The sequence below is a fragment of the Aliivibrio sp. S3MY1 genome, from assembly GCF_028765575.1.
In the GTDB taxonomy this organism is placed as follows: domain Bacteria; phylum Pseudomonadota; class Gammaproteobacteria; order Enterobacterales; family Vibrionaceae; genus Aliivibrio.
The window spans coordinates 1-115,343 of the sequence record NZ_JARACO010000009.1; the positions used below are offsets into that span (position 1 = coordinate 1).

Consider the following 115,343-nt stretch of genomic DNA (forward strand, 5'->3'; position numbering starts at 1 on the left):
TTTTGATGAACCCCCAAAACCCATTCAAAATGCTCTTGTGTTACTGGTCTTTTTACTAAAGTATGAACGGTTGATATCAGGCCTATACCAATACCAAGGCAAGTTACAGCAATATAGAACAAGTTCCAATGGTGTGTTTTTTCTAATGCAATCAGATCAACGTATTCAAAAAAAGGGACAAGCAGAACTATCGTGGTAGATAGAAATAAAACCATTGCCAAATATGCCAAAAACTCTTCAATGATAAAAAAATCAGGGTATTCATATTTATCATCTACGTTAGGAATACTTATATTACTTAGTTTTATCCATTCAATTAGACATATTAATCCATTCATTACTAACCACTCCCTTTGTATTATTTCACTTTCCATGTTTCTAAAAAACGGTTTTGTATAAAGCACCTTACATACAATGCTATGTGATATATATCCCGATATAAAAACTATTGTAAGTTAGTTATAATAAAAATGTAGTTATTGAGAGCTATATTTTGTAATGTACTACAAGTGTATTACAACAATCAGTATTGAATATAGGTATAAACGCAATGACTAAAGTTATCGCAATCGCGAATCAAAAGGGTGGAGTGGGAAAATCGACAACCTGTTGTAACTTGGCTCATACGATGGCTTTATATGGAAAGAAGAGCCTTATTATCGATCTTGACCCACAAGCTAATTCATCATTTTTGTTGTCTGGTGGAGAACATCCAGAATTTGAAAAACTAACTATATCAAATGTTTTTTCTCTGTCTGCTGAAGATAGATCAATACCTCTTAATCATCTTATTCGCCCAGCAAAGGTGCGTGGTAAAGATAAATCTGTTAGCGGCAGTGGTCTTGTTTATAAAACAATACCAAATTTGTTTTATATCCCCTCAAATATCGGTCTCAGTAGCGTTATTGAACAAGGTTTGACTCTTATTCGTCGTGAGTCGATTCTTAGAAATAAACTAAAAGAGTTGGTCGGTCATGATTTTGATTATGTGTTTCTTGATTGCCCACCAAATCTGAGTTTAACAACGACTAACGCAATACTTGCGGCTGATCATCATTTAGTTGTATTGGATAGAGGGGGATTTAGTCTTTCTGGTTTGCGTCTTCTTATTGGGGCTATGGGGCAAATTTTAAACAAGTCACCGAAAGAGTTAGATTATTGGGTTTTATGTAATGAATATCGAAAAACGACGTCGATAGTAAACGGGTGCTTTTCTTCAAACATGTCCAAAATTGAAAGTCATGTTTTGCCAGTAAGGATCCGTCGTTCACAAGATATTGAAAATGCGACGATGGGAGTGCATTTACTTTATAACTACAAGAGTGGCTGTCTAGCTTTTTCTGATTATAAAGCGCTGGCCAAAAGTGTTCATAAAAGGGCTCATAGTGGCGGCTCTCATGTTAATTCATCTTCATTAAAACTCTCTCAACATAATTAGGTGAACTAATGTCAAAAGATATGAATGAGGAAGTTAGTTTTTTTGGTGATCTAGATTCGGGTATATCTTCGCTGCCTCATCTAAATACCGCGACCCACGAAAGCGATTCAATTCAATCAGAGAAAATGAAAGGGGTTAAGCTTCGCCCGTTTACCTGTCGATTAACGAACCCCAATCAGCGAGCGCCAAAAATGTCGGCTTTTGTGAATAAAGCTGGGGCAATGACTAAACGTAAAGTAACAGAAGGAAAGCTTCTTTCTGCACTGATCGATTGCCAAGATGACATATTACAAGATCCAGTGCTATCCAAAAAGCTGATCGATGCGATAAGAGATCTTTAAGTTTTTATACATAATCAGGAACTATCAATGTTACGTGAATATTGGAATTCAGTGTTATTAGAAGCAAGGTTACTTGTTACGCCACAACAAGAGAACATATTGCTATTTATTTTTGCATTATTAGTCGTCATTTATTTAATTCGAATAAGTAAAGACAAAAGAGTAAGCCGATGGGTTCAGCCCACTCACCTTAAGGCAAGCGAAGATCTTCAAAAAGATGAGGTAAAGGTAAAAATAAAATGTTTATGATGCTGGTTTCTGTTTTGATTTAAGTGATAGGCGGTATGGATAATTATAGTGAATTACAGCAAGAGGTCTTACACCGTTTGGCCTCTGCTCACAACCGAGGAGTGATGAAGCTAGCTTTGTCGGACCTGATTATTTTGGTAAAGAATAGAGTATCAATCAAGCTAGAATCTTCCTCTGTAATTTCTGAGTGTGATTGCTTGCTCACTGATGGAATGATTAGCCACAAGTTTATTGTTTATAGCTCTTTTTATTCACTAACACGAAAAGGGCTGAATGCTGTATCTGAGCTAAAAGTACGTTAGTTAATCTCTGAATCTCCATTTAACTCTACATCCCCCATCATGTTAATTAGTTTTACGTAACTTGGTGATTGCTTGCGTAGCTGTTGGTCATTTTGGAGAGCTTTAAATGGTTTATCTAATTGCATGCAGTTGAAATGATTGGTTGTAATTCGATTAACCATTGTGACGGTTTCATGGCCGTAACGCTGACTTGAAAACGTCGCTGTTATGAGTTTATTTACTACAGGGCTTTGAAGCTCTTTTACTGTGATATTTCTGCGACATTTTTTAGAAAAATGATCGGCATAATTTTGAAGTAATGTTCCATATTGAAGGCTAGTGCTTTTTACAGAATTTAGATAGCTGGTTAGTTCTTTTGGTTGTTGTGAGGCCACCACATTAAGGCTAGTTAGCGATAAAAGAATACAGAAAGAAGCGCTAGTTAGGTTATTCATGGAACGTCCTTTTAAACATGATTGATTATTAATAATACAATGAAAATAACCAAAATTGATAGTTAATTAAGCAATATCCAGCCCTGCTTATCTCTTGCGTTGCGGTATAATGAATTCATTAAAGAGTGGTGATTTAAGGTGGATTTATGGGATGTAATTACAATGTTTTTTTTGAGTTCTATCTGTTAGGGGTATTTTTGGCGAAAGGAACATTATCTTGCCAAGAAGAAAGTGATTTTAATATTTCTAACTTAGATGCACTGGATATTACGTGTGCCTTACGAGATGTAAAAGGCTATCGCTCTGCTCGGGTAAAAAATATCAAGATTGTCTCTGATAATGAAATAGAGGCGGAATTAAGATCAGGTCAATTATTACTGATTAAAGTTGATATTCAAAATGTCCCTTTTGATGAGTTAGAGCACCGTTATACAGAAGAAGCGAGGTAGTACCGTGGTAGTACAAAACAAGGAATGGATGAATTTAGGGATCACTCAACATCGTGCAGCTAACGGAGATGCGTATAAATCATCACGCTCAGCCATGCGCCATGCGGCATTCAAAAGTGATGACTCGGCTCGTGTTGTCGTTTTAGATGATGGTTTTGTGGTGTTAACGGGAAAAGAAATGACAAAAGAAGAGGCGTTGTTATTTCGTGAACATTATTTGCCTTATCGTCACGAAAATATGCTCCATGCTGAAGGCGTTTTTGAAAAGCATCGTAAGCCTTGGCCACTTGAACAACCTATTTTATGCAGTAAGAACAACCAAGCAAAAAAAATTCTTGGGCTTTATTATTGGCAAATGCCATTTGATGAAGCGCGAAAGAAAAGTGAATACCGTGGCTTGCCATACAGAACGTGGCAACGAGGCCGAATCAAACATGGTTTAGTGATAGATGAATAAGGGGTAAAAGGAATATGAAACCACTATTTAATCAGCAAGGAAGTGAAGTACCTAAGCGACCAAAGGCTTCTGATGTGGAGGTAAAAAAAGCGATCATTGAACGTGGTTTATCCTCCTTTTTTTCTAAAAAACAGCCAGTGTTCGAATCGAATCAAAAAGACGCACTGATTAAGATATTTAATGAGCATTGGGAATACTCTTGTGATGAAGAGGAGCTTGCTGAATACGTCGGTGAGTTGAGCGTTAATGTAAAACAGGACGCTTTAGTTTCAGCGCTTATTACGGCCTGTGAGCACTTGAATGACACTTATTTAGTTATCTTAACTGAATGGTATCAAAGTAATGCCATTACCCCACCATATCCAGTAGGTTCAAAATTGGATAAAGGAACGATTACAGGCATATCCAAAAAAGAGGCAGCAACTTATGAAGTGCTCATTTATGGCTTTCCTGAGAGCAGCCCAAATCGTCGAAGTGTGAAGTTTGAAGATGCAATATTGGCTGAAGAATAATAAATATTTGTTGGCATTAATTCAAAAATTAGCACTTCAGGTTTCAGTTAAGTTCAAAATAATAAGTGAGAATGTATGTCCACACATCAAGTTAAGTTAGCGAAAGCAACGGAAGATGATTTTAAAATCATGTGGAAAGTTTTTGATGCTTTTCAAGAAATCGAAAACAGTGGTCAAATTTCAGAGCTGCGAGAGGAACGACTGAATAAGGTGACTATCGGGCGTTTATTGCAACTTGGAACGGGTGGTTTTACTCGAATTGTTATGGGATGTGAAACTCTTATTGATAATGTGTGTGATAAAAATCAAGATTACTATGAACTAACGCCCTCCCTACTTAATGCAGAAACCGAGTTAGATAAAGCGCATGCAGCACTTGAAGCTATTTTGAAAACGGGGGAGCTAAGTTCTGATAGCGTTGCTATCGCTCGAACGACATTAGGTCTTGATAAATATGGTCTTAATGACGAGTGATTTTTCTGAAAAATGTATAAAAAGTCATACTCAATATTGTATGGCTTTTTTTATGGCTGTTATTTGTTCGTTTACGGGGTAAATGTGTTATTCATTGAAAGGAGGGCTAATTTTAGGAGACTTCTTTATGCCTAGTTAAATAGTATTTTTGACTGGCCTATTCAGGCAGTTTGATTTTTTTATATATGATACTATTTTAGCTAATTTTCATTGGGTATTGTAATGATGGTTCAATCTAGTGTAGCTCGTTTCGGAAAAATATTAGCGTTCAATAAGAAAAACGACACATTAAAAATAGATTTTGAAGGGAATCCATTAAATCAACCTGTTTGGGGGAAAATTGGACGATTATTTCATACTGAAGAAATTAATTTGGCGATAGATAATCAATTGGCTTGCCGTATTGAATTTATATCTAATGATTTAACTTTGCCGATATTAACGGATATCTATTTTTCTATTTTTGAAGAAAAAGAATTAAGAATTAAAGCAGGCTCTATTGTGTTGGAAGGTGAGGAAAATCTCACTTTAAAAAGCGGAACAACATCGACGGTGTATCACTCGAAAAATGGTCACGTAACTACATCGGCATCCCATATCAACTCAGAAGCAGAGCGTACACATAAGATAAAAGGAAAGACGATCTGTTTGAATTGATCTTTTTCCTTACATTAATCTATATAAGAATGGAATAACAATGACCGTTACAATTAATGCAAATGGATTAAGTATTATTCATAAAGGATCAGGAGGAGAAGCGAATGCCACTTTACCTGATGTATGCGCAACAACAATTGGAAAGTCTACAGTGAATATTGCTTATGGAAATAATGCGAAATCATCTGATTTAGTTAATGGAACAACAACTATTACCGCTGATGGTGGGCATCCTATTGCGATTAAGGGATCTAAGTTCTCTAAAAGTACGGGGGATGAAGGTGGCGATAAAAAAGGAGTTTCCTCTGGCACAATTCAAGGTGAGGCTGAGTTTATTTCTGGATCACCTACGGTATTATTTGAAGGAAAGGGTGTCTGTCGATTATCAGATCAAATGACTATGAACTCTGGTAATACTATGTGTTTAGGTGGTGCACAAAATCCTTCAATATCTAATGATGAAGTAGAAAAGCTTTTGCATGATTTAACGATAAAATGCCGTCACCCTGATGGGATTTTATTAAAAAATGCGACGTTTATTATTTTTGATGAATCAGGCGCTGAGATACAGTCAGGCCAAATTGATGGAAGTGGTCAAGGTAAGGCGATGGATCTATCGTCAGGGTTAATCCGTATTAAGATAACAGAAAGCGCTAATCCGTTTGAAATAGATGAACCATTAAGACAAAACAATCCATATTATAAAACTGACAGTGACAATGGGTATTTTTTTGAATTAGTGACCAAGGGTAAATCGGGATTTTGGCAAAAAAAAGGCATCAATATATCTGCATCAACATGGGGGGATATGCCTCTCATGCTAACGTCATCTATGGATTTTAATGATTTAGTTCTTCAAGAAGTTCAATGGCATTACTCTCATTACCAGTCTCAATCAGCAATGAAAGAGTTAGTGAATGATCTCATTACTGCAATTGACGTTTGTTCTATTCTCGACACTAAACAATGTATCGCTAGAATTTTACCTTCGATCATTGAAGAGGGAGATATTCTTGCAGCGTTGCTTTGCCTTAAAGAATCAGAAACGGCTAATAATGTGTTCGCTTTTATGCGACACAGGGGTAAAGGAAATCCGCAGAACTACCTTAAAGAATACAATTGGATTGAGCTTAAAAAGAGACTCAATACAGATATAGACGCATTATTGCAAAAGATAAAAAATCGAATTAGTTGGCTTCAAGAGCAAGCTGAGCGTTGTAATTATGCCTACTTAGCGTCTGAGGTATTTACTGTATATTTGGATAAAATCAGCGTGTATCTCAAGAAAAGCCCTGACTATGTGAGTTCATTGGTTGATGAGATGAAAACCACAGTATCTACGTTAATTGAAGATAATGAGGTTCATGTGATTAAATCGCCAAATGCTCGACATGCTTCGGAAGGTGGTAGTGTTGAGTTAGTGGTCAATACAATATCTAGAGTTGACGTAGTGGCGTTGGGATGGAAACCCGTTCAAGGTGATTTTCCATTATTGGTTTTTGAAACTAAAAATAAAATGGATGATTTTGATGCGCCAGATATGACATATAGCGATGAAACCAAAGAAAAAATTGAATCTTATGGATTTATGAAGCCATTTAAGCAATCAGAGTATTATTCTCACAGAGAAGGATATACACGATATAGCGAAGACCAGTTTGCTTTACCTGCTAGTGAGCATTTTAAGCGGATGAATGGGTTGGCTGATGATTTTCTGTTTGGTGTTGGTTTTTCTATAAATGGAGACACCAGTAAAATATACCCTGAAATGGTCGCTAGATTCCAAAGAAATGAGGGCGGGTATTACGACCACCCATTGTTAACCGATGCGCTTAAATATCACGAAACCACTGCTAAGTTTCATGGAGAATTAATAAAGTGCTTAAATGAGAATGTGAATGAGGGAGCCTTACCAAGCAATATTACTAATATAACGAGTCAATATATGAGGTCTGAAGAAGAAGGTAAGGGGGCTAGTTTACCTCAGTTTTCTGTTGGTAAATTCCCATATTTTCATGACAATCTTTATGATGGAACCGTTTTATCTGTTCATGGTATATGGTCAATGAAAGTCTATGTTGATAATCTAGAATATAAGGGGAATCAAGTGCGTGGTAAGTTTTGCTATAAAATTCAGGACCATTTTGGACTAGACGTAAAAGATATTGATCATGACCCTTTTCGTTTAGATGATGATCCAAATAATGATGGCAAACCGTACGAATTGCTAGAAGGATTTAGGTCGTGGTATTTACTTCAACATTTTGAAGGGTATGGATACAAACCATTTATTACCAAAATAGATTTTGAACTATGAAATATTTAATACGCAATTTTTTATTAGCCTTTCCTATTTTGTGGATGTTATTTATATGGCTTGGTCCGATAGTATATTTATATTTAGGTCATTATGATGATTTTGTTTATGACAGCTCTGTTAAGTATTATGGTGATGGGAAAAAACCGTCTGGATTTATGTCTTCGGATCTAGATTTGATGATTGGTTTATTTATTTTTCTTCCTAGTCTATTTATTAATATAATCTATACCACTTATAAAAGATTTTGGTGGTGGGTTGGCGGTTACATATTTTTAATTTTTTGTTTAACTTCGCTTTAGTTGTTGGATGGCTTTGATTAAGTTCAGAAAAAAACATTTACCATAACAACGGTTCTACGAATCGTAAATGTAAACTCAATAGGTACACATTTTCTATAAAGATTCATTTTTATAGATCATCAGGATAAATTTAATGTTTGGATTAACAAAGATTAAGAATAAAGCGAATTGGCATCGTGCTCTAGACTTTAAGCATCGAATTCATTTTCGATTTTCGGCTTATCAGCTAGGTAAGTGCATCGTGATGTTTGCGGTGTTGGTATTCATTGCGTTATTCGTAAAAGACCAATTCGTTCGCCCAATAGGTGGGGATGTTCTTGTCGTTATTTGGCTTTATTATTTATTATCAAGCGTCATTGATATGCCATCAAAACAACTTACATTCACGGTACTAGGCATTGCGTACCTTGTTGAACTCGGTCAATTTCTTAACGTTAACGCTTTTTTGGGGATTGAACCTTCATCAAGCTTGCATTTAATCCTTGGTGCTACGTTTGATTGGATAGACTTGGTAGCTTATACCGTGGGAGCGATTATTTGTTATTGGGTTGAGAGGGAGTGAATTTTTTAGTTATTGGAGAGTTTTGTATGAAGTTGCTAGATATTAACGGCGTTGTTGATCAAATCAGGTAAGGAGTGTAGTTGTCCCACTCAACCAACCTGTTTTTCTAATAGGCATACCTAGCCCTAGGACTTTATTCATAGCTTTGACATTTGCCAATGCCTCACCAACTTGAGCGTTGTAACATCTCAAGCTCAATGTACCCCTAGTCAATCCTTTATATCGTGACATTGCCGTTTCAGAGATTGAACGGTCGTGATAGCCAGAGTCAGTTTTCCACTGAGCTAGCGTATTGTTTTGAGCGCATCAACCGCTTCATTTCGAGGGTGTCCCTTTTCCCAGTAACCCGCATTTTTTCTAGGAGGGATGAGAGGCTTGCAGCCCTTAGTTCGCAGTACTTCATGACACCTTTTGGTGTCGTAAGCACCATCACCTGACACTGCATGAACCTTTCTGCGAAGTGGATTCAATAATGTTGGAAGAGCTTCACTATCACCAACGTTGACAAGGCTTACTTCAGCGCTAATGACTTCATGAGTATCAACATCAACCGCAAGATGCAGTTTACGCCAAGTCCTACGTTTCTCGGTTCCATGCTTTTTCACTTTCCATTTGCCTTCCCCAAAGACTTTCAGACCAGTTGAATCTATCGCTATGTGACGAACTGGACCTTTTGATTTGTTCTTATACTTCACCTGAACTGTCTTTGACCGCTTGCTTATGCTGGTATAGTCAGGGGAGCTTAAAGGGACGTCCATTAATTCAAATATTGAATCTATAAAGCCTTGAAGAGCACGTAATGGTAGGGAGAATATTCCTTTAATCATCAAAACAGTTTCGATGGTAGTATCAGAAAACTGAAAGCCTCTACCTCGTTTACCATTGTGAGTCTTGCATCGCCATGTCTCAATGGCTGAGTCATCTATCCAGAACGTAACTGACCCTCGTTTGCATAGAGCTTTGTTGTATTCACTCCAGTTAGTTATCTTCTTTTTCGACTTACCCATACCATCAACCATGCATCTGCTATATGGGATCAGATCGCAGGATTTAGGAAAGGTTCAACTGATTTAGTCAACAAAGCCTCTATGGATTGTAATGGCTTTTGATATTGATGGGTTGTTTTACAATGCAGATAGACGATCTGAAGAACCACCATCGGAAGGCGTAATTCCTGACGATCTTTTCCCTTTTATGTTTTTTTTAGTAAGTCCGATAATGTTTTTTATTGGTTCAATCTACACTGCTTATAAAAAAGATTGGGTGTGGTTTGGGGCTTTGGTTGGGGATATAAGCTTGCAATGTTGAGTTAGTGGTTAATACAACAAAGCGAGTTGACGTTGCAGAGTTGGGATGGAAACCAGCTCAAGGTGATTTATCGTTATTGGTTTTTGAAACAAAAATAAAATGGTTGATTTTGTCATCTTAGAGGGACTTTTAAGTATGAAATTCAGGAGAATTTTGGATTAGATAAAAATGACATTAATCATGTTTTAAGTGATATGAAGCAATATGAGCTTCTTGATGGTTTTATAGATCTTAGTATTTGCTTCAGCATTTTGATGGAGATGGCTTTAAACCATTTATAACTAAAATGGACTTTAAACTGTGAAAATATTCCTTAGATATATTTTACTTGTTATTCCTTTGATCTTTTTAGGGTTAGCTCGGTTTGGTGTGGTTTTTGGTATAGATCTTATACCAGATGTTTTTTGCGCGATGATACTTTTGAATATAGTGGTGATGGTCAAAAGCCTACAGGGCTTGTTTCTCAAAACTAATTTAACCTTATTGCTACTACATGCAAAACAATCAATAAATGCGGACTTTTAGCAGTCATTAAAAATTAAATCTGATAAAATGCGAATAATTATAATAATTTACAGGTTAGTGGCTTTGGATTTAAAAACTGGTTTAAGTATCTTGTCGAAATCGTCTCCTTATGCTGTTAGTACAGAAAGAGAGCCAGATGGTAAGTTAGCATCGTATAAAAAACATATCTACATAGAAACAGATATCGAAGCCGATTTTAAGCGAGAGTTAACGTCAGCTCAATCGCATGAAATTGTATTCTTATGTGGGAGTAGTGGAGATGGTAAATCAGAAATTTTGACTCGATACAGTCAAAAATTTAAATCTACTCATGATTTCCATTTAGATGCGACGCACAGTTTTAATCCTAACCAAACTGCTATCCAAGCGTTGGATGATCGCTTTTCAGAATTCAAGGTAAGTAGTAAGCCATTAATCGTTGGTATTAATATTGGTATGCTTGGTAACTATGCCGTTGAGGGTGCTGATATTCATGATGGTATCAAATCGTCGATTCTTGCATTTTTAGAAAATCGTTTAAAAGACACAGCTTCTAGTCATACTTTTTTAGATTTTGAAAAATACTCTAAATTCACATTAAGTAATGATGAATGCACTTCTGATTTTGCTGCCAAATTTTTAGCTAAGCTAACTGAAGCATCATTCGATAATCCTTTTTACGCACTTTATCGCAATGAAGTTGAAAAATGTGGCTATACGAATCTAACGGCTAATTTTGCGTTATTAGGTCTTCCTGCAACACAAAAAACACTTATTGATTTGCTGTTAAAAACACGCCTAATTAAGGACCAGTTTCTTACTGCTCGTGCTCTTTTAGATTTTGTTTTTCAAATACTAGCTATGGATGGTTATCTATTCGATAACTTGTTCTCTGGTGCGGACAATGAATTATTAGAGCAAATTCAAGAATTCGATCCGAGTAATATCCATACACGAAAAATTGATGAATTTGTTCTTCAGTTTGGTTTGGGGATCGAAGACCAAGACTTTATTGGATTTAAAAATAGAGTTGCTGAATATGGTGTTTTTGAAGTAGATAATTCAGCTTCATATTTACGTTTAGTGTATTTGTTAAGAAATGATACGGAAATAACTAATGATTATGTTGATGCATTAAAAGCGGATTTTGATAATTCATTAATCGAAAAATATGCAGAAACATGGTTGTTGCATGGTGAGTTTGATGGTTCAGTTAAACAGAAAAAAGAGTTAAATAAATTTTATAAAGAAACTTTAGAGACTGCAATCCAATTATATTGCAACCGTAATGCACCATTATTGGATAAAGGCACATTTTTTATCTCAGAATATAATGGATTTAAGATGGCTGTAGAGTTAGATGTTAAAGCTAATTTTACCGCGATTAAAAATGCAGGCTTAGCAAAAGAAAAAGTGAGTGCTTTTTATGCTTATATTCAAGTTGACGGTCATGAGCTGCTTCCAATGCCAGTAAGTATAAATTTGTTGGCATTGTTGATTAAAATTAATCAAGGATATAGACCAAACAAGCATGATAAAAATGCGATTTTATTGTTGGATGAAGTATTAGAACAGATAGTATCAGTTGCGAACCAAAAAGACTCTTTGTTCATATTTAAAGATGAACAGCGCTATAAAATCACAAATGCAGATGATGAATATTTTGAAGTGAGTGGCATGTAATATGGTAAATGATAACTATACTCAGCCAATTAGTGGCGACCTTCCTCAATCACAAGAAGCAGTGCCTAATAAGAATAGCTTGAATAGCTATTTACCTTTAAGAACAAAAGGCAATGAATTTGATTGGAATGCTGTTGTTGGTCTTGTTTTACGTTCATTGTTGCGTAAGAAAGTCGAAAATTATTCATATGATGATTTCATGGATGATTGCCAAAATTCATTTAAAGAAAAATTAGATGAAGAAGAGTTTTGGTCTGTACTTCAAAAAATGTATTTTGATAATGAAGATATTTTTACTGTTAGTCCTGAATTACTTTTATTTAAGGCTCAGAAAGGAACATTTGCTAAAAGTGATGAACGTATTGCATCACTTTTTACTAACCTTCTACAAAACTTACGTATTAAAGAATTTGATGTTCAATTAAACTTTATTGAGCGTGAATTTCTTACTACTTTACAAAGAAAGATGAAAGTAGATTCGTCATTTGAATCAAAAGAATCACCTTATTTACCTTCGTTATCTTCAGCCTTTCGTGAAGATTTCAAGTTTTTATCTACTCGACCAAAGTATTTATTAAATGAGATTGAGCAGTTTTTATCTTTCTATGCATTTACTTATACGGCTCAGTTAAGCCTCGCTATATCTGATTGGCGTACAGGTGAAGCCCCAAAATCAAAGCCGCTTTATTTCATCATGGATCATGAAAGAGCAAGTAATGAACGTACGCATATTAAAAATCATGGCTATAAGCTATTTAATGAATCTGCATATCGTTTATTCCCGATTCTATCTATGTTGGAGCAGCTTCAGCCAAACCCAAAAGAAAAAAAATTACCGCTGTGGCAAATATCTCATGATATTCAACATTGTAAGTTAGAAAGTGTGGCGACTCAGCTAAAAAACTTTTCATATGCATTTCGTGCTCAACGCAAATTGGATACAGAATTAGAGCATTATGAAGAAGCGATTGATTGGCTAGATAACATTGTAAAATTAGCAATCGCACAATTTAATGATTCCAAAACAGATAGACCTGCGATTAATAAAAAATACGTTGTAGAGATAGAGAAACAACTTGCGGCTAATTTCATTCAAAGCCGTGGTCGCTCTGGACGAGTTTTAGTTCTTAACCAAGACTATATTATTTTGCTGACAAATTTAGTCGTTGGTAATAATGAAAAATTGCGCTTCCATGAGTTGATTACGAAGTTTCAGCAACGCGGTATTTTTGTTGATAAACAAACAGAGCAAGAATTAATTAAGTTCTACGAAAGAATCGGTAACGTAGAAAGAATGAGTGATAGTGGAGACGCAGTATATGTCCGTAAAACAATTTGAGACCTTTCTTGCAGAGCAGCTTTTAAATAACGCTAATGCAAAAATACAATCAGGTTTCCGCTATCAATTTAAATCACCTGACAGTGATAATAGCCTACGCCTTTATAACGCATTATTAGTGCATAAAACAGGTAAAATCACTGTTAATGATGATATCCAGTTACCATTCATTGATATTAATAATTGTAAAATTGTACCTGTTGTTCATTCAGAACAACCAGAAAAGCAAGGTGGCTTTACAGAAAACTACATCTCACATTTACGAGATGAAGTGGCGAGTCAATCTGATTATTTAAAAGGGTGTGCGTTAGTTGTTATTCATAACAGTTTACTTGATACTTTAATTAATTCCGCAGAAGATTTAGCCCAAGCAGATCAAGTTTGGAGTACTGATAATATAAAATCAGCGCTTAATGGTTTTATCAAGCAGCAAGATAAAGGCCAAGATGTTTCTTTGTGTCTTCTGGATGATCAATTTAATTCTATTGTAGAAGATGGTGCGACCATCTTTGGTTTTGAAGCTTTGTATAAAGCAGTAGAAGATTGCGAACTACGTTTTAATGAATTAGGTATGTTTGAAGATCCCCTCATTGGCGAAATGAAGGGAAATACAAAGCAAATCAAGCGTCGATTAGAAGAAAATAGAGCCTTGTATGAAGAGTTATCTTTTGAAGTTGAACACTTTAACGATCAACTTCCTGAACGCCTAAAAGCGTTTGGCGAAAAATTCATCAAAGAGCATTTCTCTGATACTGAATCATGGAAAGATTTAGAATTAGAAGCGCTATTTCAAGAGAAGAAACGTAACTCACAACAACAATTAATACTTGATGAAGAATCAATTTCTGAAGGTGGTTCTCTGACTGCTAGGAATAAATCAGAAACCAAGGCTGGTCAACGTGAGCGTCATATTATTATTGAGCTTGATGATGGTATTGAAGAGTTTGAGCTTAAATTAGTCTTTCAAGGTGCAAGTAACCTTGATAAAAACCAATTTAAAATTCAGCCAGCGAAAGCGTTAAATAAACAAGAAGTGATTGCTACTCATAATGGTTTAAAAACCTCGCGAGCAAGCTTAAAGGGCACTTATAAACATGAACCTTTGTTTTTCAATTTAGCGCTGAAGCGTGAGAATAAATCAGAGTGTCATAATTTCCGATGCCTTGTGGTTCGTAAAGGCGAATTTTATATTGACGCATTTAAAACCATTTTCCGTGTAGAACATTCGAAAAAACGCCTTACTTTAAATACTGAATCAAATACATTGCAGATCAGTGCGGAAGAAGGTCATACATATACCCTTACTGATGCAAAGCAAAGTGTTGAGCTTGCTAAATATTCAACCGTTGATTTTGAAGCATTAGCTAACGAATCGGACGAGATCGATTTCTCAGTGAAATCGGGTGATAACCATATCTTCTTTAATATTGAAGGAGCAGTTGCGACTGATTCTTTGAGTTTACCTTTATTATTGAATCGTGGTCGTTTCCATAAGTTATTTAATGACGACTATTATGGTGAATTTTACTCTCAAAAAGGTAAAGTTGCGATTGATAACAGTGAGTTTATCGTGCAAGGCTTGCGTCTTAAATTACTGTGTTGGGAAGAAGAATTTGTAAAAAGTAAGATCCTTTCATTACAAAGAAATGATTATAAACAGCCGTTAATGGTATTAAGTAATATTGACAAAGATCTTTATGATGGTTATTTGTCATTATTTTCTTACCTAGAAGAGCGAAAAACCACTATTTCACTTGTTTCTTGGGGGGAATGTTTTAAACAATTAGTAACTGAAATTGTTGAAGCCTATCAAGGATATTTCTCTTCAGTATCTAAAGGTGACATGTTAACAACGAATCAAAAGTTAGTGATGAAGATTGGCTTAATCTATGACGAAGGGGATGAATACTATTCTCCTTACCATCCATTAGTTTTATCTTATTTTTTATCATTAGCTAATGCGATTAATAATGATGAATCAAATAGCTTTGCTAGCTTACCAAGTGTTACTTTTGAGCGTCTGTCACCTCAAGGGCTATTACCGTATGTTTATCACCCTGAGCATGAGTTTGCTTATAATCAACAAGTTAAAGAAAATGCATTTTGGCTAAAGAGCGTAGCTCAAGAAAAGAGCAGTCTTACTTTTGTTCGTAAGTTAGTGAAAGAGAAGATTGATGAGTTTCAAACTGCATTTAGTCAGCTTTTTAAAGGGTCTGAAAAGAGCATCATTATTAATGCGGTTAATCAAGATGAAGCAGAAGAGCTATTCTTAGGGTTAGTTGATTACATTCGTAATAACCTAAATCAAGCAGCAGCTATTCACGTTAATTTATATGATGACTCACTTCAATTTAATGCGTTTGATCGTTTTGCTGAAACAGCAAATTATGATGAATTAAAAGCGTGGTTAGAGCTTAATAAAGGTAAAGTTCGTGAGCAAGCAGATACCATTATAGATCTGCTACGTACGCGTTTAACTTACAGTAAGTTCACTAATAAACAAGCAGCGAAAGAGGGGCAAGCTTATTCACATTTAACCTTCTTCAGAAATAATGAAAAAGTAGAATGTGCTGATATTGAAATCGATAATATGGCATCTGGCATTGCATGTGATGGCTTATTAACGGGTGAAGCTTCAGAGAGTCAATCAGGCTCTTACTTTACTGGCTTTGGTTTAAAAGGCATTAAATACCACGATAAACCGCATCTAGTTATTGCTAATCAAATTGGCTCTTTATCTAAGCCAGCATTAAAAGCGAATACTCCATATCACGGTGCAAATGCTATTGCTCTTGCAGTAAGTGAAGATTTTAAAGAATCATTAGAGCGTTCTTATGGTAGCTCAATTTGGACAACAATTATTGATCCTAAAGTGACCTTAGACTTCTTTCATAGCAACGATGACGTAGTTCTTATCCACTATTCTGATCAATACACCAGTTCATCAACTTACGATGCAATTACAGTAACAGCCCAACGAGATTTGTTTGAGAAAGTACTTAAACAAGGCGATGGGGGCCAAATTAACGAGTTTAATGCCTTTAATGGTGATTGGTTGCTTAACATGATGACATGTGCGCCAACCATTAATAAAGAGCGTAAAGGCGTTATTGGTGCGTATAAGTTTGTCACGAGTTTAGTTCATAAATCTGATATCACTTGGGTTCCACTTTCAGTAGCGGAGATGATCCGAGTATCAGGCAATATTGGCCTTAAAATGTCGGATAGCGATTTCTCTCGTAATGTCCAAGGTTATAAAAAAGGGGCAATTTCAGACGATGTATTATTGGTCGGTTTTAAAAACCAACAAATGTACCTATTGCCTGTAGAGGTGAAAACTGGCGCAGTACCTGACTATAAAAAAGCAGTACAGCAAGCGAAAGAGCTGTTACGTTATCTTAATGACGATTTACTTGGTGGCGATGGGTTAGCTAATCAACTTTATCGTGCATTGTTTGTACGCCAAGTGCTGATGCAGGTAGATAAATATCGGTTATATAACGTATTTGAAGATAACTATTTCGACAGCTTACTTGATGCAAAAGAGCAATGGTTAACAGGAAATTATTCACTGGCACAAGTGATGGATTATCCTGATGGTTTTGTTGTTAGCCATATCGAAAGTGCTAGCTGTCTTGAGCCTGACTATCAATTACGCGATGGTATCTTAAAAGTAGATTTACCAATGGGATTACTAAAAACATTGGTAGAGACACCGTTGCAAGATGTCTTGAATAAAATCGATATTGCTAAGCTTTGCTATGTACCTGAGATGTATATCTTAGGCTCTGAAACAAAGGGCATTAAATTAGAGATTGAAGCGCCAGAGCAAGATGTGGACGTTATTGCTACAGAAACAGAAACAGAAACAGAAACAGAAACAGAAACAGAAACAGAAACAACAGTTGTAGATATAAATAACAATAGTACTAGTTATGAAGATCCACTAGTTCATCAAGATGAACGTAAAGTTGCGGAAGATAAACCAACAGAGCAAGAAGATGCTCCTGTAGTTGCATCTAGTAATAACTTGCATGTGTTATTTGGTCATAACGCGATGACTCAAGCGCCATTAAACTGGGAACCAACCAATACCTCAAAGTTCATGAATACCAATACGGGTATTATTGGCACTATGGGTACAGGTAAAACGCAATTTACCAAATCAATGATTACTCAATTGCACCGTAATAAAGCTGATAACGTGAATGGTGCGGCTATCGGCATGCTGATTTTTGATTACAAATCAGATTATGTCGATGATAAATTTCAACAAGCGACAAGTGGTAAAAAATTTAACTTACATAAATTACCTTACAATCCACTGAGTTTATTTGGTGACACGCCGATGTTACCAGTGCATACTGCGCGCGGTTTTTCTGAAACCATGGGTAAAGCGTTTAATCTTGGTCAAAAACAACAGCTTAGATTGCGTAAGTTAGTTGGCGAGGCATATGACCTAGCGGGTATTCGTAAAGCAGATCCAAGTACATGGTCTAAAGCTGCACCAACGATTGCTGATGTATGGGCGTTGTTTATTGAGACTGAGCCAGATGAAGATTCATTATACGCAGCATTAGAAAGCTTGTATGAGCTAGAGATCTTTGAAGACGATAACAGTAAGTGCATGAGCTTATATGAGCTTGTGGATGGGATTACCGTTATTGAGCTTGCTGGTTATCCGGGCGAGATTCAGAACCTTGTGGTGGCGTTAACGTTAGATCTTTTCTATTCGCAAATGCAGAAGAAAGGTAAGCCTGAAGTGCAAGGCGATTATCGTCAAATCACCAAAATGATTTTGGTAGATGAAGCAGATAACTTTATGTCTCAGAACTTCCCAAGTTTACGTAAGATCCTTAAAGAAGGTCGTGAATATGGTGTGGGTGTGATTTTATCGACACAAGATATTACGCACTTCCAAACCGGTGAAAATGATTACTCAAGCTATGTGCTTACTTGGGTGATTCATCGTGTTGCTAAGCTGAAAACACAAGACATTAAAGCGATCTTTAGTGTGAATGAAAAAGCAGAACAAGAAAGGCTAATGGAAACCATCAATAAACTAGAGAAGCATTATAGCTTGTATATTGATGGTGCTAAGAGGATCCAAAAAATGCGTGATAGAGCTTTTTGGGAGCTATGTGATTTATGATTTATTTTATTATAGAACAAAAGAGCTAAATTATGACATTTGAGTTAATTGAAGCCTTTGTGGTTTTTAACCATTTATGTTACTTGAGTATGTTTTTTTATTTTATGATATTGACTATAAGGAATTTAATTTTGAAAACTAGCGAATGGAGTTTAGCTTTTGAGAGTTTAGTAAAAAAAACAACTCTTATCTGTTCAAATGTTAGAATAATTTCCTATTTCATTGTCTCTATCTTATGTTTAGGAGCCGCTGGAATTTGGCTTCCTTGGTTAGATAAAGCTGTTAGGTTTGAGCAGTTTTTTAGGGCGGACAACATATTTACTTTTGTTGTTGCTCTTTTAGGTGGTTTACTTTGTAATAAAGTATTTCATGCAGATCGAATCGCTAAAGATATTTTTAGTGAATTAAAATTAAAGCTTGATAGTGCTGAACATCATAAAAGTTCAGAAATATATGCGTTATTAAAAAAGCGGAAAAATATTTATAAAGAGCAACTTGCTTTATCCGCAATCGGTTTTTTGATAGGTTCAGTTGCTTTAATTCTTGTAATTATAGGGTATTCGGAGTTTAGTAGCTTAAACAATAGTTATAGTCAATTAGGATTGATTATTTCCTTGATTTTGTATTTGTACGCAACAGCTGAAGATATCGATGATAGCACACAGTTTAAAGTACTAGCTGAAGAAGAACCAAAAAGTACTGTATTTGAAGGCACCTTGCCTAAATCTGATGATTTGTTTCGAGATAAGTAATTATGAGTTTAATTCAAAAAGAAATTAATAAAAAAGTTATGAAATTATCGCAGCCGTTATCGGACTATTTTGTATTCTCGATTAAGGCAAAAGAACTTCTTAAAATATGTGAACCTATAAGATTAGAAGATGGAGATGAAGTAGATAACTATGGTTTATTAGATGTCCCTTTTTCTAAGGTAAGTACAGGGACTCAGAGAAAAGAAAATGTTAAACAGGTAGCTGAAATAAAAGAATATATAGTTAGTGGGGATGCCGCATTTCCTAATACTATTATATTAGGAGCTAATTTAAATGATAAAGGCTTTTTATTAGATAGCGAAGATGAAAAACGCTGGATAATTAATGGTGATGAGTTAAGTATACCTACAGCATCATATAAAGCATCTATTATTGATGGGCAGCATCGAGTATTAGGTTTTAAACGTTTATTTAATGAAGATGAAAATAATGAATATCTTGATATGGATGTTCTTTGTGTATTGTATCTAGATTTACCATTAACTTATCATGCTCAGATTTTTACTCATCTTAATTCTACTCCGAGAAGAGTTGATAGGAATTTGATTTATCAATTGTATCAAATTGATATGGATGAGAAAAAACCAGAATGTTGGAGCCCTGAAGTTTTAGCTGTCTATTTAGCTAGAACTCTAGATAGTGATATAGGTTCTCCATTAAAAGATAGATTGAAACTCTCAGTTAAAGACAGAGAGCTAAAAGATGGCTGGAAATTTACTTTTTCTTCTGTAGTTGAAGGACTTTTATGTTTAATATCTTCAAATCCTAAAAAAGATAAGAATATTTTAGCTACAGAAACTAGAGTTTTATCTGAAGATAAAGACAAATATAAGTTTGCTAAGCGAGATGTTTTGAGTGCGTATATTGATTCCGCGCCTCTTAGAGAGCTATATTTAAATCAAAAAGATAGCACGCTTTACAGTCTAATATTAAAATATATCAAAGTTATGGATGAGAAATTAATATCTAAAGAAGATTCTGTTTTTAGAAAAAGTATAGGTTTTTCTGCTTGCCTGCTGGCTCTTAAGGAAATATTGCTACGTAGCAACGCTGAACCGAATGAAGTAATCGAAATTATAGAGCGAAACTTAGTTCGAATTAATTTTGATTTTCTACCTAGTATACCAAGTACAAAGGTTCAGGGTGTTTTAAAGAATACTATTATATTACTAGTAAAAGATGAACTTAATCTTGATAAGAAAAGTATTAACATAAAAATAGAGGATGTGAAATTATATACGAGTATTATTGGTACTAAGTAAATAAGAGTTTTTTAGTTTACCTGTATATGCGCTTAGAGTATTTTTAGCCATTATTGGTACTTGTCGAGAATTAAAGAACTTAGTAACCACTAAGTTCTTTAATTTTAAGTATTTTATTTATAGATATCTGATGATAGTACCGCTTTAAAGAGTATTATTTAGTTAATGTATGTGAAAATGATAAAATTGATTTTAAGTTTCTAATCGAAGCTATCCCATCTTCAACATGAGCAGCCCAAGCTTGTTGGTGCTGCTTAGTATCTAGCTCTGGGTAGTACATTTTTAGAACTAACTCAGTAACGTCACTAGTTTCACCAAGCCAAGTAAATTTATCTAATACTAACGAGCCATCAAGCTTTGCTTCTTGGCCGTTATATCTAAACTCACTTTCTACTGATCTAAAAAACGCAAGACGAGCAGATACATTCGGTGTAATCCCCGTATAGCCTTTTAGCTTTTTAAGTTGCTCTTCAGTCGTGCGTGTTAAGTTCATACGGTTAGGTAACATTACATAGCCTCCTGAAGTTTATCTTTCCAAAAATAACCTACTTTTACTTTTGATGATTTTGTTAAACCATCGAAGCTAATCTCATAAGTACGAGCAATATCATCTTGGATCATATTAATGTAATTTTTATCAATTTCAGTATCCGTCGATAAAATAACCACTTGATGACTGGCATTTGGGAAGTAATTCTCAACCAATTTATCTCTATGGTGTGAATCTAAACGCCCTAATGGAGTATCGATAATAATCGGTAACTTACGACCAGAAGTGCGACCTAGTGCTTCTAGTATCGAGATAGCATAGATTTGTTTCTCGCCTGCTGACATAGCCTTACGGTTGATTTGAATACCATGTTCGTCAACTAAATTAACATCAAAAGTTTGAGGGTTAATTACAGCTGATATGTGTAAATCATCTTTACGTGCAAGGTTCGTGTAAGAGGCGACAAATTCTTTTTCAAGCTGTTTTACACGAGCATGAGTTAACTGCTCTGCAAACTTATCTAGCAAAATTAATGCATTTTGTGCATTGCTTACACCTGAGCCTTGGTTTGATGCATCTTTGTTTTTATCATGCAGTTTTTGAACTTTACGTGCTGCTTCTAGTGCATTACGAAGCTCAAGTTTTGCATTTTCTAGTAGTTCACGATATTTACGAATAAGCGTTTCTTTTTGCTTATCTAGTTCACGAACTTCTGTAAACAACTCTTGCACTTGTTCTTGCTCAGGCGCTCTTGCAATATTAGTTGATGCGTTATCAAGATCGTATTCAACCGTGCTTAATCGAGTCCTTGCTATATCAAAACGCTTAAAGGAATCAGAAGCTTGGTGTTGTGTTTGAAACTCAATTAGCTTTGCTTCACGCTCTGATATATCCAATATTAATTCTGCATTTTGTTCTTTATTCATGAACTCTTGTAATGAGTCATTAATTGTTTCCATTGCAACGGCAGAGTTAGTTAAGCGTAGGCTTAAATCTTGGCGCAATGAATCTAAGAAAGTATTAAGCTCACTACCAAAGCTTTGTTTTTGTTTAGTGGCTTTTTCGGCTTCTATTTGCTTCATTAGAGCTTTCATTGTGTTAGGTGCAAAAGCAAAAGGCAGTGAGCCTTCAAACTCAGTACGTAACTGTTTCTCTAGTTCTGACTTTTCTTTTAAAAGGTGATCAACTTTTAGAGTTTCAGATTCGCGTGTTTTCGCCCATGCGCCACCGCTTTGAGATAGAGTCGATTCACAGCGTTGAATTTCTACTGTAGTTGACTCTATTTGAGCCGCAACAATATCAGCGTCATAGCGTAGTTTTTCAGATTTTCTTTCGTGTTCGATACGTGCTTTTTCAAACGAATTCATTTCATCACGAATTGTTTGAGGAAGAGCTTGAGCATCGTTCTTTTTTAAGTAGATGGTTAAGTCACTTTTTAGTTTAGTGATTACGTCTAAACCTAATAGGCGACGCACAGCCGTTTTTAGTACTTTTCCTGATTCGTCTTCAGCAAGATCGGCAATTTTTTCACCATCAAAGAAGAAAAGATCAGCAATGCCAGTAGGGATTAATTCATTTAAGAACCCTTGGCATTGTTCATAGTTTAGTTCAGACATAATAACGCCATCACGCTCTAGTGATAGATTATCTTTTTTGTTTTTTTTCCAACTACGGGTGACTTTATAAGTACTTTCTTTACCGTTGTGACTGTAAGTGAAGGCTAACGCGATAGAGGCATTATCTTGCATTCCACCATGGCCAACACCTTTATGGATTAAGTCTGTAATCGCTTCAATATATTCGCCATTAGTCAAATTCTTGCTAAATGCTTGGCGACCATATAAAGCTAATCGAACTGCGGTAAGAATCGAGGTTTTACCTGCACCATTTAAACCACCGAATAGGATGATGGGTTTTGCTTTTCTAACTTCTGTGCTTGCTACATTTAACTCTACGGATTCTGGTTGTAAGTCAATTTCATGCACTCCGCGGAATACTCGAAAATTATTTAATGTTAATTTAGTTATAAGCATGGTTTAGGCCTAAAATTCTTTATTCAATTGATCGTCAAGACGTTGTAGTTCATCGTTATATCTATCGATTTCATGTTGATGAACATCATACTCAGCCCTACTTTGTAGGTCGGCATGTTTATTTTTGATCTCTTCTAGGCTGCCCCAATCCTTTTTCAAAATTGAGCTGACTTTATTAGCAATACCGCTACGACGACTTAACCCATCCATTGAAACTTCAAGTTCAATGAGCTTCATGACCATTTCAGGTGCTACGTCAAAGCCCTCACATAGTTCTGTGATTAGTTGTGCATCATCTTTACCAAAACTTGCACTGTCGTCGTATACCCAATCAAGATCGTAACCATAAACTTCTTTGAAGATGATTGGTAAAGAGTCGTTCCAATCAGGCTCATTTGGATCTTTTATCCATTCTTGTCGAATTGCATGTAATTCTTTTTCTGTGATTAACTCAATGCCACGATCTTCAGATTTGTACTTTTTATCAAGCTCTAGTAATTCACGTAACCATTGTTGACGATATTTCATCCAATATGGTCCAGGAACGTGTTTACGCTCTAGCGCGATATCTTCGCCTTCTTTTGCGTATTGGTAGCTCACTTTACCAGTGCGGCGCTTATAGTTTCGGTATTCATCTTTTACTGTTGGATCTGTGGTTACTGCCAGTTTATTTCTAAACTCTAACAGTGGTGACATCCATTCTTCACCATTCTGAATAAGGCTTTCCATTGCGCGGTCACGGGTGACAACGGTACAAGTCCAACAACCGAAACGAGAATTACCACAAGAAGGGGTTGTTTCATCAATTACCATTGGACATTCGCCTTGGCCTGATGAATCTTTATATAGATTCCATAGTGTTAAGTTTTTTCCACCCCATGGATTTTCCCATTCTAAATCGTACTTATTGCTCCAAATGTTTTTGATGCCATAAGGAGTCTCTTTTGTTACTAGATGACATAGACGCAGGATTTTCCAAACATCATCTACTCCCCATGTATCAATAGGAGTAAAGATGAAAGCATTGGCTAGTGTCGTATGGCGAGCCAAACGAGAGCCATCAATTTTATGCTTTGCAATAACTTGAGCACGAGATGCACTTTCTTGGCTACGAGATCCAAGCACTACGATCACTTCATCAAATTGAGATACTTTAGATTTTATGAAGTCACTAACTGGATTAATTTTCATCCTTTCTGTACACCAACGGAAAGAACGAGTTGGCGCAGGGTAGCCTTTACCTAACAAGCTTGACCAAAATGTTTGGTCATCTTCAGGTACAACTTTATGACAAGTAATTGGTAAACCATCACGTTCTGCACCCGTTTGAATTGCGGCTAGTGAGTCATTGATGTGATTAACTACAACAGGTGTTTCAACTAGAGTATCTGAAGTTACAACAAACACTTGTTTTGTTCTGTCTTCTTCTTTAAGCCCAAGAAGAGCAAGATAAATTAGTGACATGATAGCAGAGGAGTCTTTTCCTCCACTGTAGCCGATTACCCAAGGTCTATTATCTGCACAATAGACACGTTGAACATCTGCAACATAGTGGCTTAATTTATGGTTTACGAAATCTTCAGAGTTGATGAACTCTTGATATTCTTCGGCAAGGTCTTCCGTTAGTTGGAGGTCATCTATCATGATAATTGCTTCTCTAGCGTTTGTTCTTCAGGAGTTAGCGTTAATCCTAACTTCATTTTTAATGCGTTTGTGGTTAGTTGGATATTGATTGTCGATTTGCTCAACTTACCGTGATTCATACTACGCTCTAACCAGTCTTTATTTGTTTTTCTCCAATCAACCTCAGACAATAAAGAAAGTTTTTCTTTCCAGTTAGCTGGTTCTTGGCAAAGTAGGTGTTTACCTAATAGCCCAAGAGCATGCAATCCAAGGCCGTGGGCATGGATAAACTCTTGTCTAAGTTGAGCAGGAGATATTTCTTTTCTAAGTACTAGTTGCCAATCTTTTATGTGCTTTGTTACTTCTTGCCAATATTCAGAAGCTAATTTTTTTTCTTCATCGCTAAAGCTATCTTTTGCGCCTTTACTTAGAAGAGCTCGCGTAGCTTGTTTAATGCTACTTAAGGTGAACAGTTTATTCGATTTAGGTGAAATGTTGGACTTCTCCATTTCAGTCAACCCAATAAATGGTTTAATTGAACTGGCTAATAACCTTGCTAACTCAGAACTTTCATCACGGTGATCATATAGCGTACCTAGTGATGGACTTGGTTTTACTGCGTATTTATTCAGATCGGCAAACATTTGTTGGCTTCGATCTAACCCTTCATCAATAAAGAAGAGTACAGCAATATTATCTTGTCCAAGGTCTGGGTTTTCTCTTAATGCCTCTTCAATGGCTTTACGTCTATGTTGGCCATCATTAATTAAGATTTGAGCATCCATGGGGATATGAAGCACACCTAAGTTAGGGGCTCCCTCATGATCTTTAAATGAGATATCAACGCCAACAGAAGCGGTTAAAGCTGAAAATACATATTCTTTAGGGTTTTCAAGAAGGTAACGTACCATTTCAGGGATTCTAGTTTTATTTAAAGTACGTTGAGCACGAAGTTCTGGTGGAACATCGTCTTCGTTATAACTGAAAATCTTTGGAATAATACGTAGTGGGCAAGTAGCTATGTAAAAAGGTCTACCTGCTTGCATTCCTTTTACTGCTGGGAATGAATAGCAGTAACCAGATTCTTGATTGTTCATTATGTCATCCTTAGAAGGTAGTTTGTTAGGTTGATAACGTAAACATAGCTTGATTTGTTAATTCCTTCAACTTTAGTTTGTTATATTTTGACAGGTCCTAGGTGTTAGTATGTTATTTATTGCGCGCACTTAAGGGTTATTACATCGGTATGTTAAAAATAAGAGCGGCATTCTACCTTTTTAGTGATGAGATTGCCATTAGTTAGTTTGCATGGAAGAGGTAATCGGCTACTGAATTTTTGGTGTCACTTTGTAGCTCGAATTTTAGTGACTGAATGAAGATTAAAGGTGTGGGGGATAAAGCTCAGGTATGTATATTTGAAACTAGACCGCTTTTTGTAATCGATATCCCTTGATTATTGTTCCGAATTCGTTCAGTTGTTCGTCTAATTCAAACCTATGCATATGGTTTCTTTTTGATAATCATCCAATGTAGGCAATAGAATCAGAGCTTGCTCAAGTTTATAAACATAATTAACTATCAATTATTAGAATAAGTTAAATAAGGAAATACGATGAAAAAAGGATTGTTATGTTTACTCCCACTATCTACTTTGCTTACAGTGATGAAAACATCAGAACCAAAATTAGAAGTATTAATCGTGCGCCATTCAAGAAAATGAAGGTAAAATTTTGTTTGGAATGCGCCTATTGAGCAGATTATATTGCTTTATTCTAATTTTCGTTTAGCTAATTTATTATCATGGAGTAATTCTTATAGGCCTACATTGCAAACTTATGAGGATTATACAAAAAATAATAGTTATACTTTTGCTATCGGATGTGGAAAAACCAAAGAGAATAATTTTTTAACATTAAAGGTTGAGAGCAAAAAGCTTTCAAAAGTAAAGGGTATTTTAGAGTTTAATCTATCTGTAGATGGTGCTGATAGCTACAATCTTAAAGCTGGATTTCATCCTAATGAATCGACCATCTATGTAACAAGAGCACCACAAAAATTGATGCAAGAGATAAAGAAAGGTCATATTTCGGATATTGAAGTGTATTCTAAAAATAAATTAGTATTTAAAAGTATTTAAAAGTATTTATTCTCTATCTGGATCTGTTGATGCCCTTAACATGATTTATGAAAAATGCGCCTCGCCATTTAGCGTTCTTTAAATCCCCCCTCAAAAGCAACATAATGACAGGATGTAGATTGCAAATGGTCATTATGTATGTCAGTCGTTTTTCATCTGGTTGGTATCGATCAAGTCAATGGCATTGGCTACGCGGTGCGTCATGGTCGTACAGCAGAATTAAGAATATGGCGAATAGATATTTTAGTAAACCAAGCGAGAGAGATGGGTTTTCAAAAAATTGATGTGCAGTTGCAGTAATTAAATAAAATAATAAGGCTAGGTTATGAATCTCATTTTTGTTGATGCAGAAAATGTCGGATTGAATACAATTCAAGAGATAGATACAAGGATCACTGATAAGGTTTTTGTGTTCTCTAATAATGAACAAATCAAAATACTTTGTCATGATTTAATGTTTATTATGATGGATGGGTATCCAATTGGTAAAAACCAAGCGGATTTTTATTTGATTGCGCATTTGAGCAAGGCGATATCTCAAGTGCGATATGATGAGAAAAAGAAACTCACGTTTATATTATATTCAAATGATAACTCATTGTGTCAAGCGTTTGAATTTCAGTGCCAACACGCCTCAATTTCCTGTGAAATTATACATACCAAACCAATTCAGGGACAAAACACAAATAATCAGGAATATACAACGGCAGAACTTAATAATATTGCTTGTCTTTATAAAGCATTAAAGTCAAAGAGTATGCTCGTGACTGAATTATTCAATACTACAAAACTTGCTCAAAATGAGGCAACAAAAGCTTTGAATGCACTGGTGAAGAAAGACCTCATTGCTCGTTCTTCTAGTAATAAAAAGGTGTGGGAAGTTGTAGCGGAATTGAAGCCTGAACTCTTTGCATAATTTTGTGAAATCATTATTTACTGGTTGTAAAAATAATTAGTTCTAATGTATTGCCATTTAAAAAGTAGTACAAGTGTTATACAGTGAAATAGTGTTATTTTTTAGAAAAATGGGACTGAATCCATGTCGCTTTCTGGCCACGAGAAAAGAAGATTTAAAAGGTAGTACCAAGGTATAACAACGATGCTTTCTTATTGATTTTTAAATGATTGAACAAGATTTTCTTTTTTAAAAAAACACCACGAATCCTTTTGATTTATTGATGATATTTGTATATTGCGGTATAATGACACTGTCAGTTAAGCAATATTACATCAAAGGAGCAATATCATGGATTCACAAGTTATCGCAGCAATCATCTCAGGTCTGTTAAGTGTGTTAGCAACCCTTATTCCATCTGTTACCGCTTTTGTTTTAGCTAAACGTTTTCTAGGTGAAAAGCGCTATGTTAAGACTGCTCTACAAGCAATGTATGAAGTTCGTTTACTTCGCCATGTTGTCGGTGAATATGAATTAGCCTCTAAGCTATCAGAGCGAGCTATCAGAAAGGCAGTCTTTGAAAAGCATGGATTAAGTACTAAAAACCGATTTACTCCGCAGCGATTGGATCAAAGAATTGAATCTTATGAGAAGAAAGCGGAAGAGAATTTAATCCCACTCGACCACTTATAATTACGTTGCCACCTTTAACCGAGGTGGCATTTTTTTGAAAAAATTCAGTATTATTAAAGTTGTAAGCAGTGAGGTGAGTGTGGGAAAACTGAATGATAGATAGGCTCTATTTTATGATACACGCCTTATGGCTAATGTTGGCTAGTTGATATGAAATAACAGATTAGTGATGCTTGTCGGAAGAAACTTAATTAACAATATTTTCATTTGTTTTATAACTCTGTTGTGTGTATATTTAATCTCATTCGAGCAACCCTGTCTTGAATGATTAACTCCATGAATCCTTAATCCCTAGCTACACGTTGAACCATTGAAATATGCACTTGCAACCCAGACACTTGTGGCTGGGTTTTTTATTGATTGCTTCTTTGGTTGATTTGCTAGTGCCTATCATGGCTAACGTTTTTTTGAAAAATCAGCCGAAATAATTATTTAAATCACCTGTTATTTAATTTGTTTTATAAAGCTGTTAGGTGTATGCTTTGTTTTCATTAATAGCCTAGCACCAAAAACTGACAATAATAAATGCATTTGCACCCAACTATTCGTAGTTGGGTTTTTTTTATCTTTTTTATGGAGAAACCTATTTATATTAAATCGGTTAATTTGGGTTTATTATGTTGCTTTGATTCTAGTTTGCGGTATTATGTATGCATCAAAACAAACCTGAAAGGCAACTTAAAATGAATATTGATGCGATGTTAAGAGAGAAAGTTCCTGCGCTAACATGGGTATTTAACCCATTAAATAAGTCGTCAATCGAGCACTATGAAAGATCTCTTTCTTTTATGCTTGGAAGTTTATCTGTCATTACTAACGCTGTGAATGCTAGCCTTAATGCAAATAACGCCTCATTTGAATCATTGCCTGATATGGTTTCGGAGGCTTATGGTTATCCATGTTCGGCTTTCGCTGGTCGCGTTGAAAATGGCATTTATAAATCAGATGATGGTGATGAAGATTTATTTCCGATTGCGGTGGTACGTCTTAATAATGATTGTTTAGTGTGGCTATTTTCTTATGACATTGTTGCTTTCTCTCCGTTGCGAGTGGGCGCACCAAATGAAGTACATGAATTTGTGACCCGTTTAACCTAATCGCCATACCACGAAGTGATTAGAGTTGAAATGAATTATACTAATGTGACTGGGTTATATTAAAAATGGTGGTAGTGTGTGTAAATCAAAGAGTAAATCAACTTCTGTGGCCTTAGATCATAATTGGAAAATCACTCGACTTCTCGATAAGGACGGAGTGACTGAATCAGCTTTAGTTAATGTGGTAACCAAGAAAGTGTATTGCCACAAACCAAGTGAGATCCTTATTGCCTCTGAAGTCGAATTAGAGGGTGTATTAAAGGTAAGTAGCCCTATTTTTTGGGAGCAAGAAGTCGATAAGCTTGATGATCTCCACAATCATTATTACTTTAATGGACGATTACGTAATCAGTCCTTCAAATCCTCTGAATCGCTTTGTGCGGTTTAAATTGAAATTGTTTGCTCCACTGCTTTGACTGACATTAAAGCACCCCCCTTATGCGTAAGGGGGAACTATTTAAGAGGTTGCCAGCTCCTTCTCGCTACCTTTACTTTATTGCTCGCTTAAACTGACCTTGAAGCGCAAAAAAATAGCCCTCCTTTAATTGGAGGGCATTTTTATTGGGTCACATTTTTTTGAAAAACGCCCTTACCGTATTTACTCTATAAGCTAATAATAAATAACAGTATTAGTTTGAATATTAGCGTTATATAACACTATACTTTCTAGTATTGCGGTATAATGGAACCGTTGATTATCATTATAGTGAGAGCATGAAATGTTAAAGAAATTACTTGTGGATGGGCAAGGGTATGGGGTTCTAGAAGGGCTCAAGTGGGACCGTGATTTGTCTCAATTACCACTGAAAAAAACAGAAGAGGCTTTTTTAAATAAGCTTGTTCTTTTTAAAGCCAATGGCGTCGTTTTCTCAGGGGTTTATGATGTTAAAGCAGAGCGTTGGAACGATACGAACGGTAACCCCCTTCAATCAAGTGAAGGGATTGAAATTTGTGTGGTGGACCTAGCAGGGGATAATTTACATCACCTTTATGATTTCCTTCATGATAGAGATGCCTTTATGCTTGATTTTGCTAAGGATTCAAAAACCTTGTTTGATGTTATCCAACACAATCGTTTAGATAACATGGAAGTCAGTGCGATGAAAGGCATGGGCTATTCAGACGCGATTCACAGCGGCTTTATTGAACACTTAAATCATAGAAGTAAACACCCTAACTTTATCAAATAAATTGAAAGGGATAAGGTATAATCTAGGCCTTATCCCTACCATTAGAATATTAAGAGTTTTTGCCATGAAAGAGCATATCGAGTTACTGAATAACCTTCGATTCAAACGAGGTTCGAAAGCGATTTTATTTAAGCTGGCCAATTCGGTGATCTCAAATGTGGGTAATCTCGATGCTAAGCAGCCTATGTGCTGGGCATACAGTGAAACTAACGTGATCTCTTCAGGGAATATTCAATATAAGTTAGCTTACGATGGCAGTCTCTTTTTAGCGGAGTACCAAGCTCGATTAGGTAAATCAACGATAAATGAATACAACTCTGCTTCTGAGTTTCATTCAATCATTGATGATTACTTTGGGATAGGGGATATTTTAGCGTTTCCGATTGAAGTGATTACTGAAGAACGCCCGTTATCTTTTTGGTTTGAGGTTGCGCGAGTGGAATATCTTAGAGAATATGCATTAAAAATTGATAATCAGCTTATTTCTCGTGCTCGCTATGAAGAGCTCAAAATTGAGGCGATTAGTTATTATATTGAGATGCTTCATGGCTATGCTTTGGTTATGAATACTTTAATGGAGATAACACCCACTCAGATGAGCGTAAAGGAATGGAACGAAGCTCATTTAGAATTAATCAACCCTCAGTTTCGTGATTTATACACTGACAAAGAATGCTGATTATTGGGTTTAATGGAATAGCAAATTTGGAAAAAATTGAGATCTATGAGCGTTTAAAACCTTTTGAGCATGAACGAAACATTCAACTCGCATTGAGTGAACTAAAATTAACTGATGATGCAAACCTCAGTAACGATGAAATTCATGGTTTATGGCATTGGGTTTCTAAATCGCTAGATGTGGCGTTTTCTGATGATGATCATCATCCAATGTGGGCTATAGAATCAGAGCTGGCTCAAGCTTATAACCGTACTTAACTACCAATTATTAGAATAAGTAAAATAAGGAAATACGATGAAAAAAGGATTATTTTGTTTACTCCCATTATCTGCTTTACTCCTTGGGTGCAGCGATGAAGCACCAGAGCCAAAATTAGAAGTATTAACATCGTGTGGTTTTACTTCTATCAACGAAGATAAAACTTCATTTACTTACAAGTGTGTTAACTATACCTCGGACTCACCATCACCAATATTTGTTAATCGTGTTTTGTTAGACGAAAAGGCGACTTGTAAGATAACGTCTTCAGTTGGAATTGTGTTCGATGAAAGAACGGATGATATTTCGTTTGATTGTGATGTGGATGTGGTGGAGTTTAAGCCAGAGGATGTGTTTAATAAAGAATGGTCATGCAAAGGGTTTGATGGGCATGGCGGCTATTATGCCAATTATGATTCCCCTAAAAAACGAACCACATTGACATTTAATGGCGACTCCTTTGCTTTGCTTTTGCAAGGAAAGCCCGAATCTACAGATGTTTGGTTTCATAGTGACAGCACCATTTCTGGCTCGTGGAATTATGAAGGGAAAAATGAGCTTATCTTTGAGCCAAAACAGGTCACAAATGAATTAGTAAATAGGACCAAGCTGACGCTTAAGGATGCCCCTATTCTTTTCTTAAATGAAGGCTTTCGATTGGATTTGGAAGATTTTAGTCATTCAATGATGTTTGGTCGTTATAAGTTGATTAGCCCAACAGGTCACGAACGCTTTTGGAATAAGTTCTCATGTGAAGTACTTAAATAGCTTAAATAAGGAAATACGATGACAATTGTAATAAGTGAAGATGTAAAAGCTCCAGCGTCAACAAAGTCACTTCTTGGGATGCTTGTTGATAGCAACGAAAAATGGCCAAGCGGTGCAACGTGTGCCACTCAAGAACATGACGGTGAAATTTTGTTTTGGAATGCGCCTATTGAGCAGATCAAGCAAGCCAGAGAAAAAGCAGGTTCAGAGCATGAATTAATCCCAATGGTAGGGTTCGAAAAACAAGTGAGTGTTTTATATGTTTCTGAAGATGGTCAAGACGTGGTGGCAGTCGATTGGATGTCATCGGTTGTGACACTTGAGCAGTTTACTAACCAATCTGTTTAATTGTCACATGGTCACGTATCGTTATACTCATTCGTAGTATTCCTATTTTTCAGAAAAATAATTACGACCCAGCCACCACATAGTTTGCATCCGATGGATACATAACATGTGGTGGTTTTTTTTGACTATCAAAACGAAAATAAAAGTAATACCTCTGTACTACTTTTTAAATATTAACAGAAATAAGACTTACCAAAACTATTGGTTATCTTTATCTTGCGGTATAATGACAGTGTCAGTTAAATAAAGCAAATAAGGATTTATCATGTATCACCTTGCACTAACAACGCTTTCAACCAATCGTTTTTCAGTGACTTTTCGAGCGGCTAGTCCATTCTCGATCAGTCGATATTTTAATATCTCTATCGAAGAAACAAACTGTGAAGATGTAGGTACGCTTTTAAGTGAGTCTAAAAAATTCACGGTTGAATTGTGTCATATTGAAGAGCCAACATCGATGACATGTTATACGTTGAAGAAAAGCTCTTATTGTTCAGCAAAGAATGTCTTTTCCTATATCGCTAACCTACTCACTGAATTGCATGTTGTCCCAAAAGGGGTTCCAGTGGTCATCGAGTTTGATTTACATAACAAGCATCATTCAATGGTGATCATGAATGCTGGCTTAGAGCCTGTTCTATATCCTTATGAATCCATGATGAATGATAAGAAATGGGCGATTAATTTACTTGAACGAGGTCAGAAAGAATTGAGTCAAGGATGCAGAACGAAAGGCAATTCTATGATCCAATTGGCCAGCCGAATCGCTGACGCAATGGGAGTGTATCAACTCAATCCTTTTGATGATAAGAAGCACGGACTTTTATACGACATGCTTAATCGCGCCATTACTCGGCATATTCAAGCCTAAGACAGAATAGCTATATTTCGGCCTTGTAGTACCTCTGTATTACAAGGCCTTTTTTATTATTTGTCGTACCATTGTAATACCACCACAACGGCTTAATTAACGAGATCCATTATGTTTTGACCTTGTTATTTTCGATATAATAGACGGGTCAGTTAAACAATAAACAGGAAGGAGTTTTTTATGTCATATAGCTATGGTGTAAAGAAAAGCACGTCCAATTCAGCAAGAGTTTACCCTGCGGTTGGAAAGCATTTTTCAGAAAAAGAGTTAAAAGAGATCACGTCCTTAATTGAAGATAAAGGGTTTCATGTTGTTCGTAAATTTGACCAATTGTATGTCACTGATGAAACTCAGTGTCTTGAGCTCAATGCTCTGATTGAATGTCTTCATAAGCTTATCCCTAAGAAAGCAACTCAGCGTGTAGAAAGGCAGCAAAGGCAAGAGGCTGAAACTCAGGTTTTGCTTTGGGATTCAGAGCGTAAAGCTCATGAGCAAAACGTATTATCTGAAAATGAAGAGCTAGTGGTGGTGATTACAGATTCAATTGGCCAAATAAATAACTACAATATGACCAAATTAATTGAATTCATTTTAGGTGAAGATAAACGGTTTGGTGGGATACTCAATCCAGCAGCAACCGCGAGAGTGATTGAGCTGGGGTTCTTTAATGTCGGAGAGCTTAACGGTGAAGAAGCCAATCTTTGTGATTATGAGGCCTTAAAATCTTTTATTTTAGCTGCGTTACAGGATAACGACATTTAATAAGGAACAGTAATGAGTGTTAAACAGTATGTAAAAATTAGTATGTTCATTCTCGTTTTAGTATCGTTAGTCAATATGTCATGGAATGGATATAACTATATTGGTAATAGCATGATGATTGATAGAGGTAGTTCTGAATATGCAGAGCTAAACCAGATCATCAAAACCAATACAGATAAGCACCACAATATAGAATTAACCCAAATGCTAGATAATGCCTTTGTAGATGGTGAAATTTCTGCGTTTGAGTTCAAAGAAATTAGAGCGCAGTTTATCAAAATAGAAACCAAGGAATAATATGGTAAACCTAGATGATGTGTTACCAGAAATTGAATGTAATGTTCCCAATACTTATAAAGGATCTTGTAAGTTAACTCTTCAATACAATTTTAGAGAAGAACACGCAGTATTTCCAAGCATAGAGGAAGCCAAAATCGCAGCTAATGGGGCGCTTAATCCCGTTGTTGGTGGTTATCATGGTGCGACAATCGAAGGGACGACGGACGATGTTACTCAACCTACAGGCGTAGATTGGCTTTTTAATTTTTAGAAGAGCAAATAAAGCAGCACAGACCACGATGGGTAAAGTAGCTAAACTCTATCCAATTCAGATTGAAAAATGATGGGGAACTTATGGCCGAAAACACCGCAGCCACAATTATGAAAACTGGAAATTATCCAGCATATAGTGCAGCTAAAGAAAAGGGCATAATTGAAGAGGGAATTCAGCCATTATGTGATGCTCTGTTAGAAATTGGCGCTCATCCATTAGCTTCTTGTGCTGGGCATTACTCAGGGGTGATTACAGGGCGATTGGGACGCATTCGCTCAGTAATCTTTGGAGAGCAAGCATGTTGGTTGAAGCCATATATAACGTTTTCAAGTAGCACTAATTTAGCGCAAAAGCTCAATGGGTACTTGAACAAAGAAAAAGGTCTTACTTTTAATTGGCACATAAGCGGTCAATTTAATGATAAAAATCATCTCATATGGATGTTTGAACCTGTAGATTGGCGAATCAGCGCGAGGTCTTCATGGTCACACACAGGTCGAGAAAATTCAGAGCGATTGGTTCATAGGGACATTAAAATAATCGCAAAAAAAATAACTCAGTTTACATAGGGAATTTGCATGGAAGATATTAAGGCTTTAATCAAAAAAGAACAATGGCTAGCAAAAGACCGCTTTGATTTTTCTGAAAAAGAAGGGGTCGAAGAGGGCATAAATATATTTGATAATTACAAGTTTACAGTGTGCAAGTTTACCCTATTTGAGAACTTACTCACCAACTTAGATAATGATAGTTTATGCCTAGCCTATGATTATTTTGAAGCTGAAAGATTAAGACGGTGTTTCAACGATCATTTTAATAAAACTAAAACCCCTATTAATGCAGTTGAAAAAATTGTTTACATATATATTGAGACATTGCTGGGGGAGAGAGTCAGAAGAACTTTTACATCTGATATCCCTAGCATAAGATCCGAAATAGCTACGTATGCAAAAATGTTTGAACACATGGACTCAAGCACACTAATTAGCGAGTTTCGCAAGTCAGGTGTCCAGATAGGCAGCTAAATTACATAATCTGATAGGATGAATTATGAACAAAGTAGTATTGAACGAAGATAAGCTAGGTGTGTTACAAGTCGAAATTGACGGTGTGAATTTTGGCGTTTTCGATGACTTTGACCGTGGGGAATTAGCGTGGTTTCCAAGACGAACCGAACGTCTTTCTGGCGATCAAATAATTGCACTTGGTGAGGCTTTAAATAAAGCCAATAAGCTAAAATCAGAGAAGTAGGAAAATTATTTCTACAAAAGGTTAAACGGTTTTATTAAAGAGGGTTCACATTTGGAAACTTACGCAACACAAGACGCTTTGGAGTGTACAGCAGACCAGATTTTTTACGCTAATCAAGACCTTTCCAAGTATTACAAGAAAGGCCACTTGTACGAAATCTTAAAAGTTAATGATGGGGTGGTTTATATCGTTGATCATGAGTGTTTGGATTATGCTTTTTTTCAAGAGGATGTATCTAAGTTCTTTAAAAAAACTAGCTATCAATTCCCTTCAGAGCCAACTCAACATTAACCAATATTTAAATAGGAAAAATGATGTTTAAATACAAAACGGAAAAGCCATTCTGACATGATGAGAAACAGACTTGGTGCTATGATTCGAAACCTCGCTTAACTAAAGAGTAGTTCGTATATGGATAACATTGTTCAACACTATGGAGCGTGGTTAAAAATACATGCTAGAGAACTTGGCAGAAATAGAGCAAACACTCTTTCTATTCATGGGTTTACTGCGATACCTTATATTCTGGAAACGTGGTCACACGGAAGCCCTATTAAATACGCTAAAGAGTTAGCCACTAAAATAGTTGAGAGTGGTGAGTTTGATTGTGACAGTGTTCACTTAGTTTTACTTGATTGCAAAAGTATTGAAGGCAGCACGGGTTATCAAGTTTACAGAAAACTGATAAAAGCGAATAAATGAGCATGGGGAATGCACTCAGGCATTCAGGAATTAGCCAAAAATATTTTATCCTCATTACCTTTTGTTGAATTTGGTATTCCCTCATACCTTAAGAACGAGTGACATTAACGCAATGGTATCGTTTTTCAGAAAAATAATACCATTGCTTAAGATGCATAGTCACTTGGAAGCATTCTAATAAAATGGCATCACCAAGGGTTTCTGTCCTAGCTGAACGCTTATCTTAAAAAACACCCCTTCACTACTTGTACTACCACGGTACTACTTTTCTTTATTTTTCAATAAGACATTGTTTATTTTGAAATTATAAGGTTTTGGTTCGGCATTTTTGCAAGTCTTTTTTCTTTATATAATTTCCTAATATGCGTACTTAGCGCACACTTAATGAGTAAATTGCGGTATAATAACCATGTCAGTTAAGCAACGCATCATTATTAGGAGCCGCAAAATGGCTATTCAAGAGCAACGAAGAATTAACCAGTTTTTACATACCGCAGCGCAAGCACGTATTCAGTATGGCGAAGACAAAATTCGATTAACCCCAATGGCAAAAACCACAAAGTACCTTTTTGAGCATGGCAGTGTATCGCGTGAGGTTCTTGATAGCAGCGTAGACGGTTTACCACTGGATGAAAAAGAAGTGTGGCAAGAAGTATTAACTCATTTAGATATGTTCAGTTAGGGGGCGGTATGGCGGTTTTAATTAAGAGTTTTGGTAACAACACCGAAGTCAGTTCTTTTACTGAATTGATGCAAGCGTTAAAAGAGAAATACGCTCAAACGTCAGTGTCGCTTGTATACACAAAAATTAACGAAGGCTTAAAGAAAGTTGTCTTTATTGATGTGAATGTAAATGGGGATGAGCTGGAAGTGATGGACAGCTATATCCCACAGCGCCCAATCAATTTAGAAGCACTTTTTGTTTAATCTATAAAAAAGGATTTTTATTATGTTTTATCAATTACCAGAAACACACCCAGAACCAACGTTTGATTTTAAGCTTGCCACCATTCTTGTGATTAAGATCATCAACACGATTTACTCACCGAGCTTTAAACGTCTAATCACAAAACCATTCACGATTAAGCCAGAGTTTCAATGCGACAACATTAAGCCACTGGAGGCAAAAGCCAAAGACAATCTAGATCGTAATTTAAAAAACCATTTAACCGACGCAACTGAAGAGCAGAAACGAACGTATATTGAATGGGTAATGAAAAAGGTAGATTGTAAGCTTACAAAAAAAGAGTGCAAAGGCCAGCTTACAGAGTTATCTCCAAGTGAGAGAGAGCTGATCATGAAATGGGTTTACTACTCAGCAAGGTTTAATAATCCACATACATTAGGTGAACACCAACGAGCGCAATTCTCTTTACATTGTCTATTGGATGATGTGCCTGATTTCTTATCAATAAAATATGGCTTAGAGCACGGCTTAGTAAACGAAAAGATAGACCAAGCCCTGATTGTTTTTCTGAAAAATAAACCTGCGTCATTTTGGGAGCATGCTTTTTTATCAGATCTGTTCATTATTGAAAATATAGCGTTGTTTAATGGGCATATCATGCATATTGCGGTAGACGTAGATCGTTTGAGTACAAGAAGCGATAGATCGAATGATATTGAGGTTTTTCGAAAAGAGCATGCTAATCGTGATATCTACTGTGTTGCTTAGTGAGTAAAGATAAAAAGGCCACCACAGTAATTTTATTTGTGGTGGTTTTATTGTTATAGAATAAGAACGTGAATTGATTCATGATCGCAGCAAACGACCTTGAGGGTATTTTTAATGAGAGCAACGGATTACAGTAAAATAGGCCAAGCACTGGCAAAGCATGATCATCAAAATAAGACTTACAGCCATGATGCCTTGCATGCGATTTTCAGAGAGCTACACGGCAGCGAAGAAGAGCAAGCTCAAAAAGAGGCTTACTATTATGCGATGTCTAACGCCTATCGTGATACGACTAATGCCCTGTTACTCTCTGAAGAAACCGCGAGTATGACGCCTTTACAAGTCGCTTATAAAAAGCACGAAGCGGAAGCGCTCAATAAGTAGTTTTAAGCGCTGGGCTGATTGATGAGATCAGTTCAGCCAAATATCGATTAATTTTCAAATAAGACGTTTTCATTTTTAAATGATGCGAGTTAAGTCCTCTTTTTTTCAAGTTTTTTATTTTCTTTATTTTTCGTTTTAATGCGCCATCTTGTTATTAATTGCGGTATAATGACCATGTCAGTTAAGCAAGTAATCATAAGGATGCAAACCATGACTTTTAACTCTACTCAGGCGGTTGATGTTAACGAATTTCTGGACAATGGATTTCTAACATTAGCTCATAAGCAACACGGCCCATCACTTTCAGAAGTATCCGTATTGCTAGATAAACCCCACTCTGATTATTCAGATCTACTTTCAGCAACAGAAATGAACTTGTTTGCTGATTATTTTGAATTCCCATTCAATGCAACCGCTCGATTTATTTCCATTCTTCAATGCTCACAAGGCGAACGCTTTGTTAAGTTTCATGATTTTGATTTCTGTGATTTAGATGCAGTAAGCAAAAACAGAACGAAAAAGAATTTATTAGAAGCAATTAAAGGGTTTGATGTTATTTATAAGATGGCAAAAGCGCAGTTCCCGTCTCTGTATGGCGTTGGTGGTGCTTTGTTTTGTGATAAATATGAAAACAATGGTAAGCCTTACTTATTAGATATCACAAAAGATGATCTTGAAGTTCATGAATATGACATTCAAATTATTTTACCTGTTTCTATGTTTGATGGCTTTGATAGCCGAGAAGACATCAAAACCTTTTTATTGTGTGCAAGCTAGGGAGTAGCGATCATGTCTAATTTTCAAGTGGTAAAATTTGATCCAATTAATAAGGGATGGACCCAAGCGTGGGGATTTAAAAACTTTCCTAAATTTGCAACCAAACAAGATGCCATTACTCAGTTCAAAGAGAACACTCAAGATTGTAGCGCTCATCTATTACTGCTTGAACACTACGCTTTTGGAAGTAAGCGAATAATATTGTCGCAGGTAAACCCAATTCATGATCTGGAGCTTATTGCTCAAGAAGTTCAGCAAGGCCACCACCATGAGCTGATGTCGTTTATAAAAACACAATTAGTGGGAATCGATTTTGAAGAAGGAACGGATCTCGAAAAAGAAGAACGTATTTTACTGAATCTCACTCAATTCATTTTTCCAGAAAATATCACGCCTCGACTTGAGCCCACATTTACTTTAGTCGAGAACGCCAACGGATACGATGACTATACGATTAACCACCACCCATTAATCACTCGTGCTTGTGTTCCTCATTGCATTAAAAAGAACGAGCGCTTCAATGTTTATTATGGTGAAAGTAGCAAAGGCTCTGCCCGTTGGGATGGGGATGTAATTAGCTCCCTTGATGACACGGTATTTACCATTAATGGTTATGAATTGGCTTACAACCCGTACTATGAAGAGTTTCAAACCAATCATTCAGAAATAGGGGCTTGTGAGACTTTTGATGAATTACTAGAAGCCATTGAGTATTGTAAAAAAGGATAGAATTTTGCTCCTTGATAATAATAAAACTGACTGACTTTTTGCCCTCTTTTTTGAGGGTTTTTTTTTGCGACTTCCTTCACCTTTACTTGTATTAAAAGCACTTAATTTACCAAGTTGCGGTATAATGACTATGTCAGTTAAGCAAGTACACAATTTAAGGGGTCCATTATGGAACGCAATCAAGACGACATTAACTTAATTTATCAACAAACTCACAATGATTATAAAGGTGAAGGCAATTACATTATGTATGGTGATCCCGAGCGTGGCACAATGTATGCGCCTATTGAAAATATGCCAGAAGCCATTTATCAAACGCATTTAGCCAGAGCGAAGAAAGCGCAAAAGAGAGCGGCCCGTAATTCGATTCTAAAAGGGCTATTTAATCAATTTGGTATCGACCACTTATATCATGTTAGTCAGCAGATTCTATCAAGCAAGTCAGGCGTTCGTAATTTCATCACGCCAAGAGTTAAAGCAGCACAACGCATTGATTTTTTACATGCACTAAATCAATCAAAAATAATGTGGGATTAAACCACCACAACATAAAAAGGGCTTAAGTGTTTATGCGCTTAAGCCTTTTTTTGTCCCCCTCATTTTTCTGAAAAATAGCTGTAATTTTATCCTGTTTTATTCGTTATATTGTCGTCATGTTAATTGTATTGCGGTATAATGACAGTGTCAGTTAAGCAAATGCACTTAAATTCAGGAGCCACACATTATGTCAGCACTAACAATCACTCTTAATCGTGAACAAAAATTATATGTAATGCGTCATCAAAATAAATCATTTAGCTGTTTAGGTTTTGATGTCGTAGCAAATCGTATTGATGAAATGCATGAATTTTTCACCACAAAACAAAACATGGTCTTGCCAGCAAAGCCTATTCGTAAAGGGACCATGAAAGCGTATAACTTCTATAATCTGCTTGTTGATCTTGCGCGTGGCTTATACAAAGAAAAGGGAATTAAGACCCCAACGGAGTTAAGCGCTCAGCTCAATGGGTTAGAGGGCAAGCAAGTAGAAGTGGTGGACTGTTATGGGGAAACCCGTCGTTTTTATGTGGGGCGCTCAACAGGTTTTATTCCATGTCACTTAGAGATTAGCCATCATAACTCTAGTGGTGGTGGAGCGGTCACAGGCGCACCCTTTAAGCGTGTAACCGTTGTTAGTGCGAAGTAGGGGGCATTATGGGGCATTTATCAATTAAACCGCTTAAAATGGCGGTGATCTGTCTTGGCAGTGAGTGGCGTGTAGACAAGCATGATTGTGATCGTTTTTTTGCAAAACACACGTCAGGAATTGTTATTTTTGTTAGCTCAGATACAACAAGAGCAATCCCGACGTTTGCACTTGGTTTTTTTGACCCAACCAATCGCCATGTTTTTGTTCGTCATGCTTCAATCGGATGCAGTTTAGATAAGTCGATTGATAAAATCATGCACGATATTAAACAAAAGCTACTCATTCATTTTGATAGCGCATTAGTTCAGTTGAACGAGTTAAGAAACGTTCACTCTGATCGTGTCGCGGTACTAGATGCACAAGACGAGTTATTTAATGATCTGCAATCGGTGTTATCTCTCGAACCATTAACGGGTAAAAGCCATCATGTTAGTTATAAAGCATGGGGGATACAGACTTACAATTCAGACTGTATGCGTGGTGAAGTGATTGTGCCGCATTCTCAAGCGTCATCAAAAGAGCCTAAGTTTGATTTACACCTTAATGAATTAGACCACAACCAAATTAAAGCGATCATCTCTCTGATTAACGTATAGAGATAATAAGCAAAGGAACAATGATTATGTGCAATCAAAATGAATTATCTATCCATATCTCAAGCGATGAATTAACAAAGGCGGTGAAGGTTAAGCAAATTCGCGCTTATGTGCTTAAACAAAACAAAGAACTTACTTTTACGGATCCGACTAACCTAGTGATTAAGCCGTTTAAAAGTGAACAAGCGGTGGACCATGTTAAGGCTGTTATTGATGAGTTCTTAAATAATATGTGCGAGAGCTTAAATAGTGACATAGCGATGGGATGTTCAGAGCTGTATAACTGCTGTGATTGTGGCAGCGGTCATTGTGGTTGTCGTTATTGTTTTTCATGTAATGCATGCTCTGAATGTTTGAGCGATGATGAATAGCGTTAGTTGGCCTTTGAGCTGCTATAAGGATTAATTATGTTTACCTCACTCAGTCGAGCGCTTAAGGCTCATTTTATTAATACTTTCTATGATGCGCCTATGTGTGGCGTAGTGGCGATTAATGAAAGCATTGCACGGTTTAAAGCGGTGATTGATGATCAAGCTATCAGTGATGATATGTATTATGAGCATGAAGTAAATGTGTGTCGGTTTGGTTTTGAAAAGGAAGCGATTGCAGAACTGGAGATCATTAAATCAGATTTACTCACGCATAAAGAAAACATTGAAAAAGGCTGTATCAGTGATTTACGACTTATCATTATGCCAAGCGTTGATTTAGATTTTGATGTGCCATTTTAGATAATGGCATTTCCCCCACCACCAATAAGGGCCATTAGCTAACATGGCCTTGATTTTCAAATAAGACGTTTTCATTTTTAAATGATGCGAGCTAAGTCCTCTTTTTTTCAAGTTTTTTATTTCCTTTTTTTACCTCTAAAACCCCTATACATCACACAATAAACCCCTTATTGCGGTATAATGACTATGTCAGTTAAGCAATGCATACTAATTTAAGGAGCTACATCATGACAGTTCAAGCGGCTAAAAATTTCAAAGGTATTATTTCTCGTGGTTCATGGGTTGAAATGTCTCTCTATAATCGTGGCCTTGGGGTTGTCGTGAGTATGGAAAATTCATCTTATGAGTCAGTAAGCCAACTAAATACCGTTGGTGGTGGTCATGTAAATGTTGTGTTTTTGTCTGGTCATATGATGAAGCACATCCCAGAAACGCTATTACGCCAAGGGACTCAATACGGCATCATTGAAGGCAAAGCATTAGCTTCAGAAGAAACTATTTATAACTTGGTTTATGGCGCTCAAAAGCGTGACCAAGAGATATTATCTCAGAAGGAAGAAGAGCAGCTTGCTTTTAATACGGCTCGTGAAATGATTTCAAATGATGAAGCTTATTCTCATTTATCTCAAATCGAAAAATACGCAGGCGGTGCAGCCGTTGCAAAAAATATACGCAAAGATCTTAAACGAAATTTCTTAGGCCATAAATTCTCTGTTAAGTCAGATTATCACCGTGTATTAATTGAGTGGGTTGATGGCCCTACCATTGAAGCGGTTGATGCAATTATGGATAAGTATCAAGCAGGGAACAAATACAGCCCATTTAATGAGGAGTTTGGTGGCGTTGAGCGCGTCAGTACCGTTCGCCAATTTTCTGATGCTGCGATTCAAAAAACGATTGATACGCTAACAACAATTTATTCATCTAATCAAACCAATCTAATCACGGTTGATAATTTCAGAAAGGGCGCATTACATTCAGTATTCTTTGAAGAGTGCCAGTTTGATGATGTGTCTAAATTACTTCATTGTGAATTAAGCATTATTCCATTTTTCCAAAAAACAACCAAGAAGCTGTATAACTCTCCTGATACTCATGCGGCTGTTTTGATTGATTCAATATCAATGAACTCGTTTGAGGCGATTGTTCATGATCGTCATGCGAAATACCTTGTTCCTCTTTCTGGTGATGTTGCCGTAAGTAGCACAACCGCATTACTAAAACATGCTCAATCTTTACGAGGCTCTTATTCAGATCAGAGACAGGGGTTTATATTTAACCTTAAGAATGACGCTCAACGTTTTCAACTTGCTCACTCTTAATACCTCCCTTTAATACTTAGGTCAGTTGAGAAGCTGGCCTTTTATCTACTTTGTTCAAATAACGTAATAGGGCATCATTATGAGAAAGGCTATCGTTAGAGAGACAATGAAAAAAGTTAACCTATCAAGACGTGCTAAATTCTTCTTTGCTTGCATTGATAGTGATGATCGCGTGACGACCATGAATAAGAAGCAATTTGATAAGCTTGATTTACCTATGCCAGAAGTCGGGGAGCTGACCCAAAAAGAAATTACACTGGCATTGACTAATCAACTCCAGATGAACCAGAGACTTGAATTTAATATGTGGTGTAAAAAGAATGCACCTTCTTTTTTTGTGAAGCTTGATAAGCTTATTGAGATGGGAGCGAAGTGGACTAAATCAGGACTTTTATCGATTGATCGCTAATTCGTTTCTATTTGGGCTAGTTGAGATACTGGCCTTTCTTTTTTTCTTCTTTTTTCCTTTTCTGAAGATGGGCTTTAATTTTTTAATAAGACATTCTTATTTTGAAATGATGTGGCAAAGTCCTGTTTTCTGTCAATAACTATAAGTGGCTTTTGAGGCTGTTGTTATCCTCTGTTTTTCTGAAAAATGAATAAGGTATTTTTTTCTGTCTAAGCGAGTTTTATCACTTTTACTGCTTTGTGTGGTGGGCGTTTTGCGGTATAATGACTGGGTCAGTTAAGCAATACACATTCATTTTTAGGAGCAATATTATGACACCGACATTATTTGAAGCAAACAGCGTTTTACCTGATTTCAATAGCATGGCTACTGAGAACAACTGGCGTGATCTGATTGTTGATGATCGCACTAATTCTAACATTTTCTTTGATGTAAATATCCAACCACTCAAAGAGCATTTAAACAGCAACATGACCGACAACGATAACCAGATCGTTTTTGATTCAGAAGCTAATCACATCATTGCTGTTCATGGCAGCCGTTACACTCTTCTTAAAAATTCTGATGCGTTTGATTCAGTGAATGAGGCGGTTAATACCCTTGCCGAAAATGGGGTGCTTAATATGGATGGGGCATTCATTAAAGACGCTGTGGTTAATAAAGGCGGTAAGGTTATTCGTCAATATTTCTTCCCTGCTCACATGGTGCAAATCGGTAGCGGTGACAAAGTTATTTTACGCCTTGTTGTTGTGAACTCTTATGACGGCTCATGCAATTTTCAGGTGCAAGCTGGCGGCTTTCGTATCGTATGTACTAACGGCATGGTTACTGGTGAAAAATTCTTATCTCTCGATGTGCGCCACACTGGAACAATGGATTTCGCCCAAGTGACTAGACAAGTAACAACCGCAGTTTCTAGTTTTGAAAATATGGGTGATTATTGGAGTAAGTTAATTAACTCACCATTAAATAGAAAAGATGCGGATAAAATTATTACTGATATGTCTACCGTTGGGCGTGAATTAAGTATGAGTAAGTTTGATATGTTTGAGCGCTTATATACCGACCATAAAAAGACACTTGGTGAAAATCATTGGGCGATGTATAACTCATTAACTGCGTGGGCTACTCACTACAAAGTAAATGAAAGTAATATTTCAAATATTGATAACGTTCGTTTAGATCGTGAAAAGTCTATCCAGAATTTAATGCGTAAACCTGCAATTTGGAATCCTGTTGTAAATAAAACCGCACAATTCCTACTTTAATTTATAAACTCATTACCTAATATTTAACGCCCTTACTTAGTAAGGGCTTTTTTTTGTTTTTCTGAAAAATGGTTATATGTGCAAGTGGCTTATTTTTTTAGGCTAATAACCTACCGTATTAAACCTGATCTCATTTGATTTTTTATTTTTCTATTTTTCAATAAGACATTTTTCGATTTTTTAATGAGCTATTCTTTATTTTATAATCATCGACTAAAGTCCTCCTCGGTCAAGCTTTTCTTTATTTTTCTTCCTTTTTATTTTTCTGAAAAATATTTACTCATATAGCTTCAATATAGCTCGAATTACTTTGTTATTTGCGTAAAGTGCGGTATAATGACACTGTCAGTTAAGCAAAGCACATTAATTTAAGGAGCTACAAAATGACTACTACATTCCAAGCACTAAATAAAGGCAACGTTAAGGCACACACTAAAGCAATTAAAGACCAAGGCATTTCATGTTCTCGCCCTGATGGTCTACGTGTTTCTTTAGACGCTTTATATATTCGCCCTGAATGGAACATCCGTAATATTGATGCTAACCATGTTAAGCAATTAAAAACAGCTTTCTCAAATGGAACAGCTCCAGCACCATTTAAAGTTCAACCATGTTTAGTTAATAACGAAGAACGTTTTGCTGTACTTGGTGGACACCATACTCATATTGCAATTACTGAATTAATCGCAGAGGGTAATGTATTTACTGAAAATTCTTTATTCGATGCTGATGCCGTTTTTCCGAAAAACGAAGCTGAAGCGATTATGATGGCGTTTAATCATAACCAAGGTAAAGCAATGACGGTTATTCAAAACGCTCGCGTATTTAAACGCCTACAAGATGAGGGCATGGAGTTAATTGAAATCGTGAATAAAACAGGTCACTCAAAATCAGTGATTTGTAATTCAGTTAAATTGCTTGAGGGTGATGATGAATTAATCCAGTTGGTTGAAGATAATAAAATCAGTGCAACTCGCGCACGTAACTTTATTAATAAACACGGTTCAACAAAAGCAACTCAATACGCATTGGCTGATATTGGTTTACGTACACAACCTGTTTCACAAGAGCCAGTAAATACAGAGGCGGTTGATTCTGATAATAACCAACCAACTCGACTAGCTGCAAAGGTTCACGCTCCAGAGGGCGTAACTCGCGCCCGTGGTGGATTACGTGAGAAGAATTTAGCAAAAGGCAAAATTGATGAAATGGAGTCTTTAATTAAATATATGTCTACTCGCATTGATGCTGATGGAAATATCCACTTACCAGAAGCAATGATTAACAAAGTTAAATCATTGGCTGATGCTGTAGAGAAAAAAGACGAACACAACGCTCGTGCGCTTGAAGCTCAAAATGCACTAGCCGAATAACTTACAATATTATCAAATAAGCCGCTCATTGTTGAGCGGCTTTTTTTTGTCTGTTTTTCAGAAAAATAACTTGCTCAGGTCTGATTTTTTAATAAGACATTTTCTTCATTTTTTAATAAGACATTGTTTTATAGAACAATAATGCAATACACTTCAATTTGACTTTTAAGTAAATTCATGATAATTTCCATTTATAAAGGTATCTAATAGTATTTATAAGAAAATCTTAAAGTAATTTATAAACATTTTCTAATAGATGTAGAACCCTCACACTACCGCTTCACTTTTCCTCTTCAATATAGCATCTCAACAAGTATTTGAAATTAATCTGTTAATATTTCTTTTTTTATCGTAAGCAATCTAATACATGTTATAATGTGTAAAGGAAATATAGTGTTTATCGGGAGATAAAAGTGATTGATTTTGATAGGGCAGTAAATGACATAGCCACTTCATTGTTTAATAGTAATTCAGTTAGTAATAACATGGAATTTAAGCGAGTGTTGTTTGATGTTTACATCACAATGCTGAAACAAGGATTTCTTTGCTCTGAATCTTTAACTAATGAAAAGTTATTATCATATACTCCGTATGAATATTTTCCATGTGACGCTCATTTAGTTGGCTCATTTTATATGACACCAGCAATGTTGCGTATAATAACAAAGAAATATGAGCAAAATGTAAAGTTAGACATAAGTAATGATGATAAGAAACAAATATGCAATTTATCAAAATTACTACCTCTGACTCATGAGCAAGCAAATTTATACTTAATTAATAATAATGTAATTTCCAGTGAGATTGCTCCCGAAGGCATTCAATATTTAATTAACTCTGTGAGTAATATTCATTGCAAGCCTGTTTTAATGTCAATTTATCCAATTGATTCTAGCGTTAAGGTGGAGAGAGCGAAAAGAAATACAAAACCAAGTGTATATTATTTTCTTCCTGATGTTATTAATAAAACAAAATTCAACTCCCATATAGAATCAATAAAAAGACAAATATCTAGACAATCAAGTTATATAGGGTTTTCAATATTAACCTCTATTTGTGATTCATTCCCTTTTAAATTTAATGGAAAGAACATAATTACCGTTGACTTTATTCGTTCAATTTTGTCTGCTAGGCCTGAATTTAAAATAATTGATGATATTTCTTGTGTTACTCAAGAACCATCTAGCTCTGAGTTTTCATCATTACTAAAACAGTATTTAAATAACGTTGGTAAAATTAGTCATAATGACGCATATAATTTCTTCTTACGTTATTTTGAATATAAGAAATTTAAACAGGGTGGCTATAATAAGAATGCTGACTTTGGTAAAACTGTTAAATCTAAAAAAGATGAAAAGCTACAATTTTCTGATATCGTCGATAATATCGTTCCAGATTATTTACTGAGTGTTGATGATATTATTTTTGTTATATCAAATATTGAAGGGATTATCGTTACTGAAAAAAACATCAATTTCGATGGCGTTGATAATTCAATTTATGGTGTAAATGAGTCAGCATGGGATGCATTCTTTTTATCTTATTGTAAGAGTGAGAGAGAAAAAAATAATGCTAAATATTCAATATCAATGCGTAGTGCTCAAGAATATTTTCTTAACTATATCTCTGAGCAATTCAAATTTTATTTAAATAATGATAATGGATTTTTTTCTGTAGTCGATGGTTACTGTTGTGTAAATGATGAGAATGTTAACTATTTCAATAATCGTAATTCTGTATATTTAAAGCCGAATATAGATGAATTGAATGATTCTTTGGGAACTAAATATGTTCTTCTTGATGAGATTAAACAAAGGTCACTTTCTAATCATGATGTATATTCTGAGGTTTTTTCAGAAAAATGGGGAAAGATAGAATCGAAAAATAAAGAAGATCCTGATTTTCTTTTTACTAACGATGATTATGTTAAAGATTTAACAATGGTTTATGTGAAGTCTTTTTATATGCACTCTTTATCTTTAATTGAACAGCAAGTTTCTTTTTCAAATAAACGAATTGCTGACTGCCAAAAGAGACGCTTATTTGTTCATTCATTCTCAAAAAATGATTCTACAAGTAAGGAATTTATATCAGCGTTAACAAAGTTAGATGAAAGAGAAGAATATTCATTAAATAAAATAGCTAAATTAAATACAATTAGAGATGCTGTTTTATTGTCTGAATCTTACGTAGAGTCTCATAAAGTACTAACTGAAATCGATGATATAAAGTCGAGTAGAAAGTCGCTTAGAATTAATCCTGTAGCGTTGAAGGCTGGGTTTATGTTGCATGAGAAGATAGTACAAGAGGGTAATAGGACTCTTTTATCAGACATTGAAACGTGGGTAAATGAATTGATTGAACATTCTTGGTCTGGTGCATCTGGAGATAGTATTATATGGAAGTACGCTAGAAGTAATCTTTCTCGTTACACTTCACACCCATATCATCCGTTTGGCTTAAGTGATTTAGATTGATTTTTTACTTGGTGTAAGAGATAAAAAAGCCTCGAATTTCGAGGCTTTTTTTGTTCAATCCCTATTAGTTTAATCCAATATTAGTTTCAATTTGAGACTCTTTGGAAGGGATATTTATACTTGAATTATTTTCTATTTGGTTATCTTCTTTGTGTCTATTAATTCGATCTAAGTCACTTGCAAATGCTGCGGAAAATTCTTTTTCAGGTAATGTTAGCTCTGCCAATTCTACATATTCTTCAAGGCTCATATTGCCGTTAATATGCTCAATACTTGCATTAGTTAAAGGCCCGTCATTTGAAAATGATAGGTTATCAAAGATGACATTACGAATGGCGTAAGAGGACGTATTTGAGGTTGAATTAGATAATGCATGAGACATTGTAGAGCTGATCAATACACCACGATTTAAATTAGATTGCCTTGCGATTGTATTGATACTTTCAACTAATTTGTGTTGTTCAGTTATTGATTTCACATCGTGTTCCATGAATGCTTTATCAATTATGGCTTTCAAGTTTTCTTTGAGAACATTATCTAATTGTTTAAATTTTACATTATGGATTTCATCCTCTTTATAGCTAGCTAGAAGGTCATTGTTTAGCTTACTAATGAGTTCTGTTAATGTTTTTTCTTCATTTATCGTAGGTTGCTCCTCTGTTTCCAGAGAGTGTTTAATTTGACTATTCTGCTCCATTACAATGTCAGTGGATTGTGCTGGGGTAAATAATCGCTGTAATTCTTGAGCAGAACGCTTCTGTGGGATCTGGGTCTGGTTCGATTTGTTTTCAGATATCGTAGATTTATCACTAGGTTTTACGGGAGAGTTTTGTTTGATTTTTTGGATCACGTTTAATTGATTTTTAATTTCACTCAAATCGTGTTGAAGTTTCTTGATGATATTTATTTCATTTTGTTGAAAATGATTAGTACTCATTGTTGCTTGGAACGAGTCGGGCGCTGTTGATGCAAAACTCCAATCCTTATGAATGATAAATTGCTTTTTATCTATATTTTCCATTGTAGCTTTAGTAGCTTCCACCACGGCAGGTTGCTCGGTTTCCGCTTGAGATTGGGTCTCTTCTGCTAATTCAGGCTCAGTGGTTTCGACCATGTCAGGTTGCTCGGTTTCGACTTGAGTTTGAACTTCTTCTGTTGCTTCTGGCTTAGCAGCTTCCACCACGGCAGGTTGCTCAATCTCGGCTTGAGGCTGGGTCTCTTCTGCTAATTCAGGCTCAGTGGCTTCCACCACGTCAGGTTGCTCGGTTTCGGCTTGAGGCTGGGTCTCTTCTGCTAATTCAGGCTCAGCGGTTTCCACCACGGCAGATTGCTCAGCCTCAGCTTGAGGCTGGGTCTCTTCTGCTAATTCAGGCTCAGCGGTTTCCACCACGGCAGATTGCTCAGCCTCAGCTTGAGGCTGGGTCTCTTCTGCTAATTCAGGCTCAGTGGTTTCCGCCACGGCAGGTTGCTCAGTTTCGGTTTGAGGCTGGGTTTCTTCTGCTAATTCAGGCTCAGTGGTTTCCACCACGGCAGATTGCTCAGTCTCGGTTTGAGGCTGGGTCTCTTCTGCTAATTCAGGCTCAGTAGCTTCCACCACGTCAGGTTGCTCGGTTTCGGCTTTAGACTGGGTTTCTTCTGTTAATTCAGTCTCAGTGGTTTCCGCCACGGCAGGTTGCTCAGTTTCGGTTTCAGGCTGGGTCTCTTCTGCTAATTCAGGCTCAGCGGTTTCCACCACGGCAGGTTGCTCAGTTTCGGCTTGAGGCTGGGTTTCTTCCGTTGCTTCAGGCTCAGCGGTTTCCACCACGGCAGATTGCTCAGCCTCGGCTTGAGGCTGGGTCTCTTCTGCTAATTCAGGCTCAGCGGTTTCCACCACGGCAGATTGCTCAGCCTCAGCTTGAGGCTGGGTCTCTTCTGCTAATTCAGGCTCAGTGGTTTCCACCATGTCAGGTTGCTCAGTTTCGGCTTGAGGCTGGGTCTCTTCTGCTAATTCAGGCTCAGTAGCTTCCACCACGTCAGGTTGCTCGGTTTCGGCTTTAGGCTGGGTTTCTTCCGTTGCTTCAGGCTCAGTAGCTTCCACCACGGCAGGTTGCTCAGTTTCGGTTTGAGGCTGGGTTTCTTCTGCTAATTCAGGCTCAGTGGTTTCCACCACGGCAGATTGTTCAGTCTCGGCTTGAGGTTGAACTTCTTCCGTTGCTTCAGGCTCAGTGGTTTCCACCATGTCAGGTTGCTCAGCCTCGACTTGAGGCTGGGTTTCTTCCGTTGCTTCAGGCTCAGTAGCTTCCACCACGTCAGGTTGCTCGGTTTCGGCTTTAGGCTGGGTTTCTTCCGTTGCTTCAGGCTCAGTGGTTTCCACCACGGCAGGTTGCTCAGCCTCGACTTGAGGCTGGATCTCTTCTGCTAATTCAAGCTCAGGGGTTTCGACCACGGCAGATTGCTCGGTTTCGGTTTTCTCAGTTGAAGAGGCTATCGCTATATTATTAACTTTATTAATTTCCTCATCAATGGCAGATGAAATTAATGCTGCGTCTGCTTGTACTGACTCTTGCAAATCAGAATCCATCGTTAGATAAGAATCAATGATGTTTTGTGCTAATGCAATATTCTGTAAATTTAAATCTATTAATTTAGTCTCATTAATATCATGCTCAATTGTGGGTTCTTGATTGATGTCTAATAAAATGAGGTTTAATTCTATTGCTGTTTGCTTGAGTGACAGATCAGTTTCGTTCAGTTCATTTTTTACTATGCTTTCATTAAAAATAGAGAGCTTATTTTTTAAATCATGGATTTCTTTTGGGATAGAGAAAGCGTCACTCATTTTTTGTACAAAATCGTCAGACTCTACTTTTAGTGTTGATTTAGTGACTTTTTCAGGTTCAACTTTAGCTATCTGATCTTGAAGCACCTTTAGTTCTTGAGTTAATGAATTCAGTTTTAATTCATAATTTGCAATTTTGTCTTGTGCTTTATCACTAGAGGATAAAGCTAAATTATCTATTCTGTTTTCCAAGTCATAAATCTGTTCTTGAAGAACTTCTTTATTTTCGTAGAGTTGAGTTAAAGGTAATTGACCGTGCATTTCAACTAATGGAATTTCCTGTATTGAAACTAAGTTAGTCTCTACTTTTTGAGCTGGCTTTTGGGCCTTTTGAGTTGAAGGAGAACTATCATTGAAGATTAAGTTCATCTCTCTACCTGTTTTTATTACTTGAGAATATGTTTGATAATCTAGGTGTTGACTATTAGATGCTTTGAAAAAATCATACGCATGTATTAACGAATCTTTTATGTCGTAAAAATTTTGAAATTGTTCTTTGTTTAAATTGATATCGGTAGGGATCCATTTATATTTATACTGGTTTTCTATGTTCCAGTTAGGGCTTACACTCGTTTGAAGTGTGGTTGTAATCGCATGTAATAAATAATCACCAGCTTCATTTCGGGCTTTATCTCTTGCTATTTCATTTGAGTCGCCTTCACTACGATAGTGATTTTCTAATGTATGAATTAAATCATCAATATCAGACAGCTTGTTTTCTTGTTGTTCTTTCGTGAAGTCTTTACCATTAATATCACTGAAATCAACAAAAACACTTGCTAATTCAATTGCATCTTTAAAGTCTTTAGCCACTTTTAGGCCAGTATTTTCCAACCGAACGACTTCTTTAGTTGTTAAATCGGTATATGAAATTGCTGGAGCAAAGCGCTCTTGGCCATGTTTATTAAAGCGGTCATTGTCTGCCATGTTTATAATTGGGAGTGTAGGGTACTTATTGAGGGCAGCACGTATTGCGTGATTTATATTTCCAGCATCAATTGCACAAATCACTAATGCATTAAGACCGCGTTTTTTTGATTCAACGTAAGCATGCAAACCATTTGCGATGCCTTCATTAGTAATGATTATGCTCGCTTCACTAGGATTCCCAATGGTATAGAACGCTTGTTTTTTAGTACCATCACCAAGGCCATCAAACATCTTATTTAGATATTCACTTTCTTCACCGTCTCTTTTGATCTCTATTTTTTCAGCGTATATTTTTTGATAACCTGTTGTCGTGCTTATATCTCTCTCTTCGTTAAGAGACTGATCTAGTGGTAGCCATGTTGTACCGTTAGAATCAATTCTTAATCCCGTCAGATGTTGAGCTGCTTCAACGACAAGTCCTTTTTGTTCCCAATAGGTGCTTTTTAATTGTTCCTGAGACGTTACAGGTGTTTGTTGTAGATAATTGTTTTTAGCGCTAGCTAATTTTTCAATGTTTTCTAATTCAATCTCGTGCAAAATTTGTTGTCTTTTGATGCTACGATCAGCTTCCCTTTGCTGGAATTCTTGAACTGATTTTTCATTAAAGACTACATTTGGTACATTTCCTTCTTTTAAGAAATCAGTATATTCATTACGTGAGTGCGGATCATTTGCATTTTCAAAGGAAGGGTAAAAATAAAAAGATTCGATTTCTTTTTTTCCACCTTTCCATATATGTACATTTAATAATACGTTCTTAAATCTGCTATTTTTTTGGTCATTCTTGATGTAAGCGTTAAACGCACCTCGAACTGATTTTTTCGCGTTTAATGCAGCTTTTTTCGAAATAGATGTTGCTAAATTATCAACAGGTGAATCATTTTCGCTAAGTTCAATGAGGTCAATCATAGCATCGGCATCGATATTGGCTTCTTTTGCCGCAGAATCAAAGACACTGATGTTTTGTTCTAATAACATTTTCAAATATACATGTGGGTTATCTGAGTTGAATTTTTTTTTCAAAAAAGCAACTTGTGAATCTTCACTATATAAAAATTCTTGTATTAATAATTTCTCAACGTCTGATGTACTTTTTACAATAACGTTTGATTCAAAAATGGATAAGTAACCATTAGCAAGTTTTAGGGCATCTGATCGGCTATATACCCCGAGTTGGTCTAACCGTTCTAGCTCATTTATTGACTCATTAACGAGTTGTTCTGCTAATTCTCTTGTTTTTTTATATTCGTTGTTTGGATTTTTTTTAGAAAAACGATTTGAATATGCTTTGTTTATTTTTACGAGCGCTTTATTTTTATCTGTTATTTTTTCTTGTTTGGATCGTTCGGATTTGTTGATAGAAATAAGGCTGCTATGTAAGCGACGAACCTCATTATGAAAGCTATGGTTAACGGGCAACATTGCACTTGCACTGTATCTTAATGCTGCATTCGCGATGTTTTTTAACATTGGAATTTGAGGTGGAACTTTTAATTGCTCAACACGTCCTCCAAGTTGCCCAAATGTCATTCCATAATATTCTGTAAATTTCCCCTTATCGCCAACATAAGGCAATCTTATTGTTTTTGATGAATCTAAGGCCGAGGGAATATTTAGGTCATCTCTTGATCCTTGAAGCACTTTGCTTAAAGTATCAATGGTATCGTGTTTGATTTCATTCATATTGATAATCCTTTATTTAATTTGAATAGCGCAGCGCTTAAGGTGAGGGGGTAAATGTTCTTTATTCGCATAGGTAACTGCGATGACGTTGTGTAGGTTTTCTAATAGTATTTCAGCATTACTAATGTCGTTTGCTGTTTTTAATGGGCCATAGATAACGGCATTTACAATTAGATCCTCAAGGGTAGTTAGTGCTGATAATACTTTTTTATTAACAGGACTAAATGATTTTCCTTGATAATCGAAGGCGTCTGTATTAATTGCAAAAGCAAACCCTCCTTGTTTGTATAAATTGATAGCCTCAACGATCAGTACAGTACTAGCAATTTGTAAACAGTATTTTTTAGGTAGACACAAAACAACCGACTCACCATCTTTGAATTTTATTTTGGCTTGAATCAGTAAGTCTTTAATTGGTGTTGTAAGTGTGTAGTGAAAGGTTGGCAATGAAAGGGAATCATCCATAAATCTAATGAAACTAAGCATGATTATTTTATTATCATTGTTTGTATTGTACTGAGATATTTTACACTTCAATGTAGAGTGTTTTCCTGAAAAATGGATTAATGAGGTAGTGTTATCCATTTGATTCTCATTGAGAGAATAATATAAATTGCTCAGTGTTTTTAATGCTAAGCCTAAACTTGTATCTTTTTGACATTTACTCTCAGTAAATAATTTCTCATGCTTGAATGTTGATAATTGAAGGATCTCATTGGTCTTGGAATTAAGTTCAGCTTGAACAGAAAAGCTATTATTTTCTTCAATTTCATGAAGTAATAAGTTTAAGGGGGCATAAATGCCTTCAAGTGTAACAGTAGAAGTTAGTTTTATCTTTTTCTGTGTCATCGCTTTTATGCACTGCTGCTTGGTTGACCCGATTAAATGAAAAGTAGAGAAAGTACATGATTGAATAAATGAAAGAAGAGGATCATCAATTATTGTTTGTGATTCTTCATTTATACCTTGTAATTTTTCTACTAATTCATAATTAGATGCAGCTATGATTATTTCACTATTAAGATTAAAGATAGCGATAGCATTGTTATGGCAGTATTGTTTTAACTCTATATCAGCAAAGATGGTAGTTTCTGGAGTTAAGCCGCTTAGATCATGAAGATAGAAAATTTCTTCATGCATACAAGCACAAATCATTTTTTTATCATTGTCGATATAACCAAGTCTTAAAAGGTAGTTCAGATTTAGCTCTTCTTGCTCACAATCAACATCTATAAACTGAGCTTTAATAATTTCTGATAGAGGCTTACCAGCTAATTTTTGATATATCGTGCTTGAATATATGGCTGAAGGAAGACTTTTAATTAAAGTTGCGGTTTCATTTTTTGGGATCAACATACTCATAATTTCATTCCTATCTCAGAACCATTTCTTGATAGGGCTGTTATCATTGTTGATAGTGATTGCTTAACTTGATTTGTGATGTCTTTAAGCTTGGTGCTTATTGAGTCAGCATTTAAGTCGGTCCCTGATTTTTCGAACAATTTATTTAATTCAGGTGCTTTCTTATTGATGTGATCAAGAAGAGGTTGAACGCACTCTAAATCTTTTTTAAGTTTTTCCATATGAGCAAGTTTGTTATTGTCATTCATAAATAAGCCTTGCTTTACTTCACTCATTATTGACTGCCCAAGCTTTATGGCTGAATTCTTAAACTCATTGGTTTTTTTTGCGAGTTCTTCTTTTGTTAAAGAAGACGGTGAGGCTATCTGACTTACTAATGCCTGCATTTTAATACATTGCTCTGGGATACTTTCACTAAGGGCATTTTTTAACGGGAAGTTAGTGCTGTTAGTGCTCTTGGGTGATTGATTTCTTTTACTATGGATCGCTGCTGCAATAAGCTGACCTATCGTTGGGTTTGAAGCGTTTTTATTTAGGTCTTGTTCTTTTTCTTCTTCTTTTATGGATTGTCTTGAAGGATCCATATTATTGTTAGATGGATTTATTTGTTCCTGAACTGGCTCTGATTCTTGTTTTTGTTGGTTAAGACCGCCCAGCTCTAATTCTAATTCAGCTTGAGCCTTGGCTAATTCCTCTCTTAATTCTTCGATATATTGCTGTGCTGTTTTTACTTTACTTCCTTCAATAGTCGTATGTATTGTATTTTCAACATAGCTAGAATTAGAAGAAGGGCGCTCAGAATAATCCCCTGTGGCGTAACTAATGTCCTTATTAGATTCCATGCGCATATAAAAAGCATCGTTACCTTGGTTATCAATATGATGATAATTCGACGCTATTTTATTGTTCAGTTGCTCAGAGAAGAGGTCTCCAAACTTTAGATGTATATTGTTCGCCTCTATCTGTTTTGATTTATTGAGTTGGACGAGTTTATCCATACTGCAATCCCGAAATTCAATAGGAGAGCGAAATCCTTCAGGTGGCCAGCTTCTTTTAGTCTTCATGATTTATCCTTATATCTTTCAACTTTAAAGCCTGTAAGGTTTCGCTTCTTAGGCTTTTTTCCAATTTAGTTAATGTGCTATTTAGTGATTTACTATAATAAAGAGCCAGATGGCGCGTTATCTCTGGAGTCATTTGCACTTGGTTAAGTGATTCGATTCTTTCTGAATGAGCCAGTGTTGAACCATCATTAATGAAAGCGGCATCTCTCGCCTTATTGTTTATAAGCGTTCTTCGTTTTAATGAGTCGTCAATAAACCCTTTATAAAGGAGTGATTTTCTTAATTGCTGAAGCTCTATCGGACCTTGTGGTAATCCAATTAAAGAAATTTGTTCTGCTGATGGTGTTCGTATATCGCTTCCAAAAATTAATTCAATAAAGTTACTGGCCTTAACTAGTTCGTCTTCATTTAGTAACGAGTAATTATTTAGAATTTGGGATGTATCAGAAAGCTGCATACTGAAGGTTTCGAGAAATTGTTTGTCTTTTCCATTTTGAGAGCTATTTTTTGATTCAGTTTTTATGTGATTAAAGAAACTAATGTTTGTTGGAGTTTCATTATTCATCGCACCAGTGATTATATGGAATGTGCTTTCTTCTTTTTGTTTTTCAAAATTACAACTTTCACTTAAAGTTGTATTGACCTTGTCTAAGCTCTCATTAATTACCTTGCATGTTTCTTTACTCTGAAAAGGTGCAGAGTAGCGCTCTTCAGAATAATTGTTTTCAGTGATGGATATTGCTGATGTTTTCGCTTGTATTTCTGCTGATTGATTGGCATTTTTTTGATCATTTAGCCCTTCAGAAAGAGTTTTAGCTTGCTCCATTATTTCATTATGATTGCTCATGCGTTCGTCTTGAAAAATGGCTTCTCTAGTCATTTTCAACCACCAGTTACCATCACGAATAAAATCAGTGATAAACCAAATAGGGGAGAAAAAGCTATAAGTCACAGGACTTATAACCAGTGCCGCTACAATTATGAATGAGGTAATGCTATTCGATAGTTGGCGTTTCATAATTCATATTAACCTCTTCAGGAATAGAGTGGCCTAACTCGACATGTAACATCTTGTTTGGCAATCTTAAGTTACGCATTGTTGCCGTAACATGATCGACAATGACAACACCCTCATCCAATGAGGTCAGCATTTTTGCATACCCTAGTCGTCTCTGATTGATATCGTTTCGATTAAATAATGCGCTTCTAACTGATGCATATAAGAGAAAAGTAGTTAAGGTATTATCGGCTTCTGTAAAACGATTATGGTGAGTCTGATAATATGAATTTAATATTCCGATTTGCTCATCGGTAGCCATGTCTTTTTCATAAACAGAATAAATTTCTATTTCATCTCGACCTTCATTTATAACGACGTATTCATTTACAAATGATTTGAAAATGCTTGCTAAATGTTGCATTTGGAAAACAACATCGGCAGTCAAATAACCCAATTCCAATGCTTGTTCTAGGTTTAATCCAGCATATTTTAAATCAGCCTTATTTATGCGGAGCAAGTCGCACTGCTTATGAGCATACTCAATAATTGTTTGGTTTATCTTTGACATTTTGCTCTCTTATGCGTAATGTTTGATTACAATATATACGTATGTGAATTATAAAACAAATGAATGTAATTAACCCGAGTTTGACCCCACTGTATAAGCCTGCTGTTTATGCTTCTCTCTGTTCTAGGGCTGATATCACACTTTTTGTTGCTTTACAGAACGATATCGACCTATCAAATAAAATAATGACTTTTTCACCCTCACTTTCGAACTACTTTGGTTTTAAATCTGATAATACTCAATGTCATATTGGTGTTCCTGATGAGTTATGGTCCAAGTTTTCTCAAATAGATTTTCAATGCTTTTCTATAAGTTTAAATTACTTATCTCTTCATTATCACGTTGATGAAGAGCATGTAAGCTCATACAGAACTGCGGTAGGAATGGAAAAAGAGATTCATCTATCTGGAAGTGAATTAACTATTCGACTCCCTTTAAGAAGAAAAAACGCACTGGAAATTCAAGCTTGTATTGTTTTGCATCTTCATCATATGTCGCCAGATAGTGAAGCGATTGAAGGGCAAAATGAGCAAATATCAATAACAAAAAAACAGATTTTCGAGGATTAATTTATGGATGATCAAAAAGAGACTGTTCAGGTAAATAGCAAATTGAGTAAATCACTTGTAATTGTTAGTGTGTTTGGCTTTATTGCTTTTATTTATGTCATCTTCAATACTTTTTATGGTTTAAAGGCTGAGCAGTCTTCAGGAGCTTTACCCGTACCCGTTAAAGCTATAAATGCAGATCCATTTATAGCGAGCGATGCTTTTGATTTATTAGAGGCAAAGGAGGATGTTGCATTAACTCCTTTGAGTATTGGCGAATTAGAAGCGAAATTAACAGCTCAATTTCAGCGTCATGTTTTTCTGAAAAACATTAAAGGAGCACCACTTTATCTTGCCGTAATTGGTGATGATATGTTCTTTGTTGATAGCACAGGAACTTACATGTTGGATGGACGACTTCTTGATATCGATAATAACTTAATACTGTCAGATTTAATTCAAGAGGAAATTAATAGTGCGAGTCGTCATTTATTAGCTTTACGTTCTGCTCGGCTTGATGGTGTGAATTCATTTTTAGATGGAAAAAACCACAAGCGGATAGTTAAAAGCTATGAAGATAAGGGATCTTCTATCCAAAAGGCAAGTGTTAGTAAGACTCACGCCTTACCTGTAGCCACAAATTCAAAGGAAATTAATCATAAATCCAATAAAGCAGCGATGAATTCAATCGCTGTTGATACAGATATACGCGCTTCTTCAATGAGTAACAATAGTAAATTTACTGAGCTTCCTATGGGATTGAATCAGCAGCTTAATATAGCCCCTGACTTATTGAATATGGCCTCTTCGTTATCACTTTCAGATACAGCGTTTGAAGATAAGTGTTTAACTGTATCGCTAGGCGCAAATTCTTACGCTGAGATGTATCACTTATACCAAAGCATGAAATCAAAAAGTGTAATGAAAAAATGTGGCGAAGTTTATGCTTCAAAACTTATCCCCCAATTGGACGATAAAGATCTAATTGTCTATGAAGCTCCTAATGCGAAACGAAGCATTACGATTATTTCTGACTTTACGTGTCCTTATTGTCGAAAACTTCATGATGAAACACAGAAATACCTTGATGCTGGTGTCACTGTTCGTGTATTCCCTTATGGTCGAGCATCGTATATGAACAACGGAGAATTGACCGCAGTTGGTAAGAATAACTCTTTAGCGCAGTGTCAATTACCGAGTAAAAAGGGTGAGTTATTTGATACACTGTTGTCAAATCCTACACTATATAAAAGCAAAGTTTTAAGCGGAAATGGTGTGTCATTACCATCTGAAAAGTGCCAGCAAGTCTCTTTTATCTATAAGGTAATAGGAGATATCTTAACAAGCAGGGAAACCCCTATTATTATTAATGATGAAGGTAATGTAGCTCGTGGATATTTCCCAGCGAGTTCTTTGCTATCTAAGTGGGGAATGCTGTAGTTATAGAGTGACAAGATTAATGAAAGCCCCTCGATGGGGCTTTTTTTATATGCTGAAGTTAGTGTTTATTTCTTCGATGATATTATCTAGTTTTACGGTTCTTAATTCATTTTCAGGTTTGATCTGGATATCAGAATCAATATTCTTTTCTTGTTGTACGATGAGTTCATTTAGGACGTGGTTTAAGCCGAACTCAATCAATTTTGGGTAATGTTTTTCAGCTTGCTTTAATGTAGAGGATATTAATTTAGTATTACAATGATTACCGTTAAAGAAGAGTGTGGAATATTTTTTAGCAGATAATTCGATGTTTGAAGGACTTGTGTCTTTTGATGACGCTAATAGATAAGCGATTTCATTTTGTGGTGAAAGAGTAAGCTCATTTTTAATAAAACTACCCGTTCGAGCAAGAACACTTCCCGAATCAAAATGCATTACTGAACAATCATTAAAGCTATGATTCAATGATGTGCGGTTTTGTTCTTTAATTAGATATTCTATGGGGGTAATCGGGTGAGCCAGATTATAAATAGCATAATGAGCAGTGTTACTTTGAAAGTCGAGGTGTTGCTCATGATGAATAAGCTCTCCTGATAGCGTGTATTCACTTAACGTTTGATCAGCGATACTTGGTAAGAATTTAAAGTCAGTTCTAGTATAACTAATTCTACCGTTAATGAATGCATCTTGAAGTTCCTCTGCTACAGTCAATTTTCTACCTGATAGAGCTCTATCCGTGATTAAATCTCGGGTAATCGTAGGGTTAACCTTAGTTGCGGCATTTGCATCATGCCATTGTGTGGGTACATTACAAACATGTTGAACGCCTTCTACATTAAACCCTCTTTGTTGGACTTGGTTTATTCGCCCTACAGCATCAAATTGTTTTGCTAAAGAGATCCCTGTGGTTGTTAGATAGTTATTACGGTTCGACTTTGAGCTCATTTTGCGCATATGTAAATTAGTCACTTTAATCAATGCGGCTTTGAGTGCTTGGTTTTGATCAAAATCAAACTCGCCTTTATTGTATCGATTCAAAGTTAAAGTAATGCCTATTTCACTAATATCATTAAAGATACAACGTCCATGCTCAGAGTCAGGTGTTAAGTTTTTAATATGTTCAGCGATTAAATCTCCTTGAGGGTCGGGGTCTGTTGCTATGATTATTGGTTGTCCATTTAGCGCTCTTAAATCTTCAATAATGGTTTTGTTTATTGGTTGTTGAACAATATTATTATTATGAAACGTATAATCATATAGGTGGCCAGAAGTGGCCATTACACTTGTAATTACCCCTAGTTTAAATAAATTATGCTGTAAAAGAGCCGCAATCTTTGGACTCTCAACAATAATGTTTTTACCACTCCCAAGAATCATCAATCCCCCTGCCTTCTGTTGAAGGGCTATTTGATTTTTGATTGGGGCTATTACTTTCAGGTAATTGTTTATAAAAATTATCAGTATGAACGCTGCATGATGCGGCTTTAAAAATACCGTTTAAATGACCGTAACAAGTTTCATCAACTTCGATGCAGTTTACGCTTTCTGTTATCAATTGCCCTGATAGTGACTTTGTTGTTTGTTTACACATGCGATTGTATTGACTCACTGGCCCATCAATTCGACCACATTCAACGGCACGTTTGCCAGTATTGTCTATGCTTGAACCGCTGACATAACAAGCTGAACCAAGATTCATATTGGCTGGCAAATTCTTACAGGATTCTACTATTGGAATAGGCGTCCCATCGGGGTATCGTTTAATTTGTTTTGTTTCATCGTCCGTCTCATAACCAATTACACACATCTCGTAGTCAACGGTCGGACGGCTACATTTAATTTTTCTCCATTCATCCGAGAAAGCATCCCCTTCTTTTAAATAACAGGTATCTGGACTTGAAGGTCCATTGTCTGTTATGGAACAAGGAACAATAATATTTTTTCCTGTACTATCTTGCGTGTAACACATTTCATCTTCTGGTTCTGTAGGTATTGGGTCGGGATTAGGGAGACCATTTCCATTACCGCTATTACCTCCGTTATCATCGTCACCAAACAAATCATCTATGGTTTTATCTTTGATAGCATTTAGTTCACTACATACTTGTCCTGTTAACCCTGCGGCTATATCACCAAGAGTAGGGAGCCCAATCAAATCAAAATCCATGTTACAGCTTGCCATTGGATTGAACCATGTTGAAGGGTTCCCACTCGTAGTATCAATATCGCATTCATAATCAATAGCTGGAGAGGGGAGAGTTATAGTTAAAGAGTCACATGAATTAGATGGACTTATAGCCCAAGTTTTTTGCGGTTCTGATTTTTCAGCAAATGCGTAAGAAGTAGAAAACAAAGCCACTATTAATGCCATTTTTATTTTCATATCGAATGTCCTGTAATGGTTTGTAACGTTGATATTTTTGCGACTTCTTCGACTCTTTGAACAATAGTCTTTGAAGCGATAACTATTTGATTGTTAACTAGTGTGTTTTTTTCTATAGATTCGTTATAGGTGGTGTAAGCATATTCGTAAATAGCGGTTCCCCAAGCGTCACTATTAAAACCGCACCACGCCATTGCGGTGATAGATTCAGTGAAAGGAAGGTAAGCAATTAATCCTATTAGATCAGCGAGAGCATGCTCTGTTTTATCACTCAGAGGATAGCGACAAACTGAAGGCAGATTGTTAAATATTTTAGCAATATCATGAATTTCACTATTTAGCGTCCATGTTTCTTTTTCTTCGAATGAATGCCAAATTGCGAGAACATCTTGACTGTACTGTTCTAAATATTGTGACTTATACGTTGTGTATTTATCTATATCCATTGCTATAACCATATTTTATTTATAATATGGTTACATTAGTAATTTTTTAAGGATAGTGCAATGGAATTCGAACAATCATTAACTAGACGAAATCTAGCGGTAGATCTTCAAGAGCCCTTGTTATCCTCTTCTCCTCGTTGGAATCCAGATTCTTGTCTATCTATGGAAGATTTCACACTTCAAGTTGAATCTTTTCATCCTCAAGCATTTGATAACCGCTTACTTACAGCTATTGAAAATAACAATGAACCTATTTTTACGCTTGGTGATGTGACTACACAATTAGAGCAACCGTTTGACATTAGCAATGATATTGAGATGGATAACTCAATGGAAATGGAAAAAATGGGGATGTAACGATGTATTTTTCTAAAAAACACTTAGCCGTAATTATTGCACTTAGTTTTCCATTTAAAGCTAATGCTGTTGTTTGTATAGACGCGATTGGTAACGCCCTCCAATTAGAAGAAATGGTATCGTCGGCTGCTCGTTGGGTTGAAGAAAAGTCAGCTTGGGCGGCTGAATATGCTCAAGAGAATGCATTAGCCGAATTTGAAAATATGCAAAGTGAATACCGTGCAAGTGCTGAAATTTCAGCAGTTACAACATCGGTATCCTCAACGGCTAATGCTCATGCTGAAGAGCGATATATTGCTTCTCCTAGTGCTTGTTCTGCAATCCAAGGAGCTAAAGCTCTTTATGATTCGTTTTCAGCCAATTTATGTGCTGAAGACGAATCAAAGGTTGCTGTGGAAAGTTTGGAATTATCAAAAATCACAGACTGTGGGGTTGGTGGATCAGGATTACATTGTGGTGCGTTAAAAAAGAAAAGAGAAAGCATTTCAAGTCGTTTAGTTTCGGCTGTAAATGATAAAGATGGTGAATCTCTTGCCGCAATGCTAGATGGTGGAACCGTACTTGGTGTTGGTGACGGGGTAATGAGTCCTGATAAACAACAAGCCCAAGATGATGCTTTTGCATTAATTCTTGGAGTGGAAGATACGAAGTCACTACCTCGACGTTTGGATGGCAGTTTAGCTACAAATGATGATCCCCATGCGATAGCCGCTACGACTCAGTGGGCTAGACAACACGCTCTTGAATCAATTCCAAATTCTGCGTTAAAACGAATCAAAGGATTGTACGATCATCAAGACGGTAAAAAATCAATTATCGCCCAATTAGAAGAACGAGTTCAGTATTATAATAGTGAAGAGTTCTTAAAATTAATTACGAATACCAACTCAAAAGACTCCCTGCCTGCCGATTGGGGGACAATGCACCCAGAAGCTAAATTTTCTTATTTACAAACATTACCGTCAAGTGAGCAACCTGTATCGTCAGAGCAAGTTACTCGCATGATCGCTGAAATGATTAGCCTACAACTTGCTTTGGATTTTTTAACTACAGAATCCGCGCTATCAAGCAATGCTCTTATTGCTATTCAATCAAAGGTTCAGATGTAAATGAATATGCTTGATGAATTCTTTAAGTTCATGGTCGAGTATGAGATCCCATCTCTTTATTTATTAATTGAAGTTATTTTTATGGCTCTTGGTTGGTATTACTTTCTTTGGTGTATCGCGACTCTTAAAAATGTTAAGCAATTAACGGGTAATTACTCACAAACAGCTTTTCAAATTGCTGATGTTTCTCCGTTATCAATTATAGGGCGATTCTTTGCCAGTGTTTTCTTAATGTCTTATGGGCAAGGCCAAGCGCTAATCGCTAATTCTATTTTTGTGTCACAAGATTTTGCCCCTTACTCAATTGAAATGTTTAGATCGATTTCTTGTGCCAATGGGAGTATGGAAGGTTGTCTTCATTATGATTTGGGCCTCTATCAGAATCAATCATGGGAGTCTCAGGTTATTAATGCGAATTTTTTCAATTTAACTACAGCATTGATGCAAATATTTGGGGCGATTGCGTATGGCCGTGGTTGGCATAATGTTGGCCGACTTGGAGATAACGCTGTAAGTGGGAAAGCTCCTCCTACATTTGGTGGGGCTTTAACTCAACTCATTCTCGGTGTGGCATTTATGCACCCCCTTGAACTATGGGAAATGTTCACTTAAGTCGATAACAAGGAACAGTTATGGAAGAGAATACAGGGTTACTTGATGGGCTTGGTAATGCTATTGACTATCTTGCTGAGCCATCAATTATACATTGGTTGACCCTTTGGTATGGTGATTGGGTTTTAGGTGTCTTTAATGATTCTGCCGCCATTAATTACCCCGTTTCAGCTTTAATGATCGCGTTAGCTTCGTTAAACATAGTTGCGTTGGCTGCATTATTAATTGTCTTGGCTTTTACTGGAGGTAAGTCTCTTTTATCTGGTTTAGTTACTGCTGATATCGCATCTGGTAATAGTAAATTTCTTCCTATTCGTTTACTGATGGCTTTTAGCTTACTCATGCCTACAAGCGCTGGTATTGAAGCGATGAAGGACTATAACGTTTCGATCAGTAATGTTCAGCTTAATACAATGAGAGTAATCGTTGGGGGAGGGGCTATTGCCGATTGGTTATGGGTTCAATCAACGCGAGCTTTATTTGAATTTAATATTGGAGGGGCATCACCTATTCGAAATACGATTGATCGCTCTAATTCATTTGCTCGGGCGTTTACCTGTAACTATCTTTATCATAAAACCATAGGGGCAAGTAATGGAGAGCAACTTTTCTATTATTTATCAGGCCGTGAAAATATACCTACCTTTAAATCTTTGCAAGGCGCAGATAGTTGGGATGAAATAGCATTACCCGAGGAAGGAGGACTTCCAAGCTTTCTTAGAATTCGGTTAGGTGGTCCCAATGAATCATGCGGTTCATTGACGTTTCAGTTACAAGGGGATCCAAAAGCGGAAGATGACAAACAAAAAGGAATGTTCTCAAGCACAAATTCATTAGTCACAGAAATGCAGTATTTAATGAGAAAAGAGGCAAATGCAATTTTACTTTCAACAATGAGGCCTTATACCGAATTTGCAAAGCGTTACTATGATGCATTTTCTAGTGTTTCAGTTAAAACATTGTATGAGAGTAAAAAACCTAATGTTGGTGGCGAGTCATTTGCTCCTGAAGCGATTAATTCTGGAACACTCCAATCAGGAGCCTCTTCTTTAAAGGATAAAGTCAATGGTACAGGAGACGCCTTAATTTATTTGGCTCAACAATTAGCCTACAACCAACAATCAATATCTCAGAAGGCACTCAGTGTATTTGGTGAGCATTTAGGAGAGGAAGGCGATAATCTACCAGAGACATCAATAACAGATCGCATTATTAATAATTATCTATCTGGCTATATATCGGCTGGGAGTTTTTGGAGCTTTTATCAAGACTTTTCAGCTCTTGCTTATGATGCTGAGCGCTATGGTAATGGCTTTGCTGTAACAACCGCTAATATGGATAATGGTTCCGAGTTATGTAAGGGTAGTATCTTTTCTTGGTTAACATCCTCTTCCGTTGATGGAATTGATTTTGCCTGTGAAACAACAGGCCACCTAACGATTGGGTTTGATTGGATGGTTGATGTATCAAAACAAAAAGCGGCAATGAAACAGATGGCTTCGACGATTTCAGCCATTGATCGTGATTATGAAGTTGATGTAGCACTTTGGTCGGGATTTTATAGTATTGGCAATGGAGAGACATCAACAGGGTTAGGAGTGTGGTCAAGCGTCATGGTTTGGCTGATTGAAATGGTTTGGAAGGGAATGGAGTGGGCAAATCTAAGTGGAAATGATGGGTCGTTAATTGGCAGTCATGAACAAGATAGATTGAGTTTATTATCAGGTGATGACAGTCTGTTATTTAACCTATCTGGTCAAAATTCACCTTATATATTTCTGACTCAAGTCGGGGAAGGAATGCGTGATATTTCTTTTCTTATACATGGCCTCAGAGGAACCCTTGATGCTTTGATGAAAACTCAATTATCAATTGCTGAAAAGACATCTGACTCACTAATGCAAACAACTCCGCTCGCAGCTCCGCTTGCATTTTGGTTAGAGTTTCCACTTCGGGCGTTAAATAATTTATGGGAATGGGGTAATCAGACTCTTGGAATGTTGGTAACCGTCTTATCCACAACAAGTCTTATTTTAGTCTATGGTTTACCTGCCATCCCCGTAATTGGCTGGACAATGGTACTTGCTGGATTGTTTTTTACCTTTTTTGCAGCAATGGCCGCTGTTCCTTTTGCTGCTGTACTTTTAGGAATACCAAAAGGAGAAGGATTGTTTGCGCCAGATACAGAGCGAGTTCTGTCTTTGATTTATGGGATTTTTATTCGTCAACCTTTAACCGTTATTGGGTTCCTTGGAAGTATGTATATGGGGTATACGACGATGTCATTGTTTAATTTAATTTGGTTTGTGACCTTCTTTACTAAGTTGGATGGTCTAGGCTTACTTGATTCGACAATAGCAATTATCTTTATATTTTTAGGCTATGGCGTTGGGTTATTTTTTATTGCTTTGTATTCATTTCGTATTACGACCATGACTGTAGATACCGTTGGTTTATGGTTTAGTAGTGTCTTAGTTGGTGGGGCATTTGGTAATAATGAAAATGAAATACAAAGTTCAACTCAGGCTATTCAAAGCCTGTCATCTAAACTTGATGAATTTGCATCGGCTAAGGAACAAGGGTCGTCAAATTCTGGTGGTTCTAATGGTGGCGATAAACCAAAATCACAATCTAGCATGAATGCGTAAGGTGACTGAATAATGGATGATAATGATTTTAAACAAATTGTGTTAACAGAGGATGCTAAAAAGAAAAAAGTACCGACTGTTAATTCAAATAATGTAGTCATACATGGTGATGATCTGGGCGATTTGAATGATAAGGTTATTGTCATTCAAATACCGCCTCAATCGGGAAATCAAGAGCTACCTTCGCTACCTGATGATACAGCTTCAGAAAAACCTAAACGTGCTTTTGTTATTAGAGGTATTAGGGCTGTTGGTCGAAGTTTATCAAATACGGTTGATGATCATACCTTTCGGATCTTGCGCCCAAGCAGCCCACATAATGCAGTTTTTATTGATGGCTTTATTAAATCAACGTACAGGGATTGGTTATCTTTAATTGACCCTGATAGTGAAACCGAAAAGGCAATTGATAAAGTTCGATATTTAGATGAAGAAAATCGTCCATTTAGAGAAATAGTATCGCAGCTAGATAATTGTAATGTCGATTCAATTAATGCGACTCAAAATGCAATGCTGTGGTGCTTGGGCGTATCTACGGTTGGAGTATTTTATAGTTTATTTAAATGCTTGGTGTCGATTATGATGTTGTTCATGGTCTCAGGTTCCAGCCTAGATTTAATTGTTAGTTTTGGTATGTGGCTGTCATTTTCAATGTTTGCTGTTTTTATGTATTTATATTATGGCTATCATTGCTGGGTATTAAGGAGGGATAAGTTTGGTACATTTAAGGGTTTTTTATATGATTATCGAACTTTTGAAATGAATGCAATTTTTCCTTATATAGAAGAATAAAAAAGGCCTCAATTATGAGGCCTTTTTTGTTAGTCAGAATTTTTTAGGTTAAATGTTTTATTTATGATGATTGTTATGAGCTTACTTATCAAAGTAATAAAAATGGCATATCCAATTAAAACAAGAAGAACATGCTTTGGATAAGGCGGTCTTCCTCTCTCAAATACCTCATTCATGGGCATGATTAAAAAGCTAAAGCTTGTTGTTGGCTCAGGTATAGGTTCATAAGGCATCATTTGATTCATACGCTCAGGATTGTATACACGAACAAAATGACTTTCATTTATCATGCTAACATTACGTTTTTCTAGAAAATCTACTTTAGTTTGTCGATCCTCGTGCTGAGGACGTACAGACATATCGTTTTTTAGAGAGTTCCACCAATGATAGATATTACTCGGTTCCTGATTTTGTAACGATGTTGGAATTCCAGATACCGTTTCTATACTCACTGGATACTCACCATTCGAGTTAGCGGCAATAGGGTTAGTTAGGTTATCTAAGTGGTATTCCATTTGATTAGCAAAACCAATAAATCCAGCGTTTGGAAGTTGTATGAATGGTTGATAAAGAAGGGTGAAAAATAGCGCCACACTAATAATTAGAAAGCGCTTTTTCTTATTTGAAGTAGTAAATTTTTTATAAGCTCGAATCGGAATTAGAGCGAGCAACCAAAAACTATGACGGATAGCTGAAACGATGAATGCTAACGTTAGGATTACCGCTGTAATGGGGGTAACTAGCCATTTTAGTAAGTTGGTTGCAAGCATGGTTATTTACTCCATTTTTATAGATTCCAAATCTATTGCATCATTAATTGTAATATCAATGAGGCGCTGATTATGATTAAAAACAAAATCTACCGCATGTCTAGTGTGGCTTGATGTTGATGTTTTAAGATAACGGTACTTATAAATAGTACGGTTGTCTGGATACATTATTTGTTGTGGGTAGCCAAAGAATTCCTTTACCGTTTCTTGAGTACTCACACCAAGGGTTAAACGCTCTAATTTAGCATAGTTGATAGGGCGACCCATTTCTGATGATGCACAGCCTGCTAAGGCTGTAATTAGAGCAAATATAGCAATCGTTCTACGTAACATTGTGCAATACCTTCAATATATGTATGAAATTTGATTCTTGCAATAGTGGATATTCTTATTTCAACAATCGTCATTTTTTAGAAAAACGTCATTACGGGTAATAACAGTAAACTTCAGCTAGGCCTAAGCCATTTGGGTCATCAATTAACCCCAGTGCTGGATCTCCTACATCGTGAGTTTTAAATATAATTTGCCAGTTAGTACCGACGATATTTGCATCTATATAGTTAATGTTGTTATTTACTTTAATTGCCCCGTTGTCTAAGAAAATTGTTGTCCATCTTTTAGGGGTAATTAGTAATCGAGGAGAGCCACCAGAAGCGCATACAGGTACAGGCAATAAATCATTAGCTGCGACCATTTTTACCCCTTGCATGGATAGCTTTGGCATTACATCACTAATAGAGCGGTTCCCTAAAGACGTAAGAACAATATCATTTAATCGAGAAATCCCTGATGGGTCCATATCAACGAAATAAGTATCATCGTCTGCATTTATTAATGTTCCTGTCATGGATACATCACCCTCAGATAGAGTGACATTATCTGTTGCATTGCCTACTCGAACTTGACCTGCAAATTGGTTTTGAACTGAAGCATCAATTTGTTGTATGTATTCGACAGTTAAATCATTAATTTCTGCGGTATCTATGATAGCGCCATCACTATCAATAAATGTGCTGGTTAGGTTGTCAATTTCAGCTTGTGGTGTTACGAACTCTTCAACGGTTAATCGCTCTAATGCACTATCACCATCCATATCAATGAATCGCGTCGTTGATACTGTATCTGTAGCTCTGTCATAGTCGGCAAATCTCTCTGCACTAATTGTTTCAGCGCCTTCAATACCTGCACCATCTTCATGTATTTGTGTACCGGTGATCGTAACAAGCCCATCCCTTCGAGAATAAGGAGTATTGGCAACATTTAAGCCGATATCTCCTTGCACAATTGCAGTCGTTGTTGCTGTAAAAAATGAGTTAGTGGCTCCCATTGAACTGAATGACACTAGCTTTTCGGCAGCAACGGCAATCTCACCTGCAAGATGGCGATCTGGGTCACCAGTATTTGATAGGATTCCATTGGCATGATCTGCTTTTTGTACGATTTGGATCCGAGTATTGATAATTGTTCCATTATTGCTGATCTCAAATCGGTAAGTAGTATCTCCGCCTAAAAATGGGTTGTTTAACGTATTGCAGTGAAGATTTTCTACTGGAGAGGTTGCAGATCCTCCACAAAAAGCTTGGCTCTTTAGCCAATCAAGACCTAAATGGACAGCCCCATTTACAAAGGGGTGGCCAGCTTGGTCCCATTGTTCTAAAGGTGAGAGTAGCGGTGGGGTCGTGGAGCTATCCCCTCCGCTACTTTGATAACGAACAACTGCATTTGCAATAGTAGCTAGTCGTTGGCCTTGTAAAGTGATGGCAGAGCGTTGATTTTCTTCGGCCCACTGTTGAGTGAATTTTGAAAACACCACCATCATAATAATAGTGGCCAGCATTGCTCCAATTAATATCGAACCTTTTTGCTTACCAAAAGAGTTTGCCATCATACTTGACCTATATTAATTATTTATAAAAGTAATGTTGATTGACGTACCAGCAGCAGCACATGCAGTAGTTATTGCTGGAGCTGTGGCTACTCGTGTTGAGCCTACTCGTATTTCATCAATTCGTGCAAACATACCCTCGACAATATCTTGACAAAGATCCCCCTCGACATCATTAGCGATAATACTTATGAATTGATCTGTTCCTGAAAGAACTCGACCACTTTTAAGGGTGGCACTATCAACGGAATCATAGGTTAAGCCGTCGGTTGAAAATGGAGTCACAAATTTATTTGCTGTAGGTGATTTGGTCGTATCGAGTACAATTCGCTTTGATGTATAAGCATAAGCATTATTCAATCCGTCATAAGAACCATAAGTGGTTTTCATTTTTGGTAAAGTATCGAAAGATTTATTTAGAATCGATAACATACTTTCTGATTTTTGGTTTTGTTGCCAATTTGAATAGACATTATAACCTCCAGCCGCAAGTATACCTGCGATAACGATGGCAATAACAATTTCGACTAATGTCCACCCAGCATTTTTTTTCTTTTGAGGAAAACGCATATTTCTATTTCTGTTCATTGTTTATATCCCTTTTATTTTCATTTAAGTTAAATATGTACTGATACTGAAGTTTGCTAATACAAGCAAAATAATATAGGACGCAATTAAAACCATCCCTGTTAAGTTAATTATCCAAGATATGTACGTTATACGAGTTGTTACAGATTGTGCTATTTTTTCAGCAATTGATTCCATGTATTTTGCTGGGGTTTTTGTTTCTAAATACACCGATAATAGGTAATTGGTTTCTACACTAAATAAAGAGGTATTTAATGATTCCGATATTTGACCTGTGATAAGGAAATTTGATTCTATTTGCTTTCCTTCATAACGAGTAAAAGGAGAACCATGTTCAATTATCGTTTTTAATACGCCTGCCATTGGGTAACCAGAACGAGTTAATGTAGCCATCGTTTGTAAGAACGCAACAGATGCATTAGCCCTGTGGATGCTATACGGTAGCCCGATAATTAAAATCTTCTCTACAAATATTCTTGATGGGTGAGTAAAAAGCTCAAATGTAATTTTATACGTTAAAACAACTATTATGAGAAACGGAATAAATAAGGATTGATTATTTAAAACTAGCTCATTAACACTAATTAATGCGGCAAGTTCCCCTACAGGCTCTTTGCCTGCTTGACTAATCGTTCTTACTATTGGTTCTATTACCTCGCCATGACTTCCGTTAACTAATCCAATAAATGATAAAATATAAATAAATGGAGAAATTGATGCGAAAATCAGGATCTTAATATTTGAACTTGATTTCTCATTATTTTCTAAAATCATTTCAATTGCTTCTGAGCTTTTATCTGACGAGCGCAAAATCATTAGTTCAATATCTGTAAGGTAATCTTCCATTACATCGGCTAGGTGTGGTTCTTCAGAAGCCTCCCAATTTACCCGTATGGTTGAATAGAATTTTTTTATTGCTCTGTGTTTTTTTGGATAGTGTTCTTGTTTCTTCTTTTCAATTGTTTTTATCGCACCACTTAAATCTTGTCCCTGTTTAAGTTTAGTAAGTAAGATATCTAAATATTGGTAAATATATTTACGTGGTAATACTATCGAGCGAAATCCTTTTCTTATTGTCGTAAGTAAAGGGGCAAAAATATTTTGATATGAGAAAGCGTCTAGGCTTATTTTATTAAACATAAATTTGACTCGGATGATTAATGTTAAGTTCTTTACGAATGTTATAGGTAGAGGTTAGATCCCCAATTTCAGTGATGATATTTTCAATTTCTACCTCGCCTTTAAATAGGGCATGCAAAGCAACATCAGATTTTGTTAAGTTCTCTTTAGTTAACCAATATTTCAGAGCTTCTTGCTTGTCTCCAGAAGCAAGGTATGAGAGTAAGTTGACATCAATGTTAACTATTTCAGCAACAAGTTTACGGCCAATAAGACCATTATTACATTTAGGATGTTCACAATTGGTAGAGCTATTATTTCTAAATCGAATGTCTTTTATTTTGTGACCTAATTCCATTGTGCATAATTGCTCTAAAGCTATCATTTGGTCTTCATTAATATGTGGTAATGTCTCTATGGTGTGAGCGCAAGTCGGGCAGATTTTTTTTAAGAGTTTCTGCGAAATAACAGCACCTAAAATTTGACCATTTGATAGCGTTGATGCATTTGCTCCTAATCCGACCATTCGTTCATATACATCAAATGGACTTTCACAGTGTAATGTCGCAAAAACTTTATGGCCTGTTTGTGCTAATTTTTGCGCTGTATCAACAGACATTAGATCTCGAATTTCGGCAAGAGCTAATGTATTTGGATCCGCTCGCATAAAGAATTTTTGCAATGCTTCCGCTTGTCTTTCACTTCCACCATCAACCCTTGAACCACTTTCAATGATATTAAATTGAATGATCCCTTTCATCTGACGCTCTATTGGGTTTTCCATCGCGTATATAGAAGTTGTATTGTTTTCGTCATCACGAATTTGCATTAAATAGTTTTGTTGAGAAACACTTTTTCCTGAGTTTGTTTCTCCAATAGTTAATACCATCCCACGAGCTCTTAAAGCTTCTTTTATTTTTTTTGCTTGGTCGAAAATAAAGCCAAGCTCTTCAAATTCGATTTTTTTAGCGTACTCTTTCTGATCTCCGAGGCATCGGCAAACCATGTAGAATTGTTTTTTTTCACGAGTTGTAGGGTGGGTGGTAATACGGAGGCCTAAGCGTTTATTTTGAATGCCTCTATATAAAACAGCATCGGCTTGTTCTAATTCATTAAATTGCTCACCTTCGATTGAGCCTTCTGTAGCCGCCATATTCGAGTATAGAACCGATATCAAACTGAATATTTCGTCCTGATTACGCTCTGTCCCATATAACTGTAACTCACCATTAACTCTAAATTTAATGAATGAATGACCTTTATCTCCAGATATATGTATGTCAGATGCGCCTAAAGTATCTGCATCAAGTAACATTTTCTCGATTTCATTAATTCTAGTATTTTGCGTATCGACACTCGTTTTTGAGTTTACGCCATGTTGTTCGCAAGCATTTTTTATAATGTCTTTTGATACAAACGTTCTTTTAAACGAGCAATCACTAAAACGTTCTTTATTTGGTTGTAATACTTTTTTTCTTCCAGCCGCCAGAAATTGATCAAGCCATTGTTTGTCTTTTTCTGGTTTGACCTGAATATCCTTATCAATAAGAGCGTAGACCGTCATTTTGTTTTGGTCATTACCTACAACAATTGCAGCTTGCATACTTATTTCATGATCAAAGCCTAATTCTTCAGCATTAACCACTGATGAAATAGTGCCGAAATAATCAAGACTTGTGATAGGAGTATTATTCATACGATATCTTAATTTGATGAATCGTAAGGGGTTGGCATTGCAGCCGTTGGGTAGCTAACGGCTAAAGGGTCTTGCGTCTCCTTTGTTGCGTTAACCTTCGCTTTTAGTTCAACTTCTAATTCACCCATTAATACGGCTTCAGCATATTTTTGAACAAGTTGGTGATTAAAGGCCATTGCACTCATTATTTCTTCTGATGAACGCTGATTAACCGTTGAAGTCTCTTTAGTTCTTGTGTTGTACACAATTAATTCACGAGAGTCTTCTGCTATAATTCTATAGCCATCAAATACCTTTTTATTTTTAATTGCGTTGTTGATATCAATATTTTTATGTGATGAACCATTGACGATTAAATCTGCACTAACGGCTTTTCCAATACGTACATATTCAGACATATAAAAACCAGAATCATAAGTAGTACTTAATTCTCGAATTCGCATTAATCTTAATGCTTGTTCCTGTCTTCTTTCACCTTCTTTAATGTTTAGGCGTTGTTCTAACTCTTTGTTGTTTTCAGACTCAGTTTTAGATTTAGCAACAGGGCTAGGTGATGTAACGTTTTTTTTATTTCGTTGTGGATTCAGCATTAAATCGATTTCACGCGACGTATTCAATAATTGCTTTAATACTTTAAGTTGTTCTAGTTTTTCTTTAGGCTCTTGTCGTGAATGCAAAATGTCTTTGTAACGTTTTTCAGCTTCTTCAACGGTAATCAACTCTGATGCAACCGATGGTAAGGCAGTAAAAAGTAAAACAAATAATAAAATGCTATTTTTTAGATTGTTCATGAATAATGACCTCTAACACAGTAGTTTGTGTATCAATGGAATACGTTATTTTATTTAAAAATGATGAGCTATATTTATTTACTATGTCACTAATTGATTTAATGATTTTTGTATCTGAACCATTAACAATTAACTTATGAAAAGAAGGTTCTATTAACCAATCACTGTCTTTTAAGTCTTTTGTTGGATTAACTTGATACTTGTAGTAATCATCAATGAAGTTTTTAGATAACTTCACTGGGGTAACCATTTTAGTTTTACGTAATGACCATGATTGAATTTTCTTTTCGTGCTCAAGTCGTTGCAAGTCATTAATTAAATTAATGATTAATGATGAGTTATTACTTTGTTTCTTTATTGAATTCCAACCAATCATTTCACTTTTATTAATAAGTTCAGTTTCTTGATTAAGTGCTGTCATGCCATCAAGGTTTATTTTTGCATCTGGATAAAAATCAAGTAACGCTCTTGCTCCGTATTGACTATCAGCTCTATCCAGCGTTTGTAAATATTCGATATCTACATTTTCTGAAACTAATGTAAGTGTATTATTAATCTTAATATCACGAGTTTTCCATCCATTAACTTCAACAATAGTATTTCTAATACGTTTAGAAGCTTCTTTAAATAGCTTATCTCCTGATACTCGTTTAAATACCTCATACCATCTTATTTCATCATTTATTCTTTCTGTTCGCTGTAGCTCAAATTCAATTCGTAAGTCTTTTTTGACAATAGGTTGGTTACTGTACTCAGCGGCATTTTGTTCATCGATTTGCCTTTGCAATTCAGCTATTCGTAATTGTTCTTGCTTTTCCGCTTCTTTTTCTGAGTACCAATAGCCACCAGCAGAGCAAACAATCAGTAGAATTAAGAAAATATATTTAAAATTAGTACTATTTAAGCCACTAAGTTTTTCAATGTTTTTTAGAAAAATGATCTGACTTTTACTTACGTCAGACAATAAAGAAACGAGATGAAAACTTTCAAATTTTATGTTTAGTTCTACAGTATCAGTATCAATAGCACCTGCTATCTTCTTTATGAATGACGAAGCCGTATTTCGAGGCTCATCATCTGATATGCAGATACGAATCAGTATTGGTTGAGGATTACCAAAAAGAATGTCATCCAGCTTTCCACTTAGCGCAGATAAATCAACTTCAAATGAATCTTTACCGTAGTTCAAAGTACGATCAATCTTTATCGTTTGACCTGAAATGGCTAACACATGAAAAATATTATTATCTAATTGAAATACATAAACGTTTAAATTATCTGGTGTAAAAAGATGTTCAGAACGAGCGAAAATCGCCACTTTTTCCACTTGAGCTAATGAAACGCAATTGCTCTCACCTTTGGCAACGTCATTGTTTAAGACACCAATCTCAATTGATGTAGGTGTTATTTTGTTTAATACGCCTCGTGTATTATTTGATTTAAAAAATGCTCCAAAATTCTCATGGTAAGATCGTTGATTATTGATACCTAAACCAAATGACCATTCCATATCAGTAATAACAGGATGTGAGAATTTTTCGATGAAATACTTGCTAGAGGACATATCAACGCTCCATTATCACAGGTTTAACCATTACGATTAAAGATGACTTGTAACGTTTATTCGTTTTACCACCACCTGTCCACCAAGGAAGTGATTTTGCAAGGCTTGCAAGCTCTGCACGGTTTAGATCTCGTTCGTAGGCATTTAATACTACGGTTTCACCAGAACGAATTGGAATACCTGAAATTGTACCGTGCTGTTTCGTTTCTTCTAACTGAACCATGTCCTCTTCAGAACCGAAGGTTTTAATATCACCGATAGATTTAGTATTAACGATTACCTCCATATCAACTTTACCATCTGAAGTTAAACGGGGTCTGGTTGTGATATTGAATCCTTCATTAATTAATTTAGTATTAACGCTTTGTTGTGAGAAGCCATTTGAGTCAATAGTTACCTCTCGACCAGAAACGATAGCTCTGTCTTGTGAACTAATTAATTGAGTTGGAATATTATTTTTGGTTTTAATCGTGTTGGTAATACGAGAATAAACCGAAGCATTTTCATTTAAGAATTTGCCAATAATGTTAGACCCATCAAAGTCCCCTCCAATTTTTGTTGCTGTAATGCCACCTAAACCAGAGTCAGAGATAACCGTAGGAGAGAGCGCGTTTAAAGCAAAAGAGGCGCTTTCAAAGGCCGCAGTCCAGCTAATTTGTTTCTCATCATTCACTTCCCAAATAATCTCATATACATCGGCTTGTATTGAGTAAGGCGTAAGTGCTGTGTAATTTAAATCATCAATAAATCGTTCAACACGCCTTACGTTGTTTGGGGTATCTTTAACAGTAACAGTACGATCAAATTTATTGAGGGCAAGAGAACCTGAGCGACTTAAATATTTTTTAAGTTGTTCTTCTAATTGAGTTAAAGGCTCTGCTTTTTCTGAGGCAGTATTGATATTAAAGCCACTAGTCGCATTGTCACTTTCAGTATTACTATTCTGAGTAGATGTGATTTCATAGCTGTAATTTGATACATCTAGAGGGAAAGTGTCTTCAATGAAATAATTTAAAGTGATTCGGCCATTTTCGTATTTCCACCATAACCCTGTACTTGCTGTAATTAAATCCATCATTTGGCGCAAAGAGGAATGAGTGAAATTTAATGTAAGCTTATGTGGATAAAATCCTTCATGCGAGCTTGATGATAAAGCTGTAGTGTTTAGTTGCTGAATTGGAAGGATGCTAGTCGCTGTACTGTCTTGAGCTAAATTAAGTGTACTTGACGATGAACTGGAGCCTTTTGATTCAACATTACGTAAATAAAAATCAGCATCACTTTCAACAGAAATTATTATCCCGTATTGCTGATAGTATTGATTAATTTTTGATAAGACTTCATCTAAAGGAATTTTATCAAATTGAGCAAAGTCGAGCTCTACATCAAAAATTGGAGGTAATGGCTGATCTTCTTTTGTTTCAAATGCTTGACCTAATACATAGATATCATCGCTTTCGCGGTAATGTGTATTACTCAGTTCAAACTGCTTTCCAACCATTTCTTGTAGTTGAGCATGCATGTCTTTGATTTCATCAATTTCTTCCATCTCATCGGTATTTGAACAACCAGAAATTAGGGCGCAAGAAATAGCGATAGCTAAGTAATATTTTTTAGAAAAATTAATCATATTAATCATTTTACACTTGCTCCTTTGCGTTTAATGACAACTACTTTGTTGCCGAATTTCCAATCAGCAAATAGCGGAGTATTTTTTCGTTCGGTTAATTTCATTAGTTTATTAACGACACCGTCTGGGCCTGCAAATCTAGCTTGAATAACGGCTGGTGCAACGGTTGGATAATCAACTTTTTTAGCTTCCCAGAGAACGGTCCATTTTGCTTGTTTAGCAAAATACTCTATGTTTTCTCTAAGTGTTTTTTCGGTTGTCATGTGCCAAGTTGAATAGGGGGTAGTTCTGTTCGTTGGATTGGTTTTGGCATACTGTAGAGTGTTCTTTGCAGAAACTACCTTCTTGTATGGATCGACTACAAATTCTAAATGCGGATTATTGATGGCGATTACATTAAGAACTGATTGCCAGTTTTTCCCTTGCACGGCATTAATCGTTTCATTATCTAGACCTGCTGGTGCTTCATAATGCCAATAAGTAGGAAGAATGGAGGCGACGAATTGGTTTAGATTAACGACAACATCACCTTGTTTGGCTGCACCAAGTTTGTTGAGTTCATTGGGTTGATTAGGGTCTACAACCGCTTTTAAGTTTGAGGCGTCTTTAGATGCAACAATTAAGTTAGAAGGAGCACCAGAACGCAATTGCTCTTCGAGTAATTTATCTTGACTTGCTTTTACTCCAACCTGCAATTCATGCACTTCTTTTTGAATAGCTGTTTGAGCAAGCAAGAAATTTTCTTCGCGTTGATAATGCTTATCAAGAAGGTCTTTTTCTTGCAACGTGGCACGTTCAAGAATTTCTATTTCACGTCGATTCGAATCAAGAACAGAGGCTAATCGTTGTTCTTCTAAAGATGCTCTTGATTGTATTAAACGATCTGTTTCAATTTGGTTTTGTCTTGTTTGTTGATCGTTAATAAATTTTTGCGCAGCAATTTGCTGTGAGCGTTCGTCAATTCGATATTGTTGGTCTTTTTGAAAATCAATAATCTCAGAAGCGTAAAACTCTTGTACTTCACTTTGTCGTTGAAGGCTTCGGACTATTTCACGATTAAACTCTGATTGAGAATTAGATAAGTTTTGTTCGTAGGTAGGTTGAATTGAATCATAGGAAATATAAACAGCAGCATTTACTATGTTTGAACATGTAAGGGTAATAATAGTTGCGCATAGTGTTATCTTCATGCGACTGAAATTCCTTTTCATTTTAAATTCCTATATTTCAAATATGATAATATCTTTACGTTAGTATATTATAAAAAAAACAATAAGTGCAAATGTTCTTATCGATTGTTTTTGTTACGTGCGTAGAATTTTTTACCTCTTAATTGAGAAATGCACCTCCAGAAGATGTTTGTTATACGAATGTTGAAAAATGCTAATATTGTCAGTAGTGCGATCCAGACTAACCATGCATAAAATAGATTCCATGATGGGGCTGCACCTAATGGCAATAATGGCAATGCTACTGGCCACTCCCATAAAAACACTTTAGCTGGTTTATTTTCATGATGTGAGTTATTCATTCTGATGCATCCTTTCTATACGCTAACCATAAAGTTATCGTGTGTTTGTTGCGAGATCTGCCCTGATTCCAATAAGAATGAAGCTCTTTGTCTGAATGTCGTACCTTGTTCGAACATAATGGCGTCAACAGTTTCTATAATGGATTGTAAAGAATCACATTTTTTTAAAATATGTTTTGCTTCAGGTGTATTAATAAAGAATTCACGAATAGCAATCAATCCACCTCCAACACGATTAACCAACTTTTGCGATGCAAACACTTCCCCTTCATTGATTAGGCCGTAAAGTACCTCATCGCGTTCGTGTGACGGAAACATGCGGTAGACACGAGCAAAGCCAGCCGAAACACTATTAGCATGTAATGTTGAAGATACAATATGCCCTGTATTGGCTAATATAATGGCAGAGCGGAAACTTTCTGGCTCTGTCATTTCTCCAACAGCAAACCAATCGGCCCCTTTTCTCATAGCCATTGCATTTGCTTCATCGTAGCTAACAAGATCACCACCAGAAGTTTCACTTTCAAAAATTTCATGGTGACAAATTGAGTTAGATGGATGGATTTTTAAATTTGAGTAATCAAATTCAGGAGGGCGAGCAAATTCTAATATCCGCTTATTAGATGGTTTCTCAAGAATTTCACGAATGAGAGCTGCTAAAGTGGATGTTTTACCTTCACCAGTAGCACCAATTATGAGCACTAGCCCTTTCCATATCTTTTTAACGTGGTTGATGAATTCAGCCTCTAACTCTACATCTTGAATGGTAGGGGCGTATTCGGCTATAGGTCGTATTGCTACATCAAGGCCTTTTTGCATTCCTTGAGAAATTTGGCTTATAGAATATCTAAAAGATCGTATTTTATTTTGGTTTTCTTTCAGAGATATTATTTTTCGACCACCGCTAGACTTACCTAACGTAACTTGATTTACTTGGCCCTTAGAGCTAATTTGTCCAGCTAATTCAATGATCTCTTTATGAGTAATTTTATTATTTGTAATCAATACATAATCAGTGCCTTTTTTGCCCCGAATATAATCATTACTTTGTAAATAAACGTCTCTGTATCCTTCATTTAAGCAATGCTCAAGAAGGTCTTGCGCGGTATGATCAGAGATACTTTCCATACGGAAAACATTACGAGGTTTCCAATTATTGTTGTCTACATCAACGTTACTCATACCATGCCTATTTATGTATGTTAGTATTATTAATACTGTTGCGCATATCAGAAAACTCAGCCGTTTCAACAATAACTTGAGCATCAGTGAGCTCTTCTATATTTAAACTCCCTTGAATTACTGAGTTTCTTACATCTGAGCGAGCATTTGAATTGGGCTCTGTTATTACAGCGTTCCAATCTGATAAGTTAGGATTAAAGGCCGCTTGTGAATTTATTTGAATGACTGTCGGGTTTAATCTAAGTTCTTCTTCATTTTCGTATTTTGCATACTCAAGTGGTTGCGTTTGAATACTTAAGGTCGCGTCCTTTATTTGGTTTGTCTCAACGGCTACCCAATAACGAGTCATTCCACGTAAATCAGCGAATAGGGTTTGCCAACGCGATATTATTTCTCTGTGAGCCGCTTTTTCACCACGTAACCAGCCTTTATCCACACTTTCTTTCCAGATTAATCGTTCCTTTTCGTTTCGAGGTAAGAGTGAGGTTGGAGGAGGTGCAAGATCTAATTTCTGTTGAAAGAAAAGATAGTCACGCCAATTAGGTTTGCTCGCTGAAAGATATGGGTATTTTACGATACGGTAGGATTTTTCGTGAGTTAATATGACGCGATTATTAATTGTTTCAGTCGAAGAATCAATTTCATCAACGATCCCCCCAATTAAGTACATTCCAGCGGCCACACCTGTTTTTATCAGACTTGTAATATGTTCAAAGCTAAGTAGGCGGTCATATTCTTGAGAGCGTTTTTTTAATTGGGCTTCATGTTCAATCATTGTTCGATTAAAGGCATGATTGTATCCGACACGTTGTGCATTTCTTTCTAATTGTTCATACCAATCTTTTAATTGTTCCTTATCAGCACTGTATTGAGCGTTAGAGGCATCTAAATCATTTAGTTCATCTTTCGTCATTGCATTAATGGGCAGTGCAGTACAAAGCATGACTATTGATATGATCTGACAAAGTTTGTTTAATCTTAGTGGCATAATGATAAACCTACAGTCCTAGAGTTTTATACTCGATCAACATGGATTTAAAGTTAGGGTCAATTCTAAGATCCATAATATGTCCAGCATCCATTTTGATTTGCTGTAGTGCAATACGTAAAGGCTCGTTATTTAACTCAATACTAACGGGAACACCTTGAGCTGGTTTTCTACCTACTTCATATACAGAGTTGATATCCCACCCAAGCAATACAGCAATACTTTGAAGTGCTACTTTAAGATCGCACCCTTCGCATTTTAGAGTTCGCTTAGTTTCGAGACCTGAAAATATTGCGCTTTGAGGCACTTTCGCTCTGTTTGTTTGTGGTGATGTAGTTGCTTTTAACTTTGCTTCACGGATATTGGCCAACTTTCTTTTTTCATCGATCAATTGCTTTGCTAATTGTTCAATTTCAGTATCAATGTAATGTGGTTTGTTACTTGGCAAAGGGGCATTACTGTTAACACTTTTTGTGGAACAGCCAAGCGTGGTCAAAATAAAAAAACCAAAAAAAACATGTTGTATGAATGGTTTCATAGCAAATCCTTTCGTTATAATTTTCGACATAAACAAATGCAACCATATTATAAAGTAAATGATGTGTTTGCAATGTAAATATTGCGGTCGTTAGCGGCATGTTATTTTTTAAATCTAATTAAAAAATATCAATTTAAATAAAAGGTGATTTATATTTTGAATTTTTTAAAATTTATAGAATTTTTTGCGACCTCATACGCGGTTTCATAGTAAATAAGATGAAGACTTATTTTACGCTGTTAAATTAGGGTTTATAAATATAATTATGTTTGAATTATTTGCAGTTGAAGAGGTTACTTATGGAAATGGACGTCAAGTTAGCATTTTTCAGAAAAATAAATAATGCAATATCTTCGGATCCTACTTTACTATCATTTTTAGTCGATACTTATCCTGATTTTAGTGTGCGTTTAGCGACTAAGGGATTTGATTTACTTGAATTGGAGAAGATTCAAGTAAGTGTTTCGAATTATTCATCTTCTCATTATCAAAATTTAATCATCGCTATTCGACTTAATGGAGGGGTAAGTGAAACCGCTCATAAGCTGGACATTGATGCTTCATATATAACATTAACACTTTCATCATCTAATGAGACTCAATGGAATGAGCTTATTGAATTACTTAAATCGAAAAATATGATTGATGATGATTTCTTTGATAAAGCACGACCTTACTTCAATGAATCAATGGTTTCTCGATTCAGACGAGATAATCTTACCGCTATCCTTGCCACTGCTACCAATTATTCAGAAGTTATTAATCAGATGTCAACGCTACTATCTCCTTTTGAAGACGTATTACTTTATATTCAAAAAGGCACTGCTCATAGTCGTAGTAGCTGGGCTTGTCGTCGAATTGAAAAGGCATTAAAGCTTTCTACGGGCCGCTTAGATAATAGAAGCCGAAGTTCTTTTTAAAGTATATTAAGTAGGAGTTTTATGAAGGTTAAAACATGATCCTCTATCTAATTCAATTTAGATAGAGGATTTTTTATTTTAGATACTAACTTCTGAAAGTTGGCCGACTAATTCTAAAATAATGTCTTCTTTTGTGAATCTTTTACTATCAAATTTTGAGTTTTTCAATCGTGCTTCTATCGTGGCTAACGCTGAACCATGTGGAAATAACTTAGCTAATCGTAAGTAAGCATCTCTAGCCCCATATCTTAAAATCGCTAATTCTTTTATCATTTCATCTTCAGCATCGGATGCAAAATTCCAAAGATAAGAGGGGGTAATTTGGTTACGTAGAATTTGAACTACATAGCCCTTAATTGATTTAAATTGGCCTATATATAGCATGTTTCGACCAAAGTCACTTGAGTTGGACATACCAACCAATCTTGTTGCTTCTGATATAAATGATTCGGATAATGCATAGGTCTCTGCCAAGTAGTTAGCGTCTTCATTTGTCATCTTAAGAATGTATAAATTAGTTGCCAGCTTTAATGTTTCATGAGGCATATGAAGCACACTTTGACTTGAGATTGTAATACATAAGCCATATTTACGAGCAATCAATGCTGAGTTATCTAACAATGAATCCATTTCATCTGATTTGTATTGTTTATATTCATCACCGTATGAATGTTTTTTCATACTGGTATCAAGGCTAATTATTTTCTCGTACATTTCTTTGTATAACGGAGGAACTAAAGGCATAAAGGATTTTGGTTCACGCCAGAAATTTTTCTCAGCGACGTATTTACCTAACATTCCAAATAGTTTTTTTGTATTAACCGTTTCAGCATCGGATGAATTACCTGTAATACCTTTTAGATTGACTCCTATTACTCGCGCTTGTGAGATATCAATTTGCGACTGATAAGCAAAAATCTTTGAATATCGAGATAATAGGGTGTCAAGAGAGATAATAATGTAATCAATGATAGAGTCACCAGCAGGGGTTTTGTAGGTGGCAAATCTGCTACGCAAGGTGCTACTACTCGTTAATAATTGCATTAGCTCTGTAAGGCAAGCGCTCCCTTGACGATGGCAGAAACGAGCATGGGAGAAATATTCATCACCTAACTGATATAGCTTATCTCGTATTAGATACCATGTTTTTCGCTCTGTATTACTTATGTTTATATGACCTGAGTTTAATAACTCTTGAATTTCAGTATGTAAACGAGTCTCTTGTCCTGAGTAAACGCCTAACCTCTCAGTATATGGCATTGGTGATTCTTGATTGGTACGAAATAGCTCTGAAATTATGGCTTCCATAACATCGGCAAGCTTTGGGTGAACCGATTGACTTGATGTACCATTGACCACTCGGCATAAGAATGCGCCAGCAAAAGCGCGTTCTTGTTCTTCGAGCTGGTCTAACCCGAACTGTGGTTCAAGGATGTTAAATGCATTTCCAGATTGATTTAAAAACTGAATTAATTCAACTTTATAATGTTGCTCTTTAGGTAGCCAATTTCTTAGTGCAGAGATGTAGTTATGTACACCCGAGCCAAAGTCTAAGTATCCCATTAATGGTAAATTGGAATTGCCTTTACCAAAAATAAAAGTGTTATTAAAGATAGAACTAAATACTGTTTTACCTGAACCCATACCACCAGTAATGATGTTGAGTGAATAGTTTTGGGTTGACGTTGCAGGATCAATAGGGAATAACCTTCCATCTAAAGAAGAGCTGCATATTCCTCCCGTTGCCATCGGTGCAGCAGGTCGAGTGATAGGGGCTGTTATTATATGCTTATCAATTGGCTGTACACAATTTCGAGCTGATGGCTTTCTTGCAAACGCTGGCAAACTACTAGCATAGGCAGCATAAGTACAGTCTGGTGTTTTGACGGTACTTGATCCCCATGAGGTTAATGCTTGGATTATTTCTTTTTTATACTCTTTTGCTTTATCTAAAGTACTGGCCCACGTTGCGACACTTAGGGCTCCGCCTAGTAGTGTTCCATTTTCTTTTTCAGCATAGGTGGTTAATTCATTAATAGCGGAATCGATATTTCTTGAAGCCTTGGAAAAAAGGAAAAACATTAGCCATGTTTTTTTTGCAGACAGACGAGTAACGATTTCTTCTGTGCCTGTCTCAAATTCATATGCACACCGTAAAGGTATGTGTGACGAAATTGAACGTAACAGTTTTGAAAAAGGTTCAGGCGTGATAGGAAAATACTCGCGATCCACTGTGGCAATATAGTTGGAATTTGATTCAATGATACTGCTGTCACCATAAGCACGTTCTTTGTCGTTAGTTACTAGTTGCCATGCTAAAGGTGGGTAGGTAACAAAATCTTCATCATTTTCAGCGAGTGCAAAATCACATTCATCACCAATGCCTTTTGCCCTCCATTTTGTTTGATTGAGGGCGACAAGCTCTTCTTCTTCTTTAATTATTTGTAAGTAGCGATCTGATGTTTGTTTTTCTAAAGTAATGTGTTCAGCTAACCTCGCTTGAATACTTGTACAGAATGCTTGATGAGATTGAAGTATGCTTTGCGTTTCAATAAATTGATTTTGTGCGAGAGTTGGCATTTGATCTATATTGACAGATTCACCGACCATTGTTGGTATGGTTATACTGTCTCGACTTGAAATTGATGACTTGGTTGTTACTGTCAAGATCGTTCTTTCAAATGAACATTCACTTTTGAGATCTTTAATTTGCTCTTCAAAGAAGTGTTTAGCTTCTATACCTAAGCGAGAAATAGAGTCTTGTGTTGATCTAAAAACATCTTCAAGTTGAGTCGCTGTTCTATTAGGGTCTCTTGTTAGATAAATCCCTATCTTTCGATGAGGGGTTCTAAATATTGTTTCAAGGGTTTTAGATACATCGGATAAGTAAGCTTCTTCGGTTGCATCTGTTAAATAACGACTCATACCTATAATTTCAAATGCGGTAATACACCCCCCATTTGTTGTAATTACTGTGTACTCACAAATATTTGATTTTGTGAGTAATTGACAGTGACCTAAAGCATGATGCGATAGTTGATCTGATATCAAGCTAGTTATTGCGTTAAGTGAGGGGATAGCTAAAGGCATATTTTTTTCCTAAAAAAGTAATGTCATCGGTTTTTCTTGTTCTTGCTGATGCGATTGATGTCCATTGCTATGTGAGGATATTGGTTTTTCTTTATCTTTTGAGGTCAAAAAGCGTTCTTCTACCGTTTTTAGAATATTGGCAATATATTCTTTCTGTTCGTGTGGTTCTTTTGTATTTGCCTCTTCTAACTGAATAACAGTTTTAGCGGTAATAGCACCTCGCTCACCAAATTGCTTTGCTATTTTCCATAATAAATCTCGTTGAGTGAGTTGACTCATATTCGTAAAATAGTCGGCTGCTACATGTGGTTTTTCTGAAAAATTACTATCCATATTTGTCACCATTCCTTTATAGAAGATCTATTTGTGGGATCATATCTTCAGCTAAAATTAGATCTTTAAGTTTTTTAGACTCTGCTGAATCAGTCGAATCGATATAAAAGCGAATTGCACCTGTATTAAAGCTACTTACTTCTATTTGGTTATCGACAAATGTCTTTGCTTTTAATCTAAGCATTATTCGGTCATAAGCTCGTATATAGGTACTAATTGGGGATGGATACTTATCTTGCATTTGTGAGTAACCAAGGGAAGTCCAAATAACCTCATTAACTAAACCATTTACATAGCTTAAAAATTTAACTGAATTTACTTCTGGCATTGTTGGCGCAAAAGGAAGTTTTTTACCTTCAGTGACATATACACTACCAAGCTTAAGCAGTGAATAATTTGCCATATCAATTGCTTCAGGAAGTGCCGCCCAACGTCTAGGAGGCGTAGCTTGCAGCTCTTTACCAAAAGGCCAATAATCGTTGTATTTTGAAATAGTATTTACTTGCTCAACTTCAATAAAACCACAATTTGTTTTTGCTAGCTCGATTAACTCCTGTAAAACTTCGTCGTCTCCACGGATATGAGACTTCTCAGATTGACCAATTAAACGACCATTAAAATTATTATTGATTTGGTATTCATTACTAGCAGGGTATAGCAAATTTAATAAGGTTAATGTGTATGGCACTCGTGGAAAGCGAGCGGAGGTAATGCTTTGTATATCTCTACTTTGTCTTAAGCTATTTGCTTGCATTTTTTGCATAGAATTTGCAATTGCTCTTTCTAATTCAAGGTTTGAAGCCATTGCGAGTAATGGTCTATTTCTTTGATGATCTGGTAGTAATTTTGAATGAATCTCCTTTATTGCGGTAAATTCAGTATTCATCAAATTAATTCCAAATTGTGCTTCTAATTTATTAGCCAGCATTTGACATACAGTGTAAAAAATTGGCAGTTTTTCATCTAGTTTTTCACTTAATCCAAGTTCAATCGCTATAGTGCTGAGGGTTACCCCCAAAAACTTTGATGAATTAATATTTCTAAATCGATCCAACCCAAAGCGTTTGTAGTTATTTGGCTTAATGTTTGTAATGTAGATATAATTTGATTTTAGGTTATTTAAATTGATTTTTTTTACTTCGTTCGGATGACTTGAAATACATTCATAGCCATTATCTACAAGGCGACTTCCAGAGCCTAGCGCTTTATTATCATCAATCCAGATGATACCGATCTTTGTATAATTCATCGTTCAATTCCTTTTTTTTGATTTTTAAAAATGGTGGCACGAGATAACCATTCCGCAGGGTGTAGAGGATTCGATTTTCGAGCGTCGTTTATCTGGAATATTGAATTAGAAAACATCTCTATTTCTTTTTGAAAACCATCGGGATGAAAAAATAAACGGAGACCATAAAAGGTATTTTTTTCTCTTTGTTGGTATTCATCTTCCGACATAGCAAGAAATGTATCCGCAAAGTCAGCAGGGCAGTTTGTTTGATAGTTTCTTAATACCTTTGTCTTTGTATGCTCAAAAGCTCGTACAATGCTTCTGGCTTGCAATGTAATCTGCTCTAACGTGTCGTACTCAGATGTATTGTCAGTTGTTTTTGATAATGCAAGTTCTAAGCAATACGTAGTTAGTAATAGTGTATTAAGGTTTTCTTGACTAATATCAGGAGCGAAAATTATTACTCCCATTCGGTTTTTACCCACCCAACCGATATGCTCACATAAATGACAAAATGGGCAACGTATTGAAAAATTACTTTCTTGATTATTCTCATGATCACCATCTTTGTGATGGACATGAAATCCTTTGGGCATTGCTAAAGTACATTTTTCACACTCCAGCTCTTCATCATTGTGCATTCTTGCTTTTCGATTTTGAACAAAGCTTTCACGAGCGAGTTGGAATTCTTTATTTGCCTCATCGAAATTAGGGTTATCACTCCGACTAACTGAGCTTAGGTTTCTAATTGCCCCAATAAATAGTGTTGATGTCATTATGTGCTCACTCGTTATTATTCATTTGGTGAAATAAAGGAACTGTCTTGGTCTAAAATATCAGTGACAACCTGTGTTTCAGATTGGAGTACCTGCCGAGTTGCCATATTGCTACATGCCTTTGGTGACATAAAAGCAAATCCAATAATGCATAAGATCATGCCAAATCGTGGTGATATTTGTCTTTTATTTGCCCAAGCGATGAATAGCAACCCAGAAGCAACAGAACCCAAACCAACTAATGCAACGACACTTAAACTTTCACCTAGTACCCCACGAAGAACAGTTGCCATTCTTGTAAAAAAGCCACCGACGGTATTCCCATCGTTGAACTCATTAGCATAAGTAAGAGTAGGGAAGCTAAGAATAAGCCATAGTATCCAATTAATATGTTTCATTAGCTTAGCCTCCTTAATCATTATTCGATAAATTCTGTATATTCAACGTCTTGGTTAGTAATGGTGTTTGTACCCATGTTTGAAAAGGCTTCAAAGCCCATTAAACAAAAGCCAATGAACATCACTACTGCCGCACCAGAACGAGTAGTTTGCGCATTATTGGTTTTATTGGCGAGGGCAAGCCCTAATAAACCACCACCAGCACAAACAATACCGATAAGCATGATGACACTTAAACTTGCTTTACTTGAGGCGTCAGCCAGAGTGCCAGCATCTTCAACTAAATCTAGAAAGTTACGGCCTTTACCTTCGGCTGATACTGATGGACTAATAAGAAAACCTGCGGTAGCTAAACAGCAAGTAAAGTACTTATTGTGTATGTGTTTAATGATGTTTTTTGGAAAAATCATTTTCTATCCCTTATTTAAATTTTACGCCTGCAATACAATATTTTTCAGTGCAAGTTTCACCTGTTTGGTAATCAATGTTTCGCACTGTTCCTAGCCCACTCACATACTGATTCATTTTTAAATGAACTAGTTTGTTGGTTTTTTCATCAAGAGCAACGACACGTTGTTGTTCTTTAATTGGAGTGATTATTTTCCAACTATTAAGATAAATTTTTTCTTTCTCTTGAGTCTTAGCAACACGTAGTTCTACAACTTTATTTTCTGGAGCGACCTTTTTTTTCTGTTTACTTTTTGTAGATTTTCGTGCGGCTATTTTTTCAGCATAAAGTTTAATTTCTTCTTCTGACAACTCCTCTCTAACATCATCAATAAACCAGCCTCCAGAGATTAAAAGGCGTGGTTTTTTATCAATATAAATTAGCTTCTCTACCTTATGGCGACCAAATTTACTAAAAAATCTTTCACCAATAGTTAAAGTGATAGTGTTGTCTTTACCATCTCGTTTCGGTGCATCAACAACAAAAAGGGTGTTATTTTTTAAATTAGAAATCAGTTTGAATTCTTTTAAACGTTGGCGCTCAATTATCACCGTCGTATCACCATTGCTTTGTGCAATTTGTGATTTTATCTGGGTCATATGTTTTTGCGCTTTATTGAGTTCTTTAATGCCTAGTTGATGTTGTTCCTTTATGTCATCTAACTCTTTTAATTTAGTCCCAATTAACACGTTAATTCGTGCTGATCGATCTTTAAAAGCAGTGTCGATAATCTGTTTTACTTGTATTTCGGTTAATCCTGTTTCTGTTGCTGGTTGAGAGGGTAAGTTTTTAATAACTGCCGTTGTTGTGGCTTCAACTAATGAATCAAATTTATGATCAAACGCATCTGAAACATTGCCACTAACCAGTTCTGGTAACTCAGGACGCAAAGTGTCAAGAACGGCAATTGAAATTGCGTTTATTTGCTCAGCATTGAATTCTGGTTGAGAATCGTTTTCTGAAAACATTTGATTAACAGCAATAAGAATCCGTTTATTTTGTGCTTCAGAGTTCATGTTATTGTAAACAGCACCACCGATACCAACCAATAAACTCAATACCGCAAGTATGACTGCTATGGATGCAAGGTTATTTTTTTTACTGGCTTTCTTACCAGAACTTAAAGGGTTTTCTTCGTCAGACATAATATGCCTCCGTACTTGGTTAATAATAGTTAGGGAAAACCGTTTCAAATGATTGATCGGGTTCAGTTTCAGGATCAGCATCAAAGAGCCCTTTTGGTAAATATAAAGGCTCAGAGAAAACTACGGCTGCTGGGTAGTTCATAGGAACAGATACCGTTGATGGGATGTCTGCTCTTTTTTGTAAATCAGGTAAAAATTCTTTCGCAACGCTTGCTAAGCTCCCAATAATTCTATCTGTTACCCCGATAACATTTGGGGTTTCAATGACCACACCATCATTAACAATTGTTGTTGATGAAGCTGTGACGAAATCTAGCCAAGGCGCGATAAAAGCGGCACTTCCTCTGGCCCAAAATCGTTCCGCAAAGTGAGTATCTACATCGTTATCAAATAAAGGCTTATTACCTTGTAGAATATCAACGGCATAACCGCTAATTGCTTGTGTATGGTCCTTGAACTGCAATTCACTTACCTTTAGTAAGATGCCATCTTGGTATGGGTTTAATTCAAACTGCGCACGAATACGAACGCCTGTTAGTGGTGGATCATACAAATCAATAAATACATCTAAGCCGTAGTCAGAGTTAATTGCCTCTGTTATTTGGCCAACGGCTTTATCTCCCATATTAAGGATACGGACCATATCTTCTGTCTTAGTACCATTAGAGTCATTCCCTTGCTCTTCAGAGGTTATTTGGTCTTTTTCTTGTTGGGCTTTTTTAGCTTGCTCTTTGGCTAATTGATCTTCTTTGATGCTTTTAACATGAATGTTTTTATGTAGCCCGATATCAGTTGTAGGTATAACCGAAGGCGTTGTCCCCATCGTATAAGTGGTTGCGAAAGTGGTTACGTAGTCAACGGTATTAAATGGCGATGGCTGATAACTTTTCATTTCAGATTTAAATAACTTAACCATATTCCCATTTACTATTTCTTTTCGTGTTGGTGGTTTTGCAACCACTTCGGCTTTCACTGGTTTACTTTTCTCTACTTTGGTCTTTGATTTAGTTTTGGGCTTTTCTTCTTTTTTTGGTTCTTCTTTACTCGACGCAGAACTAAGCTCAACTTCTTTGGTAGGAGTTGAAGATAAAGCACTGGAGTTATTAATATGAGAAACCCCATTTTTTATAGCTTCTTGTTTTTCTAATTCCTGAGCGTCGTTTGCTGCCACAATAGAAGGTGAAGTGTTCGGCTTTACGTCAGACATTGATGCTCTTGTAATTTCAGCCGCAGAGGTTTTTACGTTTGAGCGAGCAGCTTTAGTATTCTGTCTTGATGTCAATAGTTGGGCTGATTTAGCTGATTGGACGTAAGCTGCGATGCTACCTACAGCGACAAAAAACATCACACCACAAAAAATTATTATTGCGCGACGACGTTTTTTTCTTTCTTTAATTGAAAGGATCGCTTTGTTGCTTCCGCTATCTAATGGTTTACTCATTTACGAATACCTCTGTATCTCGACCATTTATTGAAAACCAATAGCTCGAACGAGGGTGAGCCTTATAAATTTTCCAATTACCAATTCGCTTAATATCGATCATGTCATACAGCATGTTTTGTGGCGTTTTTATATAAACATGTTTGTTATAGCGCCAGCTTTGACTATTGCGAGGAAGACCTTCAATGTTAATACGTTGAGAATTTGGTACGTTTCGACCATTTAAAAATCGATACATTGCAGGGTCATCTTTATTGCTTGTGCTGGTATAGTGATCTAAAGCTGACTCAATAGTTTGTGATGCGTCAGGGGATATTTTAGGCACTTGTATATTCAGTTTTGTGTTTAATGAAAATTCTGGATTAGAAGTTAAATAGAGCGGAATTGGTTGGCTAATGCCTTTGAGGAATATAAAGCCACTAACCGTTTTAAAATCATTATTGGCTTTAATGATTAATATATTTTCATTAATAGTTTCAATGTCGAATTCGGTATTGGTTTTAGGCAAGAATTTTACAATTGGATAAGGGTTTCCTAGTTGATCGAAAAAAGAAACTGCCGCAGGGCTGTTTACCTTTGTATTTACAGATATTACATCATTCCCTTCGGGATCAATCGGTTTTGTTTCAATAGATAGTTGCGGTGTATAGATATCCTCACTTTTAGCTTTTTCTATACTGGCATTGATAATTCGTCTTTGTTTAATTTGTTCTGGGTTATTTGTTGTCGCGTGTAAATCATTACTGTAATTGATATCACTAGTAATCTGGTTCAAGTTAACTTTTCTTTTTCTTGTTTCAATTTTACGATGAGTGGCGACCAGCTCTTGAATTGCTAAGTCTCTTAATACCTCTTGTTCTTCTTGAGATAAATTATCAAGATTAAATAGAGCATTTTCAATTGTTCCGTATTTTCGAAGTAAAGATAAAGGGGTAACGGTTTGTTGTTCTTGGCTGTAATTAACAGAACTTGTAGAGATGGGTTGCGGTTTATTTTTAGCTATTTCTTCAATAGGTAAGATACCATCTTGTGTCACGATGGATACTGATGCATACGCACTAGTAGCCACAATGAAAATACTGATTAAAGTTTTCACTGTAGCTTTTAGCATGATGTAAAAGTGTTTCCATACACAAGTCATAAGTCAACAAATAGATATATTATTTATAAGATAAACCCATAATAACTACATTATAAAAAAAATCATTATTTTTTTAAAAAATGGGAGGCTATATCACATGTTAATCATTACTTACCATGCTTCTAATGCCAATCGCTTCGCGTCGAGATATTTCACTCATTCGCTCCAAGGTAACAATGTATCGAATTGGAGCATCTAATCTTTGTCCGTAAATAAGAAATCGGAGCGTCATATCTAGCTCATATGTGTAAAAACCTTTCATGCCGCTTGGTGTTGCTCGTTGTTTTATTCCTTTGTTTTTTAATACTACATTTTTAATGTCTACTGTCATTGATGTGCTATTACTGATCATTATTTTGATTAATTCAGATTTCTCTAATGCACGGTAGAAGAGTTGGCCATGATTAAATTCACTGTTTTCTTTTTGTCGATTCAATGAGAATTTATTAGCGTTGCATTCTGAACTTATCATGGCATAGCTGACATTATCGAAAGTTAAGCAGTAAGTAAGGTTCTTAATGGCCCATTCGATGATTTCTGCATCACTTTTATTTGGATGAGGCTGGGTTAAAGGCGTTGTTTTTAATGGGGTCTCATGGTCATTTATGGCGATGTACCCACGATTGTAATCAAAACTTTGAATTGTATAAAACTGATAAGCTGTATGAATAACTAAGCCAAAACTAACCCACATAATACCAAACCAGAAAACAATTTCTTTTCGGATGAATTGGCCATATTCAATTGCAGCTTGCATTGCTGGGTCAACTTTTTCGTGCGAGATATTTTTGCTCATTACATTCTGATCCCTATAATCGTAAACTGATTTGGATTCTTAGCGTGTTTTTGTGGTGCAATCCATAATGTTATTCCTCTCGATGATGGGGACGTTGTTTTCCTTTCCACAAGTGACGAAATAGTTTGAGCATAAACAACATAATAGAAACGTTTCTCTTCACGCGAAGGCGAGGACATGATTATTGGAGAGTAAGGGAGACCAACATAGATATTCGCCCCTTTAGATGTCAATAATGGTTCTAGCTCATTTACATAATTATTCCTATAAGCTCTTGCTGCACTGGTTTGAAAGTAGTTGCTTGAACAATATTCAGACTTTGATGTGATATTAACTACGGTGAATGAAAAACACGTTGGTATCGTTTTTTCAAGCCAGTTAATTAATTTTTGGTCTGTTAAGCTCGCAGTACTTCGAACGGGAACCCGTTTCAATTTATCTTGATCATTATCTTTTACTTTCATCACAGCTATTCTTTCAGGTTCTTGAGTAATAAAAGAATTCATGGCGATAACCGCTACCCATGATAAAAGAATGAATACCAAAGAAGCAGCAGTGAAATAATGTTTCATCGTATTACTTCCCATAGCGACATTCTATCAATCAACAAACTTTCAGGTGTGTAGTTAGGCTGTGTTGGGAGTATGTCAAAGTTGAATTTGATACGAAACTGAGTCGTGGGAGACTTGGAGCTTTCACCTAAAATTATCATAGCTTCAGCTTGTAATGTCCACTTTTCAATTGGAAGTAATTGCCTTGCTAATGGATTGTTTATTTCTTCTTCATTAACCCAGTCAGGGTAGTGAGGAACAATGACAAGTGGTACGCCTTTGGAAAAACGCATATGTAAACGTTGTATTTTATCATTATTTGTAAGTTCTTTTTCTAATCCATAATGTTTTAGATTTGCTTTGATATCTGCATAACCCGTAGGGGTGGCGTATTTAATTAGAGTGTTGTGGATGTTGGTAAATGTTGAGGTGGTTTGTGTCAGAATGGCGGTAAGATTTCTTGCTGAAACAGATTGAACCAAAGCAACACGATCATCGAAGTAATGTTTTTCATCAATAATTAATGAGGTATTTATACCACCACTTGAGGTGTCTGTAGGTAGTTCAAAAACCCCTGAAGATTTCATTAGTAAATTTTTTGAGAAACCAGCCAAAACCAAGAATAATAGACTGAGAGTAACGAGTATTATCAATGGCGTTCTGCTCGATTTAAATGAAACTGAACGGAAGTGATCGGCAATGATTTGATTCTCATTTATTGAATTTTGTTTAGTTTCTGTATCCATTTAACTTCTCCATCTTGATTGTATGTATGTAGATTCCATTCTCTTTTTTTATCGTTGATAATTAAGGATACCGTGGCTAGCGTTAAGCTTAGAGCCACCATTACAACGGTGATATTTCTCAGTACTCTAGCGACGAAAGCACACTTCCTGTCATCTAGCCAAAATTTAGGCATGTTAAAATAAAATGGACCAATTCTTATTTGTCTTTGATTTGATGCTGGTAGTTTACTTATCACATCATTAAATTTGACTTCCACCACAGCATTGTTTCTATTGTTTTGTTTTTCCATAGACTTCATGATACTTGTATAAACCTTGTGTAAGTGTATTATAAAAAAAATATAAATCATATGGAAATGTAATCATGTCAAGTTTAGATGCAGAACACTTAAAAGAAGATGGAAAACACTCTACTCAACCAAGTAAATTTGCTGAATGGTTTAATTCACCTAGTAAGTCTTTTATTTATGCTTATATGTTTATTGTTATAACGTCAGTATTTGTTAGTGTCATACTTTTTTCTATCTTGGGCGCATCTTCATTGCTTTATGCAAGAAAGCTCAAAAAAAGAGAAGACAGTGATGTTATAGCGTTAATGGCTAGTTACCTTAGCGCTATTGGCAAGCTCTGCATACGATTTGTCATTACGACCCTTTTCCTTGCTTTTATTATCTTCAGTCTTTACAGCAGTACTACGGTTCCCCCATTTATTGTTAATAACAGTTTATATCTAGTTCCTTTCCCTATTTTATTTTTACTTTTGGCCTTCATATCCAACGCTGTTCGCATGCACTTGGGCCTTCCACCAATGACCAGACTTCTTGATCCTGTTAGATATTTTTTGGTTTGGTTATTCCGTTTTTCTAAAAAACTAGTCCGTAATATGTGGCTAGAATTTAAAGCGAAAAGCTAAGGGGAGGAATTAAAGTGCAAGAAAATAAACCAGATGGCGCATTTCAAGTTTTGGGAGCATGGTTTAGTTGGCTAATTGTCTTAACTTTGGTTATTGCAATGCTATATATGCATTCAGAGAAATTCATAACGGTGTGGCGTGGCATGCGATTACTTGAGTTGTGGTGGTGGAATGCGACTTTTCAATTTGTCGGTATTGAGTATTTCGATCATTTCCTTTCTCAACTTGAAAAAACACCACCAAATAGAATTGGATGGAAGTTTGTCTCTGCATTTGAAGCAAGCTTAAATACATATCTGCGTTTCCTATATGCAGGGGTGTTGATTGTTATTGCTGTTCGTATGCGTTTTAATTCACAGAAAGTCACAGGGGAGTTTAATGTCCAAACTCTTTTAGAGCAGTATGCTGATGAATCTGAATCATTAGAGTCTTTGGTTCATGATAATCCGTTAAAAAATAATCGTAAGTATGATTTTTCGAATCGCTGTGACTATCACAATAGACATGCTCAAGCTATTTCACCTCAAACTTATATTGAAGCTTGCCCACCTATGAACGCTTCTAATGAAGAATTAGAGCAACATTCAGAAGCAGAATTAAATAAAAAAGAAACATCATTTAGGCCTATTGCCATTATCAACCGCTATAAAAAGCAGGTAGATTTTTGTCGTATTAGCGCTCGAATATCTCTTGAACGTCAGATAACAGATCCCCCTTCACATGGTGGCTATTATTTGGATGAGGATTTTGTACCACGATTATTTGATAAAAGTGGTGAATTAATTGAGCTTGTTGTGGTTAAAGACCCTGAAACGAAGGAACTAAAGATTCAAGGTGGATTCTCTTTAGATGGCTTAATTAATAATGGCCGTGAATATAACGGCACGGCTTCTGAATTACGCTTATTGTTCAACGGTATCGAACGAAGTGTTTTTGATACGCTTTGCGCTCGATATAACCACCCGTCAGTACCTCTTGCTGATTTTGTTTTAAATCTTACTAAACGTCATGCCTATCGAAGAACTTATTTAGTTGAGCTACTAAGGGTGGTGCGTCTTAATGCAATTATCGCATCAACTGAATTTTATATGATCCAACGTCGTGATCGTATTTTGTATTTTACCTTATATAGCGCCAGTGAAGAGAAACCGTTCTATGAAGCTTTAGGGGTTATGGCGCATTGGTCTATGGAAAAATTGGCAGGTGAAAAAGTAATTAAGCCGTATGTAGATACTGGAATTAGTGTATTGGAAAAAGATGCAATGCGTATAGCTGCGAAAAAGCCACCAAGACGTAACCTTATTGAAGAGTTAAACCAGCAAATGCTTAAGGATAATGACTTGTCAGAATCTCGTGCATTTGAATTTAACGATAAAGAGGCAATGAGTTTATTAAAATCTAAGCTGGAGCCAAATTTATGATATTAACAGAAAACGTATTCACTCATTTAGAACACAATAAAAACTGTTCTCATTGCACTGACTTTCATCATGATCAATTAAATGAGAAAGAGTCCGTTTTCTTATGTCACATTTATTCGCAACAATTTATTGAAATTCCTTTTCTTTGTAACTCAGCTTCATTTAATGACACGAAGGTTGCTAAATGATTATGTTGATACTGATACGAGGAGGATTGCATGTCTGATCCAATTGCGAGTACCTTTAAGCAAAAAACCCGTTTAGCAATGAGTAATGACTTATTTGAGAATAAATCACGTCACATTGATACGAGGCCTATTTATGCTCGCATTATTGCTTTAATCCCTTGTGTTCTAGATGTGTTGTATTTTTTAGCTGCTTTAGCTGTGTTGTTTTTACCATCATATAGTTATTTTATTTTCGTTCTATTTTTATTGTTTGGTATCTATGCCGTTAGTGTTCAATTTGATTATCTAATATCTGCACCGACTTTTTCTAAAGGTAACGGGTGGATTCCTGAAGATGGACGAAACAAAAAACAACATAAGCTCAAAGCATTTATGTTGATTGGCTATGATTTATTGTTTGGCCGCCAGATGTGGATCCCTATTGATAGAGAGACTCGAATGAGTCTTATTTTAGGAACTACAGGGTCAGGTAAAACTGTTACTCAAAATGCTCAATTATATCAAACGTGTTTGCATGGCCATTTTAAATACGGTGCGCCTATGCTGCTTTTTGATGGTAAAGGCTCTATAGCAGGCTTGTACGATTTTCTTTTTTATATAGTTCGTGCTGGCCGTATTCATGATCTTCGCATTCTAAACTTTCTAACTGGTGGTATAACCCAAAATTTAAAGGCCATGTTAGATGATGATTGGTCATCAAATAAGTTCCAGCCTTTTTCAGTTTTAAATAAAGAAGAAGCGAGAGGGCTTATCATGTCCTTTGGTAAAAGCTCAGAAGGTGGTAATTCAGATTTCTTTAGAGACCGTGCAAATACCATGCTTACAGGGGTTTTCTCTGTTCTTTGTTGGCGTCGTGATGAGCTTGGTGAGCCACTAGATGCGGCTGTAATTCAAAAAAATATTGAATTAAAAACCATGTTTAGGTTAGCGGCTGATAATAGTATGCCCATCGATGTTCTTAAACCTTTACGTGAATATTTAAAAACATTGAATGCCGTCGAAGATGCGCATTTTGCGATGGATGTAGATCAAGGCTTTGAGATTAATGCTAAGGCAGAAGAACAACATACCTATAACCGTTCAATGCTCGCAAAAACAATCAATGAAATGGTTGAATCGTTAGGACATATATTTTGTTCTACAGGAAGTGATATTAATTTACGTAATGCAATAGCACATGGTCAAATTGTAATTGTGTTACTCCCTTCAATTGAAAAAGAACCCGATGCAATGGCCGAGTTAGGGCGCATGGTTGTGGGGGCATTACGTCCAGCCTGTGCTCCATTATTAGGGTTTAAGGTCCAAGGAACCAAGCTGGAAGTGGTGGATTCTTTACCTTCAAATAGAATTATCCCTGTTCGGATCTCTTTTGATGAGGTTCTTAACTATTACACTCGTGGTATGAGTCAGTTTTTATCATTACTTCGCTCATCTAATGTGGCTATCTCAATGCTTGGGCAATCGCTTAAAGGTATTTATGATGCAGGGGAATCGGAAGGTCGTCAGTCACTTGCTAACTTAAACAACAAGTTCTTATTTTCTACTCAAGATGTATACGAAACAATGGAATTGATTTCTAAATCTGTTGGTTCTGTTGTTTCTACTCAATTAGGTGAATTACAAGCGAATAATACTTTTGGTTGGAGAAATGCAGACCGTTTGCAATTATCGAAAGAAGAGTTGATAGATGCTCGTGATATGGCTGCGGCTGACCCAATGGAAGGTATCTATCTTTATCGTGGTAGCGTTACTCCATTTAAATCAGCAACATTTTTTCCTGATGATAAAAGAGATGGCACATTAGATTATTTTAAATTAAATATCTTCGCAGAACTGTTAACACCACCTGATGACGACGTTGAGCGTGTTAAATCAATGCTGAATATGAATAATCAAGTTAAAGCGAATACCCTTAATAAGATTGATGAAACAGAATCATCTAATGCAGTTATTAAGGCATTTACTGACACTTTAAATTCTAATTTAGCTGCCGCAAAAGATATTGGAAGTCAGTATCGTCATTTGCTTCATATCATGACTTACACACTCGTTGATGAGCTGCTATTAGATCAAGAAGATACTTTTGATAGTGCAATAAGTGCTTTAGAAAATACGTCTGAATTGAAGCATAGAACGGGGAATGTTGATGTAGATGTTCGTCATGTAATAACAAGCAATAACGATGAAGTGATTGTTAGTGAGCCAACGGAAGATGATTTTTCTGAGTTCTCTGAGTTTTCCGCACCAGAGCAAGCCAATGATACAGAGAGCGCTCAAAGTGATGAATCTTTGCCTTCGCATGGTCATAGCACTAATACCCCAGAGAAGGCAATAGAAGATACAACCAAAGACACTCAAGAAGACGACTTAACACCTGAAGCTATTATGAAAAGAAACGCTTCATCGCTAGGGCTTTCAATTGAAAGTGTTAGTGATTTCCCTCTTATTAATGATGATGAAAATGAAACAGCAAGTGACGGTGTCACGTTTAATACTGAGGTTAACGGTGAATTTGATTTCGGAGACGATGAACGACCAGAAATTGATGATGATTATTTAGCGTATTTTTCAGAAAAACAGGAATCTACACCGACACCAAGTAATGATGAAGAGACTGAAGAGTTGTCATTATCTCATTTATTACTTTCAGGTGACGCCCTTGAATCTCATTTAAATAATCAAAATGAGTCTTTGCCATTTGGTCGAACGCTTGAAGATAGTGATTCAGAAGCTAACAACACAAATGATGAAAGTGACCAAACAGATGAAGCTCAAGAGAGTAATGAATCGAATGTTTCTGATTCTAGTGGGCAACAAAGCGAGTTAGCGATTAGCAAAACAGTGACCAAATTATTTAATGATGGTGAACAAATAACAGGCTTGAATTTCGAAGAGATTAAAGAAGCATATATAGCGCCATCTAATTACATAGAAAAGCCAGTACTGGATTCGTTAAGTGAAGATGACGCAAAGCATTATGTAGAAACGGTACATTCAACAATAACCAAAACAGAAAGCTCAATGGCAGATGATCTATTGAACGATATGTTTGGTGACATGAATTAGGACGGAAGAGATATGGATATCCCTATAGATAACACCATTACTTCAATGGATTTGGCTTTTTATGAATACAAGGCCAATAAGGGTGAAAAGCTAGCTACCTGTGTAATTAAAGCTGCGAGACACTATAAAATCCACCCTGATTATATTTATACCATTGCAAAGCAAGAAGCTGGAACTACAGGGGAATACCGTAGAAATAAAAGTGATGGTACGCATGATATGGGGCAGATGCAGATTAACTATGAAACATGGGCTGAGGAGTTTTTACGTTTAGGATTTAAGGTTGATTGGTCAAGAGTACTTTATGACTTATGCGATAACGTATTTGTTGGAACGAAAATAATAGAATTACGTCAAGGTACTGCGAAAAATGCATTAACAGCAATGGCGAATTATCACTGGTTTGTGAATGCAAAGAATAAAGCGCCTCACTTTGTTTATAGAAAGCACATCACCAAAAAATACAAACGACTTCAAAAAGAAAAAGAACGTTTTAATGAATCTAATCAACTTGTAATGAATCGGTGAATTTATGTTGATCGTTGCTGAAAAATATCGCATGGCTCATGTATTAGCGAAGGTTTTAAAATTCGAGAAGTTCTCATGGCCATTCTTTTATAATGAGGCAGGGGATGTCATTGCATATTCTCAAGGTCATTTATTTCAACCAAAGCATTTAAAAGATGAACTGTATACTTGGTCGGACCCGAAACCATTTGAATCGTTGCCTACAGAGCTGTTTATGCTACCAACGGTTGATTACACTATTCGTGTTCGTAAAAGATCGTTATCTACAGGTTATTTGCGTGAGCGTGTGCCTATGCTCATGCAAGAGCATGATGTTATTGTAAACGCATGCGACCCAGATAAAGAAGGCGAACGTATTTTTTATGATCTGTTTAATTCTGCTCAAACCAGTGCTGTAGTTTTACGTTTAGATTTGAGTAAAGGTATTACTCAGTCATTGATCCACGCTGCGTATGACAATTTGTTTGATGCAAGAAAAACGAAGGCTAAGCATTATTCAGCACAAGCTCGGTTATGTGGCGATTTAGGTTATGCATTATTAACATCGGTTATGACGTTCTATGGTAGAAAAGGGTGCTTACATCCTTTGCTTGCTGGCTATACAGATAAACAAAAAAGTGTTGTGTCTGTCGGTAGAGTACTTATTCCTGTATTACAACTGATTGATGATCAGTGTTGTCTTGTTGAAAATGTTAAGTTAAAGCAAGTTCATTGCCCTTACGTCGAAGGAAGAACGGAATCAGGGGCTAAGGTTACTTTTTACTATGATTGGCAGCGACTTGGTTTACCAGCATCGGCTTTATCTGATCCACGTCTAGCTCAAAAATATATTCAACAAAAATCACTCAATGATGAATTTGTTATTGAATCAGTTATCAATGAAATGCATATGGTCGCAGCCCCAGATATGTATGATACGGCTTCAATGCAAGCTGATATGAAAGAATTATCGCCAACTGAAACACTTGATGTTTTACAATCACTGTATGAAAAGGGATTGATTACTTATCCAAGAACAGATGAGACGGCATTACCTGACGATGATATGACTTCTGATAAATTAAGCGCTTTATTTGCCAGTATGGACAATAACCTTAATTCTGTGTCAGACCGAACCTCTAAATCATCAAGAGGTTTTTTAGAAAAACATGAGTCGTTAATTGAAAATGCATTACCAGATAATAGTAATAATCAAAGCAATGATATTTCAGCCGCTCATACGGCATTATCACCAACCTCGGCACAAGCGAATTTATCAAATTTAACTGATACTGAAATCGCTGTTTATTCCAAAATATGCGAACGCTTCACCTCGGCACTTGAGGGGGAGAAGTCTGTTTGTATAACAACGGTCACTGGAAAATTTGCCAATGATAAGAATGGAATGCTGGGGGAGCAAGACGCCCCTTTCTCATTTGAAAAATCTACATACACTTCAAATCTAGAGAAAAGTAAAAGCAAATACATAGCGCTAAATGAAGGCGATATTATCTTATTGGATAAAATCAATGTCAGAGCTGAGGCGCTAGATATCCCTCAATATTATGCAGAAAATGAGATCCCATTAGTCATGCTTAAGGTTGGGGATCAAGTTTCAGATCCAGTAGTTGCCAAATTACTGCATGAAACAAAAGGGCTTGGTTCTGCTTCAACACGAGATAAAATTGTAGCGTCTTTACTTAAGCGTGATTATGTTGAAATTTCAATTATTGATGAACGTCGTTGCATTATTATTACAGGTAAAGGAAAAGCCATTTTAAGTACGTTACCGAACCAATTTAAAAGCCCTGTGACAACAGCAATATGGGAACATGAGTTCTATAAGATAGAGACGTGTAATGATCTTGAACTTGCTAAACAGATGCGTGATGGGTTTATTAGAAAAATATACACTCAACTAGAAACATACATTAAATTTTTGAATAAACGTTACGGACGTAATGTACAGGGCGTTTCGTCTGGAAATGATACGTTGCCTTCAAAAGAATTAATTTTCAAGGTTAAACAGTTAGCTAGATTGAAGCAACTTGAGCTCCCTGTTCAAGTATTAAATAGTAATTCGCTTGCAGAGAAATGGCTACTTGCTAATGCTTCAGTTATGCACTCCAGTATGAAAGAGCAGTTGGAACAATCAGGGTTATCAACATGTAATAATACTTTACGTGATGAGCGTCGAATTGATATCCGTAAACAGGCGATACAAGGAAAAAGCTCAAACCCTCCAACACAAGCCCAGATGCTCAAAGCGATAAAATTATCAAAACAATCAGGGATACGAATGCCCGAAAAAGCCAAGAAAACGGCCAGTGAGTGTCATGTATTCATCGATGAGTGTAAAAAGAAGCTAACCCCTTCAGATGAGCAAATCAATACGCTTAAACGCCTTGCGGCTAAGCATCGCTATCCAGTATCAAAATTAATCTATAAATCGCGCAAGCAAACCATGAATTTAATCAACAAACTTAGAACTAAATAGGTGACAGAGTGGACGTTAATCAATTGCTCGATGGAATGACCGAACGACAACAACAAGGTATTTTACATAGTGGAAGTCCAACGGTCATCACTGCTGGAGCTGGAGCTGGTAAAACGTCCGTATTAACTAAACGCATCGTTAAAGCAATTTATAATTCGGGAGATCCTGAATCAGTCGTTGCTATTACATTTACAAGTGATGCCGCCAGTGAAATGAGAGAAAGAGTTAATAAACTAATAGGACCAGAGCTGGGCAGTAGAGCAATTATTTCGACTTTTCATAGTTTTGCTATGAATCGCATATTACGACCTAATTGGGGTCATCCATATTTACGCTCTCTTGGTTGCGTGGGTAAAACGCTTGCTATTGAGTTTTCAAATCTATCACTCGATCACATACGTAAAAACGCCATGATGACGGGGTTATCTCAATCTCAAAGAAAGCATTTAGAGTGTTTTTTTGAAAAACCAAATGATGAGTTTTCTAGCTGGTTAAGCTTAACTCGATCTTATGGTTTTACCCCTATGACTTATTTTCAAGAGTTAGCGACACAACCTAACTTCCCGTACTCGTCAATTGAAGAGCTTAATAACGAGAATGAAAAATTAGTTTTATCTGATGTTGATTCTAGTATGTATTCGAATATCTATTTCTTAAAAACATGGATTTATTACGACAGTACATTGCGAGAGCGTGAGTCTATTGATTTTGACCAAGTGCTGGTTTTTTCAATGCTTCTACTTGAAAAAGAAAGGGACGTGAGAATTAAGCTTAAGCAGCGATATAAGATTTTTGAAGTTGATGAGTTTCAAGATACGAATGTTTGCCAGTATCGGTTTTTATTGGCATTGGTTGGTGATGGTAAAAACTTATCTATGTTCGGTGATATTAAACAAGCCATTTATTCATTTCGTGGAAGTAATTGCTACCTTATGGCCAACATTAATAAACAATTTAAAGATCTGGTTATTACTAACTTGCCTGATAATTTTAGGTCTACTCATAAGGTGGTGGCCGCAGGTAATGCGATTGCTAAAAGCATGAAAATTCAATTAGTCAGTGAGGATATGATAGGGCATAAAGAGTCTGAAGTTATGCCCTTAGTCTCTCGTTATGACAATGAAGACCAAGAAGCGAACAGTATAGTAAATAAAATTATAGCCTTGAAAAGTAGTGGGGTGGCTCCACAAGATATAGGCATTTTATACCGCTTTAACAAACTTGGCCAAAATATGGAAAACTACCTTATTTCGCGTGGTGTATCTTATCGACGTATAGGTAATGACAAAGGGCTGTATGAAGAACCAGATATACGAGATATCGTTATTTATATGCACTTAATTTTTAATCCATATTCAATTAAGGCTGTGCGTTGTTTCTTTGCCTCTTTTGTTGAATTTGGTATCACAACAGGGATTTTGAATTCTGCGCTTAAGTCATTTCGAAGTGGTGGCCATAAAGAAGTAAATAATCATCAATTACTGTCTTATATTCTTGAACAAAACTTATGTAAACCCTCGACAAAAAATCACTTATCTCAAGTATTAAAAATGATCATGCATTGTTCTGGCCGCACATCTCGCATTTCAACGTTTGATAGTTATTGTCGTGATATGAATGAGCAATATGCCAATATGCCAGAGGAACATTGCAAAGAGATTGAGAATCGCTTGATGGAACCATTCTGGGGTGCTGTACGCGATTTTGTCAAAGAGCTTTGTACTATCTATGCTGAGCGCTATAAATATATGTTTTATTCGCCTGAAGACCGCAAGAGGCGTCTTAATACATCTAAAGACTTAGCGGTTAAACACTTCAATTTAATATTCAATGCTTGTTATGAAGAGTCGTTATCAGATGCGAATCTTATTAAGTACATCTGTACTCGACCACTACTAGATAAAGTAAACAAGAAAGATGATGAAGAGAATACGACAGACATTGAGTTGATGACTATTCACGCAAGCAAAGGATTAGAAAAAGAAGCCATATTTGTGATCGGTTGCTCTGAAGAAAGTTGGTGGAAAGAGCCAGAAGTAAAGAGCGGTACTGATAAATATGAGGAAGAATTAAGACTTTTTTATGTTGCATTAACAAGAGCGATAGAACACCTTAATTTTACTTACTCTACAACACGAGTTTTTAGAAATAACGTAGAACAATGTGATCCTTTACGATTTTTATATCTGCTGAAGGATACGGTTACTTACCGTGCTGTTTCTCACGGTGAAGAAACCTTGTTCTCTAATATGGATACATTAAGTATTAACAAGGATATTAATCATGACTAGTTTAAATCAGAACCATAATGCCCCGTTAGATTTTGAGAAAGCATTGAGTAAATCATCCAATGCAGAATCAGCACTTCTTGATGAATTTGTTATTGATAGCGATGAGCTAGATTTAGCTCATGAGTCTATTCATCATGACCTACAACAAATCATGGATGAGTCTGATATTTGGAATGAGGTTGAGCATATTGATTCAATTTTGAATATTAGAGAGGGTTAAATTATGGCTAAGAAGAATCAAGTCGCCACTCGTATTAATGATATTTGGGAAGATGAATTTAATCTTCTGTTTGAATCTTTTAAAAGTGAATTAGATGGGCCAAATCTTGAAAAAGGACCAATGTGGTCGGCTGTACCTGAATTGGCATTACCTATTAACGCTCTTACTGGACGGTTTTACTCGGGAATAAATGCCTCTAACTTGGAACGTCATTTAGTTAATAACTTACATGAGTCAGGGGATTGGGATAATCGCTTTATTGGTTTTAATCAAGCGAAAAATATTGGTCTTAAGATGCGTAAAGGCTCTAAGGGCAGCAAGGTCTTATTGTATAAAACGCATAAAGAAGTAAAAGATAAAGACGGCACTAAGACGATGGAGAAGCTTGAAAAGCCTTACAGGAGTTATCAGACTGTCTTTCATATGAGCTGTTTTACAAATGCGCCACCTATGCCAACACTGGAAGAGCTCAATATTACTAAAAAACCATTTGAAAAAGACCAAGCAATTGAAGAGTTCATTCGCGGTAGTGCGGAAAAAATGAATGTAGATATTATCTTTAGTCATTGTGATTCAGCTCATTACTCACCTAAAGATCATGCTATTCAAATGCCGCACCCTAATTTATTTCGTTCTAAGTCTTCATTTTATGGTGTTTCTTTTCATGAAATTGGCCACGCTACAGCCCATGAAAGTTGTATGAATCGTGATGTGAAAGCTCAAAAAGGAGAAACAAAAAAACAAGCTTATGCTCGTGAGGAGCTGGTCGCAGAATTTACATCTTATATGTTAGGTAAAAAGCTATTCAGAAACATTGAAAGTAAACTTAATGCTCGTTACTTAGGACACTATTTGGATGAGTGCAAAGACCCTAAACAGGATTTCGTAGACTCATTATTTCAAGCTGAACGTTGCTCTAACTTTATTGTTCAATCATCGGGAATGAAACCTGAAATTGATGCTTACAAAACTGAATTAGAAGCACGATGTAAAGATGTGTTTTCACAGTCAATGGAGCGTTTTTTAGAAAAATCCCAAGAGATCAAAAAACAAGAATCAGAGCCGTTAACTGTGGCTTTTTAAGTTTTTTGAATTGATGGTTATGTTACAATACACAACGTCAGTTAAATAATATTTTTAGTTATAAAAGAGGTTTCTATGTATTCACCAGATGATATCAATTACTTTGCTTTTATTGGTCAACAATACCCTCAAGAAAGCGTAGTAGTCAGTAAAGAGCGTATTTTTATGTCGTTATTTACCTATAATAAAAATTACGTAATTCTAAAAGTACTAAATAGTAAGTCAGTTAATAACATTACTGATGTCTCCCTTTCTATCTATCGAGAGGGGTGCGCTATGGTTTTAGGTGCTCATTGGCGCACTAAATTGAACTCAAGCAACTTTACGAGTTTAGTTCCGATTAATCCTCAAATAATTGATTTTCCAATCTATCCAACGGTAGGCGAAGTTGCTACCTTTGAAGTGCATTTTGTTGATGATATGACAGGGCAACTATTGAAAGTCATTTCTTTCATCCCTCAATCTAATGATTTTACGCAATCTTTTGTAAATGAGTTTAGTGAATTAAAAGCTGAACCTTATCAGACAGTACATTTCTCGCGTTCATTTGCTAAGTTTAATCAACTATCATTAGTGGCTATGGAAGACGCTATTATTTTGTCTTCTCCAGCTTCAATAATTAAAAAAGTAGCAGAAGAAAATGAGCCTCAATTCTTCACGATGAATGCAAAAGAAGATGGTTTACCTTCTTTAGAAGAGGTGGAAGAAGAGGCGTTTAGGTTGCAAGAGGAGAACGCTTAATGCTTCGTTTTGCATTGATTTTATCTGTATTACTTAATGTGGTGGCATGTTCCACCACTGAGGAAGCAGTTCAACAAACTCAGCCTGTATTATCATTATCTTCTATAAATACAGATCTAATTTATTATATTGAAAAGTGGGCTAATCTCGATACACCAAGTAAGCCATTAATATACTTAAGTAATGACCCTCAATTTATGACAGAGCAATTATCCGCTAATTGGTGTGGTGACGCTGTAGATAGGGTTTTGCTAGTCAATGCATTGGATTCATTATGTGATGATTCTGAAGGCTATAGAGATGGCCAATATTGTGTAAAAGAGGATATTAAAGCCCCTATCTTTGCGTACTCATTTGAACCTTCCCAATCTGCGGTATGTGACGATTTAACTCAACATGACTTAATGGTTACGGTCCCATTTAATCCTGAAAATCAAGCATGGTTAGATCATGTTCGTTCGCTTGGGTTCTTAACTCACAAGCAACGAGAAATGAAATTATTTTGGGATGAAGAGCTTACTCAACGAAAGTTAAAACGAGAGAAAGCGGAAGCGTTAGAGGTTTTACGTACAGAACAACGAGCCTTCTATCAAAATAAATTTGCGATAGAGGGGAAGTATAATCATGTTGTTTGTAAGTTAGATTCTAATTCAGGGCTGCTTATGAATAAGTATATTGGTCGTGTTTTAGCAACGTTTGATAATGAAGTTCAAGTACAACTTATTGACTATACTGGCCGCCTGAAAGCCCCTGATTTTCAGAAAAATAAAGTAGTAAGTGAATCATATGCCTTATGGGAGATGTGCGATGTCTGATATTTATATGAGTGGGACATTATTTGGAGATGCAAGCATTGGTATTGTTCAATATGAGGCATTGCGTTGGTTTAAAGAGTGTGAACCTCAAATAAAAAGCATGGTAAGTGATCTTCTTTCTGGTCAAGTTAATGAGCTATCAGAATTGCTTAATGATGAAGATAATCAGCGAAGTTTTTACTTATCTCATGTCGAATCAGTTGATATAACGTTAGGGCCAAGGTTCGCGAGGGCATGTGCGATTGCTTATTATGACCGAAATGACTTACCTCAATACTCTTCAGGATTACTAGGTTTAAGGCATGATGAGTCTTTTTTTCATAGCTGGGTCGATATGGTCAGAATTGAGCAATACCATGTCATTTTAGAGTTGGTAATGAATATCTCTCAAGATGTCACAGGTCGTTCGTTTAATTATTTATTTGAATTAAACTTTAATGACGTTGTTATCGAACCGATAGTAAACACAGCAGAATATCAAAAAGAGGTCTTTGGCATTGCGAGTTCATTTCATCATTTATTACAAATATCACCAAGTTTGTATAGTGCGGATTTTTCAAGAAATTTACCGATGAAATCAAATATATGTCCTTTTAAATATCAACAGGCGCGTAGTCTTTATGAGTTGCTAAAGCAGTATGATTTAACATTTGATAGTTACAATCTGAAGGATTTATCGGGGCTGATATTAAGTAACTCGTTGTTAGGAGTAGATAGCTATCAAGATTATTCTAATGTGGTTTCAAAATGGTTGGATCATTCATTGTTAATGCAGGCTTCAAGCTTAGCAAGGCATTAAATACGCTCTATGATATGTTTATATATTGATATACTAATGAGCATGTATTTTCTTAATTTATTGCACTAAGACTACCATAATGACGCATGCTTGGTGCTCCCAACGCCATTCAGTCATAACTTTAAATATGTTGTTTACCTCTTCGGCTCCCTCACATTTAAGCCTTCGCGTTTCATAAACGATGGCGTTTATCCAATCTCTTAATTGTATAAAAGCAAGAACAGGATGACTTTCTGATTCTTGGCTGATTAAACGAGTTCTATCTGATGACAGTGTATAGTTCTTTAACTGCTTTCCTTCTCCCGTTGTTAGTTGATGATAGATATTTAAAAATGTTTGGCTTGTTTCACTTGATAGTGTTACCCCTTCAATATTATTCATTGGCAAAAATGGAACATTATTTAATTGGTCCTTTTCGTGCCGTATTTGATGGGGTAAATGAAGCTTCAATGGAAAAAATTTCAATTTTGCTGTGGAACTGATTGAAAAAACAGGCGGTATGTCTGTTGTATCATACGTATCCATACATATTCCTTCTCCTTTAACTTAGGTTGCAGCCAGAAACTCTAGCGTTAGTTTTTAATGGTTTTTTGTTTTTCAAAAAAATGGGGACATCTATTTTTTGGCCAATTCGTTGCTCTATTTCAGCAGTAGTTACAATGTAGTTGTCAATTTGATTTGCTGTAGCTGTAGGAGAGTTTGGGATCCACCATGCAATAACTTCATTCCCGTAATAAGCAACTTTCCAAAATGCTTCAGGGGCTTTAATGCCGTGGCTGATCATGAAGTCACCATTTTCAGGGGTTTCTCCAGTGAATACACCACCTATCACTGTTACGTCAGATTTATCTCTTCTGCACTCTACATATTGCTCAGTGACCAGCCATGAGCCCCTGTTCATTTGAGCTGCTTGCGGTAGGACGTTTGTCATAATATTGCTTTGTTTAATCGCTAAGTCACTACTATCTTGCGAATTTGCAGGGACCAAATGGCCTCTATCATATTTAACGTCATCTTTTTTTGTTTTGTATGTTGATACTGATGTTTGTTGGCATTTACTTGGTAAATTAGGGTCACGAAAAAATCGATTATAGCGGTCGTAGTTTGCAATATCTTTGACGGCAACATACTTCCATTGAATCGCACTTTTGGTTTCACAATTAATCCAAATATCAAAATTCTTATAAGCAATCTGATAAATAGGATCTGCATGTACTGATAGTGGCAATATTGAGGCTAATGTCAGTGAAGCAAAGCAAGCAGTAGCGATTATTTTCTTTTTGAATGGTATGAGCATGTTTTTCACCAAAATTACAACGTTAGAATATCATTGTAATAGCATTATATAAAAAATAAAGTTGATAGTGATTATATGTGAATTATTTGTGATATCAAATCTGACGTTTGTTGTATCTTTATGGTTTATTATCAAATTTAAGAATATTTTAAGTATTTTCCTGAAAAGTGTTTTCTGTGTAATTTGGTTTGTTTTTTATGAAAATTAACCACTATACATAGGTGACCGCTTTATGAAAAAAACATATAATAACTACGTTAAGTGATGGTTATAAAGTTAGCGCAACAAAATAACCCTTTTGTTGCGCTAATTATGACTTAAGGGAGTGTTATATCAATGCTGTAAAATTAAGTAGATGCATTGTGGGTTAATAGGTGACGTTGTAACTGTTTAAATTTGTGCTAACAATTAGGTGGATTAGGTTGATTATGGAAAATTTACTAGAGCTTTCTAAGATGGATGTTAAACAATCGGACATTAAGGCATTTGTTTATGAACTAGCTGAAATGCTGGAGTGGGATATGAATGATATTTCATATCGTCAATTATTCGGTGGAGGTTTATTTACATACAAGGATGTTATGTTCTTAAAGGTTCATGAAGGGGCTTTTTATTTTCGAGTTCCTGAAAAAATGCTCCAGCACTGGATAAGTCTTGGTAGCCAAGTGATACCGAAGGTTAATAATGCAAAGAGTGGTAATAAACGACCAAGCTTAGTGGCTGAAGAAATTACATCATTACATGTGGCCATAGAGCATCCTGTTAGTAATCCTTGTAAACGTCCAACCTATTTTTCTACAAATAATTTCTGGTATTCCATCCCAACATCAATAATGGATAAAAATAAAATTGCCTTAATACTGCAAGGGTCTTACTTGTTATGCGCTAAAGAAGATAAGAATAGTAGTAAGGTAAATGATTTGAGAAAACTTCCAAATATAACCGCAGCACTGAAGCGGATTTTAATTAAAGCTGGAGTTAATGATATTCCTGAATTAGAACAGATGGGAGCGGTTAAAGCATTTCGAGCGATCAGAAAAATTAATAGTAAAGCCAGTTATGCAATGCTGTTTTCTTTACATGCTGCATTGAATTATAAACACTATTCATTATTAACCGATAATGAGCGTGAAGTTCTAGTTAAACAATACGAAGGGAAAATAGAAAATAGGAAACATATTAATAATGTTATGGGGTGTAAATCATGGGCAATAGCTTAACTCTCTATGAGTCAAAAGATTATATTTTATTAAATGGTGATTCTCAAATGGCTGATATAAGCCCAACTATGTCTAGAAAGAAAGGTGTTTTTAAAAATGAAAATCATTGGACTCTCCTTGGCGGTAAACCATTATCGCATGAAGAGGGGTTGCATATAGATGACCTATTGAATAGAGCTGAGCATGAATATCTGGAAGTTTTTTTAGAAGCAGTTTAGCCATTTATTATATTGTTTAGCGAATATGTTAATTACAGGGCGTTGTTATGAATAAAAATGTAAGCTCATTGAAAGGGTCTGTTAGTTCGATTCAATCTAAATCCTCAAATGTTAAATTGAATAAGAGAGGTGTTTTATACCTTCTCACATTTATTTCTGGTTTTGCTTCTTTAGGTTATCAGTATTTTTGGTTTAAATCTTTAACCGTTACCGTTGGTGTTGATTTATATTCTAGCAGTGTCGTTATCGCTGGTTTCTTTTTAGGATTAGGCTTAGGCACACTCTTTTTTTCCAGAGATAAATTTCGTGATCTTGCTTATTATAAACTTGAATTCTATGTTACTGCTTTAGCTATTTTATGCTCATTCATATCGCAATCTCTTTGGCTTTATTTAAATCTATCTGAAATGCTAGGTATTGGCGCACTTGTTGTAACGGGTATCACTTTTGCCATTCCAGCGTTTTTTATGGGGGGAACATTATTAGCATTGATCAGGTTATTCATAAAACTTGAACACCCTTTGCATGAAGGTGTTGTATATGGTGTTAACTTATTCGGTGCGATGTTAGGGCTATTTCTATCTGCTAGCGTATTACTTCCCTTACTTGGTGTGACAAAAAGTTTATATGTCCTTTATTCATTGAATGCTTTTATTGTGGTGGTGGGTTTCTGGGTTGAAAAGAATGTAATAAGTAAACCTCTTCCAAGTAAGGCGACATCATCCGTTTCCCCCCGTTATGATCTTATCGCTCTTTATGCCCTTACTGGTTTCTGCTCACTTTCCTATGAAATATCATGGCTACAATTATTGAATCAAATAATCCCATCAAGAAGCATTAACTATTCAGTCATTGTGACGGTGATGCTTGGTGGTCTTGGTATTGGCAGTACGCTCTTTGCCTCTTTGACATTATCGAGAAAAGCCGCATACCGAAGTGTGCTTATTTTGTCCTCACTATCAGTCATATCACCGCTTTGTTTTATTTTCTTTTTATCGCAAAGCTTATCGTTTCATACATCAAATGATGTTTTTTACTTTGTGGTTTCATTCTTTGACTATCTGAATGGTGACCCATCGGTTCCTCATGCGTATTGGCAATTGAGAATATTAGAAGTGTTAAATATATTTCCAATTGTATTGTTTACAGTTTTCATCCCAAGTATTTTGTTCGGGGCTATTTTCCCACTGGTTATCAAAATATCGCGACGTTCT

The 115,343-nt window shown here is 36.1% G+C and carries 117 protein-coding genes and 1 pseudogene (1 of these 118 running past the window's edge); 74 read left to right on the forward strand and 44 right to left on the reverse strand.

Annotation, left to right across the window (positions count from 1 at the left end; genetic code table 11):
* The coding region (locus PVK62_RS07700; RefSeq protein ID WP_274449358.1) for a hypothetical protein at positions 1-338 on the reverse strand (338 nt) is incomplete at its 3' end.
* Between the two features lie 212 nt (positions 339-550).
* Between PVK62_RS07700 and PVK62_RS07705 the strand changes: the two genes are divergently transcribed.
* The 3 genes from PVK62_RS07705 to PVK62_RS07715 are packed head-to-tail and all read left to right on the forward strand — an operon-like array spanning position 551 to position 2,028.
* Complete coding sequence (locus PVK62_RS07705) at positions 551-1,438, forward strand: ParA family protein (RefSeq protein WP_130066461.1); 888 nt, start codon at positions 551-553, stop codon at positions 1,436-1,438.
* An 8-nt stretch (positions 1,439-1,446) separates the two neighbouring features.
* Positions 1,447-1,779: a hypothetical protein gene (locus tag PVK62_RS07710; protein WP_130066463.1), complete on the forward strand. Its 333-nt coding sequence runs from the start codon at positions 1,447-1,449 to the stop codon at positions 1,777-1,779.
* Positions 1,780-1,806: 27 nt separating this feature from the next.
* Entirely contained in the window at positions 1,807-2,028 is a 222-nt protein-coding gene (locus PVK62_RS07715; RefSeq protein ID WP_192957802.1) for a hypothetical protein, read from the forward strand.
* A 298-nt stretch (positions 2,029-2,326) separates the two neighbouring features.
* On the opposite strand, the gene PVK62_RS07720 is transcribed toward PVK62_RS07715, so the two are convergent.
* Positions 2,327-2,764, reverse strand: a complete 438-nt coding sequence (locus tag PVK62_RS07720; protein ID WP_192957801.1) for a hypothetical protein — start codon at positions 2,762-2,764, stop codon at positions 2,327-2,329.
* A 146-nt stretch (positions 2,765-2,910) separates the two neighbouring features.
* Between PVK62_RS07720 and PVK62_RS07725 the strand changes: the two genes are divergently transcribed.
* The 7 genes from PVK62_RS07725 to PVK62_RS07755 all read left to right on the forward strand — a co-directional run bounded on the left by PVK62_RS07725 (position 2,911) and on the right by PVK62_RS07755 (position 8,494).
* Positions 2,911-3,213, forward strand: coding sequence for a hypothetical protein (locus PVK62_RS07725; RefSeq protein ID WP_192957800.1), 303 nt, complete (start codon positions 2,911-2,913; stop codon positions 3,211-3,213).
* Between the two features lie 4 nt (positions 3,214-3,217).
* On the forward strand, positions 3,218-3,670 hold the full coding sequence (locus PVK62_RS07730) for a hypothetical protein (protein ID WP_192957799.1): 453 nt from the start codon (positions 3,218-3,220) through the stop codon (positions 3,668-3,670).
* Between the two features lie 14 nt (positions 3,671-3,684).
* Positions 3,685-4,182, forward strand: a complete 498-nt coding sequence (locus PVK62_RS07735) for a hypothetical protein (protein WP_192957798.1) — start codon at positions 3,685-3,687, stop codon at positions 4,180-4,182.
* 75 nt (positions 4,183-4,257) lie between these two features.
* Complete coding sequence (locus tag PVK62_RS07740; protein ID WP_192957797.1) at positions 4,258-4,656, forward strand: hypothetical protein; 399 nt, start codon at positions 4,258-4,260, stop codon at positions 4,654-4,656.
* 222 nt (positions 4,657-4,878) lie between these two features.
* The gene (locus tag PVK62_RS07745) at positions 4,879-5,313 is read left to right on the forward strand and encodes a hypothetical protein (RefSeq protein WP_255257971.1); all 435 of its coding nucleotides are present in this window, start codon (positions 4,879-4,881) and stop codon (positions 5,311-5,313) included.
* Between the two features lie 40 nt (positions 5,314-5,353).
* The gene (locus PVK62_RS07750) at positions 5,354-7,630 is read left to right on the forward strand and encodes a DUF3289 family protein (protein WP_274449359.1); all 2,277 of its coding nucleotides are present in this window, start codon (positions 5,354-5,356) and stop codon (positions 7,628-7,630) included.
* Between the two features lie 435 nt (positions 7,631-8,065).
* A complete protein-coding gene (locus tag PVK62_RS07755) occupies positions 8,066-8,494 on the forward strand; it encodes a ribosomal maturation YjgA family protein (RefSeq protein WP_242509775.1) in 429 nt (142 codons plus the stop codon).
* Between the two features lie 63 nt (positions 8,495-8,557).
* On the opposite strand, the pseudogene PVK62_RS07760 reads toward PVK62_RS07755, so the two are convergent.
* A pseudogene (locus PVK62_RS07760) lies at positions 8,558-9,501 on the reverse strand (IS5 family transposase).
* 91 nt (positions 9,502-9,592) lie between these two features.
* On the opposite strand from PVK62_RS07760, the gene PVK62_RS07765 reads away from it, so the two are divergent.
* The 6 genes from PVK62_RS07765 (at position 9,593) to PVK62_RS07790 (ending at position 20,515) form a co-directional block, all read left to right on the forward strand.
* Entirely contained in the window at positions 9,593-9,802 is a 210-nt protein-coding gene (locus PVK62_RS07765) for a hypothetical protein (RefSeq protein WP_192957952.1), read from the forward strand.
* Between the two features lie 588 nt (positions 9,803-10,390).
* Entirely contained in the window at positions 10,391-11,989 is a 1,599-nt protein-coding gene (dptF, locus tag PVK62_RS07770) for a DNA phosphorothioation-dependent restriction protein DptF (protein ID WP_192957951.1), read from the forward strand.
* A gap of 1 nt (position 11,990) precedes the next feature.
* A complete protein-coding gene (dptG, locus tag PVK62_RS07775) occupies positions 11,991-13,328 on the forward strand; it encodes a DNA phosphorothioation-dependent restriction protein DptG (RefSeq protein WP_192957950.1) in 1,338 nt (445 codons plus the stop codon).
* Complete coding sequence (gene dptH, locus PVK62_RS07780; RefSeq protein ID WP_274449360.1) at positions 13,309-18,480, forward strand: DNA phosphorothioation-dependent restriction protein DptH; 5,172 nt, start codon at positions 13,309-13,311, stop codon at positions 18,478-18,480. The genes dptG and dptH overlap by 20 nt, the downstream gene beginning before the upstream one ends.
* 32 nt (positions 18,481-18,512) lie before the next feature.
* Entirely contained in the window at positions 18,513-19,232 is a 720-nt protein-coding gene (locus tag PVK62_RS07785; RefSeq protein WP_192957948.1) for a hypothetical protein, read from the forward strand.
* A gap of 2 nt (positions 19,233-19,234) precedes the next feature.
* The gene (locus tag PVK62_RS07790) at positions 19,235-20,515 is read left to right on the forward strand and encodes a DGQHR domain-containing protein (RefSeq protein WP_192957947.1); all 1,281 of its coding nucleotides are present in this window, start codon (positions 19,235-19,237) and stop codon (positions 20,513-20,515) included.
* A gap of 154 nt (positions 20,516-20,669) precedes the next feature.
* On the opposite strand, the gene dndE is transcribed toward PVK62_RS07790, so the two are convergent.
* Genes dndE through dndB form a run of 4 tightly spaced genes read right to left on the reverse strand, consistent with a single transcriptional unit; the run spans position 20,670 to position 25,758 of the window.
* Positions 20,670-21,023, reverse strand: coding sequence for a DNA sulfur modification protein DndE (gene dndE / locus PVK62_RS07795; RefSeq protein ID WP_192957946.1), 354 nt, complete (start codon positions 21,021-21,023; stop codon positions 20,670-20,672).
* Positions 21,023-23,038 (reverse strand): DNA sulfur modification protein DndD, encoded by a 2,016-nt coding sequence (gene dndD, locus PVK62_RS07800; RefSeq protein WP_274449361.1) that lies wholly within the window; start codon positions 23,036-23,038, stop codon positions 21,023-21,025. The genes dndE and dndD overlap by 1 nt, the downstream gene beginning before the upstream one ends.
* Positions 23,039-23,047: 9 nt before the next feature.
* The gene (locus PVK62_RS07805; protein ID WP_192957944.1) at positions 23,048-24,682 is read right to left on the reverse strand and encodes a DNA phosphorothioation system sulfurtransferase DndC; all 1,635 of its coding nucleotides are present in this window, start codon (positions 24,680-24,682) and stop codon (positions 23,048-23,050) included.
* Entirely contained in the window at positions 24,679-25,758 is a 1,080-nt protein-coding gene (dndB, locus tag PVK62_RS07810; RefSeq protein WP_192957943.1) for a DNA sulfur modification protein DndB, read from the reverse strand. Before dndB ends, PVK62_RS07805 begins: the two co-directional genes overlap by 4 nt.
* 665 nt (positions 25,759-26,423) lie before the next feature.
* On the opposite strand from dndB, the gene PVK62_RS07815 reads away from it, so the two are divergent.
* The 36 genes from PVK62_RS07815 to PVK62_RS07990 all read left to right on the forward strand — a co-directional run bounded on the left by PVK62_RS07815 (position 26,424) and on the right by PVK62_RS07990 (position 49,795).
* Complete coding sequence (locus PVK62_RS07815; protein WP_274449362.1) at positions 26,424-26,798, forward strand: hypothetical protein; 375 nt, start codon at positions 26,424-26,426, stop codon at positions 26,796-26,798.
* A gap of 138 nt (positions 26,799-26,936) precedes the next feature.
* Entirely contained in the window at positions 26,937-27,098 is a 162-nt protein-coding gene (locus PVK62_RS07820) for a hypothetical protein (RefSeq protein ID WP_192957796.1), read from the forward strand.
* Positions 27,099-27,123: 25 nt separating this feature from the next.
* A complete protein-coding gene (locus PVK62_RS07825) occupies positions 27,124-27,714 on the forward strand; it encodes a hypothetical protein (RefSeq protein WP_255257968.1) in 591 nt (196 codons plus the stop codon).
* Between the two features lie 330 nt (positions 27,715-28,044).
* Positions 28,045-28,386 (forward strand): hypothetical protein, encoded by a 342-nt coding sequence (locus PVK62_RS07830; RefSeq protein WP_192957941.1) that lies wholly within the window; start codon positions 28,045-28,047, stop codon positions 28,384-28,386.
* Between the two features lie 650 nt (positions 28,387-29,036).
* Positions 29,037-29,483, forward strand: coding sequence for a hypothetical protein (locus PVK62_RS07835; RefSeq protein WP_192957940.1), 447 nt, complete (start codon positions 29,037-29,039; stop codon positions 29,481-29,483).
* Positions 29,484-29,559: 76 nt separating this feature from the next.
* Positions 29,560-29,871 carry a hypothetical protein gene (locus tag PVK62_RS07840; protein WP_192957939.1) on the forward strand — a complete coding sequence of 104 codons (312 nt, stop codon included), beginning with the start codon at positions 29,560-29,562 and terminating at the stop codon, positions 29,869-29,871.
* A gap of 331 nt (positions 29,872-30,202) precedes the next feature.
* Positions 30,203-30,673 (forward strand): hypothetical protein, encoded by a 471-nt coding sequence (locus PVK62_RS07845; protein ID WP_192957938.1) that lies wholly within the window; start codon positions 30,203-30,205, stop codon positions 30,671-30,673.
* A gap of 64 nt (positions 30,674-30,737) precedes the next feature.
* Entirely contained in the window at positions 30,738-31,352 is a 615-nt protein-coding gene (locus tag PVK62_RS07850; RefSeq protein WP_192957937.1) for a hypothetical protein, read from the forward strand.
* 26 nt (positions 31,353-31,378) lie between these two features.
* Positions 31,379-31,609: a hypothetical protein gene (locus tag PVK62_RS07855; protein WP_192957936.1), complete on the forward strand. Its 231-nt coding sequence runs from the start codon at positions 31,379-31,381 to the stop codon at positions 31,607-31,609.
* Positions 31,610-31,646: 37 nt separating this feature from the next.
* Positions 31,647-32,378, forward strand: coding sequence for a hypothetical protein (locus tag PVK62_RS07860; protein ID WP_192957935.1), 732 nt, complete (start codon positions 31,647-31,649; stop codon positions 32,376-32,378).
* An 18-nt stretch (positions 32,379-32,396) separates the two neighbouring features.
* Positions 32,397-32,726 (forward strand): hypothetical protein, encoded by a 330-nt coding sequence (locus tag PVK62_RS07865; protein WP_192957934.1) that lies wholly within the window; start codon positions 32,397-32,399, stop codon positions 32,724-32,726.
* Between the two features lie 265 nt (positions 32,727-32,991).
* The gene (locus PVK62_RS07870; protein WP_192957933.1) at positions 32,992-33,597 is read left to right on the forward strand and encodes a hypothetical protein; all 606 of its coding nucleotides are present in this window, start codon (positions 32,992-32,994) and stop codon (positions 33,595-33,597) included.
* A gap of 180 nt (positions 33,598-33,777) precedes the next feature.
* Entirely contained in the window at positions 33,778-34,359 is a 582-nt protein-coding gene (locus PVK62_RS07875; RefSeq protein ID WP_192957932.1) for a hypothetical protein, read from the forward strand.
* Between the two features lie 12 nt (positions 34,360-34,371).
* Positions 34,372-34,656, forward strand: a complete 285-nt coding sequence (locus PVK62_RS07880) for a hypothetical protein (RefSeq protein WP_274440669.1) — start codon at positions 34,372-34,374, stop codon at positions 34,654-34,656.
* 1 nt (position 34,657) lies between these two features.
* Positions 34,658-34,909 (forward strand): hypothetical protein, encoded by a 252-nt coding sequence (locus PVK62_RS07885; RefSeq protein WP_274440668.1) that lies wholly within the window; start codon positions 34,658-34,660, stop codon positions 34,907-34,909.
* An 83-nt stretch (positions 34,910-34,992) separates the two neighbouring features.
* Positions 34,993-35,481 carry a hypothetical protein gene (locus tag PVK62_RS07890; protein WP_274440667.1) on the forward strand — a complete coding sequence of 163 codons (489 nt, stop codon included), beginning with the start codon at positions 34,993-34,995 and terminating at the stop codon, positions 35,479-35,481.
* A 9-nt stretch (positions 35,482-35,490) separates the two neighbouring features.
* Complete coding sequence (locus PVK62_RS07895; protein ID WP_130066501.1) at positions 35,491-35,937, forward strand: hypothetical protein; 447 nt, start codon at positions 35,491-35,493, stop codon at positions 35,935-35,937.
* Positions 35,938-35,962: 25 nt separating this feature from the next.
* A complete protein-coding gene (locus PVK62_RS07900; RefSeq protein ID WP_130066502.1) occupies positions 35,963-36,163 on the forward strand; it encodes a hypothetical protein in 201 nt (66 codons plus the stop codon).
* 51 nt (positions 36,164-36,214) lie between these two features.
* On the forward strand, positions 36,215-36,454 hold the full coding sequence (locus PVK62_RS07905) for a hypothetical protein (protein ID WP_130066503.1): 240 nt from the start codon (positions 36,215-36,217) through the stop codon (positions 36,452-36,454).
* A 120-nt stretch (positions 36,455-36,574) separates the two neighbouring features.
* The gene (locus PVK62_RS07910) at positions 36,575-36,865 is read left to right on the forward strand and encodes a hypothetical protein (RefSeq protein ID WP_274440666.1); all 291 of its coding nucleotides are present in this window, start codon (positions 36,575-36,577) and stop codon (positions 36,863-36,865) included.
* A 448-nt stretch (positions 36,866-37,313) separates the two neighbouring features.
* A complete protein-coding gene (locus PVK62_RS07915) occupies positions 37,314-37,547 on the forward strand; it encodes a hypothetical protein (RefSeq protein ID WP_274440665.1) in 234 nt (77 codons plus the stop codon).
* An 8-nt stretch (positions 37,548-37,555) separates the two neighbouring features.
* Positions 37,556-37,792: a hypothetical protein gene (locus PVK62_RS07920; protein WP_130066507.1), complete on the forward strand. Its 237-nt coding sequence runs from the start codon at positions 37,556-37,558 to the stop codon at positions 37,790-37,792.
* Between the two features lie 22 nt (positions 37,793-37,814).
* Positions 37,815-38,540, forward strand: coding sequence for a hypothetical protein (locus tag PVK62_RS07925; protein ID WP_274440664.1), 726 nt, complete (start codon positions 37,815-37,817; stop codon positions 38,538-38,540).
* Positions 38,541-38,654: 114 nt separating this feature from the next.
* Positions 38,655-38,924, forward strand: coding sequence for a hypothetical protein (locus tag PVK62_RS07930; protein ID WP_192957961.1), 270 nt, complete (start codon positions 38,655-38,657; stop codon positions 38,922-38,924).
* A gap of 210 nt (positions 38,925-39,134) precedes the next feature.
* Positions 39,135-39,701, forward strand: coding sequence for a hypothetical protein (locus PVK62_RS07935; protein WP_274440663.1), 567 nt, complete (start codon positions 39,135-39,137; stop codon positions 39,699-39,701).
* 12 nt (positions 39,702-39,713) lie between these two features.
* Entirely contained in the window at positions 39,714-40,430 is a 717-nt protein-coding gene (locus tag PVK62_RS07940; RefSeq protein WP_192957926.1) for a hypothetical protein, read from the forward strand.
* A 168-nt stretch (positions 40,431-40,598) separates the two neighbouring features.
* The gene (locus PVK62_RS07945; protein ID WP_192957925.1) at positions 40,599-40,967 is read left to right on the forward strand and encodes a hypothetical protein; all 369 of its coding nucleotides are present in this window, start codon (positions 40,599-40,601) and stop codon (positions 40,965-40,967) included.
* 187 nt (positions 40,968-41,154) lie between these two features.
* Positions 41,155-41,616 (forward strand): hypothetical protein, encoded by a 462-nt coding sequence (locus tag PVK62_RS07950; RefSeq protein ID WP_192957924.1) that lies wholly within the window; start codon positions 41,155-41,157, stop codon positions 41,614-41,616.
* A gap of 8 nt (positions 41,617-41,624) precedes the next feature.
* Positions 41,625-42,215, forward strand: a complete 591-nt coding sequence (locus PVK62_RS07955; protein ID WP_192957923.1) for a hypothetical protein — start codon at positions 41,625-41,627, stop codon at positions 42,213-42,215.
* 26 nt (positions 42,216-42,241) lie between these two features.
* A complete protein-coding gene (locus tag PVK62_RS07960; RefSeq protein WP_274440662.1) occupies positions 42,242-42,586 on the forward strand; it encodes a hypothetical protein in 345 nt (114 codons plus the stop codon).
* Between the two features lie 36 nt (positions 42,587-42,622).
* The gene (locus PVK62_RS07965; protein ID WP_274440661.1) at positions 42,623-42,946 is read left to right on the forward strand and encodes a hypothetical protein; all 324 of its coding nucleotides are present in this window, start codon (positions 42,623-42,625) and stop codon (positions 42,944-42,946) included.
* A 227-nt stretch (positions 42,947-43,173) separates the two neighbouring features.
* Positions 43,174-44,268: an LPD29 domain-containing protein gene (locus PVK62_RS07970; protein WP_274440660.1), complete on the forward strand. Its 1,095-nt coding sequence runs from the start codon at positions 43,174-43,176 to the stop codon at positions 44,266-44,268.
* 79 nt (positions 44,269-44,347) lie between these two features.
* The gene (locus PVK62_RS07975; protein ID WP_274440659.1) at positions 44,348-44,677 is read left to right on the forward strand and encodes a hypothetical protein; all 330 of its coding nucleotides are present in this window, start codon (positions 44,348-44,350) and stop codon (positions 44,675-44,677) included.
* 311 nt (positions 44,678-44,988) lie between these two features.
* Complete coding sequence (locus PVK62_RS07980) at positions 44,989-45,945, forward strand: DUF932 domain-containing protein (RefSeq protein ID WP_274440658.1); 957 nt, start codon at positions 44,989-44,991, stop codon at positions 45,943-45,945.
* 383 nt (positions 45,946-46,328) lie between these two features.
* A complete protein-coding gene (locus PVK62_RS07985; RefSeq protein WP_274440657.1) occupies positions 46,329-47,318 on the forward strand; it encodes a hypothetical protein in 990 nt (329 codons plus the stop codon).
* Positions 47,319-47,731: 413 nt separating this feature from the next.
* Positions 47,732-49,795, forward strand: coding sequence for a hypothetical protein (locus tag PVK62_RS07990; protein WP_192957916.1), 2,064 nt, complete (start codon positions 47,732-47,734; stop codon positions 49,793-49,795).
* 64 nt (positions 49,796-49,859) lie between these two features.
* On the opposite strand, the gene PVK62_RS07995 is transcribed toward PVK62_RS07990, so the two are convergent.
* The 5 genes from PVK62_RS07995 to PVK62_RS08015 are packed head-to-tail and all read right to left on the reverse strand — an operon-like array spanning position 49,860 to position 59,220.
* Complete coding sequence (locus tag PVK62_RS07995) at positions 49,860-55,226, reverse strand: hypothetical protein (RefSeq protein WP_274440656.1); 5,367 nt, start codon at positions 55,224-55,226, stop codon at positions 49,860-49,862.
* A 12-nt stretch (positions 55,227-55,238) separates the two neighbouring features.
* Complete coding sequence (locus tag PVK62_RS08000; protein ID WP_274440655.1) at positions 55,239-56,588, reverse strand: hypothetical protein; 1,350 nt, start codon at positions 56,586-56,588, stop codon at positions 55,239-55,241.
* Positions 56,585-57,586 carry a hypothetical protein gene (locus PVK62_RS08005; protein WP_274449363.1) on the reverse strand — a complete coding sequence of 334 codons (1,002 nt, stop codon included), beginning with the start codon at positions 57,584-57,586 and terminating at the stop codon, positions 56,585-56,587. Before PVK62_RS08005 ends, PVK62_RS08000 begins: the two co-directional genes overlap by 4 nt.
* A 55-nt stretch (positions 57,587-57,641) precedes the next feature.
* A complete protein-coding gene (locus PVK62_RS08010) occupies positions 57,642-58,670 on the reverse strand; it encodes a hypothetical protein (RefSeq protein WP_274440653.1) in 1,029 nt (342 codons plus the stop codon).
* Positions 58,648-59,220 carry a hypothetical protein gene (locus PVK62_RS08015; RefSeq protein WP_192957911.1) on the reverse strand — a complete coding sequence of 191 codons (573 nt, stop codon included), beginning with the start codon at positions 59,218-59,220 and terminating at the stop codon, positions 58,648-58,650. Before PVK62_RS08015 ends, PVK62_RS08010 begins: the two co-directional genes overlap by 23 nt.
* Before the next feature lie 59 nt (positions 59,221-59,279).
* On the opposite strand from PVK62_RS08015, the gene PVK62_RS08020 reads away from it, so the two are divergent.
* Both PVK62_RS08020 and PVK62_RS08025 read left to right on the forward strand, forming a co-directional pair.
* Positions 59,280-59,789, forward strand: a complete 510-nt coding sequence (locus PVK62_RS08020; protein ID WP_192957910.1) for a hypothetical protein — start codon at positions 59,280-59,282, stop codon at positions 59,787-59,789.
* Between the two features lie 3 nt (positions 59,790-59,792).
* On the forward strand, positions 59,793-61,208 hold the full coding sequence (locus PVK62_RS08025; protein ID WP_274440652.1) for a thioredoxin fold domain-containing protein: 1,416 nt from the start codon (positions 59,793-59,795) through the stop codon (positions 61,206-61,208).
* A gap of 45 nt (positions 61,209-61,253) precedes the next feature.
* Here PVK62_RS08025 and PVK62_RS08030 read toward each other — a convergent pair whose 3' ends face one another.
* Genes PVK62_RS08030 through PVK62_RS08040 form a run of 3 tightly spaced genes read right to left on the reverse strand, consistent with a single transcriptional unit; the run spans position 61,254 to position 64,037 of the window.
* Positions 61,254-62,585 carry a toprim domain-containing protein gene (locus tag PVK62_RS08030; protein ID WP_192957908.1) on the reverse strand — a complete coding sequence of 444 codons (1,332 nt, stop codon included), beginning with the start codon at positions 62,583-62,585 and terminating at the stop codon, positions 61,254-61,256.
* Entirely contained in the window at positions 62,566-63,591 is a 1,026-nt protein-coding gene (locus tag PVK62_RS08035; RefSeq protein ID WP_274440651.1) for a hypothetical protein, read from the reverse strand. Before PVK62_RS08035 ends, PVK62_RS08030 begins: the two co-directional genes overlap by 20 nt.
* Positions 63,588-64,037 carry a hypothetical protein gene (locus tag PVK62_RS08040; protein WP_192957906.1) on the reverse strand — a complete coding sequence of 150 codons (450 nt, stop codon included), beginning with the start codon at positions 64,035-64,037 and terminating at the stop codon, positions 63,588-63,590. Before PVK62_RS08040 ends, PVK62_RS08035 begins: the two co-directional genes overlap by 4 nt.
* Positions 64,038-64,097: 60 nt before the next feature.
* Between PVK62_RS08040 and PVK62_RS08045 the strand changes: the two genes are divergently transcribed.
* Genes PVK62_RS08045 through PVK62_RS08065 form a run of 5 tightly spaced genes read left to right on the forward strand, consistent with a single transcriptional unit; the run spans position 64,098 to position 69,555 of the window.
* Positions 64,098-64,394: a hypothetical protein gene (locus tag PVK62_RS08045; RefSeq protein WP_192957905.1), complete on the forward strand. Its 297-nt coding sequence runs from the start codon at positions 64,098-64,100 to the stop codon at positions 64,392-64,394.
* Positions 64,395-64,396: 2 nt separating this feature from the next.
* The gene (locus tag PVK62_RS08050; RefSeq protein WP_192957904.1) at positions 64,397-65,503 is read left to right on the forward strand and encodes a hypothetical protein; all 1,107 of its coding nucleotides are present in this window, start codon (positions 64,397-64,399) and stop codon (positions 65,501-65,503) included.
* On the forward strand, positions 65,504-66,115 hold the full coding sequence (locus tag PVK62_RS08055; protein WP_192957903.1) for a hypothetical protein: 612 nt from the start codon (positions 65,504-65,506) through the stop codon (positions 66,113-66,115).
* 20 nt (positions 66,116-66,135) lie between these two features.
* Positions 66,136-68,763 (forward strand): hypothetical protein, encoded by a 2,628-nt coding sequence (locus PVK62_RS08060; RefSeq protein WP_274440649.1) that lies wholly within the window; start codon positions 66,136-66,138, stop codon positions 68,761-68,763.
* Between the two features lie 12 nt (positions 68,764-68,775).
* Positions 68,776-69,555, forward strand: a complete 780-nt coding sequence (locus PVK62_RS08065) for a hypothetical protein (RefSeq protein ID WP_274440648.1) — start codon at positions 68,776-68,778, stop codon at positions 69,553-69,555.
* Positions 69,556-69,584: 29 nt separating this feature from the next.
* On the opposite strand, the gene PVK62_RS08070 is transcribed toward PVK62_RS08065, so the two are convergent.
* The 14 genes from PVK62_RS08070 to PVK62_RS08135 form a co-directional block, all read right to left on the reverse strand.
* Complete coding sequence (locus PVK62_RS08070; protein WP_192957900.1) at positions 69,585-70,325, reverse strand: hypothetical protein; 741 nt, start codon at positions 70,323-70,325, stop codon at positions 69,585-69,587.
* Positions 70,326-70,331: 6 nt separating this feature from the next.
* A complete protein-coding gene (locus PVK62_RS08075) occupies positions 70,332-70,658 on the reverse strand; it encodes a hypothetical protein (RefSeq protein ID WP_192957899.1) in 327 nt (108 codons plus the stop codon).
* A gap of 91 nt (positions 70,659-70,749) precedes the next feature.
* Positions 70,750-72,213 (reverse strand): hypothetical protein, encoded by a 1,464-nt coding sequence (locus tag PVK62_RS08080; protein ID WP_192957898.1) that lies wholly within the window; start codon positions 72,211-72,213, stop codon positions 70,750-70,752.
* Positions 72,214-72,225: 12 nt separating this feature from the next.
* On the reverse strand, positions 72,226-72,798 hold the full coding sequence (locus PVK62_RS08085; RefSeq protein ID WP_274440647.1) for a prepilin-type N-terminal cleavage/methylation domain-containing protein: 573 nt from the start codon (positions 72,796-72,798) through the stop codon (positions 72,226-72,228).
* A 24-nt stretch (positions 72,799-72,822) separates the two neighbouring features.
* Positions 72,823-73,938 (reverse strand): type II secretion system F family protein, encoded by a 1,116-nt coding sequence (locus tag PVK62_RS08090; RefSeq protein WP_274440646.1) that lies wholly within the window; start codon positions 73,936-73,938, stop codon positions 72,823-72,825.
* The gene (locus tag PVK62_RS08095; protein WP_274440645.1) at positions 73,931-75,613 is read right to left on the reverse strand and encodes an ATPase, T2SS/T4P/T4SS family; all 1,683 of its coding nucleotides are present in this window, start codon (positions 75,611-75,613) and stop codon (positions 73,931-73,933) included. The genes PVK62_RS08090 and PVK62_RS08095 overlap by 8 nt, the downstream gene beginning before the upstream one ends.
* An 8-nt stretch (positions 75,614-75,621) precedes the next feature.
* Positions 75,622-76,404, reverse strand: a complete 783-nt coding sequence (locus PVK62_RS08100) for a hypothetical protein (protein WP_192957894.1) — start codon at positions 76,402-76,404, stop codon at positions 75,622-75,624.
* On the reverse strand, positions 76,385-77,968 hold the full coding sequence (locus PVK62_RS08105) for a hypothetical protein (RefSeq protein WP_274440644.1): 1,584 nt from the start codon (positions 77,966-77,968) through the stop codon (positions 76,385-76,387). The genes PVK62_RS08100 and PVK62_RS08105 overlap by 20 nt, the downstream gene beginning before the upstream one ends.
* Before the next feature lies 1 nt (position 77,969).
* Positions 77,970-79,607 (reverse strand): hypothetical protein, encoded by a 1,638-nt coding sequence (locus tag PVK62_RS08110; RefSeq protein WP_274440643.1) that lies wholly within the window; start codon positions 79,605-79,607, stop codon positions 77,970-77,972.
* Positions 79,604-80,809 (reverse strand): TcpQ domain-containing protein, encoded by a 1,206-nt coding sequence (locus tag PVK62_RS08115; protein WP_274440642.1) that lies wholly within the window; start codon positions 80,807-80,809, stop codon positions 79,604-79,606. Before PVK62_RS08115 ends, PVK62_RS08110 begins: the two co-directional genes overlap by 4 nt.
* A 77-nt stretch (positions 80,810-80,886) precedes the next feature.
* The gene (locus PVK62_RS08120) at positions 80,887-81,129 is read right to left on the reverse strand and encodes a hypothetical protein (RefSeq protein ID WP_130066585.1); all 243 of its coding nucleotides are present in this window, start codon (positions 81,127-81,129) and stop codon (positions 80,887-80,889) included.
* 15 nt (positions 81,130-81,144) lie between these two features.
* Positions 81,145-82,311, reverse strand: coding sequence for an ATPase, T2SS/T4P/T4SS family (locus tag PVK62_RS08125; protein ID WP_274440640.1), 1,167 nt, complete (start codon positions 82,309-82,311; stop codon positions 81,145-81,147).
* Between the two features lie 7 nt (positions 82,312-82,318).
* Complete coding sequence (locus tag PVK62_RS08130) at positions 82,319-83,299, reverse strand: type IV secretory system conjugative DNA transfer family protein (protein ID WP_274440639.1); 981 nt, start codon at positions 83,297-83,299, stop codon at positions 82,319-82,321.
* A 10-nt stretch (positions 83,300-83,309) separates the two neighbouring features.
* Entirely contained in the window at positions 83,310-83,837 is a 528-nt protein-coding gene (locus tag PVK62_RS08135; protein ID WP_274440638.1) for a hypothetical protein, read from the reverse strand.
* 299 nt (positions 83,838-84,136) lie between these two features.
* Between PVK62_RS08135 and PVK62_RS08140 the strand changes: the two genes are divergently transcribed.
* Positions 84,137-84,757, forward strand: a complete 621-nt coding sequence (locus PVK62_RS08140) for a hypothetical protein (protein ID WP_274440637.1) — start codon at positions 84,137-84,139, stop codon at positions 84,755-84,757.
* Between the two features lie 78 nt (positions 84,758-84,835).
* Here PVK62_RS08140 and PVK62_RS08145 read toward each other — a convergent pair whose 3' ends face one another.
* The 13 genes from PVK62_RS08145 to PVK62_RS08205 all read right to left on the reverse strand — a co-directional run bounded on the left by PVK62_RS08145 (position 84,836) and on the right by PVK62_RS08205 (position 97,143).
* On the reverse strand, positions 84,836-87,847 hold the full coding sequence (locus tag PVK62_RS08145; protein WP_274440636.1) for a hypothetical protein: 3,012 nt from the start codon (positions 87,845-87,847) through the stop codon (positions 84,836-84,838).
* Between the two features lie 9 nt (positions 87,848-87,856).
* Entirely contained in the window at positions 87,857-88,180 is a 324-nt protein-coding gene (locus tag PVK62_RS08150; RefSeq protein WP_274440635.1) for a hypothetical protein, read from the reverse strand.
* A 16-nt stretch (positions 88,181-88,196) separates the two neighbouring features.
* Positions 88,197-89,429, reverse strand: a complete 1,233-nt coding sequence (locus PVK62_RS08155; protein WP_274440634.1) for a hypothetical protein — start codon at positions 89,427-89,429, stop codon at positions 88,197-88,199.
* Positions 89,426-90,187 carry an HNH endonuclease gene (locus PVK62_RS08160; RefSeq protein ID WP_130066578.1) on the reverse strand — a complete coding sequence of 254 codons (762 nt, stop codon included), beginning with the start codon at positions 90,185-90,187 and terminating at the stop codon, positions 89,426-89,428. The genes PVK62_RS08155 and PVK62_RS08160 overlap by 4 nt, the downstream gene beginning before the upstream one ends.
* A 17-nt stretch (positions 90,188-90,204) precedes the next feature.
* Positions 90,205-90,585 carry a hypothetical protein gene (locus tag PVK62_RS08165; RefSeq protein WP_274440633.1) on the reverse strand — a complete coding sequence of 127 codons (381 nt, stop codon included), beginning with the start codon at positions 90,583-90,585 and terminating at the stop codon, positions 90,205-90,207.
* A gap of 20 nt (positions 90,586-90,605) precedes the next feature.
* Positions 90,606-90,995, reverse strand: coding sequence for a DUF6750 family protein (locus tag PVK62_RS08170; protein WP_130066577.1), 390 nt, complete (start codon positions 90,993-90,995; stop codon positions 90,606-90,608).
* Between the two features lie 10 nt (positions 90,996-91,005).
* A complete protein-coding gene (locus PVK62_RS08175; RefSeq protein ID WP_274440632.1) occupies positions 91,006-92,178 on the reverse strand; it encodes a hypothetical protein in 1,173 nt (390 codons plus the stop codon).
* Positions 92,179-92,197: 19 nt separating this feature from the next.
* Positions 92,198-93,619 (reverse strand): hypothetical protein, encoded by a 1,422-nt coding sequence (locus PVK62_RS08180; RefSeq protein WP_192957884.1) that lies wholly within the window; start codon positions 93,617-93,619, stop codon positions 92,198-92,200.
* A complete protein-coding gene (locus PVK62_RS08185) occupies positions 93,612-94,730 on the reverse strand; it encodes a DotH/IcmK family type IV secretion protein (RefSeq protein ID WP_255257958.1) in 1,119 nt (372 codons plus the stop codon). The genes PVK62_RS08180 and PVK62_RS08185 overlap by 8 nt, the downstream gene beginning before the upstream one ends.
* A 130-nt stretch (positions 94,731-94,860) precedes the next feature.
* Positions 94,861-95,556: a hypothetical protein gene (locus tag PVK62_RS08190; RefSeq protein ID WP_192957882.1), complete on the reverse strand. Its 696-nt coding sequence runs from the start codon at positions 95,554-95,556 to the stop codon at positions 94,861-94,863.
* Positions 95,556-96,128 carry a hypothetical protein gene (locus PVK62_RS08195; protein WP_192957881.1) on the reverse strand — a complete coding sequence of 191 codons (573 nt, stop codon included), beginning with the start codon at positions 96,126-96,128 and terminating at the stop codon, positions 95,556-95,558. The genes PVK62_RS08190 and PVK62_RS08195 overlap by 1 nt, the downstream gene beginning before the upstream one ends.
* Positions 96,125-96,853: a hypothetical protein gene (locus tag PVK62_RS08200; RefSeq protein WP_274440631.1), complete on the reverse strand. Its 729-nt coding sequence runs from the start codon at positions 96,851-96,853 to the stop codon at positions 96,125-96,127. The genes PVK62_RS08195 and PVK62_RS08200 overlap by 4 nt, the downstream gene beginning before the upstream one ends.
* A complete protein-coding gene (locus PVK62_RS08205) occupies positions 96,823-97,143 on the reverse strand; it encodes a hypothetical protein (protein WP_192957879.1) in 321 nt (106 codons plus the stop codon). Before PVK62_RS08205 ends, PVK62_RS08200 begins: the two co-directional genes overlap by 31 nt.
* Before the next feature lie 74 nt (positions 97,144-97,217).
* Between PVK62_RS08205 and PVK62_RS08210 the strand changes: the two genes are divergently transcribed.
* From PVK62_RS08210 to PVK62_RS08260, 11 genes are all read left to right on the forward strand, one after another.
* The gene (locus PVK62_RS08210) at positions 97,218-97,766 is read left to right on the forward strand and encodes a hypothetical protein (RefSeq protein WP_274440630.1); all 549 of its coding nucleotides are present in this window, start codon (positions 97,218-97,220) and stop codon (positions 97,764-97,766) included.
* Between the two features lie 14 nt (positions 97,767-97,780).
* The gene (locus PVK62_RS08215; protein ID WP_274440629.1) at positions 97,781-99,187 is read left to right on the forward strand and encodes a secretion/conjugation apparatus DotM-related subunit; all 1,407 of its coding nucleotides are present in this window, start codon (positions 97,781-97,783) and stop codon (positions 99,185-99,187) included.
* Between the two features lie 218 nt (positions 99,188-99,405).
* A complete protein-coding gene (locus tag PVK62_RS08220; RefSeq protein WP_274440628.1) occupies positions 99,406-102,441 on the forward strand; it encodes a TraM recognition domain-containing protein in 3,036 nt (1,011 codons plus the stop codon).
* A 12-nt stretch (positions 102,442-102,453) separates the two neighbouring features.
* Entirely contained in the window at positions 102,454-102,969 is a 516-nt protein-coding gene (locus PVK62_RS08225) for a transglycosylase SLT domain-containing protein (RefSeq protein ID WP_192957874.1), read from the forward strand.
* Positions 102,970-102,973: 4 nt separating this feature from the next.
* Positions 102,974-105,445 carry a DNA topoisomerase gene (locus PVK62_RS08230; RefSeq protein WP_274440627.1) on the forward strand — a complete coding sequence of 824 codons (2,472 nt, stop codon included), beginning with the start codon at positions 102,974-102,976 and terminating at the stop codon, positions 105,443-105,445.
* 8 nt (positions 105,446-105,453) lie between these two features.
* Positions 105,454-107,736 (forward strand): ATP-dependent helicase, encoded by a 2,283-nt coding sequence (locus tag PVK62_RS08235; RefSeq protein ID WP_274440626.1) that lies wholly within the window; start codon positions 105,454-105,456, stop codon positions 107,734-107,736.
* The gene (locus PVK62_RS08240) at positions 107,729-107,956 is read left to right on the forward strand and encodes a hypothetical protein (RefSeq protein ID WP_192957871.1); all 228 of its coding nucleotides are present in this window, start codon (positions 107,729-107,731) and stop codon (positions 107,954-107,956) included. Before PVK62_RS08235 ends, PVK62_RS08240 begins: the two co-directional genes overlap by 8 nt.
* Positions 107,957-107,959: 3 nt before the next feature.
* Positions 107,960-109,039 carry a zincin-like metallopeptidase domain-containing protein gene (locus PVK62_RS08245; protein WP_192957870.1) on the forward strand — a complete coding sequence of 360 codons (1,080 nt, stop codon included), beginning with the start codon at positions 107,960-107,962 and terminating at the stop codon, positions 109,037-109,039.
* Positions 109,040-109,114: 75 nt separating this feature from the next.
* Positions 109,115-109,780 (forward strand): hypothetical protein, encoded by a 666-nt coding sequence (locus PVK62_RS08250; RefSeq protein ID WP_274440625.1) that lies wholly within the window; start codon positions 109,115-109,117, stop codon positions 109,778-109,780.
* Complete coding sequence (locus PVK62_RS08255; RefSeq protein WP_192957868.1) at positions 109,780-110,595, forward strand: hypothetical protein; 816 nt, start codon at positions 109,780-109,782, stop codon at positions 110,593-110,595. The genes PVK62_RS08250 and PVK62_RS08255 overlap by 1 nt, the downstream gene beginning before the upstream one ends.
* Complete coding sequence (locus PVK62_RS08260) at positions 110,588-111,394, forward strand: hypothetical protein (RefSeq protein WP_274440624.1); 807 nt, start codon at positions 110,588-110,590, stop codon at positions 111,392-111,394. The genes PVK62_RS08255 and PVK62_RS08260 overlap by 8 nt, the downstream gene beginning before the upstream one ends.
* Positions 111,395-111,451: 57 nt before the next feature.
* Here the strand turns inward: PVK62_RS08260 and PVK62_RS08265 are convergent, their stop codons facing one another.
* On the reverse strand, positions 111,452-111,919 hold the full coding sequence (locus PVK62_RS08265; RefSeq protein WP_274440623.1) for a hypothetical protein: 468 nt from the start codon (positions 111,917-111,919) through the stop codon (positions 111,452-111,454).
* A gap of 16 nt (positions 111,920-111,935) precedes the next feature.
* Positions 111,936-112,691, reverse strand: coding sequence for a DNA/RNA non-specific endonuclease (locus tag PVK62_RS08270; protein WP_274440622.1), 756 nt, complete (start codon positions 112,689-112,691; stop codon positions 111,936-111,938).
* 428 nt (positions 112,692-113,119) lie between these two features.
* Here PVK62_RS08270 and PVK62_RS08275 point away from each other — a divergent pair, with 428 nt between their 5' ends.
* The 3 genes in view from PVK62_RS08275 to PVK62_RS08285 are tightly spaced (at most 47 nt apart) and all read left to right on the forward strand, a layout consistent with a single transcriptional unit that may run on beyond the window.
* Entirely contained in the window at positions 113,120-113,911 is a 792-nt protein-coding gene (locus tag PVK62_RS08275; RefSeq protein ID WP_274449364.1) for a TfoX/Sxy family DNA transformation protein, read from the forward strand.
* Positions 113,896-114,129 carry a hypothetical protein gene (locus PVK62_RS08280; RefSeq protein ID WP_274449365.1) on the forward strand — a complete coding sequence of 78 codons (234 nt, stop codon included), beginning with the start codon at positions 113,896-113,898 and terminating at the stop codon, positions 114,127-114,129. The genes PVK62_RS08275 and PVK62_RS08280 overlap by 16 nt, the downstream gene beginning before the upstream one ends.
* 47 nt (positions 114,130-114,176) lie before the next feature.
* Positions 114,177-115,343: the 5' end (the start) of a fused MFS/spermidine synthase gene (locus PVK62_RS08285; RefSeq protein ID WP_274449366.1), read on the forward strand. Its footprint extends 1,362 nt past the window's final position; the window shows 1,167 of its 2,529 coding nt (coding positions 1-1,167); its start codon is at positions 114,177-114,179; its stop codon lies beyond the right edge, outside the window.

Excerpts from the sequence above, each read along its gene's own strand:
- PVK62_RS07705 (WP_130066461.1), top strand. The coding sequence starts at position 551 with ATGACTAAAGTTATCGCAATCGCGAATCAAAAGGGTGGAGTGGGAAAA.
- PVK62_RS07710 (WP_130066463.1), top strand. The coding sequence starts at position 1,447 with ATGTCAAAAGATATGAATGAGGAAGTTAGTTTTTTTGGTGATCTAGAT.
- PVK62_RS07715 (WP_192957802.1), top strand. The coding sequence starts at position 1,807 with ATGTTACGTGAATATTGGAATTCAGTGTTATTAGAAGCAAGGTTACTT.
- PVK62_RS07720 (WP_192957801.1), bottom strand. The coding sequence starts at position 2,764 with ATGAATAACCTAACTAGCGCTTCTTTCTGTATTCTTTTATCGCTAACT.
- PVK62_RS07725 (WP_192957800.1), top strand. The coding sequence starts at position 2,911 with ATGGGATGTAATTACAATGTTTTTTTTGAGTTCTATCTGTTAGGGGTA.
- PVK62_RS07735 (WP_192957798.1), top strand. The coding sequence starts at position 3,685 with ATGAAACCACTATTTAATCAGCAAGGAAGTGAAGTACCTAAGCGACCA.
- PVK62_RS07740 (WP_192957797.1), top strand. The coding sequence starts at position 4,258 with ATGTCCACACATCAAGTTAAGTTAGCGAAAGCAACGGAAGATGATTTT.
- PVK62_RS07745 (WP_255257971.1), top strand. The coding sequence starts at position 4,879 with ATGATGGTTCAATCTAGTGTAGCTCGTTTCGGAAAAATATTAGCGTTC.
- PVK62_RS07750 (WP_274449359.1), top strand. The coding sequence starts at position 5,354 with ATGACCGTTACAATTAATGCAAATGGATTAAGTATTATTCATAAAGGA.
- PVK62_RS07755 (WP_242509775.1), top strand. The coding sequence starts at position 8,066 with ATGTTTGGATTAACAAAGATTAAGAATAAAGCGAATTGGCATCGTGCT.
- PVK62_RS07765 (WP_192957952.1), top strand. The coding sequence starts at position 9,593 with ATGGCTTTTGATATTGATGGGTTGTTTTACAATGCAGATAGACGATCT.
- dptG (WP_192957950.1), top strand. The coding sequence starts at position 11,991 with ATGGTAAATGATAACTATACTCAGCCAATTAGTGGCGACCTTCCTCAA.
- dptH (WP_274449360.1), top strand. The coding sequence starts at position 13,309 with ATGTCCGTAAAACAATTTGAGACCTTTCTTGCAGAGCAGCTTTTAAAT.
- PVK62_RS07785 (WP_192957948.1), top strand. The coding sequence starts at position 18,513 with ATGACATTTGAGTTAATTGAAGCCTTTGTGGTTTTTAACCATTTATGT.
- PVK62_RS07790 (WP_192957947.1), top strand. The coding sequence starts at position 19,235 with ATGAGTTTAATTCAAAAAGAAATTAATAAAAAAGTTATGAAATTATCG.
- dndE (WP_192957946.1), bottom strand. The coding sequence starts at position 21,023 with ATGTTACCTAACCGTATGAACTTAACACGCACGACTGAAGAGCAACTT.
- dndD (WP_274449361.1), bottom strand. The coding sequence starts at position 23,038 with ATGCTTATAACTAAATTAACATTAAATAATTTTCGAGTATTCCGCGGA.
- PVK62_RS07805 (WP_192957944.1), bottom strand. The coding sequence starts at position 24,682 with ATGATAGATGACCTCCAACTAACGGAAGACCTTGCCGAAGAATATCAA.
- dndB (WP_192957943.1), bottom strand. The coding sequence starts at position 25,758 with ATGAACAATCAAGAATCTGGTTACTGCTATTCATTCCCAGCAGTAAAA.
- PVK62_RS07820 (WP_192957796.1), top strand. The coding sequence starts at position 26,937 with ATGTCAGTCGTTTTTCATCTGGTTGGTATCGATCAAGTCAATGGCATT.
- PVK62_RS07825 (WP_255257968.1), top strand. The coding sequence starts at position 27,124 with ATGAATCTCATTTTTGTTGATGCAGAAAATGTCGGATTGAATACAATT.
- PVK62_RS07830 (WP_192957941.1), top strand. The coding sequence starts at position 28,045 with ATGGATTCACAAGTTATCGCAGCAATCATCTCAGGTCTGTTAAGTGTG.
- PVK62_RS07835 (WP_192957940.1), top strand. The coding sequence starts at position 29,037 with ATGCATCAAAACAAACCTGAAAGGCAACTTAAAATGAATATTGATGCG.
- PVK62_RS07845 (WP_192957938.1), top strand. The coding sequence starts at position 30,203 with ATGTTAAAGAAATTACTTGTGGATGGGCAAGGGTATGGGGTTCTAGAA.
- PVK62_RS07850 (WP_192957937.1), top strand. The coding sequence starts at position 30,738 with ATGAAAGAGCATATCGAGTTACTGAATAACCTTCGATTCAAACGAGGT.
- PVK62_RS07860 (WP_192957935.1), top strand. The coding sequence starts at position 31,647 with ATGAAAAAAGGATTATTTTGTTTACTCCCATTATCTGCTTTACTCCTT.
- PVK62_RS07865 (WP_192957934.1), top strand. The coding sequence starts at position 32,397 with ATGACAATTGTAATAAGTGAAGATGTAAAAGCTCCAGCGTCAACAAAG.
- PVK62_RS07870 (WP_192957933.1), top strand. The coding sequence starts at position 32,992 with ATGTATCACCTTGCACTAACAACGCTTTCAACCAATCGTTTTTCAGTG.
- PVK62_RS07875 (WP_192957932.1), top strand. The coding sequence starts at position 33,778 with ATGTCATATAGCTATGGTGTAAAGAAAAGCACGTCCAATTCAGCAAGA.
- PVK62_RS07880 (WP_274440669.1), top strand. The coding sequence starts at position 34,372 with ATGAGTGTTAAACAGTATGTAAAAATTAGTATGTTCATTCTCGTTTTA.
- PVK62_RS07885 (WP_274440668.1), top strand. The coding sequence starts at position 34,658 with ATGGTAAACCTAGATGATGTGTTACCAGAAATTGAATGTAATGTTCCC.
- PVK62_RS07890 (WP_274440667.1), top strand. The coding sequence starts at position 34,993 with ATGGCCGAAAACACCGCAGCCACAATTATGAAAACTGGAAATTATCCA.
- PVK62_RS07895 (WP_130066501.1), top strand. The coding sequence starts at position 35,491 with ATGGAAGATATTAAGGCTTTAATCAAAAAAGAACAATGGCTAGCAAAA.
- PVK62_RS07900 (WP_130066502.1), top strand. The coding sequence starts at position 35,963 with ATGAACAAAGTAGTATTGAACGAAGATAAGCTAGGTGTGTTACAAGTC.
- PVK62_RS07910 (WP_274440666.1), top strand. The coding sequence starts at position 36,575 with ATGGATAACATTGTTCAACACTATGGAGCGTGGTTAAAAATACATGCT.
- PVK62_RS07915 (WP_274440665.1), top strand. The coding sequence starts at position 37,314 with ATGGCTATTCAAGAGCAACGAAGAATTAACCAGTTTTTACATACCGCA.
- PVK62_RS07920 (WP_130066507.1), top strand. The coding sequence starts at position 37,556 with ATGGCGGTTTTAATTAAGAGTTTTGGTAACAACACCGAAGTCAGTTCT.
- PVK62_RS07925 (WP_274440664.1), top strand. The coding sequence starts at position 37,815 with ATGTTTTATCAATTACCAGAAACACACCCAGAACCAACGTTTGATTTT.
- PVK62_RS07930 (WP_192957961.1), top strand. The coding sequence starts at position 38,655 with ATGAGAGCAACGGATTACAGTAAAATAGGCCAAGCACTGGCAAAGCAT.
- PVK62_RS07935 (WP_274440663.1), top strand. The coding sequence starts at position 39,135 with ATGACTTTTAACTCTACTCAGGCGGTTGATGTTAACGAATTTCTGGAC.
- PVK62_RS07940 (WP_192957926.1), top strand. The coding sequence starts at position 39,714 with ATGTCTAATTTTCAAGTGGTAAAATTTGATCCAATTAATAAGGGATGG.
- PVK62_RS07945 (WP_192957925.1), top strand. The coding sequence starts at position 40,599 with ATGGAACGCAATCAAGACGACATTAACTTAATTTATCAACAAACTCAC.
- PVK62_RS07950 (WP_192957924.1), top strand. The coding sequence starts at position 41,155 with ATGTCAGCACTAACAATCACTCTTAATCGTGAACAAAAATTATATGTA.
- PVK62_RS07955 (WP_192957923.1), top strand. The coding sequence starts at position 41,625 with ATGGGGCATTTATCAATTAAACCGCTTAAAATGGCGGTGATCTGTCTT.
- PVK62_RS07960 (WP_274440662.1), top strand. The coding sequence starts at position 42,242 with ATGTGCAATCAAAATGAATTATCTATCCATATCTCAAGCGATGAATTA.
- PVK62_RS07965 (WP_274440661.1), top strand. The coding sequence starts at position 42,623 with ATGTTTACCTCACTCAGTCGAGCGCTTAAGGCTCATTTTATTAATACT.
- PVK62_RS07970 (WP_274440660.1), top strand. The coding sequence starts at position 43,174 with ATGACAGTTCAAGCGGCTAAAAATTTCAAAGGTATTATTTCTCGTGGT.
- PVK62_RS07975 (WP_274440659.1), top strand. The coding sequence starts at position 44,348 with ATGAGAAAGGCTATCGTTAGAGAGACAATGAAAAAAGTTAACCTATCA.
- PVK62_RS07980 (WP_274440658.1), top strand. The coding sequence starts at position 44,989 with ATGACACCGACATTATTTGAAGCAAACAGCGTTTTACCTGATTTCAAT.
- PVK62_RS07985 (WP_274440657.1), top strand. The coding sequence starts at position 46,329 with ATGACTACTACATTCCAAGCACTAAATAAAGGCAACGTTAAGGCACAC.
- PVK62_RS07995 (WP_274440656.1), bottom strand. The coding sequence starts at position 55,226 with ATGAATGAAATCAAACACGATACCATTGATACTTTAAGCAAAGTGCTT.
- PVK62_RS08000 (WP_274440655.1), bottom strand. The coding sequence starts at position 56,588 with ATGAGTATGTTGATCCCAAAAAATGAAACCGCAACTTTAATTAAAAGT.
- PVK62_RS08005 (WP_274449363.1), bottom strand. The coding sequence starts at position 57,586 with ATGGATAAACTCGTCCAACTCAATAAATCAAAACAGATAGAGGCGAAC.
- PVK62_RS08010 (WP_274440653.1), bottom strand. The coding sequence starts at position 58,670 with ATGAAACGCCAACTATCGAATAGCATTACCTCATTCATAATTGTAGCG.
- PVK62_RS08015 (WP_192957911.1), bottom strand. The coding sequence starts at position 59,220 with ATGTCAAAGATAAACCAAACAATTATTGAGTATGCTCATAAGCAGTGC.
- PVK62_RS08020 (WP_192957910.1), top strand. The coding sequence starts at position 59,280 with ATGAATGTAATTAACCCGAGTTTGACCCCACTGTATAAGCCTGCTGTT.
- PVK62_RS08025 (WP_274440652.1), top strand. The coding sequence starts at position 59,793 with ATGGATGATCAAAAAGAGACTGTTCAGGTAAATAGCAAATTGAGTAAA.
- PVK62_RS08030 (WP_192957908.1), bottom strand. The coding sequence starts at position 62,585 with ATGATTCTTGGGAGTGGTAAAAACATTATTGTTGAGAGTCCAAAGATT.
- PVK62_RS08035 (WP_274440651.1), bottom strand. The coding sequence starts at position 63,591 with ATGAAAATAAAAATGGCATTAATAGTGGCTTTGTTTTCTACTTCTTAC.
- PVK62_RS08040 (WP_192957906.1), bottom strand. The coding sequence starts at position 64,037 with ATGGATATAGATAAATACACAACGTATAAGTCACAATATTTAGAACAG.
- PVK62_RS08045 (WP_192957905.1), top strand. The coding sequence starts at position 64,098 with ATGGAATTCGAACAATCATTAACTAGACGAAATCTAGCGGTAGATCTT.
- PVK62_RS08050 (WP_192957904.1), top strand. The coding sequence starts at position 64,397 with ATGTATTTTTCTAAAAAACACTTAGCCGTAATTATTGCACTTAGTTTT.
- PVK62_RS08055 (WP_192957903.1), top strand. The coding sequence starts at position 65,504 with ATGAATATGCTTGATGAATTCTTTAAGTTCATGGTCGAGTATGAGATC.
- PVK62_RS08060 (WP_274440649.1), top strand. The coding sequence starts at position 66,136 with ATGGAAGAGAATACAGGGTTACTTGATGGGCTTGGTAATGCTATTGAC.
- PVK62_RS08065 (WP_274440648.1), top strand. The coding sequence starts at position 68,776 with ATGGATGATAATGATTTTAAACAAATTGTGTTAACAGAGGATGCTAAA.
- PVK62_RS08070 (WP_192957900.1), bottom strand. The coding sequence starts at position 70,325 with ATGCTTGCAACCAACTTACTAAAATGGCTAGTTACCCCCATTACAGCG.
- PVK62_RS08075 (WP_192957899.1), bottom strand. The coding sequence starts at position 70,658 with ATGTTACGTAGAACGATTGCTATATTTGCTCTAATTACAGCCTTAGCA.
- PVK62_RS08080 (WP_192957898.1), bottom strand. The coding sequence starts at position 72,213 with ATGATGGCAAACTCTTTTGGTAAGCAAAAAGGTTCGATATTAATTGGA.
- PVK62_RS08085 (WP_274440647.1), bottom strand. The coding sequence starts at position 72,798 with ATGAACAGAAATAGAAATATGCGTTTTCCTCAAAAGAAAAAAAATGCT.
- PVK62_RS08090 (WP_274440646.1), bottom strand. The coding sequence starts at position 73,938 with ATGTTTAATAAAATAAGCCTAGACGCTTTCTCATATCAAAATATTTTT.
- PVK62_RS08095 (WP_274440645.1), bottom strand. The coding sequence starts at position 75,613 with ATGAATAATACTCCTATCACAAGTCTTGATTATTTCGGCACTATTTCA.
- PVK62_RS08100 (WP_192957894.1), bottom strand. The coding sequence starts at position 76,404 with ATGAACAATCTAAAAAATAGCATTTTATTATTTGTTTTACTTTTTACT.
- PVK62_RS08105 (WP_274440644.1), bottom strand. The coding sequence starts at position 77,968 with ATGTCCTCTAGCAAGTATTTCATCGAAAAATTCTCACATCCTGTTATT.
- PVK62_RS08110 (WP_274440643.1), bottom strand. The coding sequence starts at position 79,607 with ATGATTAATATGATTAATTTTTCTAAAAAATATTACTTAGCTATCGCT.
- PVK62_RS08115 (WP_274440642.1), bottom strand. The coding sequence starts at position 80,809 with ATGAAAAGGAATTTCAGTCGCATGAAGATAACACTATGCGCAACTATT.
- PVK62_RS08120 (WP_130066585.1), bottom strand. The coding sequence starts at position 81,129 with ATGAATAACTCACATCATGAAAATAAACCAGCTAAAGTGTTTTTATGG.
- PVK62_RS08125 (WP_274440640.1), bottom strand. The coding sequence starts at position 82,311 with ATGAGTAACGTTGATGTAGACAACAATAATTGGAAACCTCGTAATGTT.
- PVK62_RS08130 (WP_274440639.1), bottom strand. The coding sequence starts at position 83,299 with ATGCCACTAAGATTAAACAAACTTTGTCAGATCATATCAATAGTCATG.
- PVK62_RS08135 (WP_274440638.1), bottom strand. The coding sequence starts at position 83,837 with ATGAAACCATTCATACAACATGTTTTTTTTGGTTTTTTTATTTTGACC.
- PVK62_RS08140 (WP_274440637.1), top strand. The coding sequence starts at position 84,137 with ATGGAAATGGACGTCAAGTTAGCATTTTTCAGAAAAATAAATAATGCA.
- PVK62_RS08145 (WP_274440636.1), bottom strand. The coding sequence starts at position 87,847 with ATGCCTTTAGCTATCCCCTCACTTAACGCAATAACTAGCTTGATATCA.
- PVK62_RS08150 (WP_274440635.1), bottom strand. The coding sequence starts at position 88,180 with ATGGATAGTAATTTTTCAGAAAAACCACATGTAGCAGCCGACTATTTT.
- PVK62_RS08155 (WP_274440634.1), bottom strand. The coding sequence starts at position 89,429 with ATGAATTATACAAAGATCGGTATCATCTGGATTGATGATAATAAAGCG.
- PVK62_RS08160 (WP_130066578.1), bottom strand. The coding sequence starts at position 90,187 with ATGACATCAACACTATTTATTGGGGCAATTAGAAACCTAAGCTCAGTT.
- PVK62_RS08165 (WP_274440633.1), bottom strand. The coding sequence starts at position 90,585 with ATGAAACATATTAATTGGATACTATGGCTTATTCTTAGCTTCCCTACT.
- PVK62_RS08170 (WP_130066577.1), bottom strand. The coding sequence starts at position 90,995 with ATGATTTTTCCAAAAAACATCATTAAACACATACACAATAAGTACTTT.
- PVK62_RS08175 (WP_274440632.1), bottom strand. The coding sequence starts at position 92,178 with ATGTCTGACGAAGAAAACCCTTTAAGTTCTGGTAAGAAAGCCAGTAAA.
- PVK62_RS08180 (WP_192957884.1), bottom strand. The coding sequence starts at position 93,619 with ATGAGTAAACCATTAGATAGCGGAAGCAACAAAGCGATCCTTTCAATT.
- PVK62_RS08185 (WP_255257958.1), bottom strand. The coding sequence starts at position 94,730 with ATGCTAAAAGCTACAGTGAAAACTTTAATCAGTATTTTCATTGTGGCT.
- PVK62_RS08190 (WP_192957882.1), bottom strand. The coding sequence starts at position 95,556 with ATGAGCAAAAATATCTCGCACGAAAAAGTTGACCCAGCAATGCAAGCT.
- PVK62_RS08195 (WP_192957881.1), bottom strand. The coding sequence starts at position 96,128 with ATGAAACATTATTTCACTGCTGCTTCTTTGGTATTCATTCTTTTATCA.
- PVK62_RS08200 (WP_274440631.1), bottom strand. The coding sequence starts at position 96,853 with ATGGATACAGAAACTAAACAAAATTCAATAAATGAGAATCAAATCATT.
- PVK62_RS08205 (WP_192957879.1), bottom strand. The coding sequence starts at position 97,143 with ATGGAAAAACAAAACAATAGAAACAATGCTGTGGTGGAAGTCAAATTT.
- PVK62_RS08210 (WP_274440630.1), top strand. The coding sequence starts at position 97,218 with ATGTCAAGTTTAGATGCAGAACACTTAAAAGAAGATGGAAAACACTCT.
- PVK62_RS08220 (WP_274440628.1), top strand. The coding sequence starts at position 99,406 with ATGTCTGATCCAATTGCGAGTACCTTTAAGCAAAAAACCCGTTTAGCA.
- PVK62_RS08225 (WP_192957874.1), top strand. The coding sequence starts at position 102,454 with ATGGATATCCCTATAGATAACACCATTACTTCAATGGATTTGGCTTTT.
- PVK62_RS08230 (WP_274440627.1), top strand. The coding sequence starts at position 102,974 with ATGTTGATCGTTGCTGAAAAATATCGCATGGCTCATGTATTAGCGAAG.
- PVK62_RS08240 (WP_192957871.1), top strand. The coding sequence starts at position 107,729 with ATGACTAGTTTAAATCAGAACCATAATGCCCCGTTAGATTTTGAGAAA.
- PVK62_RS08245 (WP_192957870.1), top strand. The coding sequence starts at position 107,960 with ATGGCTAAGAAGAATCAAGTCGCCACTCGTATTAATGATATTTGGGAA.
- PVK62_RS08250 (WP_274440625.1), top strand. The coding sequence starts at position 109,115 with ATGTATTCACCAGATGATATCAATTACTTTGCTTTTATTGGTCAACAA.
- PVK62_RS08255 (WP_192957868.1), top strand. The coding sequence starts at position 109,780 with ATGCTTCGTTTTGCATTGATTTTATCTGTATTACTTAATGTGGTGGCA.
- PVK62_RS08260 (WP_274440624.1), top strand. The coding sequence starts at position 110,588 with ATGTCTGATATTTATATGAGTGGGACATTATTTGGAGATGCAAGCATT.
- PVK62_RS08265 (WP_274440623.1), bottom strand. The coding sequence starts at position 111,919 with ATGGATACGTATGATACAACAGACATACCGCCTGTTTTTTCAATCAGT.
- PVK62_RS08270 (WP_274440622.1), bottom strand. The coding sequence starts at position 112,691 with ATGCTCATACCATTCAAAAAGAAAATAATCGCTACTGCTTGCTTTGCT.
- PVK62_RS08275 (WP_274449364.1), top strand. The coding sequence starts at position 113,120 with ATGGAAAATTTACTAGAGCTTTCTAAGATGGATGTTAAACAATCGGAC.
- PVK62_RS08280 (WP_274449365.1), top strand. The coding sequence starts at position 113,896 with ATGGGCAATAGCTTAACTCTCTATGAGTCAAAAGATTATATTTTATTA.